At 66.2% G+C, this 115,343-nt stretch carries 88 protein-coding genes and 1 tRNA gene (2 of these 89 cut by a window edge); 43 read left to right on the top strand and 46 right to left on the bottom strand.

Annotated elements, in window-relative coordinates:
• The 6 genes from ACFXNW_RS15005 to ACFXNW_RS14980 form a co-directional block, all read left to right on the top strand.
• A protein-coding gene (locus tag ACFXNW_RS15005) for a DUF2332 family protein (protein ID WP_379418252.1) crosses the window boundary here: on the top strand, positions 1 to 27,687 show its end. 35,418 nt of this gene lie to the left of the window's left edge; 27,687 of the gene's 63,105 nt are visible here — the last part of the coding sequence; its start codon lies off the left edge, out of view; it ends in the stop codon at positions 27,685 to 27,687.
• Positions 27,688 to 27,781: 94 nt separating this feature from the next.
• Positions 27,782 to 29,173, top strand: a complete 1,392-nt coding sequence (locus tag ACFXNW_RS15000; protein ID WP_379418251.1) for a hypothetical protein — start codon at positions 27,782 to 27,784, stop codon at positions 29,171 to 29,173.
• 286 nt (positions 29,174 to 29,459) lie between these two features.
• The gene (locus ACFXNW_RS14995; protein ID WP_379418250.1) at positions 29,460 to 29,600 is read left to right on the top strand and encodes a hypothetical protein; all 141 of its coding nucleotides are present in this window, start codon (positions 29,460 to 29,462) and stop codon (positions 29,598 to 29,600) included.
• Complete coding sequence (locus ACFXNW_RS14990; RefSeq protein ID WP_379418249.1) at positions 29,597 to 30,028, top strand: hypothetical protein; 432 nt, start codon at positions 29,597 to 29,599, stop codon at positions 30,026 to 30,028. Before ACFXNW_RS14995 ends, ACFXNW_RS14990 begins: the two co-directional genes overlap by 4 nt.
• Before the next feature lie 328 nt (positions 30,029 to 30,356).
• On the top strand, positions 30,357 to 31,889 hold the full coding sequence (locus ACFXNW_RS14985; protein WP_379418248.1) for a class I adenylate-forming enzyme family protein: 1,533 nt from the start codon (positions 30,357 to 30,359) through the stop codon (positions 31,887 to 31,889).
• A 22-nt stretch (positions 31,890 to 31,911) separates the two neighbouring features.
• Positions 31,912 to 32,385 carry an SRPBCC family protein gene (locus tag ACFXNW_RS14980; protein ID WP_379418247.1) on the top strand — a complete coding sequence of 158 codons (474 nt, stop codon included), beginning with the start codon at positions 31,912 to 31,914 and terminating at the stop codon, positions 32,383 to 32,385.
• A 74-nt stretch (positions 32,386 to 32,459) separates the two neighbouring features.
• Here the strand turns inward: ACFXNW_RS14980 and ACFXNW_RS14975 are convergent, their stop codons facing one another.
• Together ACFXNW_RS14975 and ACFXNW_RS14970 are read right to left on the bottom strand one after the other, a co-directional pair.
• The gene (locus tag ACFXNW_RS14975) at positions 32,460 to 33,179 is read right to left on the bottom strand and encodes a class I SAM-dependent methyltransferase (protein WP_379418246.1); all 720 of its coding nucleotides are present in this window, start codon (positions 33,177 to 33,179) and stop codon (positions 32,460 to 32,462) included.
• An 87-nt stretch (positions 33,180 to 33,266) separates the two neighbouring features.
• On the bottom strand, positions 33,267 to 33,626 hold the full coding sequence (locus ACFXNW_RS14970; protein ID WP_379418245.1) for a hypothetical protein: 360 nt from the start codon (positions 33,624 to 33,626) through the stop codon (positions 33,267 to 33,269).
• A 241-nt stretch (positions 33,627 to 33,867) separates the two neighbouring features.
• Here ACFXNW_RS14970 and ACFXNW_RS14965 point away from each other — a divergent pair, with 241 nt between their 5' ends.
• Entirely contained in the window at positions 33,868 to 35,355 is a 1,488-nt protein-coding gene (locus tag ACFXNW_RS14965; RefSeq protein WP_379418244.1) for an aminotransferase class V-fold PLP-dependent enzyme, read from the top strand.
• A 415-nt stretch (positions 35,356 to 35,770) separates the two neighbouring features.
• Positions 35,771 to 36,100 (top strand): hypothetical protein, encoded by a 330-nt coding sequence (locus ACFXNW_RS14960; RefSeq protein WP_379418243.1) that lies wholly within the window; start codon positions 35,771 to 35,773, stop codon positions 36,098 to 36,100.
• Positions 36,101 to 36,321: 221 nt separating this feature from the next.
• Here ACFXNW_RS14960 and ACFXNW_RS14955 read toward each other — a convergent pair whose 3' ends face one another.
• Entirely contained in the window at positions 36,322 to 36,999 is a 678-nt protein-coding gene (locus tag ACFXNW_RS14955; protein ID WP_379418242.1) for a winged helix-turn-helix transcriptional regulator, read from the bottom strand.
• A 46-nt stretch (positions 37,000 to 37,045) separates the two neighbouring features.
• On the opposite strand from ACFXNW_RS14955, the gene ACFXNW_RS14950 reads away from it, so the two are divergent.
• Positions 37,046 to 37,465 carry a DUF1761 domain-containing protein gene (locus ACFXNW_RS14950; RefSeq protein WP_379418241.1) on the top strand — a complete coding sequence of 140 codons (420 nt, stop codon included), beginning with the start codon at positions 37,046 to 37,048 and terminating at the stop codon, positions 37,463 to 37,465.
• Positions 37,466 to 37,898: 433 nt separating this feature from the next.
• Positions 37,899 to 42,056, top strand: a complete 4,158-nt coding sequence (mobF, locus tag ACFXNW_RS14945) for a MobF family relaxase (protein ID WP_379418240.1) — start codon at positions 37,899 to 37,901, stop codon at positions 42,054 to 42,056.
• Between the two features lie 70 nt (positions 42,057 to 42,126).
• On the opposite strand, the gene ACFXNW_RS14940 is transcribed toward mobF, so the two are convergent.
• The 4 genes from ACFXNW_RS14940 to ACFXNW_RS14925 all read right to left on the bottom strand — a co-directional run bounded on the left by ACFXNW_RS14940 (position 42,127) and on the right by ACFXNW_RS14925 (position 45,415).
• Positions 42,127 to 42,909 carry an aldo/keto reductase gene (locus ACFXNW_RS14940; RefSeq protein ID WP_379418239.1) on the bottom strand — a complete coding sequence of 261 codons (783 nt, stop codon included), beginning with the start codon at positions 42,907 to 42,909 and terminating at the stop codon, positions 42,127 to 42,129.
• Positions 42,906 to 43,535 (bottom strand): exonuclease domain-containing protein, encoded by a 630-nt coding sequence (locus tag ACFXNW_RS14935; protein ID WP_379418238.1) that lies wholly within the window; start codon positions 43,533 to 43,535, stop codon positions 42,906 to 42,908. The genes ACFXNW_RS14940 and ACFXNW_RS14935 overlap by 4 nt, the downstream gene beginning before the upstream one ends.
• Positions 43,532 to 44,695: a radical SAM protein gene (locus ACFXNW_RS14930; protein ID WP_379418237.1), complete on the bottom strand. Its 1,164-nt coding sequence runs from the start codon at positions 44,693 to 44,695 to the stop codon at positions 43,532 to 43,534. The genes ACFXNW_RS14935 and ACFXNW_RS14930 overlap by 4 nt, the downstream gene beginning before the upstream one ends.
• Before the next feature lie 333 nt (positions 44,696 to 45,028).
• Positions 45,029 to 45,415 (bottom strand): hypothetical protein, encoded by a 387-nt coding sequence (locus tag ACFXNW_RS14925; RefSeq protein WP_379418236.1) that lies wholly within the window; start codon positions 45,413 to 45,415, stop codon positions 45,029 to 45,031.
• 273 nt (positions 45,416 to 45,688) lie between these two features.
• On the opposite strand from ACFXNW_RS14925, the gene ACFXNW_RS14920 reads away from it, so the two are divergent.
• Positions 45,689 to 46,645, top strand: a complete 957-nt coding sequence (locus ACFXNW_RS14920) for a class I SAM-dependent methyltransferase (RefSeq protein WP_379418235.1) — start codon at positions 45,689 to 45,691, stop codon at positions 46,643 to 46,645.
• Here the strand turns inward: ACFXNW_RS14920 and ACFXNW_RS14915 are convergent.
• A complete protein-coding gene (locus ACFXNW_RS14915) occupies positions 46,640 to 47,827 on the bottom strand; it encodes a helix-turn-helix domain-containing protein (protein WP_379418234.1) in 1,188 nt (395 codons plus the stop codon). The genes ACFXNW_RS14920 and ACFXNW_RS14915 overlap by 6 nt on opposite strands.
• A gap of 542 nt (positions 47,828 to 48,369) precedes the next feature.
• On the opposite strand from ACFXNW_RS14915, the gene xerC reads away from it, so the two are divergent.
• Entirely contained in the window at positions 48,370 to 49,659 is a 1,290-nt protein-coding gene (gene xerC / locus ACFXNW_RS14910; protein WP_379418648.1) for a tyrosine recombinase XerC, read from the top strand.
• Between the two features lie 154 nt (positions 49,660 to 49,813).
• On the opposite strand, the gene ACFXNW_RS14905 is transcribed toward xerC, so the two are convergent.
• Positions 49,814 to 51,097 carry an MFS transporter gene (locus tag ACFXNW_RS14905; RefSeq protein WP_379418233.1) on the bottom strand — a complete coding sequence of 428 codons (1,284 nt, stop codon included), beginning with the start codon at positions 51,095 to 51,097 and terminating at the stop codon, positions 49,814 to 49,816.
• Complete coding sequence (locus ACFXNW_RS14900) at positions 51,094 to 52,464, bottom strand: rhodanese-like domain-containing protein (RefSeq protein WP_379418232.1); 1,371 nt, start codon at positions 52,462 to 52,464, stop codon at positions 51,094 to 51,096. The genes ACFXNW_RS14905 and ACFXNW_RS14900 overlap by 4 nt, the downstream gene beginning before the upstream one ends.
• A 160-nt stretch (positions 52,465 to 52,624) precedes the next feature.
• Here ACFXNW_RS14900 and ACFXNW_RS14895 point away from each other — a divergent pair, with 160 nt between their 5' ends.
• Together ACFXNW_RS14895 and ACFXNW_RS14890 are read left to right on the top strand one after the other, a co-directional pair.
• Entirely contained in the window at positions 52,625 to 53,302 is a 678-nt protein-coding gene (locus ACFXNW_RS14895) for an ArsR/SmtB family transcription factor (RefSeq protein ID WP_379418647.1), read from the top strand.
• A 73-nt stretch (positions 53,303 to 53,375) separates the two neighbouring features.
• On the top strand, positions 53,376 to 54,635 hold the full coding sequence (locus tag ACFXNW_RS14890; protein WP_379418231.1) for an MFS transporter: 1,260 nt from the start codon (positions 53,376 to 53,378) through the stop codon (positions 54,633 to 54,635).
• Positions 54,636 to 54,639: 4 nt separating this feature from the next.
• Here the strand turns inward: ACFXNW_RS14890 and ACFXNW_RS14885 are convergent, their stop codons facing one another.
• The gene (locus tag ACFXNW_RS14885; protein WP_379418230.1) at positions 54,640 to 55,068 is read right to left on the bottom strand and encodes a spore germination protein GerW family protein; all 429 of its coding nucleotides are present in this window, start codon (positions 55,066 to 55,068) and stop codon (positions 54,640 to 54,642) included.
• Positions 55,065 to 55,694, bottom strand: a complete 630-nt coding sequence (locus tag ACFXNW_RS14880) for a class I SAM-dependent methyltransferase (RefSeq protein WP_379418229.1) — start codon at positions 55,692 to 55,694, stop codon at positions 55,065 to 55,067. The genes ACFXNW_RS14885 and ACFXNW_RS14880 overlap by 4 nt, the downstream gene beginning before the upstream one ends.
• A gap of 107 nt (positions 55,695 to 55,801) precedes the next feature.
• Here ACFXNW_RS14880 and ACFXNW_RS14875 point away from each other — a divergent pair, with 107 nt between their 5' ends.
• Positions 55,802 to 56,317 carry a MarR family winged helix-turn-helix transcriptional regulator gene (locus ACFXNW_RS14875; protein WP_379418228.1) on the top strand — a complete coding sequence of 172 codons (516 nt, stop codon included), beginning with the start codon at positions 55,802 to 55,804 and terminating at the stop codon, positions 56,315 to 56,317.
• Between the two features lie 78 nt (positions 56,318 to 56,395).
• Here ACFXNW_RS14875 and ACFXNW_RS14870 read toward each other — a convergent pair.
• The 5 genes from ACFXNW_RS14870 to ACFXNW_RS14850 form a co-directional block, all read right to left on the bottom strand.
• Positions 56,396 to 56,468, bottom strand: a tRNA-Ala gene (locus tag ACFXNW_RS14870).
• Positions 56,469 to 56,548: 80 nt separating this feature from the next.
• The gene (glpR, locus tag ACFXNW_RS14865) at positions 56,549 to 57,676 is read right to left on the bottom strand and encodes a gephyrin-like molybdotransferase receptor GlpR (protein ID WP_379418227.1); all 1,128 of its coding nucleotides are present in this window, start codon (positions 57,674 to 57,676) and stop codon (positions 56,549 to 56,551) included.
• 256 nt (positions 57,677 to 57,932) lie between these two features.
• Entirely contained in the window at positions 57,933 to 58,583 is a 651-nt protein-coding gene (locus ACFXNW_RS14860; protein ID WP_379418226.1) for a GNAT family N-acetyltransferase, read from the bottom strand.
• A 12-nt stretch (positions 58,584 to 58,595) separates the two neighbouring features.
• Entirely contained in the window at positions 58,596 to 59,855 is a 1,260-nt protein-coding gene (gene glp / locus ACFXNW_RS14855) for a gephyrin-like molybdotransferase Glp (protein ID WP_379418225.1), read from the bottom strand.
• A gap of 42 nt (positions 59,856 to 59,897) precedes the next feature.
• A complete protein-coding gene (locus ACFXNW_RS14850) occupies positions 59,898 to 60,857 on the bottom strand; it encodes a UTP--glucose-1-phosphate uridylyltransferase (protein ID WP_379418224.1) in 960 nt (319 codons plus the stop codon).
• A gap of 69 nt (positions 60,858 to 60,926) precedes the next feature.
• Between ACFXNW_RS14850 and ACFXNW_RS14845 the strand changes: the two genes are divergently transcribed.
• The 4 genes from ACFXNW_RS14845 (at position 60,927) to mscL (ending at position 63,259) form a co-directional block, all read left to right on the top strand.
• A complete protein-coding gene (locus tag ACFXNW_RS14845; RefSeq protein ID WP_379418223.1) occupies positions 60,927 to 61,523 on the top strand; it encodes a 5-formyltetrahydrofolate cyclo-ligase in 597 nt (198 codons plus the stop codon).
• A gap of 101 nt (positions 61,524 to 61,624) precedes the next feature.
• Entirely contained in the window at positions 61,625 to 61,918 is a 294-nt protein-coding gene (locus ACFXNW_RS14840) for an FmdB family zinc ribbon protein (RefSeq protein WP_379418222.1), read from the top strand.
• A gap of 90 nt (positions 61,919 to 62,008) precedes the next feature.
• Positions 62,009 to 62,722: an SAF domain-containing protein gene (locus ACFXNW_RS14835; RefSeq protein ID WP_379418221.1), complete on the top strand. Its 714-nt coding sequence runs from the start codon at positions 62,009 to 62,011 to the stop codon at positions 62,720 to 62,722.
• Positions 62,723 to 62,848: 126 nt separating this feature from the next.
• Entirely contained in the window at positions 62,849 to 63,259 is a 411-nt protein-coding gene (gene mscL, locus ACFXNW_RS14830; RefSeq protein WP_379418220.1) for a large conductance mechanosensitive channel protein MscL, read from the top strand.
• A gap of 68 nt (positions 63,260 to 63,327) precedes the next feature.
• Here the strand turns inward: mscL and ACFXNW_RS14825 are convergent, their stop codons facing one another.
• From ACFXNW_RS14825 to ACFXNW_RS14785, 9 genes are all read right to left on the bottom strand, one after another.
• Positions 63,328 to 63,996: an MspA family porin gene (locus ACFXNW_RS14825; protein WP_379418219.1), complete on the bottom strand. Its 669-nt coding sequence runs from the start codon at positions 63,994 to 63,996 to the stop codon at positions 63,328 to 63,330.
• A gap of 108 nt (positions 63,997 to 64,104) precedes the next feature.
• Positions 64,105 to 64,767 (bottom strand): MspA family porin, encoded by a 663-nt coding sequence (locus ACFXNW_RS14820; RefSeq protein ID WP_379418218.1) that lies wholly within the window; start codon positions 64,765 to 64,767, stop codon positions 64,105 to 64,107.
• 339 nt (positions 64,768 to 65,106) lie between these two features.
• Positions 65,107 to 65,772: an MspA family porin gene (locus tag ACFXNW_RS14815; RefSeq protein ID WP_379418217.1), complete on the bottom strand. Its 666-nt coding sequence runs from the start codon at positions 65,770 to 65,772 to the stop codon at positions 65,107 to 65,109.
• Between the two features lie 62 nt (positions 65,773 to 65,834).
• Positions 65,835 to 66,509 carry an MspA family porin gene (locus tag ACFXNW_RS14810; protein WP_379418216.1) on the bottom strand — a complete coding sequence of 225 codons (675 nt, stop codon included), beginning with the start codon at positions 66,507 to 66,509 and terminating at the stop codon, positions 65,835 to 65,837.
• A gap of 544 nt (positions 66,510 to 67,053) precedes the next feature.
• Positions 67,054 to 67,242 carry a hypothetical protein gene (locus ACFXNW_RS14805; protein WP_379418215.1) on the bottom strand — a complete coding sequence of 63 codons (189 nt, stop codon included), beginning with the start codon at positions 67,240 to 67,242 and terminating at the stop codon, positions 67,054 to 67,056.
• Positions 67,239 to 67,733, bottom strand: a complete 495-nt coding sequence (locus tag ACFXNW_RS14800) for a molybdenum cofactor biosynthesis protein B (RefSeq protein WP_178125269.1) — start codon at positions 67,731 to 67,733, stop codon at positions 67,239 to 67,241. Before ACFXNW_RS14800 ends, ACFXNW_RS14805 begins: the two co-directional genes overlap by 4 nt.
• 59 nt (positions 67,734 to 67,792) lie before the next feature.
• A complete protein-coding gene (locus ACFXNW_RS14795; protein ID WP_379418214.1) occupies positions 67,793 to 69,058 on the bottom strand; it encodes a trypsin-like peptidase domain-containing protein in 1,266 nt (421 codons plus the stop codon).
• A gap of 97 nt (positions 69,059 to 69,155) precedes the next feature.
• Positions 69,156 to 70,613, bottom strand: a complete 1,458-nt coding sequence (locus tag ACFXNW_RS14790) for an ATP-binding protein (RefSeq protein ID WP_379418646.1) — start codon at positions 70,611 to 70,613, stop codon at positions 69,156 to 69,158.
• A gap of 111 nt (positions 70,614 to 70,724) precedes the next feature.
• Positions 70,725 to 71,411 (bottom strand): response regulator transcription factor, encoded by a 687-nt coding sequence (locus ACFXNW_RS14785; RefSeq protein WP_280233478.1) that lies wholly within the window; start codon positions 71,409 to 71,411, stop codon positions 70,725 to 70,727.
• A gap of 359 nt (positions 71,412 to 71,770) precedes the next feature.
• Here ACFXNW_RS14785 and ACFXNW_RS14780 point away from each other — a divergent pair, with 359 nt between their 5' ends.
• From ACFXNW_RS14780 to ACFXNW_RS14750, 7 genes are all read left to right on the top strand, one after another.
• Entirely contained in the window at positions 71,771 to 74,629 is a 2,859-nt protein-coding gene (locus ACFXNW_RS14780) for an ATP-binding protein (protein ID WP_379418213.1), read from the top strand.
• Positions 74,626 to 75,039 carry a roadblock/LC7 domain-containing protein gene (locus tag ACFXNW_RS14775; RefSeq protein WP_379418212.1) on the top strand — a complete coding sequence of 138 codons (414 nt, stop codon included), beginning with the start codon at positions 74,626 to 74,628 and terminating at the stop codon, positions 75,037 to 75,039. The genes ACFXNW_RS14780 and ACFXNW_RS14775 overlap by 4 nt, the downstream gene beginning before the upstream one ends.
• Positions 75,040 to 75,046: 7 nt before the next feature.
• Positions 75,047 to 75,421, top strand: a complete 375-nt coding sequence (locus ACFXNW_RS14770; protein ID WP_163826365.1) for a DUF742 domain-containing protein — start codon at positions 75,047 to 75,049, stop codon at positions 75,419 to 75,421.
• The gene (locus ACFXNW_RS14765) at positions 75,411 to 76,037 is read left to right on the top strand and encodes an ATP/GTP-binding protein (protein ID WP_163826386.1); all 627 of its coding nucleotides are present in this window, start codon (positions 75,411 to 75,413) and stop codon (positions 76,035 to 76,037) included. Before ACFXNW_RS14770 ends, ACFXNW_RS14765 begins: the two co-directional genes overlap by 11 nt.
• Positions 76,030 to 76,848, top strand: coding sequence for a hypothetical protein (locus ACFXNW_RS14760; protein ID WP_379418211.1), 819 nt, complete (start codon positions 76,030 to 76,032; stop codon positions 76,846 to 76,848). The genes ACFXNW_RS14765 and ACFXNW_RS14760 overlap by 8 nt, the downstream gene beginning before the upstream one ends.
• A gap of 18 nt (positions 76,849 to 76,866) precedes the next feature.
• Positions 76,867 to 77,142, top strand: a complete 276-nt coding sequence (locus ACFXNW_RS14755; RefSeq protein WP_379418210.1) for a hypothetical protein — start codon at positions 76,867 to 76,869, stop codon at positions 77,140 to 77,142.
• Positions 77,143 to 77,575: 433 nt separating this feature from the next.
• Positions 77,576 to 77,800: a hypothetical protein gene (locus tag ACFXNW_RS14750; RefSeq protein WP_379418209.1), complete on the top strand. Its 225-nt coding sequence runs from the start codon at positions 77,576 to 77,578 to the stop codon at positions 77,798 to 77,800.
• A gap of 70 nt (positions 77,801 to 77,870) precedes the next feature.
• Here the strand turns inward: ACFXNW_RS14750 and rpmF are convergent, their stop codons facing one another.
• Genes rpmF through mrf form a run of 3 tightly spaced genes read right to left on the bottom strand, consistent with a single transcriptional unit; the run spans position 77,871 to position 79,642 of the window.
• On the bottom strand, positions 77,871 to 78,047 hold the full coding sequence (gene rpmF, locus ACFXNW_RS14745) for a 50S ribosomal protein L32 (RefSeq protein WP_379418208.1): 177 nt from the start codon (positions 78,045 to 78,047) through the stop codon (positions 77,871 to 77,873).
• 1 nt (position 78,048) lies between these two features.
• Complete coding sequence (locus ACFXNW_RS14740; protein WP_379418207.1) at positions 78,049 to 78,333, bottom strand: type B 50S ribosomal protein L31; 285 nt, start codon at positions 78,331 to 78,333, stop codon at positions 78,049 to 78,051.
• 19 nt (positions 78,334 to 78,352) lie between these two features.
• Positions 78,353 to 79,642, bottom strand: a complete 1,290-nt coding sequence (mrf, locus tag ACFXNW_RS14735) for a ribosome hibernation factor-recruiting GTPase MRF (RefSeq protein WP_379418206.1) — start codon at positions 79,640 to 79,642, stop codon at positions 78,353 to 78,355.
• A gap of 107 nt (positions 79,643 to 79,749) precedes the next feature.
• On the opposite strand from mrf, the gene rpmB reads away from it, so the two are divergent.
• The 4 genes from rpmB to rpsR are packed head-to-tail and all read left to right on the top strand — an operon-like array spanning position 79,750 to position 80,763.
• Positions 79,750 to 79,986 carry a 50S ribosomal protein L28 gene (rpmB, locus tag ACFXNW_RS14730; RefSeq protein ID WP_379418205.1) on the top strand — a complete coding sequence of 79 codons (237 nt, stop codon included), beginning with the start codon at positions 79,750 to 79,752 and terminating at the stop codon, positions 79,984 to 79,986.
• Between the two features lie 13 nt (positions 79,987 to 79,999).
• Positions 80,000 to 80,170 (top strand): 50S ribosomal protein L33, encoded by a 171-nt coding sequence (gene rpmG, locus ACFXNW_RS14725; RefSeq protein ID WP_048833653.1) that lies wholly within the window; start codon positions 80,000 to 80,002, stop codon positions 80,168 to 80,170.
• A complete protein-coding gene (gene rpsN / locus ACFXNW_RS14720) occupies positions 80,170 to 80,475 on the top strand; it encodes a 30S ribosomal protein S14 (protein WP_379418204.1) in 306 nt (101 codons plus the stop codon). The genes rpmG and rpsN overlap by 1 nt, the downstream gene beginning before the upstream one ends.
• A gap of 33 nt (positions 80,476 to 80,508) precedes the next feature.
• Complete coding sequence (gene rpsR, locus ACFXNW_RS14715) at positions 80,509 to 80,763, top strand: 30S ribosomal protein S18 (protein WP_280233490.1); 255 nt, start codon at positions 80,509 to 80,511, stop codon at positions 80,761 to 80,763.
• A gap of 125 nt (positions 80,764 to 80,888) precedes the next feature.
• Here the strand turns inward: rpsR and ACFXNW_RS14710 are convergent, their stop codons facing one another.
• Positions 80,889 to 81,437, bottom strand: coding sequence for a LysM peptidoglycan-binding domain-containing protein (locus ACFXNW_RS14710; protein WP_379418203.1), 549 nt, complete (start codon positions 81,435 to 81,437; stop codon positions 80,889 to 80,891).
• A gap of 422 nt (positions 81,438 to 81,859) precedes the next feature.
• On the opposite strand from ACFXNW_RS14710, the gene ACFXNW_RS14705 reads away from it, so the two are divergent.
• A complete protein-coding gene (locus tag ACFXNW_RS14705) occupies positions 81,860 to 82,315 on the top strand; it encodes a hypothetical protein (RefSeq protein ID WP_379418202.1) in 456 nt (151 codons plus the stop codon).
• Between the two features lie 195 nt (positions 82,316 to 82,510).
• Here ACFXNW_RS14705 and purH read toward each other — a convergent pair whose 3' ends face one another.
• The 7 genes from purH to ACFXNW_RS14670 form a co-directional block, all read right to left on the bottom strand.
• Positions 82,511 to 84,073 (bottom strand): bifunctional phosphoribosylaminoimidazolecarboxamide formyltransferase/IMP cyclohydrolase, encoded by a 1,563-nt coding sequence (purH, locus tag ACFXNW_RS14700; RefSeq protein WP_379418201.1) that lies wholly within the window; start codon positions 84,071 to 84,073, stop codon positions 82,511 to 82,513.
• Entirely contained in the window at positions 84,070 to 84,759 is a 690-nt protein-coding gene (purN, locus tag ACFXNW_RS14695) for a phosphoribosylglycinamide formyltransferase (RefSeq protein WP_379418645.1), read from the bottom strand. The genes purH and purN overlap by 4 nt, the downstream gene beginning before the upstream one ends.
• Positions 84,760 to 84,777: 18 nt before the next feature.
• Positions 84,778 to 86,277: a DUF6350 family protein gene (locus ACFXNW_RS14690; RefSeq protein ID WP_379418200.1), complete on the bottom strand. Its 1,500-nt coding sequence runs from the start codon at positions 86,275 to 86,277 to the stop codon at positions 84,778 to 84,780.
• Between the two features lie 90 nt (positions 86,278 to 86,367).
• The gene (locus ACFXNW_RS14685; protein ID WP_379418199.1) at positions 86,368 to 87,366 is read right to left on the bottom strand and encodes a DUF5336 domain-containing protein; all 999 of its coding nucleotides are present in this window, start codon (positions 87,364 to 87,366) and stop codon (positions 86,368 to 86,370) included.
• A gap of 262 nt (positions 87,367 to 87,628) precedes the next feature.
• Positions 87,629 to 88,543 (bottom strand): succinate--CoA ligase subunit alpha, encoded by a 915-nt coding sequence (gene sucD, locus ACFXNW_RS14680; protein WP_379418198.1) that lies wholly within the window; start codon positions 88,541 to 88,543, stop codon positions 87,629 to 87,631.
• An 11-nt stretch (positions 88,544 to 88,554) separates the two neighbouring features.
• On the bottom strand, positions 88,555 to 89,721 hold the full coding sequence (sucC, locus tag ACFXNW_RS14675) for an ADP-forming succinate--CoA ligase subunit beta (protein ID WP_379418197.1): 1,167 nt from the start codon (positions 89,719 to 89,721) through the stop codon (positions 88,555 to 88,557).
• Between the two features lie 393 nt (positions 89,722 to 90,114).
• Complete coding sequence (locus ACFXNW_RS14670) at positions 90,115 to 90,294, bottom strand: hypothetical protein (RefSeq protein WP_379418196.1); 180 nt, start codon at positions 90,292 to 90,294, stop codon at positions 90,115 to 90,117.
• Here ACFXNW_RS14670 and ACFXNW_RS14665 point away from each other — a divergent pair.
• Together ACFXNW_RS14665 and ACFXNW_RS14660 are read left to right on the top strand one after the other, a co-directional pair.
• Complete coding sequence (locus tag ACFXNW_RS14665) at positions 90,286 to 91,440, top strand: M23 family metallopeptidase (protein ID WP_379418195.1); 1,155 nt, start codon at positions 90,286 to 90,288, stop codon at positions 91,438 to 91,440. The two genes, ACFXNW_RS14670 and ACFXNW_RS14665, sit on opposite strands and share 9 nt — an antisense overlap.
• A gap of 127 nt (positions 91,441 to 91,567) precedes the next feature.
• Positions 91,568 to 92,956 (top strand): DUF1731 domain-containing protein, encoded by a 1,389-nt coding sequence (locus ACFXNW_RS14660; RefSeq protein WP_379418194.1) that lies wholly within the window; start codon positions 91,568 to 91,570, stop codon positions 92,954 to 92,956.
• 163 nt (positions 92,957 to 93,119) lie between these two features.
• Here ACFXNW_RS14660 and ACFXNW_RS14655 read toward each other — a convergent pair whose 3' ends face one another.
• Complete coding sequence (locus tag ACFXNW_RS14655; RefSeq protein ID WP_379418193.1) at positions 93,120 to 95,840, bottom strand: UvrD-helicase domain-containing protein; 2,721 nt, start codon at positions 95,838 to 95,840, stop codon at positions 93,120 to 93,122.
• Between the two features lie 397 nt (positions 95,841 to 96,237).
• On the opposite strand from ACFXNW_RS14655, the gene ACFXNW_RS14650 reads away from it, so the two are divergent.
• The gene (locus ACFXNW_RS14650; RefSeq protein ID WP_163826383.1) at positions 96,238 to 96,531 is read left to right on the top strand and encodes a chorismate mutase; all 294 of its coding nucleotides are present in this window, start codon (positions 96,238 to 96,240) and stop codon (positions 96,529 to 96,531) included.
• 143 nt (positions 96,532 to 96,674) lie between these two features.
• Here ACFXNW_RS14650 and ACFXNW_RS14645 read toward each other — a convergent pair whose 3' ends face one another.
• Positions 96,675 to 98,129 (bottom strand): NAD-dependent succinate-semialdehyde dehydrogenase, encoded by a 1,455-nt coding sequence (locus ACFXNW_RS14645; RefSeq protein ID WP_379418192.1) that lies wholly within the window; start codon positions 98,127 to 98,129, stop codon positions 96,675 to 96,677.
• 111 nt (positions 98,130 to 98,240) lie between these two features.
• On the opposite strand from ACFXNW_RS14645, the gene pgi reads away from it, so the two are divergent.
• On the top strand, positions 98,241 to 99,893 hold the full coding sequence (pgi, locus tag ACFXNW_RS14640) for a glucose-6-phosphate isomerase (protein ID WP_379418191.1): 1,653 nt from the start codon (positions 98,241 to 98,243) through the stop codon (positions 99,891 to 99,893).
• A gap of 183 nt (positions 99,894 to 100,076) precedes the next feature.
• Here the strand turns inward: pgi and ACFXNW_RS14635 are convergent, their stop codons facing one another.
• The 3 genes from ACFXNW_RS14635 to ACFXNW_RS14625 all read right to left on the bottom strand — a co-directional run bounded on the left by ACFXNW_RS14635 (position 100,077) and on the right by ACFXNW_RS14625 (position 103,114).
• Positions 100,077 to 100,934 (bottom strand): Imm49 family immunity protein, encoded by an 858-nt coding sequence (locus ACFXNW_RS14635; RefSeq protein WP_379418190.1) that lies wholly within the window; start codon positions 100,932 to 100,934, stop codon positions 100,077 to 100,079.
• Positions 100,935 to 101,013: 79 nt separating this feature from the next.
• The gene (locus tag ACFXNW_RS14630) at positions 101,014 to 102,348 is read right to left on the bottom strand and encodes a hypothetical protein (protein ID WP_379418189.1); all 1,335 of its coding nucleotides are present in this window, start codon (positions 102,346 to 102,348) and stop codon (positions 101,014 to 101,016) included.
• Positions 102,349 to 102,352: 4 nt separating this feature from the next.
• Positions 102,353 to 103,114 carry a crotonase/enoyl-CoA hydratase family protein gene (locus ACFXNW_RS14625; RefSeq protein WP_379418188.1) on the bottom strand — a complete coding sequence of 254 codons (762 nt, stop codon included), beginning with the start codon at positions 103,112 to 103,114 and terminating at the stop codon, positions 102,353 to 102,355.
• Positions 103,115 to 103,177: 63 nt separating this feature from the next.
• Between ACFXNW_RS14625 and ACFXNW_RS14620 the strand changes: the two genes are divergently transcribed.
• The 3 genes from ACFXNW_RS14620 (at position 103,178) to ACFXNW_RS14610 (ending at position 106,373) form a co-directional block, all read left to right on the top strand.
• Positions 103,178 to 103,960, top strand: coding sequence for a TetR/AcrR family transcriptional regulator (locus ACFXNW_RS14620; protein WP_379418187.1), 783 nt, complete (start codon positions 103,178 to 103,180; stop codon positions 103,958 to 103,960).
• Complete coding sequence (locus tag ACFXNW_RS14615; RefSeq protein WP_379418186.1) at positions 103,947 to 105,566, top strand: acyl-CoA dehydrogenase family protein; 1,620 nt, start codon at positions 103,947 to 103,949, stop codon at positions 105,564 to 105,566. Before ACFXNW_RS14620 ends, ACFXNW_RS14615 begins: the two co-directional genes overlap by 14 nt.
• Before the next feature lie 258 nt (positions 105,567 to 105,824).
• Entirely contained in the window at positions 105,825 to 106,373 is a 549-nt protein-coding gene (locus tag ACFXNW_RS14610) for a potassium channel family protein (protein ID WP_379418185.1), read from the top strand.
• 116 nt (positions 106,374 to 106,489) lie between these two features.
• On the opposite strand, the gene ACFXNW_RS14605 is transcribed toward ACFXNW_RS14610, so the two are convergent.
• Positions 106,490 to 107,176 carry a pyridoxamine 5'-phosphate oxidase family protein gene (locus ACFXNW_RS14605; RefSeq protein WP_379418184.1) on the bottom strand — a complete coding sequence of 229 codons (687 nt, stop codon included), beginning with the start codon at positions 107,174 to 107,176 and terminating at the stop codon, positions 106,490 to 106,492.
• A 72-nt stretch (positions 107,177 to 107,248) separates the two neighbouring features.
• Here ACFXNW_RS14605 and ACFXNW_RS14600 point away from each other — a divergent pair, with 72 nt between their 5' ends.
• Positions 107,249 to 108,628 (top strand): PLP-dependent aminotransferase family protein, encoded by a 1,380-nt coding sequence (locus ACFXNW_RS14600; protein ID WP_379418183.1) that lies wholly within the window; start codon positions 107,249 to 107,251, stop codon positions 108,626 to 108,628.
• Between the two features lie 252 nt (positions 108,629 to 108,880).
• Here the strand turns inward: ACFXNW_RS14600 and ACFXNW_RS14595 are convergent, their stop codons facing one another.
• On the bottom strand, positions 108,881 to 109,900 hold the full coding sequence (locus ACFXNW_RS14595) for an aldo/keto reductase (RefSeq protein ID WP_379418182.1): 1,020 nt from the start codon (positions 109,898 to 109,900) through the stop codon (positions 108,881 to 108,883).
• A gap of 160 nt (positions 109,901 to 110,060) precedes the next feature.
• Here ACFXNW_RS14595 and ACFXNW_RS14590 point away from each other — a divergent pair, with 160 nt between their 5' ends.
• Both ACFXNW_RS14590 and ACFXNW_RS14585 read left to right on the top strand, forming a co-directional pair.
• Entirely contained in the window at positions 110,061 to 110,633 is a 573-nt protein-coding gene (locus ACFXNW_RS14590) for a TetR/AcrR family transcriptional regulator (RefSeq protein WP_379418644.1), read from the top strand.
• 162 nt (positions 110,634 to 110,795) lie between these two features.
• Entirely contained in the window at positions 110,796 to 111,662 is an 867-nt protein-coding gene (locus ACFXNW_RS14585) for an Fpg/Nei family DNA glycosylase (protein ID WP_379418181.1), read from the top strand.
• 8 nt (positions 111,663 to 111,670) lie between these two features.
• On the opposite strand, the gene ACFXNW_RS14580 is transcribed toward ACFXNW_RS14585, so the two are convergent.
• Entirely contained in the window at positions 111,671 to 113,182 is a 1,512-nt protein-coding gene (locus tag ACFXNW_RS14580; RefSeq protein WP_379418180.1) for a carboxylesterase/lipase family protein, read from the bottom strand.
• Positions 113,183 to 113,396: 214 nt separating this feature from the next.
• On the opposite strand from ACFXNW_RS14580, the gene sigK reads away from it, so the two are divergent.
• Both sigK and ACFXNW_RS14570 read left to right on the top strand, forming a co-directional pair.
• Positions 113,397 to 114,056, top strand: a complete 660-nt coding sequence (sigK, locus tag ACFXNW_RS14575) for an ECF RNA polymerase sigma factor SigK (RefSeq protein WP_379418179.1) — start codon at positions 113,397 to 113,399, stop codon at positions 114,054 to 114,056.
• Complete coding sequence (locus ACFXNW_RS14570; RefSeq protein WP_379418178.1) at positions 114,049 to 114,897, top strand: anti-sigma factor domain-containing protein; 849 nt, start codon at positions 114,049 to 114,051, stop codon at positions 114,895 to 114,897. The genes sigK and ACFXNW_RS14570 overlap by 8 nt, the downstream gene beginning before the upstream one ends.
• A 17-nt stretch (positions 114,898 to 114,914) precedes the next feature.
• Here the strand turns inward: ACFXNW_RS14570 and ACFXNW_RS14565 are convergent, their stop codons facing one another.
• On the bottom strand, positions 114,915 to 115,343 hold the end of the coding sequence (locus ACFXNW_RS14565; RefSeq protein ID WP_379418177.1) for a dihydrolipoyl dehydrogenase family protein. 996 nt of this gene lie beyond the right edge of the window; only the last 429 of its 1,425 coding nucleotides appear in the window; its start codon lies off the right edge, out of view — the gene reads right to left on this strand; the stop codon is at positions 114,915 to 114,917.

Raw genomic sequence — 115,343 nt, 5'->3', positions numbered from 1 at the left:
GACGCCGACGTGGAGATATTCCGGGCCGACGATCAGGCACCAACTGCTCGCGCCCTCTTCTTCGACGGCAGTGGCAATCCGGTCCCGCATCCCGAAATGAACTGGATCGGCGATGCTGACGCCGCCGCGAATACGGCGTCGCGATTCGGCGGGTTGGCCCAGAGCCGTCGCATCCGCCCGGGCCATCTCGGCAGACTCGAAGATTTCGGCGATCACGCCGCGGTCCGGGATGCGCTGCGCAACGGAGACCGCTACCTCGTCGGCGCCGACCCCCGGACCAACGCCTACGGTCGGTTGATCAACGACGGTGGCCCCAGTGTCTATGGCCGAGCCACCAACTGCGTCGACACCGCGGCGGCTGGGTTGGCCTCATTCTTCGGCACGCCCGAGGTGGCGCGACCAGTGTGGCTGCCCTTCGTCAACGGGGTGTCCCAACTCAGCAGCGAACTGAACGGTGACCATCGCTTCGCCGACTGGCTGGGGCTGGAGTGGCCAGGGTTCAGCAGAAGAACCCCGGTAGGCAACGATCTCGACCTCATCCATGATGAAGTAGATGCACGGGGGCCGGGCGCCGCAGCGGTGGTGCGCCTGCAGTGGCACGCAACCGACCCGGACACCGGTGAGAAGCTTTACGACTTCATAAACCGGCCCATCGCCGACAGTGGCCATCTCATACTGGTGGTGTATCCGCTGGACGCGATCGCTCCGGTGTGGTGGGACCCGCAGAACGGCAAGACCTGGGACCAGCCTCCCTACAAGCTGCTCGATTACGCCGGGCGACTGCAGCACATCCTCGTCCCCGCCGACCATGAGATCACCCCCGGCCGGGTGAACACGCCAAGAGGCAAGAAGTCCGACGACTCGGGCCGAGGTGATCGCGGACAGTCCAGCACCCCCGCGGCACATATCGACGAGCTCGCCCCACCACGCGAACCTGCCCCGCGAGTCAGCTACCAGCCCGATCCCGACTTCAACCCCTTTGCCCCCGAACGCCACACGCTGATAGGCAAACCTGGCAGGCAACACGGCCCCGACGGCCGAGATCCAGCCGTCTTCAACCGCTTCAACGATTTCGGTGGTTCGGACGGCGCTCGGTCATTCGACGCGATCAGGAAAGCACTGGCTTCGGGGTACGCGGAGGCCAACCGCGTCGGGGAGGCCCATCCGACAGCGCAAGCGTTGGCACAGATGAGTGCGCGCGAGTTCCGAGACGCCTATCAACAGTTGGGCCCGCAGGCGCGCCGGCTGGTTGACGAATCGGCGAATGCGGCGCAGAACGGGCCTGCGCTCTCCACATTGCACGGCTACGCGCTCAGTGAACTCGCTGAGAGGTTGCAGCCGGAGCCACTCGACCCCACCGGCACGCTGAGCGATGTCGAATTCACCGAACTCCGGCTGTCGGCGGCCGACATCCCCACCCGAGAGATTGCAGAAGCGCTCGGGCTGAAGGAAAGAACGGTGCGAGCGCACTTCGCGCGCATTCAGAACACACTCGATGCCGATGACACAGCAGCGGCAGTGGTCGAAGCGGTCCGTCGGGGCATCCTCGCCCTCGACGATCTCGCCCCCTCCGTCCACCTCCGGCCCGGCCCTGCCCTCACTGATCGAGAACACGAAGTACTCGTACAGATCGCACAAGGAAAGACGAGCGAAGAAGCCGCGGCCTCCCTGGTAATGGCCGAGGACACCGTCAATGCGCACATCCAACGCATCGGAGAAAAGCTGGGTTCTGCCACCCGACCGGGATCGGTGGCGATCGCCTTGCGCACCGGTCAGCTTTCTCCCGCGGACCTTGCACTTGCTGACTCTTCCGGCCCGACCGCACCCTTGACCGCACGCGAAGTCGAGGTTCTCATCTGGACCGCGGAGGGCATGACCAGCAAGGAAATCGCGACCGAGGTCGGTCTCACGACTCAGACCGTGGACTCATACGCATCGCGCACGAACCACAAACTGAACGTCGGAACCCGTGCGGGCGCGGTGGCGGTCGGCCTTCTGACAGGCTTGATCCCGGACACGTCGCCCAGCACCGTCCGTGGACCTGTTCACACCGCCGCCCAACCCGAATTGACCCCTCGCGAACGCGAGGTGACCGAGCTGATCGCAGCCGGCCGGACGAACGGCGAAATCGGGACTGCTCTCGGTCTCACCCCGGCGACCGTGAAGACCTACGTCGCCAACATCAATCAGAAGCTCGGCACTCACCACCGACCTGGGCTGGTGGTTGCGGCGATGCGTGCGGGGTACATCCCGGTGGCTCCCGAGCCCAGCGATCCGGACGCCACGAACCCGCTGCTTACCGCGGACGAGAACGTCGACGCCTACGGGATGGTGCGCTGGGATCTGCTCGAGTCCAAACATCTGATCCCGGCGATGGAGGCCGCGATCGAGGAGTTCAGGCGCGACATCGCCGCGATCACCAGCGCACCGGCGAGCATCGCCGAAACCCTCGAACGCTTCGCTGCGTCGGGGAAAGCCATCAGTCGAGTGGATCGAGTGGTTGCGGTTATTGCCGACAACCACAAGGATCCCGAACGGTTCCCCGGTATCGACGAGATCATTACCAAGATCAAGGCGATGAAATCCGATATCGTCCGGGAAGTATTCACGAATAAGGCCTTCTTCGATCGAGTGAAGACACTCCACGAACAGCGTAACGATCTGGCCCTCGACTCGGCCACCGAAGAACATCTGCAACGCCTCTACCAGGAGTTCAGCCGCACCGGCATCAACCTGCCTCGAGGGAAGAGGGAGCTACTCGAAGAAATCGATCGCAAGATCACCGAACTCATCGGCACATACAACGAAAATATGCTGGAGGCATATGAGGACTCGGCCATCCATGTCACCGAGGCCGAACACCTGTCCGGTATGTCTGCGGGGGAGATCAAGTCCGCGAGACGCGCCGCAGAAGCTCGGGGTCTGCCCGGATACGTGATCGAGCTGACTCCCACGTCCTCCGGGAACAATCAGCCCCTGCTCGACGTGCTGAATTACCGCGAACTGCGGGAACGGGTGTACCACGCTTCCACCGAGATAGGCCGCGGCGAAGCTCATAACAACACCAGCATCGGCATCGAGGTGTTGCGGTTGCGTGCAAGCCGAGCCGAGGTACTCGGCTACCGGGACCACGCGGACTTCGTCGCCGAGGAAGAGCCCGTGAGTCCGCAACAATGGCTTGTCCTGTTGGACAAGCTGGTCGAGCCCACGGTTGCGGCGGCTCGAGAAGAACTGGTACAGGGAGCCGAGCTACTCGGCCTGCAGCGGCTGGAAGCCTACGATGTTCCCTACGCCAAGCGCCAGGCCCAGACCACCGCGCCCGACACCACCGGCAACGCGACCGGGCCGGGCGGCAATGACCCCCAGAACTACTTGGAACTCGAGCAGGTACTCGATGCAGGGTTCCGCTTCACTGTGGAGGCGTTATTCGGCCTCACCTATACCGAACGCCGCGATATCCCGGTATTCCATCCGGATGTCCGTACCTTCGAAGTCACCGGCGAGGGTAGTGAGAAGCGCGGTCTCGTCCTGTTCGACCCGTTCGCACGATTGAAGACAAAACGCGGTGGTGCGTGGACGCACGTTCTGGTCGACAAGTTCGACCCGGCCGGGCAACTCCCCGTATGCATCGTCACCTTGAACGTGCCCAAACCACCGCCAGGAGAACCGGTCCTGCTGACGTGGGACTGGGTCGGCACCCTGTTCCACGAGTTCGGGCATTCCATCAACCTGGTTCTCGGATCCGGCGCCCGCGAGCGGCTCGGTACGCGCATGCCACGCAACTGGGCCGAATTCCCGGCCCAGGTGATGGAAATGTTCCGGTCTCATCCCGCTGTGTTCGACAACTACGCGAAACATCATGTCAGTGGCGAACCGATGCCACCGGCCATGGCCGCGGACCTGCTGGCATCCAGGCAATCGCTGATGGGTATCGCCACCGCCCGCAACCTCACCTTCACCATTCACGATTTGATGTGGTATCAGCGCACACCGGACGAGTTGCCCTCAGGTGCGGATCTGCAACGAATCGTTCGTGACCTCGAGGTCGCCGTGCTCGCCGAGCGCGGACTCGATCTGCCATACGTCACCGACAGTCACAGCCTGCAGCATTACGGCCACATCATGGGCTCGAGCTACGGCGGTGTGATGTTCGCCTACCTCGTGGCCGACATCCTCGCCAAGATGGCCATCAACACCACCGAGCAACTCATCGAACAGCATGGGTTGTCTCGTGAGGTGGTCGGTGCTTGGTTGCGCGACAATGTCTTCGGCCACAATGAGACCGGCCTGCGCAAGATTGTCGAAGGCCTCCTCGGCGATGACCCGGATGTCAGCCCCTTCCTCGAAGAACGCGGTATCCCGGCCGACCGAACCCCCGCTCCTGTCGAGCCCGCTGCCTCGTCGGGACTCGGCGTCGATCAACAAGACTCCGGCCCCCGGCGCGTCCTCATGCCGGCAGTCGATGACTCGGCAGCTGAGATCGGCCCAGCCGAACCTCTCGCCGACAGCTCGAACCCGCTGATCGCCGCTGACGAGAACGCCGAGGCCTACGGCATGGTCCGCTGGGACCTGCTCCGCTCCGAACACCTACTCCCGGCTATGCGCACTGCGGTCGCGGAATACCGCTCCGAGATTGACGCGATTTCGAACGACCCAGAACCCGCGAACATCGCCAACACCCTCGACCGATTCGCCGCCGCCGGAAAGCTGCTCGATCGCGTCATCAACGCAGTCTATGTCATCGAAGGTAATCTCGGAGATGCTGAGCGGTTCCCTGGAATCGATGAGATCATCCCGGAAATCTGGGCGATGACATCTGATCTACGCAGTAGGATCTTCACCGATAGAAACTTCTTTCAGCGGGTGAAAACACTCTATGAGCAGCATCACGACCTTGATCTCGACCCTGCCACCGAGGAGCATCTGCATCGCCTCTATCAGGATTTCCGCCGAACCGGCATCGACCTTCCGCCCGAAAAACAGAAGCTACTCAGGGACATTGACAAAAAAATCGCCGCCCTGATTAATGATTACCAAAATAATGTATCGGCGGCGATGAAGGACGCGGCGCTCCACGTCACCGACGTCGGCAGTCTGTCCGGCATGACGCAGACGCAGATCGATGCGGCGAAGTCCGCAGCCGAAGCCCGGGGCCTTGCTGATGGGTACATCATCGAACTCACCCCCGCCGCCTCCGGTAACTATCAGCCACTGCTCACGGTGCTGGACGACCCGACGCTGCGCGAGCGGCTGCATCACGCCGCGACCGAAATCGGCCGGGGCGCAGAGCATGACAACACTCATATTGCTGTCGAGGTGACACGGCTGCGCGCCGAACGCGCACACCTGCTCGGCTATCCTGATCACGCTGCATTCGCCACTGAAGACGAGCCCGTCAGTCCGCAACAATGGTCTGCGCTATTGGACAAGCTCACCCCGCCGACAGTCGCCGCGGCGAAGGAGGAGTTGGCACAAGGCGCCGAGTTGCTGGGCCTGGAGCGGCTGGAATCGTGGGACGCACCCTACGCTCGCCGCCTCGCTCTCGCCGGCTCCGAGGGCAGCACCGATGGCGCGAACACGCGGCTCAGCGAAGAAATACAGGAACACCTGGTGCTCGATCAGGTACTCGAGGACGGGTTCTTCGGGTTCGCGAAGACATTCTTCGGTCTGACTTTCACCGAACGCCAAGATATCCCGAAGTTCCACTCAGATGTCCGCGCGTTCGAGGTAACCGATAAGGGAGGAGAAAAGCTGGGACTGGTTTTGTACGACCCGTTCACCAGACCGGGGAAGCGTGCCGGAGCGTGGACGCAGGGGATCATCAACAAGTTCGCACCGACCGGGCAACTCCCGGTATGCGTCGTCACGACGAATTTCGCCAAACCGCAACCCGGTAAGCCGGCCAAACTGATCCCGGACAATGTCGTCACCGTGTTCCACGAGTTCGGGCACGCCGTGAACATCAATGTCGGCGACGGCGTTCGAGAGCTGCTCGGCAGCCGCAAACCACGCAGTTGGGCCGAGTTCCCGGCTCAGGTGATGGAAATGTTCTGGTCGCGTCCGGAGGTTATCGGCAAGTACGCGAGGCATTTCGAGACAGGCGAGACGATGCCATCGCACCTGATCGATGCGCTGCTGGCATCCAAGCAATCCCGCATGGGCGTTGGTACCGCTCGCAACTTCGGCTACACAGTTCTCGATCTGCTGTGGCATCTGCGCACACCGGACAACATCCCGTCAGGCACCGACCTCCAGACGCTGGTCCGCAATCTCGAGGACGCCGAACTGGCACGGTTCGGGCTCGATCTGCCGTACGTCCTCGATAGCCATCCGTTGCAACATTTCGGCCACATCATCGGAGGGTCCTACGGCGGTGTCATGTATGCCTACCCCGTCGCCGACATCCTTGCCAAGATGGTCGTCAAGGCGACCGAGGCGCGCATCGAGCAGCACGGATTCACCCGCACTGTCGGCGACTGGATGCGCGAAGCCATCTTCCGCCACGAAGAGATCGGCCTGCGTTCGATCATCGAGGGATACCTGGGAGACGATCCGGACGTCGGCCCGTACCTCGAATCGCGCGGAATCGCCGCCGACCGGGCGCCTGCCACCGCCGAGGCCACTGCCCCCTCGACAGTTGGCGCGCAACTTCGTCTGGACCGGTTCCGCGCCGCTCTTCTCGCCACCTTGGCGGCCGGTGCCGAAACCTCCGACCCCGAGCAGACGCTGGCCACAGCTACCCGAGAGCAGATGGTGGATGCCCTCGAGTCCCTCACCGTGCGTGAACGCGGGGCGCTGCGACTTCTGCGCTCGGGCCGGTGGATCCCACCCGAGCGGCGGGCCGCGATCCTCGACGAGGGGATCCGGACTGCCGACCGTTTGACCGCCGTCCTCGCCGACCGGCAGTCGGCATCGGATCCGCGCACGGCCGCGATAGCCGCGGCGAGCGTGCGGCAATTGCAGGACGCCATCGCCCGGCTGGGTACGCAACAGCAGCAGATCGTGGTGGGGCTGCTCGACCGCGGCGTACCGCCCGCCGTGATGGCGCGCCAGTTGGGCCTCGCGGAACCCACCGTCGAGTTCATGGTGCAGGGCGCCGTCCGCCGAATCGCCGGCTACCTCACCGGCACGGTGACGGCGGCCATCCCGCCCATGCCCGCGCCACAGGAGGACCCCGACGAGACAGATTCACCGGGCACATCAGTACCGACTCAGCACCGTGAGACCGCGTTTCAACGAGGGCAGCGCCTCGCAAGCGAAGAGCACCAGACGGTCGTCGACGCCGCTGACGAAGGAAACACCGCTCAACTGGACAACGTCCTGCGCCGACTGAACGAGCTTTTCCCGCCCCGTCGATCGCCAGGCGGCGCCGCCGGACCGACGCCTCGGGGAGACGTGTCGTCATTCGACCGCACCTTCGACCAGCGCGAAGCACTTGGCCTCTCCTCCCGGCAAGGCCGCAGGCCATTCCGCTCCGGTCTCGGCCCGGACGGACTCGACCCGTCCACCTTCTTCTACAACACGCCCGATGCCGAGCCACCAGGTGATTCCCGCCCAGCCGCGAACGGCCCCGATCCGGTACCCGAACCAACTTCGGGTGACCGCACCGATCAGAACGTGCACACCGGGGCTTCGGAGCCGGTACCCGTGCAGGAGCCGAAGGAGGTCGGCGAGGTAGCGGTGCGCGTCCTCGAGATCGGGCAGCACGATGACGCTGAGCGTCTCGCCGGGGAAGTCACCGACCTCGTCAACGACCTTTTCGAAAACGGTTCCGGTTGGGCAGGTTTCCGCAGCGAGACGTTGGAGCTGCTGATCGGTGAGCTGGTGAGCAAAATCGCGCACGACCCGGTGGCCGAGGGCACTGTGGTGGTGACCTGGTTGTGGACGGCAGACGGCGTCGAGGCCGTCGGTGTCGAGGGTCGGGTGCGCGGCGTCGGGGGTCTGGTGCTCGTCGCCGACGGCGCGCAACCGAACCTTGCCCCGGTCTACGCCGACAATCATGGGGTCGAGTACGGACCGCACGGCTACACCAGGTGGTTGGTGCTTGGCGATGGGTCCGAGGCTGCGGCGAACCTCGTGGCCGCACTGTCGGATCGCGGATCCCGCGTGACGGCTCGAAGCGCGGAACTGACAGTCGAGCCGAATCCTGAATGGGTGCACACCGATTACGCGAACGCGGCGCAATTCGGCGTAGATCGGTTGGTGGCCGTGCTCGGCTCGCCCTCCGACGGCTTGGCTGTGACGCTGGTCGATGCCACACCGGTTCAGATCTTGTTCCGGGCCACCGTTCCACACGAAGATTCCGCGCGGCTGGGGCAAGCTTCCGACGAGCCGGTAGTCGCTGAATGGGACGAACTGGACCGAATCCAGCCACGGAGCACGACAGTACGGTTGTCCCCTGACGATCCGCACATGGCCGAGAACGTGCTGGCGTTGATCAACCACGCGGTGCCCGAGTGGCCGGAAGAATCCCGCTCCGCGGTATCGCGCACTGTTCGTGATGCGGTCGCCGCCGCCGCATCGAGCACCATCGTCGAGATACAGACGAAGCCGGACGAACCGCTGGGCCTCGAGGTGACGATTGCGCACGACACCCGTCGCGACATTCCGGCTGAGCTCGTCCGGGTCCTCGAGATCGGAACCACCAGGTGGACAACCGATGTGACACCAGGATCCCGGCGTGTGGTTCTCGACTTCCGTCGAATCGACGACGCGGTGATCATCCCGCCCCGCGACGCGGCGCTGCCCGCAGTCGACGATCCGATCGTCGACTCGCAAGTCATGGACATCGACCCCCGGCGCGGACGACCGCCTGTCCAAGCACGCAATGTAGTGCGCAATCTGCTCCCCGACCGCGCCGTCAGCCGCGATGCCGGGACAGCGATGAACCTCGCCCAGTACATGGTCCAAGACGTGATGAACAACTGGCAAGAAAACACCAGGTTCACAGCGCGAATTACGCAGTCCGGATTGCTGACCATGGAGATCGTCCGGGACCACGCCGGAATCGGGACGATGCGATACCGCCAGGTCGTCTTCCGGCCCTTCGGCGGGGAGGAACCCGACCTCACGATTATCGACCGCGTCGTCAGCGAAACAACGCTCTCCGCCGCTACGCGACAGGCGCGCACCAAGATGGCGCAGCACGGCTGGACAGATCCCGGCCAACTCGCCGCGGCCGAGACAGTGTTGTCACGGCGGATTTCCGAGTTCGCGGCCGTGGCTGCCGATGCCGGACCGTGGCGACTGAACGTGTTCGTCTCGGGCGAGCCGGGCAGCAAGGTTCTCACCCTGACTGTCAAAGGCCCACGAGACGTCGAGGCGACAGTGACACCGCTGGTCGAACTGTTCCAGCGCACGGTGAACTCGGCACCGAATTCGCCTGCGGCGTTGGCGTTCTACCGCAACAGTTGGCTGGTCGATCTACATTGGTCGGCCGGGAGCGATCTGACCGCGAACGCGAGCGATATGTTCGACGGAGTCGACGCGTTCGCGCGAGGCGAGCATCTGTTCCCGGCAGACGATGACCCAGTGCAGGTATTGGCCAAGCCCGCCGAGCTCGTCGATCGCATATTCGGCTCGATACCAGCTGAACTCGTCCGCGCCGACGCCCGGCAGGCGGCGACATCTTTGACGATCGGCCTTGTGGACAGCCTGGTGGCGGGGCCCCGCGGCGAAGCCCTGCTCACCGGCATGGTGACGATGGGCACGGACGGCTTGGAATTCCGTGTTGCCGTGGCCGACCGCGTCCCGAGTGACGGCCGCACCGGGCAGGCACACCACTTGCCTACGGCGCATCTGGCCACGCGATCGGGGACACAACAATGGGGCGGCGGCTCGATCACGTGGGCCGCAGTGGATTTGCGTCCGGGCGCAGAGGAAACCGACACCATTGGTATCGATCCCGCCGTGGGTGAGCACGGCCCGAGCGAGCCTGGTGCGGGACGAGCAGGCCCGGCGAATGTTCTCGACGCGATCGCCGACGCCCTGGGTGAAACTCGACCGGCTCCGGTCGCCGGCGACGACGCAACCGGCGCTCCGGCCCGCCGCACAGACGATGTGCTCGCCGAAATCGACAATGTGGCACCTCCGCTGGCGCAAGGCGCGACGCCCACCGACCCGAATCGACTCGGGTCGGCCGTGTCGCCGACTCCGTGGACCACACAGCTCCCGAACACCGCGCCCGCGACTGCCGAATTCGGCGAAGCGGAACGCGCACGCTCGGAATTCGAACAACTGCTCGGATTGGAACCTGACTGGCTCGACCACCAGGAATTGATTTGGCATGCTATGGAACTAGCGCAATCCGAGTGGCGCGAGATGACTGCGGAAGCGCGAGACCGCGCGATCGAGCATGGCACGCTCGGCCGGATCGGAGACTGGGTCGCCCAACGAATCGGATACGACCGCGATATGTGGGCGGCGATGTCGCGAGGGGTTACGCCCGACGAACGCGAACGGTTCTATATCCGGCTGGGTCACCTGGACGACTGGCTGAAGAACATGCTGCGCTTGGACACTTCGAGCACGCAGTGGCGCGAGCCGTCGAGTGCGGACCCCTTCGCGGAGTTGCGCGACATCGCCGCCCGGATGCGCGCAGCGGGGTCCGCATCGGCCGATGTGACACGGCTCGTCGAGCTCGCCGAGGGTCTCCTCGAGGCGGATGCCGGCCGCCACCTCGGCGCGGACCCGCTGCTCGACGTCATCCGTGCGGTGAACCCCTTGGCGCCGAGGGCGACCGATGACGGCGATGATTCGGCGTATGTCAACTGCGCGGATTGCGCGATTGTCACCGACCGCAATCTCGACGGCAAGAACTACGTCGCGTCACCGCGAAAGACCTGGGCTCGTACCTATTTCGAGGAAGGGCAATTCCGGTCGCCGTTCATCGATGCGCACTACGCGACTACATTCCGGCCCGTGACCAGTCTGGTCGACCTCGAGACGGAGTTGGCGGACGGAGGACATCTCGCCCGGGGCATGCTTGCAGTCCGCAAGGGCGAGGCTGACGGGCACGTACTGAATGTGGTCAACGACCACGGCATCATCCGCTACGTCGATGGACAGATCGGCCGTGACATCACGACCGACATGAGACGGGTCGTAGAGCAGCTGCCGGAAGGCGATCGATCGGTCGCCTCGGACGAGTCCTACGAGTTCTATTTCCTGAGAACCGACGAGCAATTCACCGGCCTAGTGGCAGGCACCAGAGGCATGGCCAACGATCTCGAGGTCAACGCCTACTGGACTGATCTGGGGGCCGTGCCGAACGAGGGCGAAGATCGAACACCCCCGCCCGCAACAGAATCGGGTACAGCACTCACCAACTTGGGCCGATCCTCTTCGGGCTCATCGTCGCCGAATCCGTGGAAACAATCCACGTCCAGGGAGCCCGCATCCAGCGAGTCGAAACCCGCCGCTCCCGCACCGAATCCCGAGGACGGCCTGCCACGGGCACAAAGCACAGCCGGCGCCGAGGACGGCCCCTCTGGCCAACCGAGCCACACCGAGCCGACAACTCCATGGAACGCTGTACCCCACCCAGCGACACAGGTGACCGAAGATCCGAATCCGGCCGACCCGCGGTCGAACCCATGGCAGCAAGGCACCACTGCCCACACGCAGCCTGCCGCACAGGCACCCGGTCCGGAAATCGTCGGCCCGCGCCGTGGGAACGGCGCCATGCCCCAGGGCGTCGAGGAGATCGCCGACGCACTCGAAGCCGCGCGTCAAGCCGTGGCCGCCCGGCTTCACCTCGACCAAGAGCTCGTCGAACCCGCCACACTGTTGCGGGCGATCGCCCCCCTGCAACACGAGTTGCGGGGCATGGACGAGCTGGAGCGCGGCATTGTGGCGGGCCGGGCGAATCTCGACCGCTTGCTGTCGGTGATCGGGCCGATGGTCGAATGGGCGCGGGACCGGGCGGATGCGGAGGCACGGCAGGCAGTCGAACTGGCCGAGCAACTGCGTGACCGGCACAACCAGCTCGGCGAAGAACTCGCCGGCGTGCTCGGGATACCACACCTGAGCACCGACTCGCCGCCGACGGCGTCCGAAGATCTGCTGACCGAACTGCGACAGCTCGTCGAGCAGTCGCAGTCGCCGGCACTCGCGGAGTTCGTCGACGACCTGGATCGCTTCCTGGACCTCGCCTTCGCCGCCATGAGCACACCGCGCCCGGATCAACCGGACACCGTGGCGCTGCCGTCGCAGGCCGAGCAGGAGCTGGCGCGGCAGGCGCTGCGGAAGGCCGGACCGAATGCGACAGCCGCGTGGGTGACCCGGCCCGACAACATCTACAGCTTCCGGACGTCCAGGTGGGAGATCGGCAAATGGTGGCATCGGTTGAGCGCGGACGAACAAGCCGCGATGGTCACGGTGTACCCGCACGAGATGAGCGCTCGGGATGTCTTCACCAGGCAGATCTCCGGCGCCGCGGGCGAACGATCTCTGAAGCTGCTCGTGCAGAGTTTGGCATCGCGCCCCGAGTCGTCCCTCGACGACACCGAGCGCCACCAACTGAAGTATGCGCTGGGTTTGTGGGACGCACTTGTGCAGGCCGAGCGCAGAGCCAAGTCCGGGTTCGAGGTGCTGCTGCTGTCGTTCGACCCCACAACTCTGGTGAGCCGAGTCGGGTTGGGACTGCGAGTATCCGACATCGATGACGACCGGTTCTGGCATCTGCGGATAGGCCCGGACGATACATCGCGGGTGGACCAGCTCTTCCAGCCCGGCCCGGACCACGACGAGATGGCCGTGCACCCGGGCCGTCGGAGCGAACATCCTCTTTTCGAGGTGAACGTCGGCCCACTCGGCGCGGAGGGCCCGCGGCTGACCGATGCCGAAAAGGAACAGGCCGCCGTACACGCGGCCAAGGCCATCTCCGCATGGTTGACCCAGCGTGGCTGGCGCAGCGCCGAGCACCTCCGGACAATCCCCGCAGCCGCCGCACAGCTGGCCCGGCAGTCGATGGAAAACAGCACCGGCCAGGTCACGATCAACGCCCCAACCGTCGGACGGACGGCCCTCGGTCAGCGCACCTTCGTCGTCGAGGTGATCGACAACAATCCCGAAACTCCCGCAGTCGCTGACCTCGCCGCCGCCCACAACGCCGACGATGCGGGGGTCGTCCGCTTGGAGAATCGCAAGGCGACCTGGCTGAGCTTCGACGAGTCGATGATCTACCGGCTGTTGCCCTACGGAGTCGCCGCTGACGAGCTACTCGGCGAGAGGGCCGTGCGGAATCTCGGCCGCACGGACCCAGGATTCATCAGCGCGCGTATGGCGTTAGGCCGTCTGGGATTCTCCGCGGAAGACGCGCCGGCATTCGAGGCCGCGCACCGCCCCGAGTATCCCCAGCCGCTGCCATGGCCACCGGGTGTGGTCGGCGCGATTCCCATTCTGATGCCCGACAACTACGCCGCGGCAGCGGTAGCCCTCACAGAGGATTTCCGTGCGATCGGCATCGGTGTCATCGAGAACAGGCCGCCACGGTCAGACTACGGTGACGAACCCCGGCAGAGCCGGTTCGTCAATGACGAGGAATGGGCGTGGATCCAGAGTGTCGGTGACGAGAACCTCGCGCGTGACGGCGTCCAGTTGGCGCCCCTGTTCCAGTCCGTCAAAGATGCGGTCGGCGCGGCGATGGACACACTGCTCCCCGATCCCCTCGACGAACCGCTGATCCACGTCACGATCGACTGGAGCAACCGCACCTTCACCACCCAGCTGCGACAGACCGACGGCCTGACCTTCTTCGGCCCACCGGTGCACGTGATCGACGGAGGCTGGATCGCGCGCGATGGCATCGTGCTCGCGGTCGCCACCGTGCCGACCAACGGCGAGGATCACACACCGTCGCCCGCAGCAGAATCAGGCAATGCACCCCGCGACCCGGGGAACTCCGTTTCGGACTCGTCTCCCAGTGAGCCGACACCACAATCAACGCCCTGGCCAGGGACGCCCGCGGACCCGAAACCCACAGCTGAGTATCCGAAAGAAGCCCGAGCCGAGATCCAGGAGCGCGAGCGGGAACTCGGCATCACGACCGATGCCCAGCGAGCACTCGCGGCGGCATTGCGCGTGGAGGACGTATACCGGACGACCGCATTCGCCGCGGGTCAGGATCCCCGCGAAATCTTCGGACCAGAGCGGTGGCTAGGCCATCTGGAAGCCGCCAAGATCGCATCGGACCACGGAAACCAGCCTCTGACTGTGCCTTTCCTGTTGGATGTGCATCGAGCGCTCGTGTGGAGAAAGTTCCCTGATGCGGCAGGGACGGTGGAGGCGCGGAAGAATTTCAAGCGCGCCATCTTGACTCATCCCTTGACGGAGTCTCAGATCGCGGCAGTCGCCAAGAACCCCCTGCTGACCTACGTACCGCCGGTGGACCTCCGCCCAGGAATCCGGATCGTTCCGGCAACCGATGGCGTGCCGGGCGCGCGCCAGTTGACAGTGCTCGATTCACCGCTGACCGAACAGCAGATCGCAGATATCACCGCCAGCCGGCTGGAGGGGTACGCGACAGCCGAGACGATCGAGGCGCTCGAGTACGAGAAGATCATGCGGTACGGGACGATTCTGTATCCCGTGTTCGGGAGCGAGGCCGACATTCTCGCCGAGCTCGAACAGTTGTGCCTCTGGTACAACAATGCCAAGGACGATCCGCAGCAAGACAAGGTCGAACTCGCGGCGACCCTCCAGTGGAAGCTCTGTTCCATACACCCGTTCACTGCCGACGGTAACGGGGGAACCACGAGAGAGCTGCTGACATGGTCCTTGTTGAACTCCGGCCTGTCACCGAGTGCGATCGAGGAGTTCGACGACGACTTCTTCACGCCACTGCCGGTGTGGGTGGAGAAAGTGCGAGACGGCATCGCTCGATACGACGAATGGTCAGCAAGGCTTGACGCTTCAGGACCGCACATTACGCCGGTGACATTGATGGATCTCGAAGGCCATCAGTCGCGCTACCGCCAACGCTTTGGTGACCGTGTGCCATTCGTTCCCGGCGAGGAACAAGACAAGGGCCGAGCAAATCGCCTGTTCGAACTGCTGGCTGAGCCACACACCGACACCCCCCGCAAACGGGCCGCGCTAGGCGATTCGCCCACCGAACCGGCAGGGGCGTCCGCGACTCCGACTCCGTGGAACACGGTGCCCGGCAACGCGACACAGGTCCACGGCGCTCTGATCCCCGCCGACCCCGAGAAGGGCGGCGCTCATGCCCGCTCGACCTCGGCCGATTCCGACGGGCGCCCTTCGGAATCAGAGGAGCGGCCATGGGGTCGGCCCCCCGCCCAGAAAGGCGAGCTCGATCAAGCGCGCGCGGAACTGACGGCGTTGCTGGGTATCAACAAGGGACTGCTGCCCGAGGCGCGGCCACTTCTGAAAGCACTGGCGCCGCTACGTAGCCTGTTGCATTCACTGGACGAGGAAACCTGGCAAGCGATTCGTGAGCAACATCGGGCGGACGAGATCCCTGGTTGGATCGGCCTTCAGATCACCGCCAATGCCGTGACATCGAAGCCGGACCTCGATCCAGGCCAGCGCGAGCATTGGATAACCCAGTTGGAATCCCTCGAGCGCAATCTGCCAAGGCTGGTGGGTGTGCCGAATCCAGGTTCACGGTATCGGGCAATCCTGGGTGCGGACCCGCTCACAGGATTGCGTCGCCTGAGTGACCTGACACCTGAATCATCGAGGCTCGCATCGCTTATCGATGCTATCGAGATGTTCTTCGATCTGGATCTGCGAGCCGAACTGCACGGGGAACAATATATCGATGCGCACGACATAGCGGACGCGTTCGTATATCGGCACCCCTACACCATGATGTCTGGACTGGACGTATTCAGGTACGACCAAGCTCATGCATTCGCACAAACCTTCCATCACCTCCTGACCCGTTACCCGATACAACTGCCCACAGTGGATATCAAGCGAGACGAGGAACTGCAGGACGTTTCTGTCCGCGTTACCCCGTCCGTCGATGACGGGAACGTATCCGCCGACGCGATCGAGTTCTCGATCAACCCCGATGCCGCCGATGCCATGTCGATAGATTCGATCCGCCGTAAAGTCGCCTACGCATTCGGCCGGGCGGTGGTCTATTCGGGACGTTGGCGCGCCGAAGCTTATGCCATCCGCAATTTGAGAGCATTAAAGGCATACATCGGAATAAGTGAGGCGGCGCTCGGTTTCGGCGAGTGGCTGCGAACACAATTCGATGACATTCATTTCCGCAACGACGGCTCGCTGGACTTTCGGACTGCACTGCCGGACTCGTTCGAAAAGGTCGAGATGGATGATGCGAATACCACCGCCGGCCATCGAGTACTACATCGGACTCTCGTAGATCAGGCCAAGCTATGGGATGGACGCAACGACGCCGCGCTCGGCCGCCCTTCGACCGCCTTCGAGGAAAGGCTCGATAAAGTCAAAAACGAGCCGATCAGAGAGCTCGAGATCGAATTCGGCCTCGAGCTGGACGGATTCCGAATGAAGGATGTGAAACCACAAACCATTCGAGACTTCGTCGAAGAATACCGCTACTACCACAGCCGGTTCGGCAATCTCGGCTTCGTCAAGATCGAAATCGTCCCCACCGGCGACGACCGCCAGATGGCCGAGGTCTATCCCACTGACGACGGACTTGTGCTGAGCTGGAGCGAAAGATACGCGATCAACAGGGAACTCACCCGTTACGCCAACGAAGACAGCGTCGATAGCGGCTGGTACGCCGGTCCGCGCGATGAACCGTTCAGGCGGACCTTCAGCCACGAGATGGGTCATGGCATGCAGGCGTACCCACACGGTGGAGACAAGAACCTGGAGCTATTCGAGGCCCGCGCGGATCATGACTGGGCAATGATTCTCGTCAACCTTGCCATGGAATACATCGAGAAGCACGCGCCGAATTATCTGGTCGACTTTCAGCGAGTGGCGGATTCCTTCATCACGATCACTTCGACAAGCCCGATCGACGGGCAAATGCGCGCCGAGTTCGTCAAGCAATATTTCCAGCAAACCATTCCGCAACACGAAGCCGGATTTGTTGCACATATCAACTCTTTAGTGGGCGAGTTCAGTGGCTACAGCTACAAGGCGGACGCCACCGACAGAACGATCGATGACCTGAACCTCCCCGAGGCATTCGCCGAAGCTCACACCGCACAAAGGTGGATGGAGGCGAACACGGGCCAGCGATTCTTCGCCACCTACCTGGCGACTGAGGCACAGGCCGAGACCGATCGCAGACGGGCCCGCCTCGACGGCGATCCGGCTTCGAGTGGATTAGCGCCGACACCGACCGCACCTCAGGCTCCCAGGAACGTCCGGCCCAGAGCCGGGGCGAAGGCCACGCACCATTCCACCACCCCCAAAGCCGCTAGGCCCGGAAAGGGCGGCGTCCAACCGAGCCCGACATCGGCCGAGCCCAGCCCTGACGCCGCGGACTCATGGGTGTTCCCGAGCACGCAGGTCGCCGACTCCTTTATCGGGTACTTCACCCATTTTCAACTACTCAACGACTTGAACGTCGTCGAAGCAGCGTTGACACTTGGACTTCCGACAATGGATCTATTCGAGTACGAAGCAGAGCCGCCGGAAGAACTCACTATGCTCAGAATCTACGATGCCGGCCTCCACCGAGCGGGCCCGTGGAACGTCCTTGCTACTGCTTGGGGATACACCTATCGAATGGCCCCCGAGGGCGAGGCGCCACCCGACTCCGCGGACTACGCGACGGTGCACGACTACACCAAGGCAATCCGTCTCTACCACCGGATGAGCCAGCCGGATTTCAGTTCACGACTCGACAGGACATACGAATCGATCAGAAAGATAGAGGCGGGGAAGAATCGACCAGGGATCGCCTTCTTCTTCGATCTCCGGCAGGAGTACCAGATCCCGATCGAAACCCTCGTCGCCGCACTCCGCAAATACTACAGCGACGACTTCGCCGACGAGTTCCGCACTATGGCCGACCCATCTAACAACCCGGCCGAGGCATGGGAATTCAAACATCGGATCGCTCACGACAGTGAAAATAGGCCGGTATCGGCCGACTACGATACTGTGCACGAGTTCATCCGCGCCATCCGTCTCCATCATCGATTGAGCCAGCACGACTTCGGAGATCCGCTCGGGATAACTGAAGGGGAAATCGCCGACGTAGAGAACGGAACCAGCCGTCCAGGCGTCGAGTTCTTCCTGAAACTCAGACAGGAGTACCAGGTCCCGGTAGGCACACTCGTCGCCGCGCACCGCAAGTACTACAACAACGATTTCGCCGACGAGTTCCGTACTCTGGCCAAGGCATCCCCAGTATTCCCTCCATTTGATATCGCCACATCATTCGACCGGTACCTGCCCCACTTCCGTCGACTCAACCGCCTGAGCTTTTCCGAAGCGGCAGCTGCCCTAGGACTATCGCCTGCGACAATGAAGGGACTCGAGCGAACAGGGCAGTTCAGTCCAGAGCTCTTCATGCTGAAGATCTATGATAACGCGCTCCATCGTGCCGGCCCATGGAACAAACTGGCCGAGGCCTGGGGATACAACTACTGGATGGATCCCCACGGTGAAACAGTGCCGGATCCGCACAGATACGAATCAATACAGGACCATTTCAAGGCAATTCGGCTGTATTACAGAATAGACCAGAAGGAACTCAGCAAGCGAGTCGGTAGGCCGACCGCAGGGAGAATCGAGAGAAATCGAAGCAAACCGTTCCTCCGAACCCTTCGAGAGATTCGCGACGCCCTCGATCTCCCGAACGAGACACTGGTTGCGGCGTTGCAGCGCTTCTACTCTGCGTCCCAGACCGAAACAGACGACGGCGCCGAGGCTCGTGCATTCTGGGACTTGATTGCCACGCGAACGGGATCCGACGACGAAAAGGCGGCTCGCAACAGGATCGTCGAAGGATACTATTTCGTCGCGGAGGTGGAGGCGCGCCGCTGGGACATCCCCGGTCAACCCCTTCACGACCTGGTCCAGATCGCACATGAGGCAATAATTCGTGCGACTCGAAACTTCATTCCCTCACGTGATTTCGTGCACACCGCGTGGTCGGCGGCTCGACACGCCATGCTTCGGACTTACTTCGAGGCCCGGTATCCGGATGCGACAACGCGCAGGCTACTTATCAAGGTCGGCAAGTACATTAATCAACGAACGGAAGCGACAGCCACGGTTCCGGATGCGGCCGAAATCAGTCAAGCATTGGATGTCACGCTTGCCGAAGCCACCGAGGCAGTCCGAATATTCGGGCTGGGAGAGGACTCGCTGCACGCGCCGATCGGTGGCGCCGACGACCGTCAGCGCGACATCGTCGCCCCAGTCGTGGAATCACTCGGTATCGAGTTGCCCGAGGCCACCCGAGAGGCTATGCGGGATGCCCTCTCCGATCTGCCCGAGCCGGATCTGGCGGAAGCTGTGGTGCTCCTTCACCTGGTCGGTGACATGGAAACCGACACGGTAAGCCGGCTCCTGCGGATCACACCGGACCTGGTCGACCAACTGAGCGCTGAAGCCGTCAAGAGGTTCCGGCCGGTGTTTCCCCGGCCGGAATCAGATCACACCGATGAACCCGATGTGGTAGAGGCCGGCGCGGAGGACCGCGACGCGAACCCCGGCGGGGCGAAGGGGCTTGGCGCAATGCCCCAGGGCGAGGCTGAGGTCGCCGACGCCTTGGGCGGGATCGACAAGCGGCGCGCCAAGGAGTCCTCGGACCCCGCAGTCCACGGTTTCCGCCCCGGCCCGGACGTACTGAACCGGTTCGGGCCCAGCGATCCCGGCCATTCTGCGTTGCCCGGCACGAACCGGGCCACACGTTCGCCGGCCAACTTCACCGAGGCGAAGAACCGTCGGCCCGGTGCGTCCAACGACCTCGACAACACGGCCTTCGGTCCGCAGCAAGGGCTACACGACCAGGATGGTCGACCCGTCGCGGATCTCGCTGCACCCGAGCAGGCCGAACGTCTGGCGGGGGAAACCCGATGGGCTAGCGGCGTCAGTCAGAAGGGCACGTCCCACGCGCGCAATAAAGACGCGATGGTGGTCGCGGAGTTCGTCCGAGACGGGAAACCGGGTTTGGTCGCCGCGGCGTTCGATGGGGTGGGCGGGGCGCCGGCCGGGCATCGTGCGGCCCAGGTGGCGGCGGTGGAACTCGGCGCGTTCCTCGAGGAGAAGTGGTCGCGGGCACGGTTCGGACGCAAGGTCAACAGGGAGGAGCTGCTGAGCGAGGCACTGCACCATGCCCACCTGAAGGTGCAGGACCTGGGACGACGGCCCGAGTTCGCTGATTACGAAGACAATCCCCAATGCACAGTGGCCGTCACGGTCGCGGAACTGGATCGCTTCACCGTCGGGTGGGTTGGGGACAGTCGAGTCGGGTGGGTGTCCGCCGACGGCAGGCACGCTGTGTGGTGGACCGACGACCACTCCCCTATCCAGATGTTCGCGAAGGCGAATCGGATATCCGAGCACGAGGCAGTGCGGCAAAATCCGTCGCTGGAAAATGTGCGCCACGTCATCGAATACGCGCTCGGGAGGAAGATGCCGTCGGAGGCGGACGAGGCGGACTTTCCGGTTGGATACGTGAAAACCGTTCTGGTGTCAAATGATATCGACGCGCCCGTCATAGCCGTGGACGGGACGATCACCGTGCCGCGCGGTGGCTACGTGGTGGCCGGCACCGACGGTGTGGTGAAGACGATGTCCAGCATCGAGGCGCTCGGCGTGGCTGTCAGCCGTCATCCCGGCGACCCGCGCTCGATCGCGGACGAGTTGGTGAACCAGGCGGCCGGCAGGGGGGAAGTGGATGACATCACCGTCGTCGTCGCGCGCGCACCGCTCCCGCAAGGGCCGCGCAAGCAGCCATTCGGCCGCGGAGGACGGGACTGGCTCGGCCGTTTGATCGGTCGCGGAGCCGAGCCGGACGGAACCGGTTGGCACGGTGCGGACATCGACCCCGCTGGGCCGCCGGGCCAGGCAGCGCCACCTCTCACCGCGTCTGCGAGGACCGCGCCCCCGATGCCCGCGGACCCGGAACCCACAACCGAGCGTTCGAAGAATGCCGGATCATTAATTCGGGAGCGCGAGCAGGAGCGCGGCATCCCCACGGCATACCGCAGCGCCACCGGAAGGTTCTTACGACGCATCGAAGTGACTGTCGAGCAGGGCCACCCGGAACATGTCGGGCACGCTCGTCGCGAGGTGCGTGAAGTTATGCACGGCTGGCGCGATCTCGATCAGATTCGCAACGCGGAACTCCTGGTTTCGGAGCTGGCCACCAACGCCTTGGACGCTGCTCGTGGCAACGGAACAGTGGAAGCAACAGTGACCGGAGTGCCAGGAGCCCGTCGGCTGCGGGTCACTGTCACCAACGGCCGTCCGCAACCGCAGCCCGTCACCCGTGTCGGTGAGCCGGTGAAGGGCGGCTGGGGCATCGGGATACTGAAGTCGCTGGCGCACAGATCCGGGTTCCTGAAGGACGCCGCGGAGGGGTCTACGAAGAATGTGGTCTGGTTCGAACTCGACGAGTCGAAGGTCGGGCCCTGGTATTCGGCGCCGGGGGCCATTGCTCGGAAGCCCGCCGCAATACGACCCGTCACCGACGACCCGAAGCTGAACTCCGTTCTCGACAAGATCTACGAGGCTGTCGGCGACCCGAACCGAACCGGGGACGGCACCCTCATGGATGCGATCCGAAACGAGTCGGCCACGGGCAAGTCCACACGCGGCAGACGGCACAGCATCAAAGCCCGGGAAGCGATCCATGTCCTGCAGAAATGGCTGACCGGCACAACCCTGGCGTCGCAGCGCGATAGAGACCTCGCACATCAGCTGATTCGACAGCTCGAGGACGCGCTACAGCCCTCAGGCGCACCGCGTGCCATCCGGCCGACCCCCTCCGCCGCGAGACGGCGGTACTCCGGGCAAGCACCCGCGGCGATGGCGAATCCGAGGAAGCGAAGCCCGGATCTGACATTCGCGTACGGCGAAGGTGAGCAGGACGGCACACACGCACACGAGCTGCCAGGGAACGGCCGCAAGGTCGGCGCTGAGCCAGCGGTCGAGCCTCGGACCATCGAACCCGGTGCCGCCGCCGACCAATTCCGACGGGCCGACAGCACTATGTCATCGCCCCCGCAGGGCACCGGGCTTTCCACTCGGCCCCCCACCGATCTCGACCTCGCCTATGCGGAGGACGCATTACGCACGCTCGCCCGCGATGCGAGCGCGGCGGATCTGCTTCTCGACGCCGGTTCAGAAGGTGACGTCGTCGCGATGGCACGCGATCGAGCGACGGCCAACGCCACCTGGTGGCATTCGCTCGACCCCCACCGGCAAGTGGCGATGGTGCTGGTACACCCCACCGAAGTCGGCAATGCCTACGGCATCCCGGGCGAGGTGAAGGATGCCGCGAACCGGCTGGCGCTCGATCGCGAACTCGCGGCGTTTCTTGCCCGTCGCCCGGAACGTCTCGGCAGCGGCCAGCTGGTCAACCCTGAATTCGGGCCCAACGAACCACAACAGCTGCGCAATATTCTCGACGCACGCAAGGCCGTGGCGCGAGCGGATCAGCTGGCGGCATCGGTTCCTGAGGATGTCGTCGCGCCGACAGTCCACCTGTTGGCATATGGCGACGGCGAATTCGAGATCGGATTCGGTGATACCGATAGTGCGACGTCGATATCGCGGCATGTATTGGACCGCAACACAGATTTGTCGTCGTTGGTCGAGGATGTGGCCTACGCGCACAACCACCACGAGGCGACCACGCGGCGAGCGCCGGGAGAACCCGTCGCCTCGATCATTTCGCACCGACACGATATTCCGGGCGAAGCGAAGGTCGCGGCAGAAATCCATGCACGGTCGATCACGGCAGGCGTCGCGGGCTTCCACGCGGGACGCGAATACGCGGCACAGCAACCCGACGGTGCTCCGATACCGAAGACGCACCTGTTCGGCTACGGCCCGAGCACGGCCATTGTCAGCGCCGCCGCGCGCGGTCGGCTCAGCGGCGCGATCCACACCCTGACGCTGGCGGATCCGCCCGGAGATCGACAGGTGGGCAGCGCATCGGAATACGGTGTCGCACACGTATCTATCGTTCGCACGGAGTCGCGGCGACCGCGAGCAGTCGGTGGTGGTTTCAAGCAAACGCGCGGCCGCGGCCCGGACACAAGATTCGGCGGGCGGCGGACGAAGCTGGCTCCCACGGCGGGGCGCTCGGTGCTCGAGCGCTATCTGTCTGTTGAACCCGACACCGGAGTTCCGTCGGCATCACTTCGCGTCTTCGCCGGTATACCCGCCGGCAGCAGCACGTCATTCACCTATTTGAGTACGGGAGCGACACCGGCTGTTCGCCCCCGTCTGAACAAGCCGCGATTGCGGGAGCGGTTCGCATTGGGTTCCGCCCATCTGAAACGGGAGCAGGGCACACCGGACAAGACGTCGTACGGGATCGTGCAAGTGGTGTCCGCCCGCGAGGTGGCTGCCAGTTTCTCCATGGTCGACGACGGTTCCGGAGCCCATCACGCGTTCAGTCCCGACGCCGTAGCCGCCAGCAACTTCCGGTCCCTGCATGCTGGGATTCTGCCCAACGCGTCCGCAGCCACAGCCGACGAGACGGCTCTGGCGCAGAGTGCCTTCGATGAATCCGGCGCGGTCCGGACCGCAGCGGACCTGGCACACGGCGACTACGCCCAAGACGAGGTGCGCGAGCGATCCGAACAGCGTGCCGAGGCGAACTTCCGGTGGTGGCACGCACTGACCGACGATCAGCGCAATGCGGTGTTGCGGGTGCATCCGGCCGAGCTTGGCAATGCCGACGGTATCCCCTTCGCCGTACGGGACGGCGCGAACCGGTTGGCCATCGCCCGTGACCTGGCCGCGTACCGGGCTCGCGTCCCCGAGGGCGCTGCGGTCGCGGTATGGCTGCGTAAGCAGCTCAATGGCACGGAACTGCTGCATCTGCGCAATTTGGTCTATACCCACGGTGCACTGGCGAAGGCCGAGCAGAAGGCGCGGTCGATGGAACCGGTTGTGCCGGCGCCACCGGTTCAGGTGATGGCCTACGACGCACTCGAGTTCGGCGGTGCCGGGCGGATTGCCCTCGGGTACGGAAATGCCGATACGGCCGCGGTGGCACTGTGGCAAATCCCTGGAATCACCACGACGCTGCAACGGCTCAACAGCAGATCGACCAATTCGTGGAACCTCTACGAGGTGGCAGCGCGGCTGGATCCAACCCTCGATATCCTGTCGATCGCATGGCTGGGATACGACGCGCCCAGCGGTGGAAAGATGATGACCGAGACGATTTCGCCCCAGTCCGCTATCGACGGCGGACGTTTGCTGGTGCGGGATGTCGCAGGTTTCCATACGACCCGCAGGCTCCAGGCCGACTTGCCCGGCGGCTCCCCGCTGCCGCTGAACCGGCTCTACGCGCACAGCTACGGCTCCACCACCACGGGCTACGCCGAGGCCGACGGCGGACTGGACGGCAACGTCGCCTCGATCACCTACCTCGGATCGCCAGGCGTGCAGCAGAAGCAGGCCGATGGCATCCCCGAGAAGTATGTGGCCGCGAGCAGCCAGGACCCGGTGACCTGGCTCGGGTCGAGCATTCCTGACCGACCCGGGCGATTCGCCGGCCGCGGACAGGGGCGGGATCCATCGACAGTCGCCGGAATCCACCGGATACCGGCAGAATTTCCGAACACGCCCCGGTTCTCCGACGCACTGCGCACCCATCGCCAGTACTGGCAGTTCATCGACCCGATCTTCCGGATTCCGACCGAATCACTCGGCTACTTCGGTCTGATCGCGGTCGGCCGCGGCGCCGAGGTACCGCATGCACCGCATCGGCTGAGCATCGAAGACCCGACTTGGCTGCAACGCCAGATTGCTTCTCCACGTATTGATCCGGAGGCAGAACGAGCCGCAGCCGCCGATGATTGGTTCAGTTATCGCCCCCCGGTGGAACCCGCTTCCACCCCGACCGGGCGCACGGCGCAGCATTCACCCGCCGCACGGCCCCCGGCGCTCATCGGCACCATGGGCGTCCCCGACCCCGACGAGCCATTCGACGGCAGCGGCAATCCGTGGGATCGCGACCGCGGGCCCGCGCGGGGGCGACGCGCCGTCGAACGGCTAGCTGAGCTGAACAGCGATGGGGGTGGAGCCTCCCGCGAAATCTATCGGCGCTCGGATAACGTCGGCGATGCGGCCGAGCTCGAGGCGAAGCTGGTGCGCTATCCCGGCTTCCACTATGTCGACGAACGGCCCAGCAACGAGCCCGGCGAGCCGACGGGCGCGGCGTTCTTCAACACCCCGCACCAATTCGCCTGGGAGCGCGACTGGCTCACCGAACAGAGTCCCCGGCTCAGCGCCCTCGCCGCGCTCACCTTGGCCGCATTGGAGGCGGAACGTCTGGTGGGTCTGCCCAATACGAGCTCGGGCCCGCTGCTATTCATGCAGGAGAGACACCGGCTGCCCGGCGAGATCCTGCCCACGTGGAAGTTCACGACCCTTTCAGGCGACCTGGCCAGCATCATCGGCGAGATCGCGCGGATCCTTTCGCTCGATGAGCTTCCGCAGTTTCCGTATACCTCGATCGTGGCGCCGAGACCACTGGAAGCGCGCGACATCACCCTGACGCTCGAAGCGCTGACCCGCGCCCAGCGGCCACGGTTCCTCGCCGTACCGAGGGACGGGGTGTACACGTACCAGTACCCGGGCTGCCGGTGGCATCAGAATCCGGAGCCGGACTACCTGCGCACCCGGCACCTCGCGGACATCCTTCTTCCCCAGATCATCTCCCGAACCCTTTGCACGTACCTGATGGACGACGTCATCGCGCTTTTCCAACGTCGCGAGGCCCACAAGCTCCTCGACAGCTATGGCGGACGCGTGTTGTCCGCCGAAGAGCGGATCGGACAATGGTTCGCGACAACGGTGACCAGCATGCTGGACGCCCCTCCCGAAGACGCCCCTCAGCTCCTTCGAGAGGCGCTGGCAGATCGCGGCAACGAAGCGATGTCCGTCGAGGATGGAGCAGTTGAGGATTTCGTTTCGGTAGTCGGCAAATTGCTCTCCGGCCACACCGATTTCGGCAGCTACTTGCATCATCGGGGGCTTCCAGAGACATCCGCGTACATCCGGGACGTACGGCAGGCCGTCGATCGCCGTCACCCGAATGGCACCGCCGCACGGGTGCCCCTCATCGCCACCCTGCTCGAACCATCGCACCAACAGCCGGTATCGATTGCTTCCGGCCCTGATGACGGTCGGCAAGTTGCGATGGATGGGCTCGCCGCCGGCCCCCAGGATTCGCTGCCGCCCGGCCCGCGCGAATCCCTTGCCCCGCAACGTCTCGACTTGACCGCTGAGGAGATCGACATACTCGCCGAGCTGGCGAAAGGTCACACCCTGAACCAGATCGGGTCGGACCATTATCTTTCCCGAAGTACTTTGCGCCTCCGCTTGAACGGCATAGCAGCAAAGCTCGGTACTGACAGTCCGACCGAATCAGTGGTGCGTGCGTGGCAACGCGGATTGCTGCACCACGGCAAGTCTCGCACGGCCACCGGCCCGGCAGTGTACCCCCGGTTTCGCCCTCTGGAGGTCGAGGCGCTCACCTTGATGGCCCAGGGGCTGACGAACGCAGACGTCGCAGCGCGGCAGGGGATCTCTCCGAGCACCCTGCAGGATCGTCTGGCTCGCATATTCGACAGGCTCGGCGTACACGGCCGGTTACCAGCGATCCTGGCCGCCTTGGACCGAGGGATCATCCATATCGCATCTGACGGTGCGGTGCCGCCCACCGTGCCTCCCGACGGTCGGGCAGACCAGCGCACACCGAGTATCGAACCCGCCGCCGCCCGATCAGCTCCCGGAACCATTGTCCGGCCGGTACTGATCACCGGCCCGGAGTTACCGGGTGAGGGAGCCGCGCGCATTCCGCGGCAGGTCCCCCACATTCCGATCCTCGGCATCGATTGTTCGACCGGGCGTGAGATCGAGATCGACCCGAGCGACGTCCACACGGTGACATTGCCGAACGCGCGAGGACACGGTGATGTGGTGTTCTTGCCGTCGACCCGCGACACCGACGACACGTTCTCTTTCTGGGCCAGCAGGCCGCGACGAGAGCACGAGCTGTACGTTCTAACGGCCTACCGGCGGCACGGGTCCGAGAGACGGTTCGAGTACGGACCACCAGAACACGCCGCATGGCAGCAGGAGGTGCTCGCGACCGGCAAGGCCCCCTTTATCGTCATCTCGCACGCCAGCCCGGATTTCTACAACATTCAGGTGCGGGCCGGCGACGTGTCGCAGGATGTGTTCGTGGACGGAGAGGCATACGGCAGGCTACTCACCAACAATGCCCAGTTTCTGGAGATGCTCGCGCAGGATGAATACCGAGCATTGATCGTCGGCTCCTGCAACCCCGCCCAATCCGGCAGCGCGACAGCCCAGTTCACAGCCAACTACTTGATCGACAATGCGGAAATGGATCGCAATATCCATTTCTGTGCCAGCTTGCTCCTCTGGCCCGCGGCAGGCGACACATCATGGCTGGCGGCCGAAGCCATCATCACCAAAACCGGCGCTCACCAGCCCTTGTTCGAATCCTATTGGGGTTCACCCTGGGGTGACTTCCGCGCGTGAGCAGAACTCGCCACCCACATCCCTCCCAGATGGCTGATTCGCGCTGTCCGACCGAGCCGGCAGCGCCACCCACCGAACGCAGAAGGACAACGGTATGACCGCTGAACCGAACGGTATGACCGCAGAACATCCACTTGCCCGGGCGCTGACAGCGTTCGGCCCCGCGGGTTGGCATCGCATGGATGCCGCCTTCGCGGTAACGGTGCGGGGCGAGATCGCCCATATCGTCTATTCCATCGGTGAGCAACAGGTGCTGGCCCATCCGCCGGAGCAAGTACTCGCTCTGGTCCGGCAATCACGGGCGGCGGCCACGGAGACCGCGCGAGGGCCGTGGTGGCGGATGCTGGTGACCATTGCCGGGTCCACTGTCACCGTCGACTACGACTACGGTGCGGACCCGTTCCCCCCGGAACAGATGTTCGATCCAGAGGACTACCGCGCCGACCTGGTGACCTACCCGCGCGAGCACGTGCCGGTGTGGCTGGCCGCCTACATCCTGCACGCCGACCGTCAGCAGCGCACGCCGCAGCAGGCGGCCGAACAGGCTCGATCGGATCGGGCGGAGCAAGTGTGGGCGGTGCTCGCGGAGAGCGAGTTTCCGCCGTTCCCGGTGATGTGGGCGCGATGGGCGACCCTGAGTGCGGCATTCGTCGCCGCGAAGTCGCAGTGGGGTCCTCGGTTGCTTCCGTGGACGGGCGTTTTCGAGGGCTCGGCACGCGGTGGATCGACACTGCATGTGTTGCCCGGTGGGCGAGCTGTGCTGTCGGGCGGGGTGTGGAACGCTCCCACGTTGGATTCGGCGTACAACGGTGACGCGGCGCTGCCGAGGCTCTATGCCGGTGCGCCGGACTGGGTGGCGAATCCGGTGCTGAACCCGCGTGCGTCAACGGGGATGCTGTCGTTCTGCTACTGGTGGGAGGGCGGGCGCTGGTATCGCGGAGAATCACCCTCCGCCGAACAGTGCGCCACCGCTGTGCCTGGGGTCTGGACGGCCGAGATCGTCGCGGGAATTGTCGCGGGTCTTGTCGGGGACTCCCCGAACGACGGGCTTTCCGACCGGGCCGCGACCCTGGTTTCCGCCGCGGAAGCAGGAGTGGTGACTCGGGAAACGCTGACCGCGGTATTCGATGACGACCAGTTCGATATCGACGGAGCGCTCTATCAACTCGGCCTTGCCGGGCTGGTGTCGACGCTGCCCGAGGAACTGCCCGAAGAGGTGGCGATCGGTCGCGTCCGCGACTACATCGTCACCCGCGGTCTCGACACGACCGGGTACCCGTTGTCGGAGTTGACCGCGCACCGGATCAACGTCGGCTGGATGGTGTACGTGCCGGTACCCGATGGCGAGATATCCATCGGCCGGGCCCTCTTCTACATCGCCGACGATGGTGTTCTGGAACAGTCGTCGTCGTCGATCGCGCCGGGCGAGTACATCGTGGGCTTCGAGCAGCGGTTCAGTGATCGGCACCGGCCGTTGGTGCGGTAGCGCCTACGACGCGACGCTGCCCGGGCTTGTTTCGGCATCCTCGATGACCTACAACATATTTCGAGATTTCCGTGGCGGCTGGGGCTGGAAAGGTTAACGACAGGCAACCCACACCGGCCGCTCGTTAAATATTCAATTTCATCCAGACCAACCTATGCCCACCAGAGGGAATACGGAACGGGAAGTGGTCAATAGAATTCACCCAGCAAACTATCAGTACCGGTTGAACCGGTCGCCTCGACGATAGTCGGCGCACATTCGCCGCACATCGGATGGAGCCGGAATCATGCACATTCATCTCGAACGACACCACCGATCCACTCTCACCCGCCTACTCGACAGCCTCGGCTTCGCATTGCTGCTGGTCGTGGCCGTCATGGCATTCGTCGTCGTGCTCGGCGTCATCGCCACCGGAGCGATGTCATGAGTATCGATGTGGACACTCAGATCGCGATGCACGCCACTACCACGCTCTGGCAGTGGGCAGTCATTCCGAGCTCCAATCCGCAGATATACATCCCAGCCCCCAGCTTCGAACAGGCGGCGGCCATCGCCCGCGATCTCACCAGCGGATTGCGGCCCGAGTTCTACTGCTATTTCCGCGTTCCGGACGCGCTGCGCCAGAAGGTGGACATTCCCCCGCTCCCGAAACCGCCGGGCAAGCCGCGCGACTTCGGCCCCTGGCAGCCGGTATCAGCCGCCACCGCCGACTGCCTCGCGTCCTCGCCGGCAGTAGTTACCACGGTGCAGCAGGACCACCGAACCATCTACTTCGCGGCCGCCCCACTTGGCATGGAAGTCCGCCGGTTGGCCTGCCGCTGCCATCGCGAGCCCGCCCATCCCCTGGCCGCCTGACCGGCACTTGGAAGCGAGCACTGAATCGCGCCTCCGACACGTTCACGCGGGCATTCCGGCCTCCACCGCAGCCCCTGTCATGGGCCCGTGGGGCGCGAGAGACTCTGGTTGCTGGTGAGGTTTGCGGCTTGCCGGAAGAGCCGAGCTGCGGAGGCGGGGTTACGTCCTTTCGAATCGTACGACACCGCGTTCATGCCCCGGATACGATGTGCTGCAGCATGTTCGGTGTCCGGACTGATTGTGGGACGACGGGAACCTGTACTGCGGTCGCCTTTTCCGGAGCCCGAGTCGGTGACTGCACTCGCGGCCAAGATCTAGGGAGACGCCGATGACCATTCCTCACCCCCCGACACTGGCCGGCATTTTGGTCGGGCATGCTCGGGACCGCACCGGATGCCGAGCGGTCAGCGCGCCTGCGGGGTCGCAGACCTATGCGGAGTTCGCCCGGGACGTGGCGCGAATCGCGGACCGGCTGCACGCTGCCGGCCTACGCCGGGGAGACCGGATAGCGGTGCTCGCACACAACGACTTGGCCTACGTCCAGCTCGTCTACGCCGCCTCCTGGGCCGGCATCGTGCTGGTCGGCCTGAACTGGCGCCTGACGGCGGCCGAGCTGCGGGCCGTTCTGGACGACTGCAGCCCATCTCTGCTCTTCGCCGATCAGGAATTGGCATCGGGGTCGGACCCACGGTGCCCGGTGGTCCGGCTGGACGGGCCCGAAGGCTCTGAATTCGAGTGCTGGTATGCCGCAGGGGATTCCGACTACCCACCGGATGCCGATCAATCCGACGAGTCCCTCGTGCTGCTGGCCTACACGACCGGCACCACGGGCGAGCCCAAGGGCATTCAGCTGGTCGAGCGCAATCTGCGGGAGATGGCCCAGCAGGCCGCGGCAGCCTGGGCACTACACCAGGAGATGAGGTACATGGCCTGCCTGCCGATGTTCCGTATGAGCGGGATGAGCTCGGTGACGTGTTGCGTGCACCTTGGCGGCGAGGTGGTCATCCCGTCGGGGTCCTCGGTCGACGCGATCGCCGGCACCGTCGCGGACCGAGGTGTCACCCACACCAGCCTGGTGCCGACCCTGCTGGCCGGTCTGGTTGCCGAGAACACCGCCGCGACCTTCGACCTGTCCAGTCTCGAGGTGATCATCTACGGCTCCGCGCCCTCGAGCAGCTCGCTGATCGACGAGGCGATGGAGATGCTGCCGCAGACAGGCTTTTCGCAAGGCTACGGCTTGACCGAAACCTGTGCCGGGGTGGCGGTCACACCGGTCCTGCGCCGGGGGGAGGTCGACCGGCATCCGGGTAGCGTGGGCCGCATCCACCCCAGCTGCGAGTGCCGGATCGTCGATGTTTCCACCGGTCGCGACATGGGCACCGGTGCGGACGGCGAGATCTGGCTGCGGACGCCGCAACTGACCACAGGATATTGGAACAAACCCGAGGAGACCGCGGCCGCGATATCCGCCGACGGCTGGTTCCGCACCGGCGATATCGGGATGATCGACAACGACGGATTCCTCTACGTCCACGACCGAGTCAAGAACATGATCATCATTGGCGGCGAGAACGTCTACTCGGTCGAGGTCGAGAACGCGATCGGCGCGCACCCTGCGGTGCTCGAGGCCGCCGTCGTCGGCGTACCCCACCCACACTGGGGTGAGACGGTGAAAGCGGTCGTAGTGTTGCGCCACGGCCAGGAACTCGACGAAACGGAACTGCTCGGCTGGCTCGAGGGTCGGCTTGCCGGTTACAAGCACCCGCGGATCGTCGAGTTCGTCGGCGATCTCCCCAGGGCGGGCAGCGGCGAGATCCTGAAACGTGCACTCCGACAACACTTTCGATCATCTTCCGCGTGACGATTGTGCCAGGATGGATCCTATGACTGAAGAACGGTTCGAGGTTCGACGGGAGATCGCGGCACAGCCGGCCGAGATCTTCGCCCTGCTGTGCTCACCCGAAGGGCATGTGTCGATCGACAGCACGGGCATGCTGCAATCCGCAGAAGGCGAAGCCATCACCGCCGTCGGAGATGAATTCGTCGTGCAGATGGATCGTGAATCGCTCAATGACTTTCCCGAGATGGGAAAGTACGACGTCACGGTGACCATCACCGCATTCGACAAGGACGCCCATATCGCGTGGACGGTCTCCCGAGAGGGGCAGGTTCCGCCGATCGATCACCGCTACGGCTACCGCGTGGAACCCAGCGAGGTCGGCACCTCGGTGACGTCGTACTACGACTGGAGTCAGATCCCAGCGAAGTATCGCGACATGGGAGTCTTCCCAATTCTTCCTGAGTCCGCGCTGCGGGCCTCACTCGGCCTGCTTGCCAGGACCGTGGAGAAAAAGTAGGCGATCAGCCAGGCTGGTGGGCATCGTCAGCAGGTGCCCACCGAACCCATCGGTCGGCGTTCTGAAAATGTCCGCTACTTTGTTGCGACAATAACGGTTCTGCTGTCCAGGTCCACCGGACGGCCATGAAAGTCGCCCGCGAATGCCACGTGGCCGAATCCGGCTTCGTAGATTGCTGTCTCGAGTTGTGGGCGTGAATACATGTGGAGCCGAGCCTGTCGGGACCATCCAGGGCGCTTCCAGTGGAGCTCGAGTTCCTGGGCGGTCCAATCATACCGAGCGTGACCGACGAGACCGGACCGTTGAACCAGCTGCGTACTGACCAATTCGCTGCCGTTGCGTGCACGATGCTCGAAGTATTCGAGTGTATCGATTTCCATGACGAGCTTGCCCCCGGGCACGAGAACGTCGGCCCATGCCGTGAGGGCGGCACGGTCCTCGGCAGGGCTGTCGAAGAAGCCGAAGCTGGTCCACAGGTTCAGAATTGCGTCGTATGGACCTGCGGGTGGCGTTCGCATGTCTGTCAGGACGAAGGTGCAGTCAGGATATCGACGGCGGGCGTCGTCGAGTTGTTTCGGCGAGTTGTCTATACCGACGACGCGATAACCGCGCCGACCGAGCGGTCCGGTGTGACGGCCGAAGCCGCAAGGGACATCAAGGATTCGAGCACCGAGGGGCAATCGGAGCAGCGCGACAATCGCTTCGACCTCGCTCTCGGTGTCATCATATCTGCCTAGGATGGTGAAGGTTTCACGGAAGCCTTCGTCGAAGAATTCATCTGCCCAGTTCATCATCGGACCCACGTACGGTCGGATAGTTGCCGTCGGGAGCGTAGCTCCCCCGTAGGGGAGCTACGCCGAACCGCTACCACGAAGCGGCGATCACTTCTGGTCGAGATCGACCAACTTGCAGACACACAGCGTTACCGTGTGGGCAAGAATTCCGCCGAAATACTTGGTGCAGAACTCCGCGTACCCGACCGGATCGCACTGGTGCGCATGCCACGCCGAGTCCACTTCCAGATTGTCGGGCAGGTAGTTGCCCTGCATGCCGCTGGCCCGGAAGCGCTCGAGCGACCGCTGGTAGCGGGCTACTCGATTGTCGATCTGCTCTTCGGTCAAGGCCGCGGAGCCGGGCCAGAACAAGTGGCCCCAGCGCAGGTTCTCCTTGAGGTGTGTCGTGTCGAAATCCGCAGCAGGTACTTCGGTTTCAGCCGACACGGCCGCGATATTCGTAGTCATACCCGAATCCTCGATTCGTTCAGAACTCACCATGTCGGCCGACAAGCCTCCAGAAGTGCTGGAGTGATTAGATTTTGGTGTGTCACAGATCACCGGTCAAGAGCAGGTTCCTCCCATTCCTGGGAGCAGATAGGTGTGAACTTCGTTGTGGTTCACTCGATTTGACATGTCATTGGAAGCGCGTGCGGTGGTGGGCCAACCGAGCCACCGCTGGACCCACACGACAAGACAAGGACCTACTATGAGCGGAGACGTCGCGCGCACCGTCAGCGCACAGGAATTTCTGGCCGACTATCCGGAGTACGCCACGACAACGGTGCTCGACGACCTCCGGGCCACCGAGTACGCATATCTGGATCGCAATCGGGACATCTATCTCGACTACACCGGCGCCGGACTGGCTGCAACCACCCAACATCGGGCGCACAACGAGTGGGTCTCTGCCGGCTGCCATGGCAATCCGCATTCGGACAACCCGACCTCACGGGCGACGACGGCCGGGGTCGAGACCGCTCGGGCGTCCGTGCTCGCCCATTTCAACGCTCCCGCGCAGGACTACACCGTGATCTTCACGGCGAACGCCACGGCGGCCTGTCGATTGGTCGGCGAGGCCTATCCCTTCGGCCGCGCGACACGTTTCGTCCTGACAGCCGACAACCACAATTCGGTCAATGGCATTCGAGAATTCGCCCGCTCCAGGCGGGCTCGAACGGAGTACATCCCGATCGCGGGTACGGAACTACGAGTGGCCGAGTCTGCCCTCCGCACCGCGCTCGGGCGCCGCACGGTGCAGGAATCACTATCGATGGCTACGGTGAACGGACGAGAAAGCAGCCGTGGGTTGTTCGCCTATCCGGCGCAGAGCAACTTCACCGGCGTTCAGCATCCGCTCGACTGGGTCGATATCGCACATGAGCACGGCTTCGATGTATTGCTGGACGCCGCAGCCTATCTGCCAACGCATGAGCTCGACCTCACCGCCGTCCGAGCAGATTTCGTTCCCGTGAGCTGGTACAAGCTTTTCGGCTACCCGACAGGAGTCGGTTGTCTGATCGCACGCCGCGAGGCATTGTCCAGACTGCGGCGGCCCTGGTTCTCCGGCGGCACCATCCAGGCCGCCAGCGTTCAGGGAGGTTGGCACGCCCCGGCCGCGGGATCTGCCGAATTCGAGGACGGCACCGTGAACTTCCTCGCCATTCCGGATATCGAATATGGCCTCGACTGGCTGCGTGGGGTCGGCATCGATGTGATCAATCGGCGTACCCGCTGCCTGACCGGATGGCTTCTGGATCGGCTCCTGTCGCTCGAGCACGACAACGGGGCTTCCATGGTTCGAATCTATGGACCGCGAAATATGATCAATCGCGGCGCGACGGTCGCGCTGAATATCCTCGACCCCTCCGGGGCCATCGTCGACGAGCGTCTGGTAGCGCGAGAATCCTCGGCGGCGGGGTTTTCGTTGCGCACGGGCTGCTTCTGTAATCCCGGCGCCGGGGAGGCCGCCTTCGAGATCGGTCGACCATCCTCGCTTCGCCTGTTCAGAAAGTCGGCGCTCTCGATCGATGCGTACATCACCGAGCTCGGCCTGCCCACCGGTGGCGCTCTCCGCGTCTCCTTCGGGATCGCCTCCAGCTTTCAGGACGCCCAGCGATTTATCGAATTCGTCGACACCACCTACCGCAACCGTCCGCGTGAGACGCAGGGCCTCCCACCACGCGAGAATTGCTGAGCTGTGCATTTCTCACCGAAACGAGATCCGGCTCATGCTCTCCATGAGCATGAGCCGGATATCGAGTGAAGTGGAGCTAAGGGGAATCGAACCCCTGACCTTCTCGATGCGAGGAGGCATCACTGCCCACCGCGACTCAAGGCAACCGCCGATACGCGAAGAACCACCGTCTTGCTGCGTAAACATCGCCGAACAACAACTCGCGACAACTCGAAGACATGTTCGACAACTATGCGCATCAACTGAATTTATTGTGACATAGCTGGATCATGTGCACTTCGCCGGGCTCACTGCCCGGGAGCCGAGCTCGTCCTCAACACATCAGCACTATTGGGCTGCTCACCATCCGAACGTTGACCGGCACACCGGATCGAATTCCGGGTCGCTGAGGTCGGCGGGGGTGCAGAATGGTCGGATGTTTGGACACGGCAAGGCGTTGCAGGCTGCGAGTGAGAACTTCGCGCGGGCCCTGCCGATCACGCCGGAATTGGCGGCCGCGGCCGAAGCGATGCTCGCTGCAATCCAGGCCGAAATCGAGGAGATGCAGGTTCAGGCAGCTCGTATCGCCGACATGACGCAGGACGAGGGCGCAGCGATGGCAGGTGCTGCACGACATGGTGCCGAACGTGCGTTGAGTGCGGAACGCAGCCGGTGGAAGAAGATCGTTGATGTCCTGCGGGAAGTGCCGCCGCGACCGATCGACCCGACTGGGCACGCCTACTTCGAGGGCCAACAACCTCGCTGATGCGCCTACTGCGAGTGAACCGATCTGTACCTGGCTGTTGCGGGTCAGGACGTTGTTGAGATCGTTTGACTTGCGGGACGCTCGACTTGGCCGGGAGCGTGTGGCTCGGCAGCGGTTGCTGGCTCGTGGTCGCGTGGTCGGCAGCGGAGCGCCGAAGGTGACCACACCAGCCGAGGGCACGCGCGCTTGCACCCACGATAGTCTGCGCTTCTCCGTGGTCCTCATTCGCCGTTGGTCAGCGGAGGCACGTTCGTATGAACAGGGGTGAGCGCGGTTCGGAGGACGTTCGAGTCGCCACGGAACTCGCCGGCGGCGATGGCCTGCTCGATGCTGATTGCTCCAGCGGCTAGAGCGACGACCACATCGGGAGCGGCGGTGAATACTGAAGCCGGATCTCGATCGGGTACGAATGCGGTTGGACCATCTTCGTCGACCCTCAGTGCCATGAGGAAGCCATCCGTCTCGATACCGAGCTCGACGGGAGGAGAGGCGGTTGCGCCTCGGAGGAGGGCGGGCAGCGCGAGGGTCAGCCAGCGCGGCTGGAAGGCGTCGTCGCCCCGGCCGGTCGCCAGCAGCGGAGCGCCCCACCGGCCGAGCGCCTCCATCGGCTCTCGCAACCCCGCTCCCCGCGACGTGAGGGCGTAGACGACGCCCGCGTCCTCGAGACGACGCTCGACGATCCCGTTCGCCTCCATGGTCTTCAGCCGCTCGGACAGGAGGTTCGTCGCGATGCCTTTGAGTGAGGTCTTCAGCTCGGTGTAGCGCATCGGCCCCGGCAGCAGCTCGCGCGCGATGAGCAGCGTCCACCGGTCGCCTATGACGTCCAGAGAGCGCGCGAGGGCGCAGAACTGTCCGTAGGAGCGCGAACCCTTGACCTTCTGGTTGATTTTTTCCACCATGCTTTATGGTATCAACCAAAAGAGAGTGACGAGCAGAGGAGATTCCGTGGAGCTGAGCATCAGCTGGCTGGCGGTCGTATCCGCAATCGCGGTCGGAATGGCGATCGCCTGGATCTGGTACAGCGACTGGGGGCTGGTCGGCGGCGTATGGCGGAAGCTGACCGGGGTGACCAAGGAGGACTCTGAGAGAGGCGGCAAGGGTCCGTTCGTAGTCTTGGTGGCATCAATCGTTGTCACCGCGCTGACCCTCGCAGCCGCCAGCTCCGTCACTTCCGGCTTCTTCGGCATCGACTCCTTCTGGGCCGCTCTGCCAGTTGCCCTCGTGGCGTGGCTCGGCTTCTCACTGTCGACCCTGGCACAGCACAACGGCTTCGAGCAGAAGCCTGGTCAGCTCACTGTGATCAACGGCGCCTACCAGCTCGTGCTGTTCCTGGGCATGGCGGTCCCGATCGGGTTGCTGCAGTAGCAGCGCGCAGTCAGAGCACAAGAATCATGGGACATCGCAAACGCTCCCCTGAGTCCCGAGGGACGACGTCGGCTCATCGAGCGCTGCAAGACCCCGCCCAGTATGCAGGCGTTCTGTCGGCGACGGGCGCCGAACCCCGTCCTCCAAACGCATGACCTCGCCAACTACACCCATCCGGCGTTAATACACCACCGCCTCACCGCAACCGTCACCTAACACCATGCACACCAGCACCACCTGACCAACTCACCTACCTACGTCACTCACGCATGCGCCACCCCTCCAATTCCTCCTCATTCACCAAGCAGACCTCTTGCATTGCAGGAGTTCCCCGCTAACGATCCGATTACGACCAGGGGTTTTGCAGGAACTCACATAATCCTGGTGAGTTTGCGCTCTCGAAATTCCTTGAAAGCGCGCGCTTCCTGGAGATATGACCGCGACGCTCCACAAGGTCGCCGCGGGCAACGGCTACGAGTACTACCTCCGTCAGATCGCTGCCCACGACGAATCCACACGAGGGCGCACCAGCCTGGCCGACTACTACACCACCCGCGGTGAATCCCCCGGATCTTGGTGGGGTACCGGGCTGCCCGCGCTCGGCCTCAGCGTCGGCCAAGTCGTGACCGAGGACCAGATGGAAGGCCTATTCGGCCTCGGCCGACACCCGGACACTATCGAGATCGAGGCCCGCGTCATCCGCAGCGAAATCCGCGCTGGGGCGACCGACAAGCAAGCCATGCGCGCCGCGGACCACGCTTCTAGGCTCGGCGTGCCGTTTCGCCTCCCGCCGGAACGATCCGTGTTCCGGGCACGATGCGCAGATGCCTACACCGAGCACAACATCGCGCGCGGTCTCGATCCTCGCGCAGCCGTTCCCAATGAGGTGCGGGCAGAGATCCGAACCAACGTCGCGACCGCCATGTTCGCCGATGAGCTCGGTCGCCCACCCTTGAATTCTCGTGAGGTGTCCGGCTGGGTGGCACGCGCGTCCCGTCCGAAGTCCAGAGCGGTCGCAGGATTCGATATCACCTTCTCGCCGGTCAAGAGCGTGTCCGCGATGTGGGCGCTGGCACCCCGTCCGGTCGCGGAGTGCATCGAGGCAGCCCACCAGGCCGCGATTGACGATGCGCTCAGCTGGCTCGAACGCAACGCCCTGTTCACTCGGTTGGGCCGTAACGGAGTTCGACAAGTCGAGGTTGAAGGGATCATCGCCGCACGATTCCAGCATCGCGATTCCCGTGCGGGCGACCCAGATCTGCACACTCACGTCCTGATCGCCAATCGGGTTCGCACACTCGACGGACGCTGGCGCACCGTCGATGGCCAACCTCTCCACCGGGCCGTGGTCACGGTATCGGAGATCTACAACACCCGGCTCGAAGACCACCTCCACACCGAACTCGGTCTCGAATTCACCGAACGCACCGACGCCGACCCCGCAAAACGTCCGATACGGGAGATCATCGGTATCCCTGCATGGCTAGTGCACCGGTGGTCGAAACGCGATGCGGGGATTACTCGTCGGTTAGATGAACTGGCCACTGATTTCCAGCAGCACTGGGGTCGTGAGCCCGCCCCTAGCGAAATGCACCGCCTCGCGGACGAAGCCACGCTGCTCACTCGACCGGCCAAGCACCATGCCCGTTCGCTGGCGGACCAACGCCAAGACTGGTTCCGCGAGGCGGCGCAGTGGTGCGAAAGCCCAGCAGCCATCACCGACATCGTCACCACAGCACTGCATCCACCACGCATAAACCGCACCGAACCAACGAGCGAATGGATCGCCGAGACCGTGCAGACCGTGATCGACGTGGTGTCGACGCACCGCTCGACCTGGCAGGCGCACCATGTGCGAGCAGAGATCGAGCGCCAGATCCGCGGACGCATACACCCCCACCAGTGGCGCTACGCCACCGAAGCGATCCTCACTGAAGCACTCTCTCCGGGGCTGGTAGTCGCCCGTGGCGACCCCGACATCGCCGCCCTACCCGACCTCGGACATGTGCCGCCCTTGCTGTCCCGCAGCAATGGCACCAGCGTCTACACCTCAGCCGGTGCGACCGCATACACCAGCTCCCGTGTCCTCTCGATCGAACGTGAACTGATCGATCTCTCCCTCGCGCCGGGGAAGCGCACTCTCACCGATGCCACGGTCAGCGCAGCGGTCTCCGACTACAACAACCGTCACCCCACCCGAAGGCTGAACGACGGGCAGCGGGCCGTGGTCACTGCGTTTGCCACATCTCCACTCCAGATCCTGACCGCCAACGCCCCCGCCGGCACCGGCAAAACCACTGCGATGCAGGTACTCACCGACGCCTGGACCCGTAGCGGCGGAACCGTCCTCGGCCTCGCGCCCACCGCGGCCGCCGCGGCCGTCCTCGGTGAATCCATTGGAGCCCGAGTCGAAACCGTCGACAAGCTTCTCCACACGCTGGCCGAACACGCACCCGAGCGCGCCGTCACCGAGCGGCCGTTGCCGCCGGCGTTGCCGGAGTGGGTACTTCAGATCGATGATCGAACGCTGGTGATCGTCGACGAACACGTCAAGATCGGAAGCGCCAAACGCCTAGGGCTACTCCGATTCCTGACTTCCCGCGGCGCGGCGATCCGGTGCATCGGTGACGACCAGCAGCTGCCTGCGATCGAGGCAGGCGGCGCCGACACCGACATGCGCCGCCACCAGCAGCCGGTCACACTCAGTAATGTCGTTCGGTTCGTCGACCCCGGTGAAGCCCGCGCCAGCCTACAACTACGCGACGGTGACCCCACCGCACTCGGCTGGTATTACGACAACGAGCGAATCCATAACGGCCATCACGGCACTGCCACCGACCAAGCCTTCCGAGCGTGGTCCCATGACGACGGGATCGGACGGCACGCACTGATGCTCGCCGCCACCCACGACCAGGTAGCCGACCTCAACGCCCGCGCCCGCGCACACCGTCTCAACCGGCAACCGTCTGTTCCCAACGAACTCGCCGTCATCCTCGCCGATGGCCTGCACGCATCTGCCGCTGACACAATTCGCACCTGCCGCAACCACCCGAAACTCCGTCTCGACCACGATGATTGGGTACGCAACGGCGACACCTGGAACATCGATGTGGTCCATCCCGAGGGCGCACTGACCGTCACCCGCCTCCGCGACGGCCAACGCACCAGCGCACAGATCGTCCTACCCGCGGACTACGTTGCCGAATACGTGCGACTCGGCTACGCAACCACTATCGATTCCGCCCAAGGCCTCACCGCCGACTCCTGCCATGTGACCCTCACTGGCAGCGAGACACGCCAGCAGCTCTACGTCGCACTCACACGCGGAGTGATCGCTAACCACGCCTACCTGTCCACAGCACTCGACGGTGACCCAACCTCATTCCTCACCGACCGGGCCACTGCCCCACCGGCCGCCACCGACATCCTCATACGGATACTCAACAACGACGGTCGTCGACCATCCGCGCACACCTACCTCCGCGACAGCCTCGACCCGTTTCAACGAATCGGTCGCGCCGTCGATATCTACCTCGACACAATCGGCCTCGCCGCCGAGCACGCGCTCGGCGCCGACGGCCTGGCCCGTCTCGACATCGCAGCCAAAGCAATACATCCCGGGCTTTGCGACGCTCCCGCGTATCCCGTACTGCGACAGCACCTCGCCGTTCTGGCTCTCACCGGCGCTGACCCTACGACCGCACTTCGAACAACGGCCGCCGAGCGAGAACTCGACACAGCGGACGACGCCGCCGCCGTCCTCGACTGGCGTCTCGACACCACAGGTCGCCACAACCGCGCCCCCGGACCGCTGCCGTGGGTCCTCGGCCCACCCATTGAACTCACCAACGAAACCGACACAACCCAGGTCCGAGCCCGCGAAACCATCGTGACCAGCCTCGCCGACCAAATCCGCAGCGACGCCCACCTATGGACCGACCACACCGCACCCACATGGGCTCAACCACTGCTCCACGACCGGCAGCTTGTCGCCGATCTGGCAATCTGGCGCGCCGTCCACCACATCGCCGATAACGACCCGAACACCACCGGACCACCCCGCTACCCCATCATCGAACGCGAGCACCAGGCAGCACTCGACCAGCGAATCCAGACAGCACTCGACCGCGCCGAACACCCCGCTCGAACCTGGGCGCCGCTGGCCGAACATATTCCCCGCTTGACCAGCGATCCCACCTGGCCCGCCATCGCTACCTGCATCGACAGAACGCACCGTGCGGGCATCGATATCGCTGGCATCCTCACCACAGCCGCCCGGCAACGTCCGCTCCCCGACGACTACCCCGCCGCCGCACTCTGGTCGCGCCTACCGGCAGACGTAACCGACGCCCGCTCGGCGGCTGATCCGTTTGAATCCCCAGGTCAGCCCACCAGCCAGCATCGGGACACCAACACCGCGCCCTCGGACGGCGCGCCTCCGGAACGAATGGAAGCCGAACAAGCCGGAATACAACAGGCACTCAGCGCTTTACTGGATATCGATCCCACAGCAGAGCTCGACAGCATCGATGAGTTCAGCGACTACCCGCCCGACGACGTCCAGCTTCCCGACATCGGCCTCGACATGTAGTCAGCCACGCCGCGACGCAGCGATCCCCGTTGCGCGAGGAACCGTAGGTGTGTTGTCAGTGGCTCCCGTGTCACCGACATGCAGCAAGGTTCGATTCCAGATGCTCGATTGAGCCCGTGCCTGGAATGGGAAGGACGGCCGGCGACTGATCGAGCAGCCATCGAATCGCCGCCGCCGGCGTGCCGTCTTCTAGGACATCACCGCACGCCAGCGGCGCGAAGGGCACGAATCCGATGCCGTGTGCAGTGCAGAAGTCCAGCACCGCACGTTGGCTCTGGTCGTGCAGGTTGAATCGGTTCTGCACGGCCGCCACCTGCACGATGCGCTCGGCTTCGAGGATCTGGTCGATGGTCACTTTCGACAATCCGATGTGGCGGATCTTGCCCTCGTCGCGCAGGGCGGCGAGTTCGCCGACCTGATCTGCCAGCGGCACACTGGGGTCGACGCGGTGCAGGTAGTACAGGTCGATCCGGTCGAGCGCGAGTCGGCGGAGGCTCATCTCTACGCATTGGCGCAGATACTCCGGTCGGCCCACCGGCGCCCACTTGTTTGGCCCTTGCCGGGTCAGGCCGCCTTTGGTTGCAATGACCAAGCCGTCCGGATACGGGTGGAGGGCTTTGCGTATGAGGTGTTCGACCGTGTCAGGGCCGTAGGCGTCTGCGGTGTCGATGTGGTCGACGCCGAGTTCGACGGCCCGGCGCAGGATGCGTTTGGCGTGGTCGGTGTCGGCAGGGTGGTACCAGTGGCCGGGGCCGGTGAGTTGCATACTGCCGTAGCCGATTCGGTGTACGGGCATATCGCCGCCGATTCGGAATACCCCGCCGAGCACGCCAGCGACCTCGGTGCTGGTCATCCGAGTTCTCCGATGCCGTCGAAGAGCTTCAGTTCGGGCTCTGGTTCCTCGCCCGCGAGAGTGATACCACCGGCCTCGAACAGAGCGGCAGCAGTCCGGGATTCAGGGCCGTTGGTCGCCAGGTCAACGAACAGTCGAGCAGTCACGAGCGCGTCGTACTCTGCACGGTGCGGTGTCAGTCCGTCAGGCAGCCCGTCGGCCAAGCCACGGTGGGCGACCAGTGCGGCGAGTTTGTGGGACGGCAGGGGCCACGCCTTGCGGGCAAGCCGCAATGTGTCGATGGCTCGAGCCGGTGTCCAGCCCGGCAAACTACGGGTGAGCACGTCGAGGTCGATGCGAACGTTGTGCCCAACCGGCACGGCGTCTCCGAGGACCTCGCAGATTTCTTCGGCGACATCGTCGACCGGTGGGCACTCGGCGACGTCATCGTTGCGGATGCCGTGGATCTTTCTGGCCTGCCAGCTAATTGGTGTGGGTGGACGCATCAGCCATGTGCGGGGCGGACCGATCCGCCCTCCTTCGACCAAGACGGCAGCAAGCTCAACCAATTCGGGCGGCCGAGCACCGTTACCCTCTACATCGACAACGACGTAGTCGACCTCCGACCAGTGTCCGATCGTGCTCATGCAGTCTCCCCTTTCCAGCCGATATCAGCGCGACCGTGCCTGCGATCGCGATGCGGGTGACGCTCATCGTGGACCTGAAAGCCCAGCCCATGCTGCAGGAAGTACCGGGGTTGCTCGTCCAAGCCCGTCACGACTGCAGAGCGATCAGTGATCGCCACAATCTCGAACTCGTCCGAAGTCGTCAGGCCTGCGGCGAGCTGCCTCACCTGCGTCTCGGTCGGTGGCCTATGCGCACTCGCACACAGCTCGAGCTGTTTGATCGGACAGATATCGCACAACTCACGAATCCCATAGTGTCCGTTGTAATCCGGCACGCCGTGCGCGAAGGACACCGCGCAGCTGGTCTTTCGGAACAACGGTCCGCCACCGTTGAAGGCGGCGAGGACCCTCTGTTCCAGCGTTTCCGGCACGATCTTGCGGCGCGCGGTTTCATCGTAGGGCTCTGGCAGCCCGTTGGCACGGTAATAGTCGGCGATCTCGTCGCGGTAGAACAAGCCCGTGAACACGGTTGCGTGGGCATGCCGACTCAACTCCACCGCGCGAGCCAAATGCGCGGCGGTGTCGTTGAGGCCCGGCACCAGTGGCCGCCAGTACAGCACCACTCGGTATCGGTCTGCATTCGCAAACGACGTGTGCAGCGAGCGCGCGGCAATATCGCTGTCGACCGGTTCTATCCGTCGATCGTCTATTCCGGAGTAGGTGACCAGCACAGTAACCTTCAGGTTGCGCAACCGGTTCAGCCGCTGACAGTCCTCTGGGTCGATCCGATAGCGCGTGATCACCAGTACGTGGTTGGTCAGGCCCCGAGCGTCGAGATCGTCTAGCACGGCGAACGTATGCGTTTTGACGCGTGGAAGCATCGGGTCAGTCGCGCGGTTGAACACCTGGATCGGGGTGATATGAGGCTGGAAGTACGGATGATCGACCAGCGATTGAACAGCGTCGGCGTCGGTCATCAGCGCCCGCGGTTGCCGCATATCCCACACTCCATAGGTGTGCCGTATGCAGTACGCGCAATCCAACGGGCAACCCTGGATGTGATTGAGCGACAGACCGGACTTCCTGTACTCGACCACCTCACGTGCTCGCACCGGCAAAGCATCGACCTGAGCGGGTGTCAACAGCGGCACGGTCGGCAGATTGCGATCGGCGCTGGTCATGCTGCACGCCCCTCGTTTTCGGTGCCGATAGAACGTTGCGATTCCTGTGCCCATGACCGGAGCGCCGCGGCTACTCGGGCGAGCTCTGCGATCGGCGGCAGCACCACTGGCGTCGAGGCGAACCGCGATACACGAGGGGTTCTGAGCGGCAGTTGGAGGTGCATGAATACTCCTAGTCGATTACGAAGAGTTGGCGGCGCAGGCATCGCCGCGTCGAATCAGCGGCGGCCCGACATGCCGCCGGAGGCTGGATCAAGCCGGGTGGTGATCGAATCTCATTCGGGGCGTTCGATTTTGGCTGATAGCAGATCGTCGAATGGTGCGGCCGGCAAGCTACCGGCGCGGTTTCGGGTTCGCGGTGTCCGAATCGGGCAGATGGTCACGGTCGGGCGGTGCGAGCAGTGCGGCCAGTGGCCATCGGGCGATCGACTGGTGCGGGTTGTCGACCGGGATCACCTCTGTTACCTCCCGAAGCAATCGCTGCGGGACCTCACCGCCGACGTGTTCAAGGGTGGGCACGATAACCGCCTCGGCGCCGGACCGGCGCACAGTGTCGATCAGTTGGGAAATCGGGTCGTCAGCGGTGCAGGTCAAAGCAACCGTCTTGCACAGCGTGTAGCCGGCCCGGCTCGCGACCGATCGAATCCCGGTCTCATGCCATGGCTGGTGTTCGCCGGAGATGTCGCGCCGCAGATATCCGACAGCTCGCGGAGTGCTCATGACGCGGCGGCGCCGATCGGCATGTCGAGCGCAGCTGGTCGACGCTGGATAGCGGCGTAGCGGTGACCGTTAGCGGTGAGAACCCACCCGCGCGGTGTCTGCCACACCAAGCCACGGCGGCTCAGTGTCAGCAGGGCGACACGGGAACGGACTGTGGAGAATCCGACGGAACGGGCGATGGTGGTGACAGTGAGTACCCCGCCCGGTTGTAAGGCGGCGAGTATTCGAGCCTCGGTACAAGTCATTGTTACCTCGATGGGGTGATGGGGTGCGATGTTGGATCGCGCCCCAGCCGAGGAGGAAGGCACCCGGCTGGGGCACTCACCTGATCGTCGGCGCGCCGGAGAGGGACAACTGGCAACGGTGTTGTCAGTTCACGACCCTGCGGGTGGGCGAGGCGCGGGTATCCTGCCGGACATGACCTCGACTTCATCGGCCATCGGCGCGAACCGTGCTCTGTGGGACGAGTGGGCAGCTATTCACGCGGAGGGCAGCTGGTACGACGTCGATGCGGTCCGCCGGGGAGTCGATAAGCTCCGGGACTACGAGGTCGACGAGATAGGCGACGTCAACGGCATGTCGATGCTGCACTTGCAATGCCAGATCGGCACCGACTCCATCGCGTGGGCCCGTCGCGGAGCGACTGTTACCGGCGTGGATTTCTCGGCCGTCGCGGTGGAAAAGGCCACGTCGCTGGCTTTGGATATCGGCGTGGCGGCGAGCTTCGTCTGCTCCGACGTCATGGAGCTCGATAAAACCCTCGAAGGCGAGTACGACATCGTCTACGCCTCACGTGGAATTCTCGGGTGGATCCCGGATTTCGCGGAATGGTCGCGGATCGTTGCGCACTTCCTGAAACCCGGCGGATTCCTTTACCTCACCGATATTCACCCCGTCGCCAAGGTCCTGGATGATGCGAGTAGTGAGGTACGAATCGCGCGCCCCTATTGGCCACGCCCGGAGCCGATCCGTTACGACGTGCGCGGCACGTACGCCGACCCGTCGGCACAGGTCGAATCCTCTAGCAAGTACCTCTGGACGCATAGCACCGGCGAAGTGATCACCTCGGTAGCACGAGCCGGAATGTGTGTGGAGTTCTTCCACGAGTTCCCGTGGCTCGACCGGCCCTGGCCATGCCTCAGCCAGGAGTCCGACCGCACCTTCAGTCTTCCGGACGGGGTCGAACTGCCGATGTTCTTCTCACTGAAAGCTCGCAAACTCTCTTCATAGCAGCCCCATACCGCGGGCGATCTGGCGAAGATCACCAGTGAAGGTCCGCTTGCGGTCGAGCAGATCGGCAACCTGCTGACGTCCGAGCTGGTCGGACATGACAATGTGCGGCGTCGTGCGCCATGCAACGGTCAGCGCGGTGAGTGCGTCGTCGAGGTCGCCCGCCATTGTGTGCGCGCGGGCGCGGTGCAGGTGGAAGTAGCAGGCCCGGTTGACACTGCCCAGTTCTTTCCCGTTCAACCTGGAGCAGGCACCGAGCGCCTGGTTCGGCTTGCTCAGATCCACGAATATGCCCGCGCTCTGTACGGCTATGTTGGCCGGCCCGAAGATCAGGAAGTGCCGGTCGGCATCGGTGGACGCGAGCTGGTTGGCTGCATCGAGCAAAGCCATCGCCTCGGACTCGGACCCAGCGCGTGCCGCCGCCTGAGCTCCATACAACCGCAGCACCCCGAGAACATGCTGAGCATCTACGGTCGGTGACTGCTGCGCGAGGATCTCGGCGCTGTCGACAGCGAGTGACGCCGCATCGTCCGGTCGCCCGCCGATCATCAGTTCGTTGCAGAGCGTCGCCGTGACGGCAGCGACCAGCACCTTGTCATCTGCGTTCTGGGCCGCCGCTGCCGCGCGGTCCAGCGCCAATCTGGCGTGCACGTGATCGCCTCGGTGCCGCAATTCGAGCGAACCGAGGCGATACAGGTTGGCCAGCACCGTGTAGGCAGTTGCCCGCAACCTCGCGGTGGTGCTCGTTTCTGCGAGTTCGACGGCTTGGCTGATCAGCTGTGGCAGCCTTTCCGCCGCTGACAGATACCGCGTACTGGACCGGTTGTACGTGCGCCGCAGGGCGGTAGCCGCGTGCACCAAATCGGCGTGCGAGCTGTTGATCTCGGATGTAGCACCGGTCAACATGGACGCTGGGCGGTCCAGCATCCGGGCGAGTTCACTCACCGGGCGCTGCCTCGCAACAGAACGGTTTTCACTCTCGTCGGTCAGCTGCGATGCCGAAACACCGAACACCGCGGCGAGCTCCCGAATGGTGGCCACCGAATCGATTGTGATGACCCCCCGCTCGACCTTCGTCACCCAAGACGATGAACGGTGCAATCGCAGCGCGAGCCCTTCCTGGGTCCACCCGCGGGCCCGGCGAAGTACCTTGACTCGCCGACCCAACCCCGAATCTGCCACCGCGCCACCCTGATTAGACGATGCTCGACCAGCTCGATCCTCTCACAGCAGCTCCCCGCACTCACCCGAACGACGCGTTACGAATACGGGCCCGCATCATTCCACCTGGCGCCGCCGGAGAAAGTCGGGTTACATGGTGGTAGGGAGAACCAGCGGCCAGGTAAAGGATTGCCGTGTTCACATCACCCTTCTCCCGACAAGCTCGTAGTTTCGAACAGCTCAGTAACCATGAGATCCAGCCAGCCGACGGGCGTTAGTTATGTCCGTTGAACCGAACTCGTCACAGTTCCCCCGATGGGCGTCAACCAAAGAGGCCGCCGCACACATCCGCGTCCATCCGGAAGTGCTTCGCCGTTGGAATCGGCAACGCGACAAACATTCCTGGCTACCACGACCCATACGGATCGGAAAGGACCTTCGTTGGGATCTGAACGCACTCGACACCGCGATGGCGGCACAGCAGGACCGGTGACACCGATCGTGGAGTACCGCCGGTGAAGCGCGGCAGACCGCCACGACCGATCGGCGTTCCGGGCAAACTCATGCTCGTCGAGCTTGCTCCCGGACACTGGAGCGCTCGGCTTCTCATTCGCGACGCGTCCGGGAGACGCCGGGATATCAAACGGGTCTCCCCGACGAAACTGGATGGGCTCGGGCGCAGGATTCCGGACCGCACCGGCCAGCGAGCCACTGATGCGGTCCTCGCAGCCGCGATGTCCATTAGCGTGGACCTCGGCGGGGAACTGTCGAGTTCGGCGACCGTCGCCCAACTGTGGAAGCACTACCGGGCACACCTGGTCGAGCAGGACCGTGCCGCCAGCACTCTGGACCGCTACGACGCCGCGGCGACCGAGTTCAACACTGCCTTTGGAGAACGGCGTCTCCTCGAGGTGACCACATCCTCGATCGAGGCTTACCTGACGTTGGTCGGTCGGGCCAAAGGCCCATCGACCATGCGCACCGCTCGCACTGTGCTCTCCGGCATGTTCCGCTACGCCGTCCGCCAAGCTGCCCTCACGGTCAACCCGGTGCGCGAATCGAAGATGGCCCAGAACGTTGAAGCCAAGGGCCGTACCGGAGGAGCGCGAGAGATCACGGTTGACGAGCTTCGGTTCATCCTCACCGCCGTGCGCACCTCACAGCAGCCGTGCCCGCGGCTGTTGTCACGTGCCGAGAGGTCCCGCACGACACCGGTGAAGTCGTACACCCCGCCCACCGTCGCCGACTACTGCGACTCCGCCGACCTGGCCGACCTGATCACCCTGTTCGCAGGCACAGGTCTGCGACGGAGCCAGATCCTGGGCCTGCTGTGGTCCGACATCGACCTCACCGCTCGCACCCTGCGTTGCACCGGCAAGGTTGTACGCGTCAAAAGCAAAGGCCTCGTTCGCGACACCAGGGACGAGGATCCGAAGAACCGCGCCGGTGTGATCGCATTACCCGACTTCGCTGTGGAGATGCTGACCCGGCGCAGGAAGACCCTCGCGGCCCGGAAGCTCGCGTCAACACCCGACCCGGGTATCCCGATCCTCGATCTGGTGTTCCCTTCGGCGGTGTGGACGCTGCGCGACCCGCAGAACGTCGGCCACGAATGGCAGCGGGTGCGAACTGCTTTGGGCTTGGCCGAGGACATCACCGCCCACAGCTTCCGGCACGCAGTCGCCACGATCCTCGACGACGCCGGACTGTCGGCTCGCATCACCGCCGATGTCCTCGGTCATGCTGATCCGGCCATGACCCAACGCCACTACATGGCCCGCGGCCGGACCCACCACGCGGCCGCAGCAGCCCTCGATCAGGCTGTGGCCAGCGCGCCACGTGCGGCGAATTAGTTCGAGAACAGGAGGGGTATTGCGGTTGAACGCAGGTGGGAACCGCAGCCCGCCTGCCTCGAAATTGCGACGTAGCAACGCGACACGCTCGATTCCCACAACCGGATCCACACGCGTCAGACTCGCGACAGCGTTATCGCCAGCCGTTCTGTTGTCAGGGCGCGCATGTGGCTGATCGTGGATGGGTTTCATACATACGGATCCCGACTGCGACGGCTGCGGCGGCGCTGATGGCGGCGGCGACCCAGACGGCGGCGTGGAGTCCCATGAGGTCTGCGGCGATTCCGCCGAGGATGGCGCCGACGGCGTAGCCGAGGTCGCGCCACACCCGGTAGATGCCGACGGCTCTGCCCCGCCAAACAGGGTGGGCGACATCGCCGATGACGGCGAGCAAGGTCGGGTAGACCATGGCGGTGCCGAGCCCGAGCAGCACGGTTCCGGTGGCCCAGCCGGTGAACTCGTTGGAGTAGGCGATGACTGCGAGCGCAGCTGCTTGTAGTGCCATGCCGCCGGTAATGAGGCGTTTTCGGCCGATCCGGTCAGAGAGTGCGCCGGTGACCAGTTGGCCGGCGCCCCAAACCCCTGGGTACAGGGCGAACAGGAGTCCGATTCGAGCGACGGTGAGGTCGGCGGTGGCGAACAGTAATGGGAACAAACCCCAGGACAGGCCGAAGTTGAGGTTGTTGACCAGTCCGGCGTGGCTGGCCGAGGACAGAGCGGGTTCTTTCAGGCTGGTCTGTACGGCGATCTCGCGGTTGGTGAGTTCGGCGTGTAGGTGGTCGTGGAGGCCATCGGCTCGTGGTGTGTGGCCGATGGCTTCGAGGCGAGCGTGGTCGCGGGTTTCGTGGACGAAAAGCCCGGAGAGCAGCAGGGCCAGCGCGACATAGGCGAGGCCGAGCAGGAACGGAGCGGGGCGTAGTCCGTAGTGTTCGGCGAGATATCCGGCGAGCAAGGAGCTGACGGCAACGGCGCCGTACCCAGCCGCCTCGTTTAGGCCCATGGCCAGGCCACGGCGGCCCGGGCCCACGAGATCGATTTTCATGACCACGGTGGTCGACCAGGTCAGGCCCTGGTTGATGCCGAGCAGGATGTTGGCGGCAATGACCCAGCCCCAGTTGGGCGCCGCGATCAACATCAGCGGCACCGGTACGGCGAATAGCCAGCCGATGAGGAGGACGGGTTTGCGACCGTACCGGTCGGAGAAGGTGCCGGCGAAGTAGTTCGCGATCGCCTTGGTGATTCCGAACGCGGCGACGTAGGTGAAGATGTAGGTGTAGCCGGTGAGCCCGAAGTCGGATTCGGCAAGCAGCGGCAGCACGGTTTGCTGTTGACCGACCATCCCCCCGACCAGCGCATTGACTGCGACGAGAAGGGTGAACTGGGCGGCGTTCTCCCGCAATCCCAGCACCGGAACCCGGGAAGCGGTGCCAACTCTCATGATTCGGTGACCAGGTCGGCTCCGGTGGCGCGCACGTATTCGACGGGCCCGCCGTCCAACACTTGAATATCGGTGCGGCCGGCCGCGGCGAGGATGGCGGCCGCGGTCATGGCGCGTTCGCCGTGCCCGCACATCACCAGCACCCGCCCGGTCGGCAGCTGTGTTAGCGCGCCGGAGAGTGCGGCGAGCTCGATATTGCTGGCGGCAGGAACATGCCCTATGGCGAATTCGTTGCCCTGACGGACGTCGAGGACGATCGCAGGTGGATCGGCGGCAATCCGGTTGGCGTCGGTCAGGCGCACCTCGCGAGACTCCGTGGCGCCGGTCCAGGCATTCATTCCACCGGCGAGTTCTCCGGCCAGTGAGTCGAACCCGACTTTCGCCGCGTCCCAGGCGATATCGTCGGCGCTCTGGCCTGGGGCCCGGATGATGACAACCGGCCTGTTCGGGTCGGCAAGCCAGCCGAGCCAGGTGGCGAACACGGGTCGTAGCGTGATCGACAGCGCCCCGGGGACGTGACCGGCGGCAAAGTCAGCGGCTGCGCGCACATCGACGAGCTGCGCTCCATCGGCCATCAACTCCTGGACCTGGGTGCTGGTGAGCTTTGGGATGTCGAGGGTTTCGCCGAGAACGGCGGGGCCTTTGTGGTTGATTTCGCCCAGTCGGAGGAAGTAGTCGGGGAAGGTGCCCAGGGAGGCGAGCAGGGCGTTGACGAACGTGTCTTCCCCGTCGACCTGGAGCAACGGGTTGGTGGCGCGTTCACGGCCGATCGTGCTGACCCGCTCGGCGTTCAGCGAGGACGAGCAGAACGATCCAGCACCATGAGTGGGCCAGACCGGGGTGTCGTCGGGCAGGGTCATCAACCGTTGCAGCGAGTGGTACTGGGCGCGGGCCAGCGGCACGGTCTGCTCCGGCGAAACCAGGTCGGTGCGCCCGGCAGTTCCCACCATCAGAGAGCCACCGGTGAAGACTCCCAGCAGCCGATCGCCTTCGTACAGCAGATACGACAGGTGCTCGGGTGAATGTCCAGGCGTGAACAGCGCTTCCAAGGTAAAGGGCCCCAGCTCGACCCGGTCTGCGCCGCCGAGCGCGATCACGTCGAAGCCCCGGGGGCCGACCTCGGGCGCCAGCACGGTCGCGTCCTCGGTTTCAGCGAGTTCTCGTGCGCCGGAAATGAAGTCGGCATGCAGGTGGGTCTCCACCGCGTAGGCGATCCGCACGCCGAGGCGGGCTGCTTCGGCGCGGACTTGCCGCAAGTCGCGTTCCGGGTCGAGCACCATCGCCCGCCCGTCCCCCAGGTCCAGCAGGTACGTCGAGTTGCCCAGTCCTTCGTCGATCACCGGAACGAGGGTGAGTTCGGTCGGCATGCGAGGCGCTCCTTCATCCAGTCGACGGCGAGTATTCCAATAATCCGTGGAATAATGTCTAATAGTATTCCATGGAATCATGGACTAGCAACCGGACGGAGCGATAGCCCGCTGAACGAGTCGCTGGAACGCGATTCCACAGACGATTGGAGGACTCATGGTGGAGGGGAAACGGGCCACGAAGACGGCGCTCTACGATGCATTCGCCGCCAGCGGCAAGGCGCTGGCCAGCGGAAAACGGCTGGAGCTGCTAGATCTGCTAGGCCAGGGCGAGCGGACCGTTGAAGCCCTGGCGAAGGCCGCGGGGCTCAACCTCACCACTGCGTCGGCGCATTTACAGACCCTCAAACAGGCCGGATTCGTCGCCACCCGTCGCGACGGGGTCCGGATCCATTACCGGCTCGCCGGCGCCGACGTCGCCCAGTTACTGGTATTGCTGCGCAAGGTCGCCGAAACCCATCAGGCCGCGGTGGCCCCCGCCCGCGACGCTTACCTCGGGCCAGCGGCCGATAGCGAGCTGTCCAGGGAGGAATTGATCGCGCGCAGCGACGCCGGTGCGGTGTTGGTCCTCGATGTACGCCCGGCCGAGGAATACGCGGCTGGTCACATTCCCGGCGCGGTGAGTATCCCCGTCGCGGAATTACCCCAGCGGGTCGCTGAGCTGCCGGTAGACACCGACATCGTGGTCTACTGCCGTGGGGCGTACTGCGCGCTGGCCTACGACGCGGTGCGACTGCTGAACGACTACGGCCGCCGCGGCATTCGCCTGCACGACGGCATGCTCGAATGGCGCCTGGCCGACCTGCCCGTCGACACCGCGGACCTTGGTCTCGTGTAAAACGCCCGTCTGAGCCCGATCCGGGCCCTCGAGTGATTGCGAAGGGCCCCGCGCCCGCGAGGAATCGAGCAGCATGACCACCACTACCATCTCCGGACGGCTACCGGATCCCGTTCGCGCGCAACGCCGCATCCTCGCGGTACTTGTGGCCGCGCAAATCCTGTCCGGAGCCGGGCTTGCCGCCGGAATCACCGTCGGAGCTCTGCTTGCCCAGGACATGCTCGGTTCCACCGGCCTGGCCGGGCTGCCCAGCGCACTGTTCACCATCGGCTCGGCCGCTGCCGCTGCCGCCGTTGGCCGAATCTCCGACCGAGCCGGCCGCCGCACCGGACTGGCCCTCGGCTATGCCACCGGCGCCGTCGGAAGCCTTGGCGTCGTCGCCGCTGCGGTGGCCGACAACGTGACACTGCTGTTCGCATCGTTCCTGGTCTACGGCGCTGGCACCGCCACAAGCCTGCAAGCCCGCTACGCAGGCGCCGACTGCGCCCAGCCCGCCCACCGGGGCCGCGCGATCAGCACCGTGCTGGTCGCCACCACCGTCGGAGCCGTGGCCGGACCAAACCTTGTGACACTGATGTCGAATCTGGCCGATGCCTGGGGAATCCCGCCGCTGTCGGGTCCGTTCGTTCTCTCCGGCGTGGCATACGCCCTGGCCGGGCTCGTGCTGTGGATCCTGCTGCGGCCAGACCCGCTACATCTGGCCCGCGCCCACCTCGAAACCAACGCAGACGAATCAACCGGCGCAGACGCGGCAACGGTTGCCCGGACGTGGACGCCGCCCGTGGTGCTCGGCGCCACCGTGATGGTGCTGACTCAGCTGGTGATGGTCGCGATCATGACCATGACGCCGATCCACATGCAGCACCACGGCCACGGCGTCGGCGCCGCCGGCTTCGTCATCGCCGTCCACGTCGCGGGCATGTACCTGCCGTCACTGCTGTCCGGCGCACTCGTGGACCGGTTCGGCGCTGGAGTCGTCGGCGTCGCCGCGGCTGTCACCCTTGTCGCCGCCGGCGTCGCCGCCGCGCTGGCTCCACCGTCGTCGATCGTGGCGCTGGCCCTCGCTCTGGGTCTGCTCGGGCTGGGCTGGAACCTGGGTCTGATCTCCGGTACCTCAATGCTCACCGACGCCGTACCGCTGGCCACCCGGGCCCGCACCCAAGGCACGGTCGACCTGTGCATCGCCATCGCCGGTGCGGGCGGTGGACTCGGCTCCGGAATGATCGTCGCCGCGACCGACTATCCAGGACTGGCTCTCCTCGGCGCAGCACTCTCACTGGCCATCGTCCCCGCGCTGGCCATCACCGCACGCCGCCACACTCCGGCTCGATAACCGCTCAGCGGAAACGCTTGCGGTGCAGCCGAACCCAGGCGCGCACCATCCGCGGGGCGGCCGCTCCGATCAGCAGCGCAGCGACCGGGAGCGCGACATCCACCCACGGGTCACGAATCGGTCGATACACCGCCGCCCCGTCGCGCAACTCGATGTAGCCCAGCGGTCGCACCTCGGCGCCGCCGCCACCTCCCCCGCCGGCACCGACCTTCTCCGCGCTCGACTCACCGCCGCTGCCCCCACCGAACCCGAACCCGGTCCGCGCCACCGGCACAATCGTGACGCCCTCGGCGGATATCGGGTCCCCGAAAGCCCGCCGCACCGACGCCTTCCCGCCCAACTTCTCGGCCAACCGCTCCAGCAGCCGCGCCGCCGAATCCGCCTGCCCGCCGATCCCGCTGACAGCGTCCAGGCTTTGCGATTCTTCGGTCATCTTTCGTCTCCCTTCGGGACCGCGACCCCCAATATGTGTTCCCCCGCCGGGAACGGAACCCGCATTGGGGGGAACACGAATCGCTCGATCTCTATGACCTCGAACCCTGCCGCCGCCAGTGCGCCCAGGTGATCGCGACCCGTATGACAGCCGCCGTTGAACACCGGCCACACCGTGCCATCCAGCACTCGCTGAACTCGCCGCATCCCCGCCGACTCCGACCGGCCATGTTCGAAGAACCGCACCACGCCGCCCGGGGCAAGCACGCGCCGGGTCTCGGCCAGCGCCGCGGCAGGATCGGCCACCGAACACAACGTCAGACACCACACGACGGAGTCGACACTGCCGTTGGAGACCGGAAGAGCTTCCGCGGCACCGTCTATCACCTCGACCGGCGCGCCCCGTCCGACCGCCGCTTCCCGCGCCTGCTCACGCAATCGCGGTTCGGGCTCGACGGCTATCACTCGTTCGACTCCCGGCGGGATGAACGCGAAGTTCGCGCCGTAACCCGCACCGATCTCGAGCACTCGACCGGACAACCCCGCCCACAGCTGTCGCCGATACCGATCCGCTCCAACCCTTTCCAACGCGGGGCCCGCCAGCCCGGCATACGCCCGCGCGAACACCGGGCGCCCCCTCGTTCTCCGCGGCATTGCCATCACCCGCTTCACCTGGTCCTCCAAACTCTCCTGCCTCGCACGCGGTAACCTGACAGAAAGGAGGTAACTACATAGTGAGGTCACTACACGATATCGCGGACAGCGGCGATACCGCCAGAACTGCCACCGACCGAGTGTTCGAACTCGCCGAAGTCCTCGGCGCGAGGATGCAGCGCGGCATGGCCGAACGCGGACTCACACCCGCCCGCGCCCGCCTGCTCTGGACCTTGCATCACAGCGGGCCCGTCACCCAGCGCACACTCGCCGACCTACTCCAGGTCACTCCCCGCACAATCACCGGCCTGCTCGACGGACTCGGCGCCGACGGTTACGTCCAGCGAAAACCCCACCCCGAAGACCGCCGCGCGCAATTGGTTACCCTCACCGACCGCGGCCGCGATTTCACTGCGACCTTGCAGGAAGGACGCGACACCATGGCGCGGACACTCTTCGCCGAAACCCCTGCCGACGAGCTCCACAGCTTCCTCACCACCCTGGAGGCAGTCGTCGCAACCCTCCGCCGAGACAATCTTCAACCACTGCCTGACGCCCTCGATCACGTGGCCAACGCGCCACGTGCGGCGAATTAGTTGGGACTTAGTGGGAAGAAACGGCAGAAGGGGTGCCGCGGATCTATCCGCGGCACCCCTTCTGACCTTGTATAACTGTGGAGCTAAGGGGAATCGAACCCCTGACCTTCTCGATGCGAACGAGACGCGCTACCAACTGCGCTATAGCCCCGTGCGGTTCTGGCGGGAACCGCGCTGTGACACTGTAGCAGGAGGCGGGCGCCGATTCCGAATCGGGCCCGCCACCTGGGGTTATTGGCCGGCGGCGCGGCGCATGTCGCCGCCGGCGGCGCGGTTGCGAACGGCGCGGGCCGCGGTGGCGTCGAAGGCTTCGAGGTGTTCGAAGGACGGGTCTTCGTCGTCGGTCTCGAGCAGGTCGGAGCGGCGGCGCAGGGCTCGGGCGGTGTCGCGGTCCATGCCGCGACGGGGGGCGGGGGCCGCCTGCTCCGCATGATCGTGCTCGGGACGTTCGGTGCGCGCGAGCCGGGCGCTGCGGCGGCGGCGGATGTCCTCTTCCATCCGGACCTGCTTGCGCAGGTAGGCCAGGTAGGTGACGAGAACGACGCCGGCCAGAGCGCAACCCCACCAGAAGACGGGCGCGATCGCCACGGCCAGCGCACCGCACAGGATGGCGCCGAGCAGCAGACCGAGGACGGCACGCTGGCGGAAGGTGTAGCGGGCAGCCCGGGCGATGGCGTCGGCTTCCGGGTCGAAGCCGCCGCGTCCGCGCCGGGTGGGGATGAAGTCGGTGTCCTCGGTGTCGGTATCGGTGTCGTGGTCTGGTTCGGCCACGGCGGGCAGCGCCGCGCGCGCAGGCGGTATCCGGGCGGCCACGGGGTCGCGCTCGGAGTCACGGTCGTCGTGGTCGTCACGGTCATCGTGGTAGGCCTGATCGTCACGGTCATCGAGGTCGGAGGCGTCGTCGGCCTCGGCATCGCCGGGCACGTCGGTGTCCGCGTCGTCGTCGATGTCGTCGGCCTCGGCCTCATCCACCTCGTCGAGGTCCGTCTCAGCCACGGCACGGCGGGTCGCCGTGGCGGTTGTTGCACGCGCGCCGGTCTCTGTGACGTCTCCCGGCGTGTTCTGTTCCTCGTCAGCCTCGGTGACGGGCTCGTCGGCCGAAGTCGTCATCCGATCCTCCGCATCATCGCTGTGGGGACGCTTTCTCTGCACTCGTCTCGGCCGCCAATCGGGGTCGCTCTCGTGCCCGGCGGCGGGCCCGGACTTGGTGCGCCGCTTGGAACCTCCGCGATGGAGCACCCGGGTAGCGAGTGCCGTATCGGTGGTCTGCCGGATCCGGGGATGCCGGTCGGCGAGTATCGGGAACAAGACGAAGACCCAGAGTACGACCAGGCCGATCCACAAGATCGAATTCGGCATCGCCGTCAGCACCTCCGTCCCCGCCTGATCCAGTTCCGACCCACGCCCCGCGCCCCGTCGCGGTGACAATCCGGCTGCCGCACAGGCGCTGCGGCATGGTCGCCGGGCGGGTCGCAGGCTCCCTGCCGATGGCGCAGGGCGCACCACCGACGTCCGTAGGTTAATTCCGGGTACGAGCATGATCCGGCAGGCGCGCCGTGCACATCCGCCACACCCGTCACATTTCCACCGTCGCGGCCCGTCGTCGGGCCCGCTCTCACAGCAGAGTCAACCGGCCTTCCCGTGCCAGCCGGTCCACTACTGTCCCGGCCACCTCTTCCACGGTCAGGCCGACCAATAGATGATCGCGCCAAGCCCCGTCGACGTCCAGATATCGGCGTAAGAGGCCTTCCTCCCGGAAACCGACATTGCGCAGCACCGCCTGGCTGGCCAGATTCTCCGGCCGCACCGTCGCCTCGACACGATGTAGGCCGACCGGTCCGAAACAATGATCGAGGCCGAGCGCCAAGGCCGCGGTCGCCACGCCTTGACCGCCGAGATCCTTGGCCACCCAGTAGCCGATCCACGCCGATCGCAACGCTCCGCGCACGATATTGCCGACGGTCAGCTGCCCGCTGAACGCCCCGTCCACCTCGATGACCAGCGGGATCATCGCGCCGCGCCGGGCTTCGGCCTTCAGGCTCGACCACAGCGAGGGCCAGTTGGAGGCGTGATTGCGCGCTTCCCAGGCGCCACGACCTGTCGGCTCCCACGGCTCGAGATGGTCCTGGTCCCGCAGCCGGATCCGGCTCCACGCGGCAGCGTCTCGCAACCGGACCGGCCGCAACGCCACCTGCCCGGCCGCGACTCGCACCGGGCCGAGATGTGCGGGCCACCCGGGATGCTGGGTCGCCCGGAAGACGTTCATGGTCTCCACTTTTCAGCCGCGCTGTGCGAGGAAGGCGACCTGGACCTCGTCGCCGGTCCGGATCTCGGTGTCGTCGGGATCGACGATGATGAGGCTGTTCGCCTCGGCCAGTGTCGCCAGTAGATGTGCGGACGCGCCCGCACCGGAGCCGAGCGGCTGCACCAGATAGTCGCCGGTGGCTTCATCACGCATCAGCTGCGCGCGCAGATAACCCTTGCGACCTGCCATGGATTGGATCGGAGTAATCGTGCGGGCGTGCACGATTCGCCGCATCGGCTGACGCCGACCGAGGGCGATCCGGATCAGCGGCCGCACCATCACCTCGAACACCACCAGTGCTCCGACCGGATTGGACGGCAGCAGGAACGTCGGCACCTCGTCGCGTCCGAGCCGCCCGAAACCCTGCACCGACCCTGGATGCATCGCGACCCTGGCGATCTCCAGTTCACCGAGCCCCTCCAGCGCCTCACGGACCTGTTCGGAGGCCCAGCCGCCGACAGCGCCCGCGATCACCACGACTTCCGAACGCACCAGCTGACCTTCGACCACATCACGCAGGCGGCGCGGGTCGGCGTCGACGATGCCGACCCGGTTGACGTCGGCGCCGGCATCGCGCGCGGCGGCAGCCAGCGCATAGGAATTGACGTCGTAGACCTGGCCGGGGCCGGGAGTGCGGTCGATATCGATCAGTTCCGCCCCCACCGAGATGACCGACAGCCGCGGCCGTGGATGGACAAGCACCTTGTCCTGGCCGACCGCGGCGAGCAAGCCCACCTGTGCCGCGCCGATGATCGTGCCCGCCCGTACCGCGACATCACCGGGCTGCACATCGTCACCGATGCGGCGCACGTAATCGCCGGAGCGCACCGGCTCATAGACCTTGATCCGTGCGCGGCCGCCGTCGGTGAAATCGATCGGCAACACCGCATCGGCCAGGGTAGGCAGCGGGGCGCCGGTATCGACGCGCACCGTCTGACGCGGCTGCAACCGGATCGGCTGACGCGATCCGGCGACGACCTCACCGACCACCGGTAGCGTCAGATCGACCAGTTCGCCTTCTTCGTCACGGATTTCGGCGCCGGCCGAGGCGACGTCGACGCTGCGCACCGCATAACCATCGATGGCGGCCTGGTCGAAGCCGGGCAGCGGCCGTTCGGTGACCACATCCTCGGCACACAGCAGGCCCTGCGCCTCGGAAATCGCGACCCGGACCGGCCGGGGCGCGACCGCCGCCGCGGTCACCTTGATCTGCTGATCCTCAACCGAGCGCATCCAGCCCTTCCCGATCTCCCTCGCCCATCGGGCGATCTCTTTCTACGAACTCACCTGCGGATCCCAGTCGGGGCCCAGCCGATGCTGCAGCCATTCGCGCAGGGCCGGGCCGTATTCCTCCCGCTCCAGCGCGAAATCCACTGCAGCACGAAGATAGCCGCCCGGGTTGCCCAGATCGTGGCGCGACCCACGGTGAACCACCACATGGACCGGATGGCCCTCGGCGATCAGCAGCGCGATCGCGTCGGTCACCTGCAGTTCGCCGCCCGCGCCCGGCTCGATGCGGCGCAGCGCGTCGAAGATCGCCCGGTCGAGCAGATAGCGACCGGCAGCCGCGTAGGTCGACGGCGCGTCGGCAAGGTCGGGCTTCTCCACCATCCCGTTGACGCGCAACACATCCGGGTCGGCGACGCCGGGAACCGGTTCCACGTCGAATACGCCGTAGGCGCTCACCTGGTCTTTGGGGACATCGATGGCGCACAGCACCGAACCGCCGCGTTCGCGCCGCACCCGGCTCATCGCGTCGAGCACGCCGCTGGGCAGCACCAGATCATCGGGCAGCAGCACCGCGATGGCGTCCTCGTCCGCGTCCAGGGCACTTTCGGCCTGCGCGATCGCGTGACCGAGCCCGAGCGGCTCCTCCTGCACGACCGAAGTGACATCCAGCAGACCGGGGGCCTTGCGCACCTTCTCCAGCAGATGGAACTTGCCGCGTTCGGCGAGGGTGCTCTCCAGCACCAGATCCTCGACGAAATGCGCGACGACGCCGTCTTTACCCGGCGAGGTCACGATGACCAGCCGGTCCGCACCGGATTCGGCCGCTTCGGCGGCGACCAGCTCGATACCGGGGGTGTCGACCACCGGCAGCAACTCCTTGGGCACCGTCTTGGTCGCGGGCAGGAACCGGGTCCCGAGCCCTGCCGCGGGCACGACCGCCGTACGGAAGCACGACTCCATCGCCGCGCCCGTCGTTGTGCCGGGCTCGCCTGCCTTCGCTGTCATATGCACACCTTATCTATCTATTACGTCGTCCAAGCCTGCTTCGCGGCGGCATCGCACCCGCATGAGCCTATGGTGATCACCGTGAACATGCCCGGTGAGCGCGACAAACATGCCTGGCGGTCGGAGATTCTCGCGCAGCGGGCCGCGTTGCCCGACATCGACCGGGCCGAGGAGGCATCTGCACTGGCAGCGACGGTCGGGCAAATCGATACTTCCGAATGGGTGTGCGCATACGTTCCGGTGCGTGGCGAGCCGGGCTCACCGGCGATGCTGGAGGCGCTGCGAGCAGCGGGTGCGCGGGTATTGCTGCCGGTAACGGGGCCGCCAGGGCCGCTGGATTGGGCCGAGTACACCGGGGCCGGGAGTCTGCGTCCGGCCCGCTATGGCTTGCTCGAGCCGAGCGGGCCCGCATTGGGCGTCACCGCGGTCGGCCGTGCGGGTGTGATTCTCGTCCCGGCGCTGGCGGTCGATCTGCGTGGCGTGCGGCTGGGTCGCGGTGCGGGCTACTACGACCGGACATTGGCCGCCGCCGACCCTGCGGCGCGACTGGTGGCGGTCGTCCGCGACGATGAGCTGGTGAAACGGCTGCCGGAGGAGCCGCACGATCTGCGCATGGGCTGGGCATTGACGCCGCGCGGTGGGCTGCGGCGGCTGTCGGGCCAGTGATCGCACGCGGGTAGCCGGTGACGTGGGAATGAATTCCCGATTGGCGACGTTGGCACTGTCGGCTGTAGAGTGCTAGACCGACGAACCCTGCGGAGGATCCTGTGCCAACTTATTCATATGCGTGCACCCAGTGTGATAACCGCTTCGATATCGTTCAGTCCTTCACCGATGAGGCGCTGAGCGTCTGCTCGGAGTGCTCGGGCAAGCTGCGCAAGCTGTTCAACTCCGTTGGCATCGTGTTCAAGGGCAGCGGGTTCTACCGCACCGACAGCCGTGGCGGCGCCTCCACCGCCAGCGAGCCCGCCAAGTCCGACAGCGGCTCCTCCTCGACCAGCTCCGACTCGACCTCCTCGGCCACCCCCGCGGCCTCGGCGAGCACCGCAGCAGCCAGCTGATCCGACCGCGGGTTATCCACAGCCCGCGAGTTGTCCACAACCTGTCGTTCACCCGGCCCGGGCCGGTGAGATGCGCCATACCCTCGGCACATGATCCGATCGCCGGCCCTGCGCCACCGGCTCCGACCACCCCGCGTCCACGACGCTCCGCTGGGCCGTGGTGAGACCCTGCGGGAAGCACTCTGGAATCGTCCGCCATGGGCCGACGGTCTTCTCGCCAGGCGGCTACTGGCCGGTGCACTCACCGCGGCGGCAATCATCTTGTTCCTCCGCGGAGACCCGGACGCCGACCGCATGAGCGTCGTCGTCGCAGCCCGCGATCTTGCACCCGGCCATCTCCTCGAATCGAGCGACCTGCGCGTTGTCGACCGCGAAGCCGGCGCCCTGCCCGGCGGCGCGGTCCGCGATCCCGCCCCGCTGATCGGCGCGACGCTGACCGGGGCCATGCGCAGCGGTGAAATCCTCACCGATCTACGCGTGATCGGCCCGCGACTGGCCACGGTGGCCGGTGGCGCACCGGATGCCAGGATCGTCCCCATCCGGCTGGCCGACACCGCTGTCGCCGACATCCTGCGCGCAGGTGATCGCGTGGACGTCATCGCCGCCGGCGAATCGGATCGTACGGCCGCACAGCAGGCACGCACGTTGGCCACCGACGCCGCCGTGGTGCTGATATCCGGCTCGCCGGGGGCCTCGCCCACCCGATCCGCGGAACGGGTGGTGCTGGTCGCCATGGGCGCCGAGAATGCCGCCGCCGTCGCCGCTGCGTCATTGAGTACCGCACTCACCGTCGTATTTCATTGATATCGATCACGTATGGCCGCCGCAACCCTTGTTCGCCACGCATTTGCCATACCGGTCTACTAGCATCCGTGAAGACCGGCAGGAAGCTGCGGAAAGTCGGTTCCGCACGTCGAAGGAGATACGGCAATGCTCAAGGGGTTCAAGGATTTCCTGCTTCGCGGAAACGTCGTCGACCTGGCAGTAGCGGTGGTCATGGGCACGGCGTTCGTCGCGATCGTCACCTCGTTCACCAACGGGATCATCAACCCGCTGCTCGCGGTTTTCGGCAGCCCCAACGAACTTGGGCTCGGTTTCCGGTTGGTAGCCGACACCCCCTCGACGTTCGTCGAAGTGGGGCCGATCGTCACCGCGTGCGTCAACTTCCTGATGATCGCCGCGGTCCTCTACTTCGTGCTGGTCATGCCCGCCCAGCAGATGAAGAAGCGCTACGCCAAGGAAGAGGAGGAAGAGGTGCTCAGCGACAACGACCTGCTCATCCAAATCCGCGATCTGCTGGCCGACAGCCAGAAAACCGGCGGCGGCCGCCACGAATACTGATCCTCTCCGAAACGACGAATGGGCCTGTCGCCAAGAGCGACAGGCCCATTCGTTTCGATACTGCGATATCAGCCGATGCTGAACGGCTGACCCCACAGGGTCACCACGGAGTTCACGTTCTCGGTCTCGACCTTGACCTTGACGAACGCGCGCGCCTGCGCGTAGCCGGCGCAGCCGCTCAGGCCGATGGTCTGGTCGGCCCAGGTCACGCTGCCGCTCTTGCCCTTGAACTTGTTGCGCTTCTGGTGATCCTCGTTGCCGAAGTCGTCGGCCTCTTCGATGTCGAGCACGTAGAACGACTTCGCCTGGCCGGGACCCAGCGACAGCTCGCCGCCGCTCTCGGCGCCGACACCGAAGGACTCGCCGTCCCAGGTGCCCTCACCGGAGACGCCACCCTCGACGCCGCCGCCACCGATGTTGACCTGGCAGCCCACGACGTAACCGGGGTAGATCTTGCCGCCCTTGGCGTTCGAGCCGGACAGCTCGACCTGCGCGCTGGCCGAAACCCACGCGTTGCGGTGCACCGGAGTGGAGCCCATGGACGGGTTGATGTTGGCCGACTCGCCCGCGAGGCGGACGGTCACCACGGTGCCGTCGGACAGGGTGCGGACGATTTCGCCGCCGGGCAGCGGTACGAAGGTGTCGGCATTGGCCGCACCAGTGGAGAACAGGCCCATCGCGACGGCCGCGGCGGCACCCGCACCGGCCGCACGCACGATGCTCTTACGGTTGATCATTGTGTAATGCCCCTCTGGGGTTGATTCGCTTCAGCGAGAGATTGATTGGCGGATTCGACGCACATCGGCTCGTTCCGGCCGAGGCGACCCGGCCGGGGAGACCCGGAATCAGCCGATGCTGAACGGCTGCCCGTAGAGGGTGGTCTTCGAGTAGTGGTCGCCGATGATCTCGACCACGGTGTAGGCGCGGGCCTGTGCGTAACCGGCGCAGCCCTGGATCTCCATCTCGACGTCCTGGTACTCGACGGAGTAGACACCCGGCTTGGTGATGTCCTTGTACTCGATCTGGACGAACTTGACTTCGCCCGGGCCGAGTTCGAGGCCGACCGAGCCACCGACGGAGGCACCGTCGAGGTCGACGCTGCCCGAGACACCGGCGGAGATGGCCTCGTCGCCGATGCTGACCTGGCAGCCGACGATGTAGCCGGTGTTCAGCTGCGACGTGCCGTGGGTGGAGGAGTTGTTGGTGCCCGGAGCACCGGTCGGGCCGTTGTTCGGACCCACCTCGCCCTCGGGAGTGACGGTGACGTCCGCGCTCGCGACACCCGAAACCCACACGGTGCGACCGGCACCGTTGGCCGCCATCGACGGCGAGACCAGCGCGCTCTCATGGGTGCGCTTGATGGTGACGCCAGGACCGATCTTCTCACCGTCCGGCAGTGGCACGAAGGCGTCGGCGTTGGCGGCGCCGGCCGAGAACAGTCCCATGGCCACGGCGGCGACGGCGCCGACGCCCATCGCGCGCGTGACGTTGGTGCGGTTCTTGCTCATACTTCCCCTCATCAGGATTCAGCGACAACCCCGTTCGCACGAGGATGGCCTACAACAGGCTCAGAAGAGCCTCTAAGAGGGCCCTGACCGCGAGATGAACCCGAATCGGCACAGGGAGTGAACAATCGGGGACGGCATACCGTCGGCTACATGGCAGCAAGATGAGGCGAAGGTAGCCGAGAGGTTACGCAGATCGGCCGAATCCGCCGCGACAAGGGCGATTCCGCCGGTCGCGGGCCGAAAACAGCAGAACGCGGGCCTGTCACGATTGTGACAGGCCCGCGTTCGAACTGCCGGCTACGTTTGCTCAGTCCTGGGAATACCCCGAGCAGGCCCCGATCAGCCCAGGCTGAACGGCTGACCCCACAGGGTCACGACCGACATAACGTTGTCGGTCTCGACCTTGACCTTCACGAACGCGCGCGCCTGCGCATAGCCGGCGCAGCCGCTCAGGCCGATGGTCTCATCGGCCCAGGTGACGCTGCCGCTGTTGCCCTTGAACCTGTTGCGGGTCTGGTGCGACTCGCTACCGAAGTCGTCGGCCTCTTCGAGGTCGAGGACGTAGAAGGACTTCGCCTGGCCGGGACCGAGCGACAGCTCGCCGCCGCTCTCGACACCGCCGGTCGGGTCACCTTCCCAGGTTCCGCCGGCCGAGGCGCCACCTTCGACGCCACCGCCGCCGATATTGACCTGGCAGCCGACGACGTAACCCGGATAGATCTTGCCGCCGACGGCACCCGAGCCGGACAGCTCGACCTGCGCGCTGGCCGAAACCCACGCGTTGCGGTGCACCGGAGTGGAGCCGAGGGAGGGGTTGATGTTGGCCGATTCGCCGACCAGCCGGACCGTCACCACGGTGCCGTCGGACAGCGTCTTGACGATTTCGCCGCCGGGCAGCGGCACGAAGGTGTCGGCGTTGGCCGCACCGGTGGAGAGCAGGCCCATGGCCACGGTCGCGGCGGCACCGATACCGGCCGCGCGCGCCACGATCTTACGGTTGATCATGTTTGTACCCTTCGAGGGTCGAGTTCGCTCGAGGCGAGAGGTTTGTACGGTCGAATTCGACGTCAGCCGATGCTGAACGGCTGCCCGTAAAGGGTTGTCTTCGAGTAGTGGTCACCGATGATCTCGACGACCGTGTACGCCCGCGCCTGCGCGTAACCCGCGCAGCCCTGGATCTCCATCTCGACGTCCTGGTACTCCACCGAGTAGTTGCCCGGCTTCAGAATGTCCTTGTACTCGATCTGGACGAACTTCACCTCGCCCGGACCCAGCTCCAGACCCACCGCGCCACCGACCGAGGCACCCTCGAGGTCGACGCTGCCCGACACACCGGCCGAGATGGCCTCGTCGCCGATGCTGACCTGGCAGCCGACGAGGTAGCCCGTGCTCAGCTGCGAGGCTCCGTGGGTGGAGGAGTTGTTGGTACCCGGAGCGCCGGTCGGGCCGTTGTTCGGACCCACCTCGCCCTCGGGAGTGACGGTGACGTCCGCGCTCGCGTTGCCCGAAAGCCAGACAACACGACCTGCGCCATTGGCCGCCATGGACGGCGAAATCAACGCATGCTCATGGGTGCGCTTGATGGTCACACCCGGACCAACCTTCTCGCCGTCCGGCAACGGCACGAAGGTATCCGCGTTCGCGGCCCCGGTCGAAAGCAGACCCAGGGCCACGGCGGCTGCGGCGCTGACGCCCGCAGCACGGGCTCCGCGGCGCAAACCGTTGGTGCGGTTCTCGCTCATACTTCCCCTCATCAATTTTTCTCGAACAGACCGGCCTCGACGGTCGAGGCTGGACATGGACCTCACAGGCCCAGCTCAGTGTGTCGCCTATTTGTTGCCGTTGTGTAACTCACCGTTATCTCAACGCAAAGCTCAACTACTGCCGAACCACGCCCCCATTGCGCGAGGTCTGCCCATTCGTGCAGGCCACTGGACTACGCAACAGGATGTGATGGTCCGAGGCGAGATTAACCGTCGGTAACGGAACGGACAACGAAAGCATTCGTCAAGGCCCTAGTGATCTGCATCACATACGCAAAAGGCTTATATCGCTTGACGTGCATAAATGCAGGTTGCGGGTTCCGGCAAAGTAGCCGAAAAAGACCGGAAGGCGCGTCGGCGCCGGTGTCGAATACGGGACAGGAACGTATTCCATATGGAGCTCCGGCACTTAAATGCTTGAAGCTCGAACGCCCCAGAAAGCTACGCGTCAGTAATTACGTAGCTGGGCAGTAGATAGGTCGCGCCGGTATGCACCAGCGGGGTAGCTGGGAGCGCGAAGAAGTCAACCGTGATGCGGCGGGACCTGGGACCGTAGCCAGTCGTCGGCACTCGACGGCGTGTCGCGGTCATCGCCACGCTCATCACCTGTCGTCTCGGGAAGTACGTCACCGAAGATGCGCGCCAAACGCGCCGCGTCCCCCGGCCGGCGGACCGGACGAGGGACATCGGATCGATCGTCGGTGGAACTCATTCATCCAATCCGGACAGTTCGCCGATCGCCCGGCTGGCGAGCGGACCGAGCGTCGCCATGCCGTCGCGGATGGCCGCACGGGTACCGGGCAGGTTCACCACGAGGGTACTGCCGGAGATGCCTGCCAGACCGCGCGAGAGACCCGCGTCCAGCGAACCGGCCACGCGACCGGAGGAACGCAGCGCCTCGCTGATACCGGGCAGCTCGCGGTCGAGCACCTGTGAGGTGGCCTCCGGGGTGACATCGCGCGGTGACATCCCGGTGCCGCCGACCGAGATGACCAGATCGACGCCACCGATCACCGCGGTGTTGAGCGCATTGCGGATCTCCACCTCATCGGCCTGCACCGTCACCGACGCGTCGACCAGAAAGCCCGCTTCGGTGAGCAATTCGGTGACCAGCGGGCCCAGCGAATCCACACCCCCGTGAGCCGTGCGGTCGTCGACGACTACGACCAGTGCGCGTCCTGCCACGGAACCATCGATGTCCATGGTGCTCACCGTAGCGCCATCGCCGAGCATCGGTTCCCATCCCCCGTGCAGCACCTGCATCACCGGCCGCCCTCGGTGGACACCGCGTCGAGGGTCACCTCGACGGTCTTGGCGTTTCCGCCCTGTTCATCGGTATATGTCACGCTCACCTTGTCTCCTGGTCGGCTGGAACGGACGGCGGCGACCAGTGCGTCGCCGGAGTCGATGGTGCGATCGCCCATCCGGGTGATGACGACACCCGCGGGAATCCCGGCCTTGGCGGCAGGACCGTCGGGGGTCGCCTCCAGCACCCGCGCACCGCGCACCGTGTCGTTGCGCGGGACCTTGATGCCGATCTGGGCATACGTGGCGTGGCCGGTCTTGATCAGTTCTTCGGCCACCCGGCGCGCCTGATCGACCGGGACGGCGAACCCGAGCCCGATCGAGCCGGTCTGCTGGCCACCCATTTCGGAGCCGCCGAGCGTGGCGATGGCCGTGTTGATGCCGATCAGCTTGCCGTTGGTGTCGACGAGCGCGCCGCCGGAGTTGCCGGGGTTGATCGCGGCGTCGGTCTGGACAGCGTCGATGACCGGGTTGGGGGTCGACGGGTCCGCGCCCGCGTCGCCGGAGGTGGAGACCGGACGGTTCAGCGCCGAGACGATGCCGGTGGTGACGGTGCCCGCCAGCCCGAGCGGCGAGCCGATCGCGATGACCGGCTGGCCGACCCGCAGGCCGGCCGAGCTGCCCAGTTCGATCGGGGTCAGGCCGGTTCTGCCTTCGACCTTGACGACGGCGAGATCGGAGACCGGATCGGCGCCGACCATGGTGGCGGGCGCGGTGCTGCCGTCGGCGAAGGTGACCTCCATCTTGGCGCCGGGGCCGCCGCCCGCGGCGACGTGGTTGTTGGTCAGGATCAATCCGTCCGAGGACAGGACGACTCCCGAGCCTTCGCCCTGGGCGCGATTGCTGGCGACCTTGATCATCACCACGCTCGGCAGCACTTGCTGGGCCACAGCCTGGGTGGAGCCCGCGGGCGCGTTGGAGGCGTTGTCGATATTCGGTTTCGGTGCGTCGAGCGCATTGGTGACGGCACTACCGCCGTTGTCGTTGCCCGCGACCAATGCCCCGACCGCACCGCCGACGCCGCCGCTGACCAGTGTCAACGCGACCGCACCCGCGACGAGCCCGGCGCGGATCGGGCGCTTGGGGGGCTGCGGTGGCACGAGTGCCTGAGGTGGCTGGGCGGCGTATGGATGGCCCTGCGGGCCGGGTGCCGAGTGGTAACCCGGCGGCGGCACGGACCCGGGCTCAGGCCCATACGGTCGATCGGTGAAATCCTCGGTCATGGTTACTCGTTTCTTTCTCACGTCGTGCCATCCAGAGTGGCGCCGACTGCTGAGAGCGGACTGAGACCGTGCTTTCAGTTTTCTGCGGATCGCAGATCTAGAGATCCGTTTCGCCCTCGGCGTTCGCACCGGGCGCACCTGCCTCACCGGGCAGCACGATGCGGATCAGCGCGCCACCACGCTCGGACGTATCGATCGTGATGGTGCCGCCGTGTTTTGTCACGACCTGTTTCACAATCGCGAGCCCGAGTCCGGATCCCGGCATGGAACGCGACGCGGTGGTCCGGTAGAACCGCTCGAACACCAGCTCACGTTCGGCGGGCGGGATGCCGGGGCCCGCGTCGTCGACCGACAGCTCCAGCAGTCCACGGCCCACCTCGGCCATGCTGACCCGCACCTGCGCGCCTGCGGGGCTCCACTTCGCGGCATTGTCGAGGACGTTGAGAATCGCCCGCTCCAACCCGGCCTCGTGCCCGTAGACGAACCACGGCCGCAGCGCAGCGACGAACTCGATCGAGCCGCGACGCCGGCGTGCGCGTTCGAGTGCCCGCTCGGCGACCTCACCGAGATCGACCCGCTCGTAGACGGTTTCCGGTGCGTCCTCCCTCGCCAGGTCGACCAGGTCGCCGACAAGGGTGGACAACTCCTCGATCTGGGCGACTACATCCATGCGCAGCTCGGCCATGTCTTCGTCCGGGATCCGTGGTGCGCCCGGCCTGCCCGCGGCGATCAGCAGCTCCATATTGGTCCGCAGCGAGGTCAGCGGCGTGCGCAGCTCATGGCCGGCATCGGCGACCAGCCGCCGCTGCCGATCACGCGATTCGGCCAGCGCGCGCAGCATGGTGTTGAAACTCTCGGTGAGCCGGGCCAGCTCATCGTCACCGGTGACCGGAATCGGGGTCAGGTCGTCGGTGCGGGCCACTCGCTCGGTGGCCGCGGTGAGCCGGGCGATCGGCCGCAATCCGGTGCGGCCGACCGCGGTGCCCGCCGCCGCGGCCAGCAGCACGCCACACCCGCCGACCACGAACAGCAGCCAGGCCAGCCGGTCGAGTACCTCACGGGTCGGTTCCAGCCGCTGGGAGATCACCAGCGTCACACCCGAATCCATGCGCCGCGCCAGCACGCGCTGGTTGTTGAAGGTGCGCAGCGATGAGGTGTGCTCGCCCTTGGCGACCGCGATCTCCTCGGTGCCGATGGGCGGTTTGGTCGGCTGCGGCGGTATGTAGACCGGGAGGCTGTCGAGGGTGCGCTCACCTTCGGGGGTGGCAGGCGGCGAGGACACCGAGAACGGGTAGATCAGCCCGACGCCGATGTTGTTGGAGAACAGCGTGGCCACACCGAGCGACTGGAACGCCATGCTGTCGATATCGCCGTTGATCATGGTCGCGGCCCTGGCGCGCAGCTGGGCGTCGACGTCACCGTAGAGGGCGCGCGCCACCATCGCGTAGGCCGCGATCGAGGTGACCGCGACCGCGATGGCCACCACCGAGGCCGCCAGCAGCGTCACCCGCCAGCGCAGCGATACCGTCCTGGTCAGCGGTGTGGGCGGACGCATCGGTGCGGGCTCGTCCGTGCCGCGTCGCGGCTGACCGAGCGGGGCGACGGTCTCGCTCACGGCGGCTTTCGCCTGCCGTTTGGAAGTTGTGCGTGCCATGTCCTCGCCCGCCTACGGCGGTGTCTCCCGCAGTACGTAGCCGACACCGCGCACGGTGTGGATCAGGCGCGGTTCGCCGTCGGCCTCGGTCTTGCGCCGCAGGTAGCCGATGTAGACCTCGAGTGCGTTGCCGGAGGTGGGGAAGTCGTAGCCCCATACCTCCTCCAGAATCCGGCCGCGCGTCAGCACGCGGCGCGGATTGGCCATCAGCATTTCCAACAGCGAGAACTCGGTGCGGGTGAGGCTGATCGATCGAGATCCGCGCAACACCTCGCGAGTGACGGGATCGAGCGACAGATCGGCGAACCGCATCGTTTCCGAGGCCTCACCCGGATCGCTGGTCCGGCGGCGCAACAGTGCGCGCAGCCGGGCGAGCAATTCTTCGAGCGCGAATGGTTTCGGCAAATAGTCGTCGGCGCCGGCATCCAGGCCCGCTACCCGTTCGGAAACCGAATCCCGCGCGGTCAAAACCAGAATCGGCAGATCGTCACCGGTGCTGCGCAACCGGCGGCACACTTCCAGCCCGTCCAGGCGCGGCATCATCACATCGAGCACGAGCGCGTCCGGTCGCTGCGCGGTCACTTTGTCCAGTGCGTCGACACCATCGACCGCGAGGTCGACGGTGTAGCCGTTGAAGGTCAGCGACCGTCGCAGCGATTCCCGGACGGCGCGATCGTCGTCGACTACCAGAATGCGCATGTGACCAGTTTGACCGCATCGACTGAGAGCCGACTGAGAGGGCTCCCGTGACACGCCGCCAGGGGCCGGATCCATGGAAAATATGTTTGCCCGAGGTCGGTTAAATGATCTTGACCTGCAGGTTTACCGGATTGCCGGGTAAACAGACCGGTGCGTAATGATTCATACGCGAAACTTGTTCTCCTCGGCCATATTCGAGGTTTAACGCAGGGAACGTCCAGATTGCCGATGCTCCCGCTGCGGGGTATGTTCCGTGCGGTAAAAAGAAGACCTCAGGTTGGTTCTGGCGCGGGTCGAATCGAATCCAGAACAGCCACGCGCGGCCGGGGTCACTCGTGATGCGGAGGCGACACAAGCGGATGGAAGCTGCACCGCGACCCTGGCAATTCAGCCTGCCCAACTGGTCGGTTACCCGCAAGGTCGGCATCGTGCTCGTGCTGCCGGTGGTACTTGCCACCGTGTTCGCGGTGCTGCGGATCAACAACGAACTGCAGACCATGGACCAGTTGGATGCGGCCACCGAACAGGCCATCATCATCCGGCCCATCGTCAAGTTCGGTACCGCCACCGAACATCTGGCCGTGACCGCGACCTCGAGCTGGGGCAACCCCGCCGATCCGCGCACCGACGCCGCGCTGACGCGATTCGATCAGGCGCTGGCGGATATGGAAACCGCGCTGCAGGACACCGGGGTCAGCAGCAAGGTGACCGCCGAGCTGTCCTCGGCCGTGGCCATCGGCACCACCATGCGCAACAGTCTGCGCAGTGGATCGCCTGCCATGGTCGGTGATCAGGCCGACGAGATCGGCATGCGCATCAGTAACGCGCTTGCGCTGTCGCCCTCGGTGGAAGACCTCGTCATCCAGCGATACTTTCTCCAGCTGACCACGATTCAGACCGCGCGCCGCGTGCTCACCGAACAGCGCATGCTGATCAGCTCGCCGGATGCCGCGCGCAACCCGAGCATGCGGGCGAGGGTGCTGACCTCCGCGGGCGCGGAGCTGACCATGATCTACCAGTACGGCCAGATTCTGCCGGAGCTCGCGGGCAATATGCGTCCGCTGCTGGACGCGGTGCAGACCAGGCTGGCGACCTTCAGCCAGAACACCGCCGACCCGGCGAGCAACCCGGCGGTGCTGGACTCGCTGCAGATCAGCGCCGACACCTACGACGCGACCACCGCGCAGCTGACCGGCGTCATCGACGCCGCGCTGCTCGACCGCACCACCGAAGCGCAGAACAGTGCGCTGCGGGAGACCACCATCGTGATCGCGGTGCTGCTGGCCGGCCTGGCGCTGGCGCTCGCGGTCGCGCGCACCCTGGTCGTTCCGGTGCGCAGGCTGCGCCGCGACGCGCTCGAGGTCGCACACGTCAAACTGCCCGAAGAGCTGTCGGTGGTGCGTGCCGGTGGCGTCACCCCCGCCATCACCCCGGTCGCTGTGCACACCACCGACGAGATCGGCCAGCTGGCCCGAGCCGTCGACGAAATGCATGAACAAGCGCTGAATCTCGCCGCCGAACAGGCCCGTCTACGAGTGCAGATCGGCAACATGTTCGAGACGCTGTCGCGGCGCAGCCAGTCGCTGGTGGAGCAGCAGCTGGCGCTGATCGAAAGCCTCGAACACGACGAGGAGAACAGCGAACGCCTGCAGAGCCTGTTCCGCCTCGACCACCTCGCGACGCGCATGCGCCGTAACGGCGACAACCTGCTGGTGCTCGCCGGTACGGCGCTGCGCCGCGGCCAACTGCAGCCGGTGGGGCTGTCGGACATGCTGTGGAGCGCGGTCTCCCAGGTGGAGGACTATCAGCGGGTCGAGATCGGCACGGTGCCCGACGGCGTCGTCGCCGGAGAGCCCGCGGTCGATATCGAGCACCTGCTCGCCGAGCTCATCGACAACGCGCTGCGCTACTCCCCGCCGACCACGCCGGTCGCGGTCACCGTCTCGCGTGCGGTCGACGGCGGGTACCTGATCGAGATCACCGACCGCGGCCTCGGCATTTCGGCCGAGGACCTGCAGACCACCAACGAACGCCTCGCCTCCGGTGGTGAGGTCACCATCGAAACCGCGCGCCGGATGGGTCTGTTCGTGGTCGGCAGGCTGGCCAAACGCCACACCATCACCGTCAGCCTGCGCCGCACCTCCACGATGGCGCAGCAGCCGGGCATCACCGCGAGCGTGCACCTGCCCGGCGCACTCGTCGCGCCGGCGATGGACGACGACGGAATGCCCGGCGGCAAGCCCGCGACCGACCCGTTCGCCGCCCTGCCGCCCGGTGCGCCGCCACAGCGCGCCCTGGTGTCGGTGCCGAATCTGCCGGAAGCGCCGCCGCAGGCGCCTGCCGAATCCGAACCCGCGCCGCCGATGTCGACCTGGGGCATGACCAGTTCCGGGCTGCCACAGCGTCGCCCGTCCATGCGGGTCGCCGAGCCGCCGGAGCAGCCGTCGATCTCGGTGCCTGCGAGCGCCCGCCCCGATTCCGGTCCGGAGTCGACCAACGGCCACCTCGGCGCCGAGGAGCGTTCCGGCGCCACGCCGTTCGGACCGCCGACCCCCGAACCCCACCCGGGCGACGCCGACACCGGACCGAACCGGATCGTCACCGCCGATTCCGAAGAGGAACCGACCGGGTTGTGGGCCGAAACCGCCGAGCACCCGATCGTGGCACCACCGCAGGCCGAACCCGAACCCCGGGCCACTACCGCCGGTTCCGGTCTGCCGATCCGGCGCCCGGCCACCGTCCGGGACGAACCGCAGGCTCCCCCGGCGCCCCAACCCGCCCCTGCACCGCAGCCTGCCCCCGCGCCGCAGGCACCCGAGACCGTCACCGTCACCGCCGAATCCGCGGCGGCGACCTCGACATCGACCCGGCTGCAACCGGTCGGCGGTGATTCGCCGACCCCGATCTATCAGCGCATGGTCTCGGAATGGCTGGTCGAGCCCGCGACCACACAGCCGTCGAACAGCACCTGGTCCTCCCCCGCGGATGCGGGCTGGATGGCGGCCGAGGACGCCAGCAAGCCGACCACCAGCGCCAGGACGGTCGGGGGGCTGCCGATCCGCAGGCCGGGCGCGCAATTGGTGCCGGGTGGCCTGGCCCCGGCCGAAGAAGCGGGCCCCCGTGACCCGGAGGAGATCCGGAACAACCTGACCAGGCATCTCAGTGGAGTCCGCAGCGGGCGGGCCGACGCGCAGCACAACGACGGAGGGCTTGCATGACCAACCCGAACCCGAACAGCACCACAGACGAGAACCTGAACTGGCTGGTAGCCCGGTTCACCCGGGACGTCCCCGGAGTCTCGCACGCGGTCCTGGTGTCGGCGGACGGCCTCTTGCAGGCCACCAGCCCGGCCCTGCCCGCGGACCGCGCCGAACAGCTGGCAGCGGTGACCGCGGGCCTGGCGAGTCTGTCCGCAGGCGCCGCACAGCTTTTCGACGGCGGCAAGGTGATGCAGTCGATCGTGGAGATGCAGCGTGGCTACCTACTGGTGATGAGCGTCGGCAACGGCTCGCACCTAGCGGTGCTTGCGAACAAGTCGCACGATATCGGCCGCATCGGCTACGAGATGGCATTGCTGGTCGATCGAGTGGGCTCGGTGGTTTCAGCCACCGCCCGAAGTGCCGTCTGAGTGTTCGATGTCCACATTCGGCTCCGGGCCGTACAACCGGCCAACCACTCGCGTCAGACCGTATGCCCTGACGTCGGGGCGTACCGAGCCCGCGGTCGACCTGCCGCTGGAAGCGGTCATCGAGACCATCTCCTATACCCCGCGCGGTGATTGGCCGTCCGGTGATATTCGCATCGAGATCCTGCGACTCGGTGCGCACCTGCTCTCAGTTGCCGAAATCGCTGCACACCTGGATCGTCCGCTCGGTATGGTCCGGGTCGTTATCGGCGATCTCGTCGTGGACGGGAACCTGCGAGTGCATTCGACTCTGACCGAACAGGCTAGTTATGACGAACGCCGTTCCCTGATGGAGAGGACATTGCGTGGACTCCGTGCCCTATAGGAGACCGGACCGGGGCTCCGCGCCCGAGGATACCGACAATCGCACGGCATCGACCAAGATCGTCGTCGCTGGTGGTTTCGGTGCGGGCAAGACCACTTTCGTCGGCGCGGTGTCGGAAATCGTTCCGCTGCGCACCGAAGCCATGGTCACCCGGTTCTCCGACGGTATCGACGATCTCGCCGATACCCCGGAGAAGGAGACGACCACGGTCGCCATGGATTTCGGCAGGATCATTCTGCCCGGCAACCTGGTGCTTTACCTGTTCGGCACACCTGGCCAGCGACGTTTCTGGTTCATGTGGGACGACCTGATCCGCGGCGCCATCGGCGCGGTGGTGCTGATCGATACCCGCAGGCTGGAGGACAGTTTCGCGGCGGTCGACTTCTTCGAGGCACGTAATCTGCCGTTCCTCATCGCGGTGAACCGATTCCCCGACGCGCCGCGTTTCCCGATCGCGGAGCTGCGTGAGGCGCTGTCGGTGCGGCCTGGTGTCCCGATCGTGGATATCGACGCGCGCAATGCCGTCGAGGTGCGGCAGGCCCTTGCGGCGGTGACCGAGTACGCGATCTCCGAGCTGCAGGCCATGGAATTGGAAGGGGCCGCCCGGCATGGCTGACACGCTGGCTTCGGCGACAGGGCTGCTCGCGGCCGACGCGACCGCCGAGATGGATTGGTTCGCGATGGGCTATTGGCTCATCGGGCTCTCGCTCGGGGTGTCGGCGCTCGGTGCGCTGGTCGGCCTGGCGTGTGTGGTGCACGGCAGGCGTTCGGCTCGGTTCCGTCCGGTGTGGCTGGCCGCGGCCGCGGTGTCGATCGGCGGCGTCGGGATCTGGCTGGCAGCGGCGGTGCTGCTGCTCGGGGTGGCGGTACCGGGGACGGTGTTGCGCTACGACGCGGCCACGCTGGGTGTTTCGCTCGCCGTGGTCGTCATCGCGGTGTTCGCCGGGCTGGTGATCGCGGGTCGCGAGCTGCGGCTGACGCGTCTTCTCACCGGCGGTGTCGTGATGGGTCTGGGCGCAGGGTTGATGCTCTACCTGCAGCTGGCCTCGGCGGATGTGCAGGGCTCGGTCGATCTGTCGGTGTGGCTGCTGGTGGTGGCCGCGGTGATCGCGGTGCTCATCGCGGCCGCGTGCCTGTGGTTGTTCCAGTCGATGCAGCTGCTCGCCGCGCGGGTGGGCACGATCGTGCTGTTCGCGCTCGGTGTGGCCGGTGTGTACTACACCGGCGTCGCCGCGCTCGGCTTCAGAGTCGACGATGCCGCCGAATCTCCCGCCGGGATGCAGTTGTTCGACTTCGTGTTCCCGATGTTCGTGCTTGGTTCGCTGGCATTGGCACTGCCGATCACCGCCGTGCTGGTTGCGCCGGATCGGCGCGAGCTGGCGGCGGTCGATCCGTCTCCGCGTCCGGTGCTCGAGCCGGCGCGCTGACCGGGACGGGGGGATCAGATGACTGCCGAGCAAGAAGCGTTGCTGCGTGAGTTGCGGGCGCAGATCGGGGAATTGCGCACGGAGGTCAGCGATTTGGAGGCCACCGTCGCCGATCTGGTGGTGCGGGTGGAGCAGCTGGCCGGTCCGTCGCTGTCGTGGCTGTTGACGCTGCCCGCGGCGTTGATCGGTGAGGTGCTGAGCCGGGTGGTGGCGGCGCTCTCGGCGTTGCCGGGTGTGCCGAGTTGTGGCGGGGCGGCCGAGGGTGCGGGCGGCGCAGGCCGTCCATCCCCCTGATCGCATGCGGTACCAGACGCGAGAAGCGTGGCGAATGAGGTGGTTTCGGCGAACGCCGGAATACTTGGCGATGAGCGGGTTCTCCCTGAATCGGGAGAACCCGCCCTCCTGATCGAGGGTACCGACGGGCTATCGCGAAATCATCAGTGCGGCTGGACTTTTAATCAGGCCAAAAACCAACTCTCAGTACGAATTTCGAGAGTTGGCAATCTGCTCGCAATCGGCCCTTCGAGGGTATCGCCAAGTCGACCCTGCGGCAAGGATAACCACTCGATTGCCACCACGCCGTTGCTGCCGCGAGTGCACACCGGGTGAATCTGGAGGCAACGGCAGCGCCCCGACAGCTTATTTCCTCCGAAGTTCAGCCCCCGTGACGGTACCTTGCGCGATATCGTCGGCATCGCACATGCAGGTTCGTCCGAAGGAGATTCGTATGGCCGTCAACGTTGTGCTCGACAAAGTGCTCGACAAGGAGTACGAAAGCAAGTCCCTCGAGGAGATTCTCGCCGCTCCCCCGTCGGCGCTCGCGGGCCTCACCGATGCCCACGACAAGCAACTGCTGGACGCCTTGAAGATCAAGTCCATCGCCGATCTGGGCACCAACAAGTACTTCCAGCTCGCCGCCACCCTCGTCCGACTGTCCGAGAAAGCGGGCTGACTCCGGCGATGACATGAGCCGGGCGGCACCGCGTGATGCGGCGCCGCCCGGCTCATCGCGGGCGAACGGATCAGCGGATCCGTTCCGGGTCGATCAGCCCCCGCCGCACCGCCTGGACGAGACGGCGCGGAACCCGATGCACGACACCACCGACGCTGACCGGCACGAGGTCCGGTGGTGTCGCTTTCCAGTTCGAGCGACGGCTGCGGGTGTTGGACCGTGACATCTTGCGCTTGGGCACCGCCATGTCAGCCCTCCCCTCGTCCGGGCTGGGACTGCGCACCGCGCGCCCGCCTGCCGTACTTACGCTCGAACTTTTCCACCCGGCCCTGGGTATCGAGCACCCGATGGGCGCCGGTCCAGAACGGATGTGAATCCGCGGTGACGTCGACCACCAGCAACGGGTAGGTCTGACCGTCGGTCCAGGTCACGGTCCGCACGCTGGTCGCGGTGGACCTGGTCAGGAACTGCTTGCCGGTGCTCGAATCCTCGACTACCACCGGGTGGTAGTCCGGATGAATCCCTGCTTTCATCGGTTCTCCTTGTCTCGGTTCATTCGCCTGTGCGCTGCTCGCCCGCGATCGGCAGTCCGCTCTGCTCGGTGGATTCGCACGGATCGGCATGCCATTCGCCGAACGGGTCGTCCCACTGCGCGACCCGCTCCGGCGCGCGCTCGACCACACGCAGCTCGTCGTCTTCGACCAGCGCCCAGTGCAGCGCGTGGCGGATATCGGCGGGATCGGCGTCGTGCACCAGGATCACCAGCGAAACGTCGCGGTCGCCGAAGCGGTCGTCCCAGCGCATCGCGGCCATCGCCCGGCGAACCGGGTCGGCCTCGTCGAGTTCCTCCGGTGTCATCGCGGCCAGCCAGCGACCGGCGCCGCCGACCCGCAACCCACCGCCGGCGGACTCCAGCCACACCACTTCGTCGGGCTGGGTGGCCAGCCACAGCCGTCCGCGCGCGGTGACCACGCCGTCGAACAGCACGTCCAGCGCCTCGTGCAGGCGGCCCGGATGGAAGGGCCTGCCTGCCGCGAACTCCACCAGGCTCACACCGTGCTCGGCACCCAGCGGCGGCTGTCCGCGCAGCAGCGGCGCATGCGCGTCGAAGACCCGCCCCCGGCGCGAGCGCGCCGGGATCCGGTCGAGCAATGCGTGCATCTCGGCCCGGTCGATCGGCGCCGCGCCGCACCACTGCACCGGGGCCTGCGGCACCAACCGGCCGAGGACGGCAGCGAGGCGCTCGCGGTCGAGCGGATCGACCGCATCGACCTCGGTCACGATCAGTGCGTCCGCGAAATCCACCTGCCCGACGGCCACCTGCGCGACCGTGCGGTCGTCGTCGGCGGTAGCGATCCCGCATTCGGCCAGCGTCTCGTCGCCGGTGGCCTCCGACAACCAGACCCGGGCGTCCACGCAGGTCAGCACGGCCTCGATCCGCACATCGCGACTCGCGGGACCGTCCACACGGCCGACCACACCCGCGACGACCAGACCGTCGATGGCCTGGCATACCGCTTCGGCTTCGAAGGCCGGATCGAGAGCGAGCACGATGCGGGTCACCGAATCACGGGCGGCCAGCGTGCACAGCAGCGGGAGCAGGTCCGCACGCAGCGTGCAGGACACACAGCCGTGCGCGAGCTCCAGCACTTCGCCGGTTTCCCGCGTGCCCTCGCGGACCGTCCGGCGGACGATGCCCTCCCGCAGTTCGGCCAGGTCATGCCGGACGACGACGGTGCCGGTGGCGGCACCGAGTGCGCGCGCCACCTGGTCGACCCCCGAGGTGGCGCGTCCCGAGGACCCGGCCACCACCACGACCGGTGTTCTGCGATCGGCAGCCACAGCAACCCCTTTCGGTAACGGTTTTCATTAACAGCTCGCCACACGGTACAGTGCCGAACAGCCGTTGTCGAAAATGATTGTCATCACCCATTGGAAGGGAGCCCGCCATGTCGGCCCATTGCCAGGTCACCGGACGCAGGCCCGGTTTCGGCAAGTCCGTCTCACATTCACACAAGCGGACCAGCCGGCGCTGGAACCCCAACATCCAGCGCAAGACCTACTACCTGCCCAGCGAAGACCGCCGCATCACACTCACCGTCTCGGCCAAGGGCATCAAGACCATCGACCGCGACGGGATCGAGGCTGTGGTGGCTCGGATCCGGCAGCGCGGCGACAAGATCTGAGCGGAGTACCACGATGGCATCGAAATCGACCGACATCCGTCCGGTGATCAAGCTGAAGTCCACCGCGGGCACCGGCTACACCTACGTCACCCGCAAGAACCGGCGCAACGACCCCGACCGCATGGTGCTGCGCAAATACGACCCGGTCGTACGCAGGCACGTGGACTTCCGAGAGGAACGCTGATGGCCAAGAAGTCCAAGATCGCGCGCAACGAACAGCGCAAGGTGATCGTCACCCGCTATGCCGCGCGCCGCGCCGAGCTGAAGGAACTGATCCGCAACCCGGCCACCGCCGACGCCGACCGGGCCGCTGCCCAGTCCGCGCTACAGCGCCTGCCACGCGATGCAAGTCCGGTACGATTGCGCAATCGGGACGCCGCAGACGGACGACCGCGCGGCCATCTCCGGAAGTTCGGGCTCTCTCGGGTACGCGTACGCGAGCTGGCCCATCGGGGAGAGTTGCCCGGTGTGCACAAATCGAGCTGGTAGAACCACTGGATCGGTGAGTAAGGAGCCCGACATATGGCAGTCAAGCGAGCACCGTCGAAGAAGGCCCGCGCCGAGCAGGCCCGCAAACCCAAGAAGAATCCGCTGATCGCCGCCGGTATCGAAACCGTCGACTACAAGGACGTCAATCTGCTGCGGACGTTCATCTCCGATCGCGGCAAGATCCGCAGCCGCCGCGTCACCGGCCTCACCCCGCAGCAGCAGCGCCAGGTGGCGGTGGCGGTCAAGAACGCCAGGGAGATGGCACTGCTCCCGTTCACCAGCCGCTGACCCGCGCCGCCGCGTCCACCAGCTCGCGGCACCGCGCTACGCACGGCACCGACGCTCCGCAACGACCAAGGCCCCCGATGTGCATCGGGGGCCTTGTCATATCTGCGGCGAACGCCGTGCTCTATCTACGGGATGGTGAGCACCTGGCCGACGTTGACGGCATCCGGGTTGTCGAGGCCGCTGGCTGCGGCGATCTCGTGGAAACGGTTGCCGTCGCCGTAGAAGCGCTCGGCCACGGCCCACAGGGTGTCACCGGGCTCGACGGTGTGGGTGCGCGGTGCGGGCGGCGGGGGCGGCACCTCTTCGGCGGGCGCGGCAGGCGCCTCCTCGACGACGATCGGGGTCTCGGTGTGGGTGCGGGTCGACCACAGGCCGACGCCGTCGGTGCCGTAGACCACGAAGTTGCGGTCGGCCTGCAGCGTCACCCGATCGACCGACTGACCGTGGGTCTTGGTCGACCAGACACCCGTCTCGCCCTTGTACAGCACGAAGTTGCCATCGTCCTGCAGGATGGCACGATCGACGCCCTGACCGTGAGTACCACTGGCCCACACCTCATTTCCCGGCTCCCTCAGGACGAGGTTGCCGTCCTCCTGGAGGGTGAGGGTGTACGCACCGTTCTCCAGCGCCTGGCCGAGTCCGAGTTGTTCGCCAACGCGCAACGTGTCGCCCACGATGTTCCTTTCGAGATCAACTGTGCAGAGCATCCGACAAACGCCTGAGCCTGTCGACGCCGAAAGCGACAGCGCAGCGTCACCACATCGGCGCCGGCTCAGGCAGATCCAACACCGCCTGAGCCGGTCAGCGCCGGAGGCGGCAGCGCAGTGTCACCACGCAGGCGCCCGGCTCAGGCAGATCCAACACCGATGCGGCCGAAAGCCCGTGGCGCGCATCGCAGCAGAATCTACAGCCGACCGGCCGATCCCGTAGGCGTTTACGCGCGGGGTTCGCGGAAAGTTCACTGTGGGCTTTCCCTCGGCACCGAATCGGTCGCTGACCGGCGCGTCGCCTTGGCGTGTCATGGTTGCGGCGACTATCGCGCATGCGCACGCGTGGACCGTTCCGGCGTCGCGGCAACCTGAGTTAAGGTGTGCCCATGTCCCTGCGCCGCGGCTGTGCCGCCCTGCTCGCCCTGGTCGTCACCGGACTCTCGATCGTGGCCTGCGGCGACTCCGATGATGGTGCCGCGCAGGATGTTACGAGCACGGTGAGCACATCCGCGCAGAGCACGCCGACCGAGAACCCGACGGCGGCCACCGGCGAGCCCTTCACCGCCGACCCCACCATCGTCGGCGCCCACCCCATACCGTTCAGCTCCTGGACCGCTCTGCCGGGCAACCGGATCGCGATCAGCTTCGAAACCGGTTCGCCGGAGTGTTACGGCGTGGATGCCACGGTCACCGAAACGGATTCGGCCGTCACCATCGAATTGCGTTCGGGCACAAGGGCGGATTCGGTCGGCAAGATGTGCATCATGATCGCGGTCTTCGGGACGCTGGAGTTGCCGCTGAAGGCACCGGTCGGCGATCGGGAAGTGCGCAGCGCGGCATAGGGATCGGCCGCTGCCGGGTGGTGTCCACGGTGTCCCGCGCACGACACCGTCGGACCACGCGATGCGACACACCCATACGGTCGCATTTTTGTGACCGCGCGCGGCTACCCGATCTCATCCTCCCGCCGACTCCCCGAACGACCGACGCCGCGCCGGGCAGAAGCCCGACGCGGCGTCGTGAAGTATCGCTGACGCTCAGTGCGCGAAGTGCCGCGAACCCGTCAGGTAGACGGTGACACCCGCTGCACGCGCGACGTCGATGGTCTCCTGATCGCGCACCGAACCGCCCGGATGCACGATCGCCCGGATACCGGCCTGGATGAGCGTCTCCGGCCCATCCGGGAACGGAAAAAAGGCATCCGAGGCAGCGACCGAGCCCTTGGCCCGATCCCCCGCCCGCTGTACCGCGAGCGCGACCGCATCGACTCGGTTGACCTGGCCCATGCCGACACCGACCGACGCACCGTCATGCGCGAGCAGGATGGCGTTCGACTTCACCGCGCGGCAGGCGCGCCAGGCGAAGGCAAGATCGGCGAGGGTCTGCGCGTCGGCCGGATCACCGGCCGCCAGCGTCCAGTTCGCCGGATCGTCACCGGCGGCGTCGAGGATGTCGCGCTGCTGCAGCAGCGCACCACCGCTGATCGGTCGCAGCTCGACACCGGCGCGACGCGGCGGCTCGGCGACAAGGATGCGCACATTCTTCTTGCGCTGCAACACCTCTACCGCGCCGTCGGCATACGACGGCGCGACGATCACCTCGGTGAAGATCTCCGCGACCTGCTGGGCCATCTCCACGGTGACCTCACGGTTGGCCGCGATCACGCCGCCGTAGGCGCTGACCGGATCGCAGGCATGCGCCTTACGGTGCGCCTCGGCGATATCGGCGCCCAATGCGATGCCGCAGGGGTTGGCGTGCTTGATGATCGCCACCGCGGGTTCGGTGTGGTCGTGGGCCGCCCGCCACGCGGCATCGGCGTCGACGTAGTTGTTGTACGACATCTCCTTGCCGTGCAGCTGCCGCGCCTGCGCCAGGCCGGGGGCGCCGTCGTTGGCGGTGTAGAGCGCGGCCTCCTGATGCGGGTTCTCGCCGTAGCGCAGTACCGCCGCGCGCTCCCAGCTGCCGCCGACCCAGGACGGGAAACGGTCGGCGCCAGGAGCGAGCACGCTGGTCATCCAGCTGGCCACCGCGACGTCATAGTTCGCCGTGTGCTGGAAAGCCTTCGCCGCCAGCGCAGTCCGCTCGGCAAGGGTGAAACCTCCGGCGCGCACCGCGGTCAGGACCTGCTCGTAGTCGCCGCTGTCGACGACCACACCGACCGACGGATGGTTCTTGGCCGCGGCCCGCACCATGGACGGTCCGCCGATATCGATCTGCTCGACACATTCGTCGGGGGCCGCACCACTGGCCACGGTCTCGGTGAACGGGTAGAGGTTCACCACCACCAGCTGGAAGGCCTCGACGCCGAGTTCGACCAGCTGATCGACATGCTCGCTCTTGCGGGTGTCGGCGAGGATGCCGGCGTGCACCCGCGGATGCAGGGTCTTGACCCGGCCGTCCAGCGTCTCCGGGAACCCGGTGAGATCTTCCACCTTGGTGACCGGAATGCCTGCGTCGGCGATGCGTGCCGCGGTCGACCCGGTCGAGACCAGCTCGACTCCGGCCTCGTGCAGGCCGGTCGCGAGCTCGATGAGCCCGGTCTTGTCGTAGACGCTCACCAGCGCCCGGCTGATCGGCTTGCGGTCGCTGGATTCACTCACCGGGAAACTCGCTCATCTGGAATTACTGCCTTTCGTCCGTCGGAGACAATGCCTCGGGTGGCGACGGCGGCGACAACCTCCGCCAGCAACCGTCGCTCGACAACCTTGATGCGCTCGTGCAGGGTGGCCTCGTCGTCATCGGGCAGCACCGTGACCGCTTCCTGCGCGAGGATCGGGCCCGTATCGATGCCCTCGTCCACCAGGTGCACCGTCGATCCGGTGACCCGCACGCCATACGCGAGCGCGTCGCGGACCCCGTGCGCGCCGGGGAAGGCGGGCAGCAGCGCGGGGTGGGTGTTGATGATGCGGCCACCGAACCGGTTCAGGAACCGCGGGCCGAGCAGCTTCATGAAACCGGCGGAGACCACCAGATCGGGTTCGTAGGCCGCGACCGCGTCGGTGAGGGCGGTGTCCCAGGCGGCGCGATCGGGGAAGTCGTTGACCGCGATCCGGAAGTGTGGAATACCCGCGGCATCGGCATGGTCGGTGGCCGCGCAGGTCCGGTCCACGCCGACGGCGAGGATTCGCGCCGGATAGCCGGCGGGCTCGGTGGCCTCGATGAGTGCGCGCAACAGCGATCCGGTGCCCGAGGCGAGCACGACGACGGTGGCCGGGGCCGTTTCGGATGGGGCCGGGGAGGTCAGCGCTCTACTCCTGGAAGTCGGGTCGGACGGTGGCCGGATCATTGCCACCCGTCGTAGAGCCTAACGATCGTCGGTTCGGCTACTTTCCGGCAGGTCCGCCTCGACCACCTCGGCGTCGACGATCTCCTCGGGCGGATCGGCAGGCCGCGCGCCGCGGCGATCGAGGGCGGGCTGTTCGTCGAGGACCTCGGCGTCGAGTTCCACCGTCAGTTCCGGGCCGTCGTCGTAGTCGCCGAATTCGTCATCGTCGTAGTCGTAGTAGTCGTCGTCTTCGCTGTATTCGTCGTCGGGATAGTCGTCGTAGTCGTGGTGGTCGTCGTAGCCGGGGTGGTCGTCGTAGCCGAATCCTGGGATCGGGCTTCCGACCGGCGTGATGAACAGACGCGCGAACACCAGGCCGACGTATCCCGCGATCGCGAGCCAAGCGAAACTCACCGCGGCGAAAATAGGCAGGTCCGGGCCGATTCGCCCGAAGGTGCCGAGGACGCCGCCACTGACAGCACCGAGCAGCACCAGCACCACCGTCGCCAGCACAGCACCAGCGAGCGTGGACCACGGAGTGACGATGCGGTCGTAGGAAACGCGCGCGGTATCGAGACCACCGATCACGCCGACGACCGCGGGAATCAGCAGCAGCACCGGCCACCAGGCCGCGGCGGGGCCGGTCGGCAGTGCGGCCAGCACTGGCACCGCGGGCACCGGGCCGCCCACCACGGAGAACACGCCGACCGAGGCGTCACCGAATTCGACGCCCGCGCCGACCAGCACGGCGACCGCGCCGATCACCACGTTCGGCAGGTACAGCAGCGACAACACCGTCAGGCCGATGACTCCACCGGCATTGCCCGCACCGGAGTACGTCTCACCGATCCGGGACCAGTGTGCGAGGAAGGAAATAATCGTGACCACGGCCGCGCAGCCGAGGATCCGCAGCACGGTGTGCGCGGCGACGTAGCCCGCGGCGATCACCCAGTACGGCAGCCGGTCGGCCGAGGCGGGCCAGAGCCCGGCGGCGATTCCGCAGCCTGCCGCCACGAGATGGAGTCCGCCCACCCAGGCGAAGGCCGCCAGCGGATTCGGTGGCTGGAGGGCCAGCACACCGGAGGCGTCTTCGGCGACGGCCAAGCACACAGCGGTGACCAGCAATGGTCCACCTGCCGCTGCGGCAACGATCCAGGCCAGATCGGCCCGGGAGGGATCGGGTTCGACCGCGCGGGCGCATTCACGCCCGGAAGCCCACATCATCAACAGGCTCGGCAGCAGGGGCAGCACACCGATTGTGGTGGTGCCGATGACGAGCGGGATCTGGTGGACGGCGAGCCAGCTGCCCGCGATGGCGCCGGAGATACCGGACAGGCCACTGCCGGAGGCCAGCAGCGTGGCGAGCATGGCGATGACGATGGCCGCGAGGCCGAAGGCGGCGGGACGGGCGGCGACGAGCAGCAGCACCCGGGCGCGTTCAGGGGTGAGCGACAGAAACCCGGGCTCGTCGGCCGGCGGTTCCGGCTCGGAACGGACCGGCGCGGTCCGTCGGACAAGCGAATTCCGCGGGGAGCTCATGAAGATTCAGGTTGGCAGCTCTCCCGGCGCGAGCGGGTCAGGCGCGCCGGGCGCCGGGAGAGCACCGATGACAACCGTGTGGTCGCCGGATTACTTGTTGTCGTCCGAGGGACGGAACGCCCTGGTGGGGTCGGCGGCCGGATCGGCGTTCTGCTCACTACCGAACGGCTGGTTCTGCTGACCCGGCTGGGCCTGCTGGCCCTGACCGTAGGGCTGCTGGCCGTACTGCTGCTGGCCGCCGCCGAACTGCTGGGTGGCACCCTCGGCAGGCGACTGCTGCTGGCCACCGGCATACGGCGACTGCTGCTGGCCCGCACCGTAACCCGGCTGCTGGCCGTAGGACGGCTGCTGCTGGCCGTACTGCTGCTGCCCCGCCTGGCCCTGGCCGTAGGACGGCTGCTGGCCCGGCTGGCTGTAGGACGGCTGCGACGGGTACTGACCGCCGCCGAAACCACCCTGGCCCTGCTGGGCCTGGCCGAACTGCTGTTGGCCGTAGCCGCCCTGCTGCTGACCGAAACCGGCCTGCTGCTGGCCGTAGCCCGCCTGCTGGCCGTAGGCGGCCTGCTGGGCTGCCGGACGCGGCTCGGGAAGCTTGATGATGCCCGCTTCGAACAGCAGAACCGCGACCGCGATGGCCGCCTGGACGAACACGAAGAACAGCAGGACCCAGACACCGAATTCGGCCTTGGCCATCTCGGGGAAGCTGAACGACTGGAACAGCACGCCGATGAACGCGGTGACCGACGCCGCGGCGGCCGCTCCGGTCCAGTTCTGCTTCGGCAGCAGCGACAGGCCGGCGAACACGCCACCGAGCAGCGCCAGCGCGAGCAGACCGGTCACACCGGAGACGAAGGCGTTCTGCGAATCGGCATCACTGCCGAGACCCTCGATGTCCGGGCCCATGAAAGGCAGGAAGCCGAGCAGGAAGCTGATCACACCCAGCGCAGCCACGCCGATCGTCAGAAAGAACGGCAGCCCCTTGGCGTCGGCACCGGATTCGGTACCTGCGCCTGCCGGCGCGGGGTTGGCGGATGCGGAGGGCGTCGGCGCGGGTGCGTTGTACCCGGAGCCCCCGGTCGGGTATGACATGTCGTCGTCTCCTAGGTCGAGTCATACATGTGTGTTCACGACTGATTCCCTCCTGACGCTACTGCACTCGGGCGCGCTGGTCATCACCGAGCGATTCACCTGTGGAGAGAAGCGGTGCCTGTGGATAAACGACGAAGGCCGCTCCCGGTGGAATTCACCGGGAGCGGCCTTCAACGTTTGCCCGAATCAGGCGGTATCAATTCGCCTGATTCGGCTGCCCTGCGCGGTGACGCTTCGCTACCGCTTCCGGGCCCTGATCGAATCAAGCGGTGACGCTTGCCTTCTCCAGGATCTCGCGCGCGAGCGCGGCGGTCTCGGACGGCGTCTTGCCGACCTTCACACCTGCGGCTTCGAGCGCGTCCTTCTTCGCCTGGGCGGTGCCCGCCGAACCGGAGACGATCGCGCCGGCGTGGCCCATGGTCTTGCCCTCGGGGGCGGTGAAGCCCGCGACGTAGCCGACCACCGGCTTGGTGACGTTGGCCTTGATGTAGGCCGCGGCCCGCTCCTCGGCGTCGCCGCCGATCTCGCCGATCATGACGATGAGCTTGGTCTCCGGGTCCTTCTCGAACGCTTCGATGGCGTCGATGTGGGTGGTGCCGATGACCGGGTCGCCGCCGATGCCGATGGCGGTGGAGAAGCCGAAATCGCGCAGCTCGTACATCATCTGGTAGGTCAGCGTGCCGGACTTGGAGACCAGGCCGACCGGGCCCTTGCCGGTGATGTTGGCCGGGGTGATGCCGACCAGCGACTCACCGGGGGTGATGATGCCGGGGCAGTTCGGGCCGATGATCCGGGTCTTGTTGCCCTTGTCCACGTTGTAGGCCCACGCGTAAGCGGTGTCCTGCACCGGGATGCCCTCGGTGATGACCACGAGCAGCGGGATCTCCGCGTCGATGGCCTCGATGATGGCGTCCTTGGAGAACTTCGGCGGCACGAACGCGATGGACACGTCGGCCCCGGTCGCCTTCATGGCCTCTTCGACGGTGCCGAAGACCGGCAGCTCGATCGCGTTGCCGTCCTTGTCGGTATGCGCGACGGTGGTGCCGGCCTTGCGCGCGTTCACGCCGCCGACGACCTGGGTGCCCGCCTTGAGCATCAGCGCGGTGTGCTTGGTGCCCTCGCCGCCGGTGATGCCCTGGACGATGACCTTCGAGTCCTTGTTCAGGAAGATAGACATTTCCGGTTTCCTTACTTGGCCGCTGCCAGTTCGGCGGCCTTGTCGGCGCCTTCGTCCATTGTCTGCGCAAGCGTGATCAGCGGGTGCGCGGCGTCGACCAGGATCTGGCGACCCTCGTCGACCTTGTTGCCGTCCAGACGAACGACCAGCGGCTTGTTCGCCTCGGCACCGAGGATCTCCAGCGCCTTCACGATGCCGTTGGCGACCGCGTCACAGGCGGTGATGCCGCCGAAGACGTTCACGAACACGCTCTTGACCTGCGCGTCGCCCAGGATGACGTCGAGCCCGGCCGCCATCACCTCGGCCGAGGCGCCGCCACCGATGTCGAGGAAGTTGGCGGGCTTGACGCCGCTGTGGTTCTCACCGGCGTAGGCGACGACGTCGAGGGTCGACATGACCAGACCGGCGCCGTTGCCGATGATGCCGACCTCACCGTCGAGCTTGACGTAGTTGAGGTCGTTCTCCTTGGCCTTGAGCTCGAGCGGGTCGGTCGCGTCCTTGTCCGCGAACGCCTCGTGGCCCGGCTGGCGGAACTCGGCGTTCTCGTCCAGGGTGACCTTGCCGTCCAGGGCGAGGATCTCGTCCTGCGGGGTGCGCACCAGCGGGTTGACCTCGACCAGGGTGGCGTCCTCGTTGACGAACACCTCCCACAGCTTCTGGATGGTCACCGCCGCGGCGTCGAGCACGTCGGCGGGCAGGTGGCCCTGCTCGGCGATCGAACGCGCGAACGCGAGATCGACACCCTTCACGGCGTCGACGGGGACCTTGGCGAGGCGCTCGGGCTTGGTCGCGGCGACCTCTTCGATCTCCATACCGCCCTCGACCGAGCACATGGCCAGGTAGGTCCGGTTGGAGCGATCGAGCAGGAAGGAGATGTAGTACTCCTCCGCGATGTCCTTGGCCTCGGCGACCAGGACCTTCTTGGTGATGTGGCCCTTGATGTCCAGGCCGATGATGTTCTGCGCGTGCGTGAGCGCGTCCTCCGGAGTCGCGGCGTACTTGACGCCACCCGCTTTACCGCGGCCACCGGCCTTGACCTGGGCCTTGATCATCACCGGCTTGCCGATTTCCTCCGCGATGGCGCGGGCGTCCTCGGCCGTGTCCGTGACGCGGCCCTCGGACGAAGGCACTCCGTGCTTAACGAAGAGCTCCTTCGCCTGATATTCGAAGAGATCCATGTATTCACCGTCTCGTCTGCGTTGCGATGACAACGTCTTTAGTTGGCGGCCCGACGTCGGAAGCGGGTCTGGTCGGACTCTAATCAGTCACATGGAGGGCCAATCGGCCACGTACATCCTAAGTGGCGCAGGTCACGGCTACGCGCCCGGGACAGGCAAAACCGCTGGCCAACGCTACTGGCGAGTAGCTTGTTGACGAGTCACCGGCCAGGGCATCCAGCCGCTCACGGCGCCCGATCACAGAACCGTCACGACCAGGCAACCTCACTCCGGTGCCCAGAAACGCGTGAGTTGAATCGAGCTGTTATCGTGATCCACCTCACATGTCCCACCGGAAGCTGCACATCGCTTGCGAACCCTGCAATCGTTTCGTTACCGTCGATGCGGTCGATGTCACAACCCGGTCACGACTCCGTTGTTCCAGGTGATGAGGAGGACGGCAAGCTTGACGCACCACAGCACGCCGCAGGTGGAGAGCCGTTCCATGATCGACCCGTCGATGCCACCCGGGCTCGAGCAGGGCACGAGCGCGAGATCGTTCGGCAGCGCGATGCGGGCCGGCCGATGAACCACCGCACCACCCTCGATCCCAGTCGCGGCCGGTCGGGTCACCGATACCGCCACGACGACGAAGCCGCAGGTGCGGTCGCGAACGGCGGACACCGCGGGTACGGCTTCCACACCCCCGCCGGGACGCACGCAGCCGAACACAGCGGCGACGCCCAGAACTCCTGGTCCGCCGACAACGCGTGGAACGACAACGCCTCCTGGCCGGAGGGCGAATCCTGGTCCGACGGTGACAACAGCTGGTCACCGGACTGGTCCGAGCAGAGCTGGACCGAAGGCGAATCCTGGTCCGACGGCGGCGCATGGGGCGGCGGCGGCGAGACCTGGCGTGAGGCCGATGAGCCCGCCGACGAATCCGACGATCCGGCCGCGCCGAAGGTCATCCCCGCGCGCGGAGCACGCACCCGCAGCGGCGGCGCCCATCGACTACCGGCACCGCCGTCGGCCCTCAAAGGCCGTGCCGCGGTCGCCGCAGTGGCCGCAGGCGCCTTCGTCGCCGCAGGCCAGTGCGCTTTCGCGGCTCCCGAAGAACAGACGATGGCCGCCGATTACGAGGCCGACCAGATCTACGAGATCGCCTCGCATTCGCCGATGAACTCGGCAGACCCGAATGCCATGGCCGCCTCGCCCGATTCACCGCAGGTACTCACCGTCGGTGCACCGGTGGATCTCAGCCAGTTCACCGATATCCTCGAAAAGGGCCAGAAGTTCGCCGAAGATCTGGCCGCGGAAGAAGCCGCCAAACTGCGGCCGCTGTTCGCCCGGTTCGCCGCAGGTAACTTCACCTCCGGATTCGGCGCCCGCTGGGGCGTACAGCATCTCGGCATCGACGTGGCGGGCCCGATCGGCACGCCCATCTATTCCGTCGCCGACGGCACCGTCATCGAGGCGGGTCCCGCCGCAGGTTTCGGCATGTGGGTCCGTGTGCTGCACGACGACGGCACCGTCACCATCTACGGCCATATCGACACGGCCACCGTGTCGCAGGGCGAGCGGGTGATGGCAGGCGATCAGATCGCCACTATGGGCAACCGCGGCTTCTCCACCGGTCCGCACGTCCATTTCGAGGTCTGGCTCAACGGCAGCGACAAGGTCGATCCGCTCCCCTGGCTCGCCACCCGTGGCATCAGCCTCGGCCAAATGCGCGACTGACCCGCAGCATCGAACGAATACGCGAATCGCCATCGCCACTGGTGCACAGGCCGATTCGCGGGCGACACACGTCCCGGTGACGAAGCGCACGCTTCCCCAGTACGCCCGCGCCACATAGCGTCAGGCCATGGCTCGTACAACGACGTACACCCAAGTTCTCGCATTGCCCGCCGCCGATATCTGGCGCGTGCTCGGCGACCCGCAGCGGTTGCCCGAATGGAACCCCGCGGTCGCCTCCGTCGTCATGCACGGCCCGGCCACCGCAGGAACCACCGGTGACATCGTCCCGCGCGGACGCTTGCTCGGCCCCGTACATCAGCGCAGCGCCGACCCCTTCGTCCTCACCACGGTCACGCCCGAACGCGAACTGACCCTCGAGCAGGACACCCCCATGGGGCGGATGCAGCTCACCTGGACCCTCACCTCGACCGGCGCAGGTACCGAACTCACCCAACGGCTCACCTTCACCGGGCTCTCCGCGTCCGCGGTCCGCGCCGTCATCGGGACGCTGATCGAAACCGATGCCAGGGTGTGCTTCGCGCGGCTGGCGACACTGGCCGGAATCACCCCGGCCGAGAATGCCCTGACCGCCGTCATCGCCGGCGGCTCCGGTGCGCTCGGCCGTCATATCGCGGCCGACCTGGTGTGCCGTGGGCAACGCGTCGTCATCCTCACTCGCCGCCACGACCCGGAACTGCCATTCCCTCAACGGGAATGGGACGGGCGCACGGTGGGCGACTGGGCCGATGCCTTGCGTAACCCTGGGCCGACGGCGGTGGTCAACCTGGCGGGCAAGCTCGTCGATGTCAGGCCCACCGCCGAGAACGTCGACGAACTGCGCCGCAGCCGGGTCGAACCGACCCGTGCGCTGGTTGCCGCCGCCTCCGCACTCGATGCGCCGGTCGACTATTGGATCCAGGCGAGCACCACCGCCATCTGGTCGGACGCGGGCGAAACCCGGTGCACCGAAACGACTCCGCTGCCGGTCGGCGCCGCCGCCCTCCCACAGATGACCGGCGTCGCGGCCGCCTGGGAGGCGGCCTTCGACGGTGCCAAAGCACACCAGCAGACCGTCCTGCGCACCTCCATCGTGCTGGATCCACAGGCGCCCGCGCTGAAACGACTGTGCCAGCTGACCCGTGCCGGGCTCGGCGGCCGGATCGGCGATGGAAAACAGTGGTTCAGCTGGATCCACATCGAAGACTGGCTCGCCATCGTCCGCGCCGCACTCGGTCTCGACGACGAGGTTCAGCTGCCGGATGGAATCCTGGTGGCCGCCACGGATTTCCCGGTCCGCAACCGTGACCTGATGACCACGCTGCGCAGGCATCTGCATCGGCCGCCCGCGCCGCCGACGCCGAAACCGCTGCTGGCGGTGGGCGCTGTACTGCTGCGCACCGACGCGGCTCTAGGACTCACCGGCCGTCACGCCACATCCGCGGTGTTGCACGATGCGGGCTTCCGGTTCCGCTATCCCACCCTCGACGACGCCCTGAGCGACCTGCTGCCGAACTGACGCCGGCGCCGAACCACATGCCTGGACGGGAACGACCCACGCACCCGAGGTACAGGCTCGGCTCGTCGACGTGCCGGTCGCCGAGGCCGTCACCGCATACAACCAGCCTTCGCGCGGGCCGACATCAGCCGCCGATCATGCCCTCCGGCCGGCGGGCCATCTGTCAGAGCTTCACCAAGGTCCGGCTGAACTGCGGAATAAGCCGGATCTTGCCCGCGGTGCCGAAATCGATGGTGACGGTCGCCAGCGGACCGACACCGTCTGCGGCGACGACACGGCCGAGGCCGTATTTGTCGTCGCTGACCCGGTCGCCCACCGCGAGCACGAGATCGACATTGTTGCGTTTGACGCCGCCACTGCGGGGCGACGGGCGGCGTTCGCGCACACCGGGGCGGGGCTCCGACCACCCTTCGGTCCAATCGCGCTCGAAGTCCTCGTCACCGCGGCGACGACCACCGCGTGATCCACCCGAACTCTTGGGCTCCAGCCGTTTCCAGTCGATCAGGTGGCCGGGGATCTCCTGCAGGAACCGTGATTCCGGGTTGGACACCGGCTGCCCCCAGCCCGAACGCACCACCGCACGGCTCAGATACAGCCTGCGCCTTGCCCTGGTGATGCCGACGTAGGCGAGGCGGCGTTCCTCGGCCAACTCGGCCGGATCGCCGAGCGCGCGCATATGCGGGAACTGGCCGTCTTCCCAGCCGGTGACGAACACGACCGGGAATTCGAGACCCTTCGCGGTGTGCAGCGTCATCATGGTGACAACGCCCGCGCCCTCGTCCGGGATCTGATCGGTGTCGGCAACCAGCGACACCCGCTCCAGGAACGCGGCCAGCGAACCGGGTTCGGGTTCGCCGTCGGCGGCTTCGGGCAGCATGCCCTCCTCGCGCGCGGCCTCGGCGTTGTTGTGCGCCTCGGAGCTGAATTCCCGCGCGACGCTGACCAGCTCGTTCAGGTTGTCCAGCCGTGCGCCGTCCTGCGGATCGTCGGAGGCTTCCAGTTCGGCGCGATAGCCGGTGCGGTCGAGCACCGCCTCGACCACATTGCCGACATCGGGGAAATCGGCGTCCGGCCGCACACCGGCGGCCCTGATCTCCTCCAGCAGCTCCACGAAGCCCGCGATCGCGCGCTGGGCACGGGTGTTCAGCAGTGCGACCTTGCCGTCGGCGGCGTCGCGCAATGCGGCGGCGAAACCGATATCGCGTTGCTCGGCATGCACGGCGACGCAGGCTTCGGCGCGGTCGCCGATGCCGCGGCGGGGGGTGTTGAGGATGCGGCGCAGGCTCACCGCGTCGTCGGGGTTCTCCAGCACGCGCAGGTAGGCGACGATATCGCGGACTTCCTTGCGCTCGTAGAAGCGCACACCGCCGACGACCTTGTAGGGCAGGCCCATCCGGATGAAGATCTCTTCCAGCGCCCTGGAGTTGTTGTTGGTTCGGTAGAAGACCGCCACATCGCCGTAGGTGGTCTCGCCCGCATCGACCAGGCGGTCGATCTCGCGCGCCACGAACGAAGCCTCGTCGTGTTCGTTGTCGGCGACGTAGCCGGTGATCAGATCACCCTCACCGGAATCGGTCCACAGCCGCTTGTCGCGCCTGCCCTCGTTGCGGGCGATCACCGCGTTCGCTGCGGACAGAATGTGCTGGGTGGAGCGGTAGTTCTGTTCCAGCAGGATGGTCTCGGCATCGGGGAAGTCGCGTTCGAACTCCTCGATATTGCGGATGGTGGCGCCACGGAAGGCGTAGATGGACTGGTCGGCGTCACCGACTACGCACAGTTCGCCCGGCGGGACCCGGTGCTCGTCCTGCTCGGTCCAGTCCTCGTCGGACCCTGCCGCCGCAGCGGCGCCCGCGGCGGCATCGTCGGCGCCCGACGCATCGGCGGACGGACGGCTCGCGTGATGCCCGACCAGCTCACGAACCAGGATGTACTGGGCGTGGTTGGTGTCCTGGTACTCGTCGACGAGGACGTGCCGGAACCGCCTGCGGTAGTACTCGGCGACCTGCGGGTGGTTCTGCAACAGCGCGACCGTCTCGCCGATCAGGTCGTCGAAATCCATCGCGTTCGCCGTGCGCAGCCTGCGCTGGTATTCGGTGTAGACCCGCGCGACCAGGCCGGGCAGTTCGGCGTCGTCGGATTCGGCGTCGACGGTGGCCCGCTCCGGGCTGATGAGCTCGTTCTTCAGGTTCGAGATGGCTGTCGCCAGCAGGCGCGCGGAGTACTTCTTGGTGTCGATGTCCAGATCGCGGCTGATCATCGTGAGCAGCCTGCGCGAATCGTCGGCGTCGTAGATCGAGAAGTTCGAGTTCAGCCCCGGCAGTAACGCCGACTGCATACGCAGGATCCGCACACAGCTGGAGTGGAACGTCGACACCCACATGTTGTTCGCCCGCGGACCGACCAGGCCGATGACCCGCTCACGCATTTCCGCGGCGGCCTTGTTGGTGAAGGTGATGGCGAGGATCTGGCCCGGTGTGGCGCCGCGCGCCGCGAGCAGAAAGGCGATTCGCCTGGTCAGCACGGCTGTTTTGCCGGATCCGGCGCCCGCGACGATCAACAGCGGCGCACCGGTGTGCACCACGGCCGCTCGCTGCTGCGGGTTGAGCCCGTCGAGCAGCCGCTCGGTCTCCTCGCTCTGCTGTTGCTCGGCCTCGGCACGGCGCAGGCCCGCCTCGCTACGGCGCTGCTGCTGCTCGGCGGTGAGCCGCTGCTGCTGGGCCCGTAGGCCACCCTGCGCCGCCGCGCGACCGGCGGCCGCGATATCGGGCGCCTGCGGCGATTGCTGATCCTGCGGCACGTGCTGGGCCTGCGGCGAGTTGCCGGAGCGCGGTTCGGGTTCGGGTCGGTGACCGCCATGCGTCTCGGGAGCCAAGGTGCTGTCCATCGTCTGTCCACGCTACCGGCGCGCACCGACAGAGTTGAACTCCTGGGCAGACCGGTTGACGTCTCGGTGCTCACTGTGGCAACGACAGGTGAACAGCCGCAGGTCGGCGCGGGCACGACGCTGTGAACGCGTTCTCAGCAGATTCACAAACGTAACCGTTTTGCATACCTATAGACCCGTGGCAGACTGGCCACATGGTCAGGGCTCCTGCGAGACGTCTCTATTGGATGTCCCCCGAATATCGGGATCGCGGACTTTGCACCTGAGCGCCCCCACTGGGGAGACAATGCTGGGGGGACAATGCAATGCCCACCAGGTCTGTTTCACGGTGAAAGAACCGATCGGTAACGAGCCGCCCGCAACGACCGATCCACGTTCTGACACGAGGAGATGAATGATGAGCACCCCTGCCACGACGACCGGGTCCGATTCGGCTCTGCCTCATACCGAGGCGGAGATCGAGAAACTCCGCAAGGAGATCGACCGGCTCGATGCCGAGATCCTCGCTGCGATCAAGCGCAGGACCGAGATCTCGCGGATCATCGGCCGAACCCGCATGGCGTCCGGCGGGCCGCGCCTTGTGCACAGTCGTGAGATGAAGGTGCTGGAGCGATTCAGCGAACTCGGCCAGGAAGGCCACACCCTCGCGATGCTGTTGCTGCGGCTCGGTCGCGGCCGCCTCGGCCACTAGTCTTTTTCGCCCCGTCCGGCGCCACCGCGCTCGGGCCTGCGGGCGTCCCGAACTACGCGGCGATCGCGAGATCGTCGCCTCCCCCATGACCGCCCCGGTGTTCACTACCCCGGGGCGGTCGTCTCGTTGTACGAGGTTCGAGTTCAGGTCAGCGCGATGTACTTGGTGGACAGATACTCCTCGATCCCCTCGGTACCGCCCTCCCGGCCGAAACCGGACGCCTTGACCCCACCGAACGGCGCCGCGGGATCGGAGATCACGCCGCGGTTGATGCCGACCATGCCGCTCTCGAGACCCTCGGCCACCCGCAACGCGCGGTCCAGGTCGCGCGTGTACACGTAGCTGACCAGGCCGAACTCGGTGTCGTTCGCCGCGGCCAGACCCTCGTCCTCGGTGTCGAAGGTGACGATCGGGGCGACCGGGCCGAACACCTCCTCGCGCAGGATCTTCGCCCCCGGCGGGATGTCGGTCAGGATGGTGGCCGGATAGAACCAGCCTGGTCCCTCCGGCGCCTTACCGCCGAGCCGGACGGTGGCGCCGGCACCGACGGCGTCGTCGACGAGATCGCGAACGGTGTTCAGCTGGTTCTCGTTCACCAGCGGGCCGAGGGTGGTGTCCGGATCGGTACCGGGACCGAGGGTCACCGAGGCGGTCATGGCCTCGATCAGCTTGGTGGTGAATTCCGCCGCAACACCGCTCTGGACGTGGAAACGGTTGGCCGCGGTGCACGCCTCGCCACCGTTGCGCAGCTTCGCCAGCATGGCGCCCTGGACGGCCGCATCGACGTCGGCGTCATCGAACACCACGAACGGCGCGTTGCCGCCCAGCTCCATCGACGTGCGCAGCAGGCCGTGCGCCGACTGTTCGACAAGGGTGCGCCCGACCTCGGTGGAACCGGTGAAGGTCAGCTTGCGTAGCCGAGGGTCCTGCAGCAGTGGCCCGGTGACGGCGCCGGAATGCTTGGTGGTGATCACCGAGAGCACACCGTCGGGCAGTCCGGCCTCGCTGCACAGTTTGGCCAGCAGCAGCATCGTCAGCGGCGTCTCGGAGGCGGGCTTGACGATCATGGTGCAGCCGGCGGCCAGCGCGGGCCCGATCTTGCGGGTACCCATGGCCAGCGGAAAATTCCACGGCGTTATCGCAAGGCACGGCCCGACGGGCTGTTTGTGCACCATGATCCGCCCGGTGCCCGACGGTGCGTGCAGGTAGCGGCCGTGCACGCGCACCGCTTCCTCGCTGAACCAGCGGAAGAATTCGGCGCCGTAGCGCACTTCGTTGCGGCTTTCGGGCAGCGCTTTGCCCATCTCCAGCGTCATCAGCAGCGCGAATTCCTCGGCGCGCGCGGTGAGCTGTTCGAAGACCGCCCGCAGGATTTCACCGCGTTCGCGTGCGGGCGTGGCGGCCCAGTCGGCCTGCACCGCGGCGGCGGCGTCCAGCGCGCGCATCGCGTCCTCGGGGGTGGCGTCGGCGACGTGGGTGAGGATCTGGCCGTCGGCCGGGTTGTACACCGGGAACTCAGCACCGCCGGTGGCATCGACTCCTGCGCCGATCCACAGCTGGGTGGGTACGGATTCGAGTACTTCGCGTTCGGAGACCATGAACCAAGGCTAAGCCCGTAGGCACGCCACGCGCCTGATCCGAATGACGGCGCACCGTGTTCGGTGCCGTTCGCGTGCATGCGCGCGAGGGGCCTACTACGCTCGGCGGACGTGAGCAGCGACATCACCGCATCGGCGGCCTGGCGGAAACTGCACGACCACCACAGCGCTGTTTCCGGCCGTACCCTACGGGAATTCTTCGCCGAGGACCCCGCTCGCGGTCGTGAGCTGACGGTGACGGCGGGCGATCTGCACATCGACTACAGCAAGCACCGGGCCAACCGGGAAACTCTGCAACTGCTGGTCGAATTGGCGCGCGAAGCGGGCGTGGAGCAGCGTCGCGACCGAATGTATCGCGGCGAGCACATCAATACCTCCGAGGACCGGGCCGTCGGCCATATCGCGCTGCGCCTGCCCGCAGGCCAATCGCTGATCCTCGACGACGCCGACGCGGGCACCGAGGTGCATCGGGTACTGGCGCGGATGGGTGCCTTCGCCGATGAGGTGCGGTCCGGGCGGTGGCGCGGCGCTACCGGTGCGCGCATCGCGACCGTCGTGAACATCGGCATCGGCGGCTCCGACCTCGGCCCGGTGATGGTGCATCAGGCGCTGCGCCACTACGCGATCGGCGAGACCGCCGACACCACGATCGGTGCGCGTTTCGTCTCGAATGTGGACCCGGCCGATCTGGTCTCGAAGCTGGCCGGGCTCGATCCGGCGACCACCCTGTTCGTCGTGGCTTCCAAGACGTTCTCGACCCTGGAGACGCTCACCAACGCGACCGCTGCCCGGCGCTGGCTGGTGGCGGCGCTCGGCGAGGACGCGGTGGCCAAGCATTTCGTCGCGGTGTCCACCAATGCCGAGCGGGTCGCCGAATTCGGTATCGACACCGCCAACATGTTCGGGTTCTGGGACTGGGTGGGCGGACGCTATTCGGTCGACTCGGCAATCGGCCTGTCGGTGATGATCACCATCGGGAAGCTGTGCTTCGCGGAGTTCCTGGACGGCATGCACCGCATCGACCGGCACTTCGCTACCACGCCGCTGGAACACAACGCACCGGTGCTGCTCGGCCTGCTCGGTGTTTGGTACTCGAACTTCTTCGGCGCGGAATCGCGCGCGGTGCTGCCGTATTCGAACGATCTGGCCCGCTTCCCCGCGTATCTGCAGCAGTTGACCATGGAATCCAACGGCAAATCGGTCCGCGCCGACGGCACCCCGGTCACCACCTCGACCGGCGAGATCTTCTGGGGTGAACCGGGCACCAACGGCCAGCACGCCTTCTACCAGCTGCTGCACCAGGGCACCCGACTCATCCCGGCCGATTTCATCGGTTTCGCCCGCCCCACCGATGATCTGCCGACTCGTGAGGGCACCGGCAGTATGCACGACATCTTGATGAGCAACCTGTTCGCGCAGACCAAGGTGCTTGCCTTCGGCAAGACCGCCGAGGAGGTCGCCGCGGACGGCACGGACCCGAAACTCGTGCCGCACAAGGTGATGCCCGGTAACCGGCCCAGCACCACCATTCTCGCGCCGCAGCTGACCCCTTCGGTGCTCGGTCAGCTGATCGCGCTGTACGAACATCAGGTCTTCGTCGAGGGCACCATCTGGGGCATCGACAGCTTCGACCAGTGGGGTGTGGAACTCGGCAAGCAACAGGCGCTGGCCCTCGCTCCGCTACTGACCTCGGCGGATGCCCCTGCATCGCAGGGCGATTCGTCCACTGATTCGCTGATCCGCTGGTACCGCGATCACCGTTGAGACCTCAGGTGGCGGAGGTGAATTCAGTGGGCGATGGTTTCCAGCCCTCCAGCCGCCCGCGCCGGACCCGCTGCGGCACCGGAATCGAACGCCGTCACGGTGGATGCCCACTCGGACCTCGCGTGCGGCGTCAATGCGGTCATCGCCTGGACCACAGAGTATTGCGGGCTCGCGGCGGGGCTGTCATCCGGTGATCAGCGTGCGCGGCAGATAGTCGGTGTCGACGGGCGGTTGCCAACCCTCGCGGCGATAGGCAAGAGCGGTCAGGGCGAGCGGCACGAGGGGAAGCAGAACGCGAGGCTCACCGAAGAGGTCGGGCATGGAATGGTATTGGAGCAGTGACTCGGTCAACTCGGTGCCGAATGCGTCCTGGTCACCGACGGCCAAGGCGCGCAGGGCGCGCAATGCGGTGCGGTGCGGCAGGTCGAGAAAACTCTCTCCCACTCGGACTCGGGAAAGCGCGGCGTCGATGGTGGCGAGCACCAGTTCCCCGGACGGCGGGTAGTCGTCGTCGTCTTCGGTGTACCCGAGGGTGTATGCCACCAGGCCGTTGACCAGCTCGACGTTGGGCTGGCCGGCCATGCCGCCATCGAGCGCCCTCCTGGTGAAGTGGAACGCCTCGCCATGCCATTCCGCTTTCTCGGAGAGGATTGCCAGGCAGAAGGCGTCCAGCCACTGGTTGGCGCCGACAGGATCCGGGTCGCGCGGGTCTTCCACCGGGTAGCCGATCCAGAAGTCCGCGTAGTCGAGAGAGACGTTGAAGGAGGTGTTGCCGAAGTAAGCGGCGCACTGCACGCCACCGGCGGCGGCCTCGGCCGCGTTGTCGATGACCGCCTTGACCTCCGGAGCGTCGAGATCGGGGACCACGACGGAAAGAGCCCCCAGATAGTCGAGGAATATCCCCGAGATCCTCCACCACTCGCCGGATCCCATCGGAGTGCTCTTCGTCATCGAGTGGCATTCGCCCTGAATTCGCTCGGTGAATCCATCACGGGCCGCCGCCAGCACAGCGTCATCTATCCGGCGTCGCTCTATCCGCATTTCTGCCTTCTGGTATCGGGGAGGTGTCGATCAGTGTGAGAGAACCGTAGGACACGATTTCCGCCGATGCTACGTCCGGCTACCAGCCACTGATGGGGACTTCCACTGCCCGGGCGGTGCTTTCAGCGAGCCGGCGCAGAGTCGTGGAATTCGGTATCAGGACCGGATCGAGACCCACCAATGCCAGCGAGTAGGTGTCCTCGGTGCGCGCCAGGTAGCCGGATAACCGTGTGCGCGGGCGCCGCCCGGACGTCAGCCCGGGATGAATGGCGCGTGCGGCGATACCCGTGCACTCATGGGTTCCGAAGCGGTGCAGGCTGCTGGGGAGCATGCCGATGTTCGAGCAGAGGATGTCGCGTTCACCCGCTCCACGAGACACCATGTAGGCCAGGCGGTCCGGTACGAGCTGCAATGTTTCTTCGGGCAATCCGGCCGGGCTGGTCATTCGGCGCTCGTATGCCGCACGGGATTTCGCGCGGATATCGGCGGGTGAATCTGCCGGCGCAGCGATGATCGCGGTCATCGCCAGGTCGTTGTCGACGCGCGGCTCATCCCTGGTGTCGACCGGCAGCGCGGCCTCGATCACCGAACCAGGGAATCCGCTCGCCCACAGCACGTTCGCGACGAACCACACGAACAGGCTGTTGGGCGTGCCGCCGGATCTCGTGGCCAGGCGATCCCAGTCCTCGGCCGGGATGCGCAGGACCACACCAACGGTCGGCAGCACTGCGTCCGGCACGCCGTGCTCGGCGGCAGGCCGCAGTCGTACTCGACGGTCGGCGTCGTCCGGCCCGCGCGACACCGCCGTGGCGGTCCGGGAAAGCACTCGGGCCAACCCGGTTCCGATGGCCGAAACGGTCCCACCGAGCACGGTCGCGAGTTGCTGTCCCGCATCGGTCCACTCGGAGCCAGGCCCAGCTGCCGGCCCGGAATCAGCCGCTTGCCCGCGCAGGGCGGCATCCACGGCGATGAGCAGTCCTTTTGCGTCGGCGAGGACGTGTGAGCAGGTCAGCGCGATAACGGTGCCGCCGTCGTCGACCGAGGCGGCCGACAGCCGCCAGCCGGGGCCGAACTCGGGATCGAGATCGGCGCCGAGGTTGTCGGCCCAGTCGAGGAGTTCGGTCGATGCGATCACGCCGCCGAGGTCGAGCGGATATGCCCGGGCTGTCGGCTGCCAGTACCGGCGCGCGCCCGGTACCCGTGCCCTGACCACGCGACGCCCGAGCGGGCTGCGACGCAGCCGCGCGTGCAAATCCTCGAGCAAGGCCGCCTCGACCCGGTCGGCGGTACGCCACAGGCCTTGCAGGGCGATGGGCGTACCGAGCCCACGGTGGGTGCGCAGGAAGATCTCGTCGACGACGGTGAGCCGTGCCGGGGCGGTCCCTCCCGAGCTCGTCGCGTCACGCGAATTCATCGCGTCATCGGAACTCTCCGTGGCGTCCGGCGCCCGCGGCGAAGCGGGCCGCACCGTCGAGCGCGCCGTCCATGAGAGCGCCCATACCGTGCCGGAATTCGTTGCGCAGCGCCGCCTCTTCGTCCAGGCCGTCCTGCTCCAGCAGCGACAATCGGTCCGACCGCAGGCAGGTCTGCGGTAGTGCGGCCAGCTGACCCGCGACCTCCTCCGCGACCCGGCGGACATCGCCGTTGGGCACCACACGGCTGATCAGACCCATCTGCAACGCCTCCGGAGCGCTGACGGGGCGGCCGGTGAGCACCATGTCCATGGCGCGGCCTGCACCGATGATCCTCGGCAGACGCACAGTGCCACCATCGATCAGCGGGACGCCCCAGCGACGACAGAACACCCCGAAGGTGCTGTCCTGCTCGGCGATCCGCAGATCACACCACAGCGCCAGCTCCAGCCCACCCGCCACGGCATAGCCGGAGACCGCGGCGATCACCGGTTTGGACAATCGCATCCTGGTCGGCCCCATGGGGCCGTCGCCGTCCTCGGTGACCTGGTTGGAGTGCTCCCCGCCCATCGATTTGAGATCCGCGCCCGCACAGAACGTGCCACCCTCACCCCACAGCACGGCGACCGAAGCGTTGGGGTCGGCGTCGAAGGCACGGAACGCCTCGGCCAGTGCCCGCGCGGTCGGCCCGTCGACGGCATTGCGTGCCTGTGGCCGGTGCAGGATCACCGTGGTGACCGGGCCGGCATGTTCGACTCTGACACTCATCTCACCGACCATACGGCCTGGCACCCCTTGTGTGAAGAAGTGAATTCGTGCTTCACTTCTTGCGTGGTGTATCGCAGAACCCCGGCCGTACAGGCCCGGCTCGACGCGCAGGCCGCACTGATCGTGCAGGCCGCGACCAGAGTGCTGTCCAGGGACGGATTCGCCGGTCTCTCCATGGCGGCGGTGGCCGCCGAGGCCGGTGTAGCCACCGGAACGGTGTACAAGCACTTCGAGGGCAAGGCCGATCTGGTGACCGGCGTCTTCCGCAAGGTGGTCACCCGTGAGGTCGAGGCCGTCGCGGCGGCGGGCTCCGGCGGCGACGCCGCGCACCGGGTCAGCGCGGCCGTCGAGACCTTCGCCGTGCGCGCGCTGAAGAACCCGAAACTCGCCTACGTCCTGCTCGCCGAGCCCGTCGACGCGTCAATCGACGCCGAACGCCTGCGGTTCCGGCGCGCCTTCGCCGAGACCTTCGAGGCCGCGGTGGCCGACGGTGTCGCCCGCGGCGAACTGCCCGCCCAGGACGCGAGGATCAGCTCCGCAGCCATGGTCGGCGCAATCGGTGAGGTGCTGGTCGGGCCGCTCGCCCATGCGCCGCACACCGAATCCGTCGTCCCGGAACTGGTGTCGTTCGCGCTGCGCGCCCTCGGCGTGCGCCGAGGGCCGCGCCCGGACACCAGCTGGCCGTCGACGCCCATCGCGACCACTACGCCCCTGCTCGAGCCGTCCCCGGCCGGTCCGGCACCCGGCACCCACCCACTCACCCCCGATCCGGTTATCGCCGACGGCATGGCGACCATGCCGTTCCCCGCGGTCACGCACCCAGGAGCGCACGATGCAGACGCATGAAGTCTTCAACCAGGTTCCGCCGATCGTCCCGTTCGACGTCTCCCGCAACCCGGCCCTGCTCGAGGGGCTGCATCGGGAAGGAGCGGGCTGGGCCGAGCCAGAGGTGCGCGAACTCGGCGCGCTGGCGGGCAGTGCACGTGCCCAGGAGTGGGGCAGGCTGGCCAACGAATACCCGCCGGTGCTGCACACCCACGACCGCTACGGTCACCGCATCGATGAGGTCGAGTTCCATCCGCACTGGCATGACCTGATGGACGTCGCGGTATCGCACGGCCTGCACGGTGCGCCCTGGCTCGATGATCGCCCGGGCGCGCATACCGCGCGCGCGGCGAAGTTCTACACCTGGGGCGCCGCCGAGGCCGGGCATATGTGCCCGATCTCGATGACCTACGCCGTGGTCCCCGCGCTGCGCAACAACCCGGAGCTCTCCGCGAAATTCGAGCCGCTGCTCGGTTCGCGCACCTACGATTTCGGGCTGCGGGAACCGTCGACGAAGGCGGGCCTCATCGCAGGCATGTCGATGACGGAGAAGCAGGGCGGCTCCGACGTGCGCGCGAACACCACCACCGCCACGGCGCAGCCGGACGGTACCTACCGGATCGTCGGGCACAAGTGGTTCACCTCGGCGCCCATGTCGGATATGTTCCTCACTCTCGCCCAGGCGCCCGGCGGGCTGTCGTGTTTCCTGCTGCCGCGGGTGCTGCCCGACGGCACCCGCAATCCGATTCGCATCCAGCGGCTCAAGGACAAGCTTGGCAACAAGTCCAACGCCTCGTCGGAGATCGAGTACGAGAACGCCACCGGCTGGCTGGTCGGTGCCGAGGGCGCGGGCGTCAAGACCATCATCGAGATGGTGAACATGACGAGGCTGGACTGCGTGATCGGTTCGGCCACCGGAATGCGGGTCGGCGCCGTCTTCGCGGTGCATCACGCCCGTCATCGGGAAGTGTTCGGCGCCAAGCTGATCGACCAGCCCGCGATGGCGAACGTACTGGCCGACCTCGTCATCGAATCCGAGGCGGCGACCACGGTCATGATGCGCCTGGCCGGCGCCACCGACCGCGCGAGCAGCGATCCCGCCGAGGCGGCGCTGCGCCGCATCGCCCTGGCCGTCACCAAATACTGGGTGTGCAAGCGCGCGCCTTCGCATGCCGCGGAGGCACTGGAATGCTTCGGCGGCAATGGTTACGCCGAGGAGTCCGGGATGCCGCGGCTGTACCGGGAGGCGCCGCTGATGTCGATCTGGGAGGGCTCGGGCAATGTCGCGGCGCTCGATGCATTGCGCGCCATGGGCCGTCAGCCGGAGACGGTGGAGGCCTACTTCAACGAGGTGAATCTGGCTCGCGGAGAGAATCCGCGGCTCGACGACGCTATCGACCGGGTCGGCAAGGAGCTGTCCGACCTCAGCGATATCGAGTACCGCGCCCGCCGGGTGATCGAACTGATGGCGCTGGTCCTGCAAGGCGCACAGCTGGTGCGGCACGGCCATTCCGCCGTCGCGGACGCCTTCTGCTCGACCAGGCTCGGTGACGATTGGGGCATCGCCTTCGGCACCCTGCCCACCGGTGTGGACACCGCCTCCATCATCGAGCGGGCCTTCGTCTGACACCGCGGGTACCGTCACGCCGGTGACCGCGGATCTGGAGACGACGGTGGCCGCGCTCGCCGAGCGCGTACGGATCCGCGACGATCAAGGTGCACGACAGCGATATGGCCAACGCCGAGCTCGTCGCCGCCACCGCGCACCGTGCCGATCTCGTAGTACACGGCCGAGGGACCCGGCTCTACCTGGGCTGACCAGCCAGACTCCATCGTTCCGGCGCGTATCACCGCGGGCCGCGCCGCACCGGTCGATCATGGATTGATGACGGCGATCCCACAAACCTCCCGGCGCGCACACGCCCTGCGCAATATCGGCACGGTGGTGTGCGCGCTGCTGCTCTACTACTGCGTTCCTATCGGCTCGGATTTCGCCACCACCTGGCCCGCCCGGATCCTCACCCTGATCGCATTCGTCGCGGGAGTCATCGGGCTCGCCTGGCTCGGATACCGGCGGATCACGCAATACATCGCCGCCATGGAGGACACCACCCGCCGCATCGACGGACTGCTGCTGGTGGTGTCGGTCGTCGTGGTCTTCTTCGCGCTGTTCTACTACATCCTCGACGACCGCGGGACGAATCAGTTCGACGGCATCGACACCCGCACCGACGCCCTGTACTACACGGTGTCGACCTTGGCCACGGTCGGCTACGGTGACGTCCACGCGGTCGGCCAGGCCGCCCGCATCGCCAGCATGGTGCAGATCGTCTTCGATCTGGTTGTGCTCGGCACGCTGATCACCGTGCTGACGACCAGCGTCACCCGACGGCTGGAACTGGTACGGCAGCAGAAGCCGGGCGCATCGAATTAATCTGGGGCCATGCCGGATTCCGCCGAATACGAACAGATCGCGGCGGTGAGCGCGCACGGTGTCGCGCCCGCCGCCCCCGAGGACGTCACCGCCGCGTTGTCCGGAATCGCCTTCGGTCAGCCGGACTGGCGGGCCACGCAGCTCTGGGACACCGAGGACGGCACCGCGACGCCGGAGTCCAGGTCCGGCGCCGACACCGGCGGATCCCACACCTGACGCGTCGGCACCACGCCGGCCCACACGCCGCCCGCCGTAATGTCCTCGGCGTCGTCGTTCGGTCCGCCGTCGCGCATCTTCACTGATGCCTCGGTGAGTTCGAGGGCGAGCACGATCGTCGCGGCGAGCTCCTTCTTGCTGGGCGGCCGGACCCGATCCCAGGAACCGGGCGCCGCGTGCTCGACGATCACTCGGAGACCGTGCAGCCGCTGCTGCGGATCGGTCACCTCGACGGCGCGCCCGAGCACCACCGCCGACCGGTAGTTCATCGAGAAATGCATGGCCGACCGGGCGTAGACCACACCGTCGACCAGGGTGACCGCCACCGACACATCCTGCGCCAGCGCCGCCCGCATATTGCCCGCTCCGGTGGATCCATGCAGGTAGAGCAGGTTTCCGTCGCGGCCGTACGCGGTAGGCAGCACTACGGGAGTGCCACCTAGCAGGACGCCGAGGTGGCAGATCAGTCCCGCGTCGAGCACCGCGTCCAGGTCGGCACGATCGGTCCTGGCGCGATCCTTCAGCCGCGTGGGAGTGCTGCGCGGGGTCGGTGAGAGCGGTGGCCGGAGCAGTGCTTGTTCGGTCATATGCTCAACCATGCCGCGACCAGTGGCATCCTGGAATAGCCAATTCTGATCAAGAGTGAAAGGCCACTTTCCGTGTCCGAGGTCATCGCCGAACTGCTCGAGCTCGACCGGTCGGGCTCCACGCCGCTGTCGGTGCAGCTGGCCGACGGGCTGCGCCGCGCGGCGACGTCCGGTGCGCTGCACGGTGGTGACAGATTGCCGTCCTCACGGTCGCTGGCCGCACAGCTGGCCGTCAGCCGCACGGTGGTCGCCGCCGCCTACGACCAATTGCATGCCGAGGGCTGGCTCAGCGGCCGACGCGGTTCGGGCACCTACCTGACCGCAGCGCCCGCGGCCGCACACCATGGCCTCGCCATGAGCGCGGCATCCACGGCGACCACCGCACTGCTCGATCTCTGCCCGGGCGCACCGTGTGTGCCCGCCATTGATCGGCCCGCGTGGCGGCGCGCCTGGCGAACCGCCGCGGACCGGGAGCCCGTGGTGCGCAAGCAGCGCGCCGGTGAACCGCGGTACTTGGCGGCGGTCACCGAGCACCTGTTGCGTCATCGCGGACTGAGCGCCACCGGCGGAACCGCCATCCTGGCAACCTCGGGAACGAGCGCGGCGGTGAATGAAATCGCCTGCGCCGTACTGCGCCCCGGCGACAGGGTCGCCATGGAAGATCCGGGCTATCAGCGCGCGGTCGGAGCATTTCGCGCGGCAGGCGTGCGGGTGGTGCCGGCGCCCGTGGACGACGAGGGCCTGCGGGTCGACGCGCTGCCCAGCGACATCAAGGCCGTGTATTGCACTCCGGCCCACCAGTTCCCGCTGGGCGAACGGATGACGGCGACTCGTCGAGTGCAGCTTGTCGACTACGCGCGCGCCAACGATGTGTTGCTGATCGAGGACGATTACGACGGCGAATTGCGTTACGACACCGCCCCCTTGCCCTTACTGGCCGCCATGGCGCCCGACGCCGTCGTCCATCTCGGCACCACGAGCAAGATCCTGTCCCCTACCCTCGGTGCGGGCTGGTTGGTCGCCGAGCCCGAGATCGCCGATGCCGTCCTGGAGTATCGGGAACAGATCGGCAGCACACCGAGCCACGCAGGACAGCTGGTGCTCGCCGAACTGGCTGCACACGGCGACCTCGCGCGCCACCTGCGCAGACTCCGCCGGATCATGCCCCCGCGACGCGCGTTCGTCGTAGACGAGCTGAGCCGCCGGGGACTGACCATCCGTGGCGACGACGCCGGATCACATATCGTGGTCCCGCTAGCGACCGCTGAGGCCGAGCACCACGCCATCGCCGAGGCGCGCCACCGCGGCGTCGCCCTGGACGGCCTTGCCCGCCACCACGTCGGCCCGCAAGCCATCTTCGGAGTGGCACTCGGCTATTCGGCACTGCCGGACAACGAGTTCACCACCGCGGTCCCGATAGCCGCCGAATGCCTCGCGCGCGCGTTCGGGTAGTCGAGAGATCACCCGGACGCGCCACCGACACGATCGGAGCCCGCGCGGCCTCGGGTAGTTGAGACGGTCACCCGGCACCGCCAACACGACCGGAGCCCGTTCGGCCTCAGGTGGTCGGGACAGTCACCCGGCGCCGCCAACGCGACCGAGTCCCCGCGGCCTCAGGTAGTCGAAACAGTCACCCGGCACCGCCAATGCGAACGAAGTTCCCACTGCGGCAATGGAATCGACCACACTCGACACCAAGTCCGATCAGCGACGCCGAAGCCGCGCGTCGAGCAGGGCCGGCGGAGCGTCGTGCTTCTCGTGGGCGGCGAGGTCGACACCGGGTGCCACGATCGCATCAATGGCGTCGAGCACGTCGGCGGGGAGCACGGTGTCCGCCGCCGCGAGCTGCGAGCGCAGGTGATCCATCGTGCGCGGGCCGATCAGCGCGCTGGTCACGGCCGGGTGCCCGGTGACGAAACCGAGCGCGAGCTGGATCATGGTCAAGCCTGCCTCGTCGGCGACCGCGGCCAACTGCTCGACTGCGTCCATCTTTGCCCGGTTGGCCGGCACGGTGAGGTCGAAGCGTTCCGGCATGAATGACGAACGGCTGGTGGTGATCTCTCGGCCCGCCCGGATCGCACCCGAGAGCCAACCCGAGGCCAACGGGCTCCACACCAGAACACCGAGTCCGTACTGCTCGGTTACCGGCAGGACGTGAGCTTCGATGCCGCGCTGCAGGATCGAGTAGCCCGGCTGCTCGGTGACGTAGCGGCTCAGATGGTTCTCGCGGGCAGCCCACTGCGCTTGCACGATGCGGTAGGCGGGGAACGTCGAGGAACCGAAGTAGCGAATCTTCCCCGCGCGCTGCAGATCGGTCAACGCCGACAGCGTCTCCTCGTCGCTGGTGTCCGGATCCCACCGGTGGATCTGGAAGAGGTCGACATGGTCGACGCCGAGGCGGCGCAGACTGTTGTCCAGCTCGGTGACCAACCACCGGCGCGAGCTGCCGCGATGATTGCGCTCGTCGCCCATCGGCATATTCGCCTTCGTAGCCAGCACGATGTCGTCACGGCGGCCCGCGATGGCCGTGCCGACCATCTCCTCCGACTCGCCGCGGCTGTACCAGTCCGCGGTGTCGATGAGGTTGATGCCCGCGTCCAGGGCGGCGTCGACCATCGCGGTGGCCTCGTGCTGACCGGTGCGGCCTGCGGTGCCGAAGTTCATCGCGCCTAGCGCGAGGACGCTGACCTGTACGCCGGTCCGGCCCAGAGTGCGGTACTGCATATGTGTTCCTCCTCGAAGGGTGCACCGGATCTCGGTGCGCGCAGTGGTTTCGCGCCGCCCGTTCTGGCATCCTGAACAAGCGGAACGATGTTCCGATAATCAACATACGGAACATTGTTCCGTTTGCCAATGCGATGGAGGGAGCGGTGCGGTGACCGGCATCGGCAGCGAATCAGGGACCCCGCGCAGACGGGCCGACGCCCGGCGAAACGAGCAAACTCTGCTGGACGCCGCCGCAGCAGCCTTCGTCGCAGCCGGCGTCGATGTGCCGGTGCGCGATATCGCCACCAGGGCCGGGGTCGGCGTCGGCACGATCTACCGGCACTTCCCTACGCGCGCCGATCTGATCGTCGCGGTCTACCGCCATCAGGTCGAGGCATGCGCCGAGGCAGGCCCGGCGCTGCTGGCGAGCCTCGAGTCACCGCACGCCGCACTGGGACGCTGGATCAACCTGTTCGTCGACTTCCTGGTCACCAAACACGGCCTCGCCGAGGCATTGCAGTCCGGCGATGCCGCCTTCGATACGCTGCACGCCTATTTCCTCGACCGCCTGGTCCCGGCCTGTGCCCAGCTGCTCGACGCCGCCGTCGAGGCAGGCGAGATAGTCAGCGACATCGACGCCTACGAACTGATGCGGGGGGTCGGCAATCTGTGCATCGGCGCTGGCAGCAACCCACGCTACGACGCACGGCGGATGGTCGGACTCGTCATAGCGGGATTGCGGCTGCGCTAGAGGCGTGAAGTCCGCGCCGATCGCACCCGAGCTCAATCCAGAGGGAACAAACGGAACCTTGTTCACCTGATAGCCGCGCGAGCCGAGCCCACATTCGGCCACCCCGGGCGATCCGGCCGTGACAGCCCGATTCTGTCGGTGGTCGCAGGTAGCCTTGGACGCGTGCCCGAACTACCGGAAGTGGAGGCGTTGGCGCAGTTCCTCCGGGAACACGCGGTCGGCGCGGTGGTCGGGCGTGTGGATGTGGCGGCGTTGAGCGCGGTCAAGACCTTCGATCCGCCGGTCACCGCCCTGTCCGGGCGCGATGTGACCGGCGCGGGCCGGTGGGGCAAGTTCCTCGGCATGGACTGCGGCGGACTGTGGCTGATCACGCATCTGTCCCGCGGCGGCTGGCTGCGCTGGACCGACAATCCCAGCGCGACGCCGCCGAAACCGGGCAAGGGGCCATTGGCGCTGCGGGTGCATTTCTTCACCCCGGAGGGCGCCACCCCCGCCTTCGACCTCACCGAGGCGGGCACCAAGAAACGGCTCGCGGTCTACATCGTCGACGATCCCAAGCATGTCCCCGGTATCGCCCGGCTCGGCCCGGACGCACTCGACGTCACCGAGACGCAGTTCGCCGAGATACTCGCCGGCACCACCCAGCGCATCAAGACCGCCCTGGTCGAACAGTCGCTGCTGGCGGGCATCGGCAACGCTTACTCCGACGAAATCCTGCACACCGCCCGTATCTCACCGTTCGCCACCGCGAAATCGCTGCCCGAGGACAAGGTGTCGCAGCTGTACGAGGCCATGCGGACGGTGCTGCTCGATGCCGTGCAACGCTCCGTCGGGCAGGACGCGGCCCGGCTCAAGGGTGAGAAACGTTCCGGGATGCGGGTGCACGCGCGCACCGGACTGCCCTGCCCGGTATGCGGCGATACCGTGCGCGAGGTCTCCTTCGCCGAACGTTCCTTCCAGTACTGCCCGACGTGCCAGACCGGCGGCAAGATTCTTGCCGACAGACGCATGTCCCGGCTGCTCAAATAGGGCTACCCCTAATGCACCAGCTTCGGTATCCGAATGCCTTCCCACGCGAGCCGCTTCGCGCGTTGAGGATCGTGCTCGACCCGGCTGGGCGCGTCGATGATCAACGTGCTCCGACGATCCTCGGTATACGCGGGCCATGACGGTAGCGGTGCGCCGGTATGCGCGAACCGCAGCCAGTTGTCCTGGAACTGCCTGGTCACCGACACCAGGCCGCGACGGCCACCCGCCGCGGTGAGCGCCCGGCCGAACGGGCTGTCGGCAATGCCGAAGACCGGCATGAGGTCGGTGGCGTGCGTGGCGCCGATCCCGGCCAGCCGCAGGGCGCGGGGCGCGAAATCGTAGCGGTAGGCATAGGTGGGCGCGTACTTGCTGTGCCCGGCCATCACCGCGACCGACGGGCGCCAGAACACGAAATCGCCACCGGCGCGGATGGCCGCCATCGAGTCCGGGTAGCCGGGGTAGGCCGCCCGCACGCGCGCTTCGGCAGCCGATTCACCGACGGCGGCGCGCAGCCTGTCCGAGGTGGTCGGCAACGAGTAGTCGGCGAACTTCGCGAACAACGTGCCCTCGTTGTTGCAGGTGCCGATGATGAGCGGCACCCGATGGGCGTTGCCATCGGCGATCGCATCGATCGGCGCTTGCGGCAGCAACGTCCCGTCGACGACGGGGGCAGCGGCAAAGAAACCTGGCCGTTCCCGCAGCGAATTGCGCATCGCCCGACCGAACACCCGGTGGATATCGATGGCCTCCGCCTCCGACAGCATCTGACTGGCGTTATCCGGCGTCGCGCCGAGCGCATTCACACAGCGGCGGGCGATCAGCCGCGCATCCTCGGCGGACAATGCCCAGTCGGCGGGCGCACTCTGGGCGATGGCCTGATGGAACAGCCCGGCCGCGGAGGGCGTGGCGAGCAGACTGAGCACCGCGTGCGCACCGGCCGATTCACCGAAGACGGTCACGTTGCCGGGATCGCCGCCGAACGCCGCGATATTGGTGCGGACCCACTCGAGGGCCGCGATCTGGTCACGCAGGCCGAGATTCGAGTCGAACGGCCGATCCTCGGTGCCGAACTCACCGAAATCGGCGTACCCGAAGGCACCGAGTCGGTAGTTCATCGAGACCACGATGACGTCCCCACCGACGGCCAGCTGCGCACCGGAGTACAGGCTCAGAGCCGAGGTGCCGAACAGATATCCGCCACCGTGAATGAAGACCATGACCGGCAACGGGCTACTACCTGCCGAGACCGGTGCGGTCACGTTCAGCGTGAGCGCGTCCTCGCTGGTCGGCTGATAACGCCGTGCCCCGATCTGGGCGCCGGTCCGATGCTGCATCGCGGCGTAGGCGAACTCGGTGGCCGGACGGACTCCGGTCCAGGGTTCGACCGGTTGCGGCGCACGCAAGCGCAGCGCGCCCACCGGCGCAGCCGCATAGGGAATGGACCGCCAGCGGATCACCCGGCGGCCACGGTGACCACGGACAACGCCGTCCGCGGTCGAGACATCTGTCGACGCGACCATTTACCGATGGTAACGACAACTGGCAAGCCGCCAACAGAAGTAAACCGAAATTCACACCGCGGTGTCTCGAATCGGCCACCGCAATCGCGCCATTGCGCAACACTGAACCCGTGCTCCGACGAGGCCATGATCGTGGCTCAGGCCACACACCGGACTTGCGGCCCATCCGGCCAGGCAGCTGCGGCGAACTTGCCGAGCAGCCGAGGAGGCCGTCATGACGAGCGAGCAGGGTCCCATGCCGTTTACCGGCCGCGTCTCTGCTGACGCGACAGCCGAGCAGGCAGGTGCGTGCCCGGTCCGCAACGGCAACGGTGACGCCCGGCGCCAGCTCGACGGCCTGCTGAAATCGACCGCGGCCGGTGACCGCGAGGCCTTCACCCGGTTCTATCGCGAGACCAGCCCGCGAGTGTTCGGCCTCGCGTTGCGGGTGTTGCGCAGCCCGGCGGCGGCGGAGGAGACCACCCAGGAGGTCTACCTACAGGTGTGGTCGACGGCCGAGCGCTACGATCCAGCGCTGTCGAGCCCCATCGGCTGGTTGATGATGATCACCCATCGCCGCGCCGTGGACCGGGTGCGCAGCGAGAGTTCCGCCGCCGGACGCGACGCCGTCTACGGCCACACTCACCTCGGACGCGATCACGACATCGTCGCCGAAACCGTCGGCCAGCGACTGGAGGAACAGGACGTTCGTGATTGCCTCGACACGCTGACCGCCATGCAGCGCCAAGCGGTCGCCCTCGCCTACTACAGTGGCCGGACCTACCGGGAGGTCGCCGACCACCTCGACTCTCCGTTGCCCACCGTGAAAAGCCGCATCCGGGACGGGTTGAAGCGCCTCCAGGACTGCCTGACCGGAGTTGCTCGCGATGACTGACGCGCCCCCACCCGACCATCCCGACGATCACGACCTACTCGACCTGGCCCACGCGTACGCGCTCGACGCCGTCACCGACGCCGAACGCGACAGCATCGAACAACGCCTCGACACCTGCGACCCGGAAATCCGGCGCAGCTTCGACCAGATCGTGCGAGACGCGCGGGAAGCGATGGGGGCGCTGTCGGCTCTGGATGCGCAGGCACCACCAGCCGGGCTGGAGGAACGGATTCTCGACGCGATCGAAGCTCCAGGCGATCGCGAGGACCGGGACGATCCCGCCGCCGGTCAGCCGTCCGACGCCGCCGATACCCCCGGCCCTGACCACGTCGATCAGGCAGGTAAGACCGCCACAGCCGTCGGTGACGAATTCGCCGCAGCCCGCGCCCGCCGGCGGAAGCGCCTGCGCTGGGCCACCGCAGCCGCCGCGGTGGCCATCGTCGTCGCCATCGGCGCAGCGGTATTCGGCCAACGCACCGAGGAGCCGCCCGCACGGATGGTGACCGCCGACGAGGTGCTGCAACAGCCCGATGCCCGCACCGAGACGAGCCCGGTAAGCACCGGTGGGAACCTGATCGCGCATATTTCGGATGAACTCGGCGCGGTCGCGGTCACATTCGACGCGGTGCCCGAGCCGCCGGCGGGATATGCGCACCAACTCTGGCTGATCGGGCTCGATGGGGCGCCCCGGTCCGCGGGGGTCCTGACCGGCCTGCCCACCTCCGGTGCGCCTTATGTCACCGAGTTCGTCGCGTCCGACCAGCTCGCACTCACCATCGAACCCGACGGCGGTTCACCAGGCCCGACCACCGAACCGATCGCCGCACTCCCCCTGGCCTGACGGCCGAACAGATCAGATCAAGCCCGCCACGCCTCCAGCAGCCGCAACCAGAACTCGCTGACCGCAGGAAACGCAGGCACCGCATGCCACAGCGTGTCCAGCGGGACCTGCCCGACCACCGCGATCGTCGCGGCGTGCAACTGCTCACCGACCTCGGGGCCGACGAAGGTGGCGCCGAGCAGCGTGCCTGCGGAGGTGTCGATCACCAGTTTGGCCCGGCCGGCGTAATCGTCACGGGCCAGCGCGGATCCGGCGACGGCGATATCGAGTTCGACGGTGTCGACCTGGTGGCCGGCCTTGCGGGCGGACTCTTCGGTGAGGCCGACCGCGGCCAGCTCCGGATCGGTGTAGACCACCTGCGGGACCTGTGCGTGGTCGGCGGACGCGGCGTAGCGCGGGCCCGTCAGCGGCCTGCCCTCGGCGCGGGCGGCGATCACGTCACCGCA

Origin of the sequence: Nocardia sp. NPDC059180 (genome assembly GCF_042754945.1) — a bacterium.
Lineage (GTDB): Bacteria > Actinomycetota > Actinomycetes > Mycobacteriales > Mycobacteriaceae > Nocardia.
The sequence above is the reverse complement of the archived record's forward strand: the minus strand, read 5'-3'. Positions and strand labels throughout refer to the sequence as shown.

Coding starts and splice junctions, on each gene's coding strand:
- ACFXNW_RS15000 (WP_379418251.1), top strand. CDS start 27,782: ATGACCGCTGAACCGAACGGTATGACCGCAGAACATCCACTTGCCCGG.
- ACFXNW_RS14995 (WP_379418250.1), top strand. CDS start 29,460: ATGCACATTCATCTCGAACGACACCACCGATCCACTCTCACCCGCCTA.
- ACFXNW_RS14990 (WP_379418249.1), top strand. CDS start 29,597: ATGAGTATCGATGTGGACACTCAGATCGCGATGCACGCCACTACCACG.
- ACFXNW_RS14985 (WP_379418248.1), top strand. CDS start 30,357: ATGACCATTCCTCACCCCCCGACACTGGCCGGCATTTTGGTCGGGCAT.
- ACFXNW_RS14980 (WP_379418247.1), top strand. CDS start 31,912: ATGACTGAAGAACGGTTCGAGGTTCGACGGGAGATCGCGGCACAGCCG.
- ACFXNW_RS14975 (WP_379418246.1), bottom strand. CDS start 33,179: ATGATGAACTGGGCAGATGAATTCTTCGACGAAGGCTTCCGTGAAACC.
- ACFXNW_RS14970 (WP_379418245.1), bottom strand. CDS start 33,626: ATGACTACGAATATCGCGGCCGTGTCGGCTGAAACCGAAGTACCTGCT.
- ACFXNW_RS14965 (WP_379418244.1), top strand. CDS start 33,868: ATGAGCGGAGACGTCGCGCGCACCGTCAGCGCACAGGAATTTCTGGCC.
- ACFXNW_RS14960 (WP_379418243.1), top strand. CDS start 35,771: ATGTTTGGACACGGCAAGGCGTTGCAGGCTGCGAGTGAGAACTTCGCG.
- ACFXNW_RS14955 (WP_379418242.1), bottom strand. CDS start 36,999: ATGGTGGAAAAAATCAACCAGAAGGTCAAGGGTTCGCGCTCCTACGGA.
- mobF (WP_379418240.1), top strand. CDS start 37,899: ATGACCGCGACGCTCCACAAGGTCGCCGCGGGCAACGGCTACGAGTAC.
- ACFXNW_RS14940 (WP_379418239.1), bottom strand. CDS start 42,909: ATGACCAGCACCGAGGTCGCTGGCGTGCTCGGCGGGGTATTCCGAATC.
- ACFXNW_RS14935 (WP_379418238.1), bottom strand. CDS start 43,535: ATGAGCACGATCGGACACTGGTCGGAGGTCGACTACGTCGTTGTCGAT.
- ACFXNW_RS14930 (WP_379418237.1), bottom strand. CDS start 44,695: ATGACCAGCGCCGATCGCAATCTGCCGACCGTGCCGCTGTTGACACCC.
- ACFXNW_RS14925 (WP_379418236.1), bottom strand. CDS start 45,415: ATGAGCACTCCGCGAGCTGTCGGATATCTGCGGCGCGACATCTCCGGC.
- ACFXNW_RS14920 (WP_379418235.1), top strand. CDS start 45,689: ATGTTGGATCGCGCCCCAGCCGAGGAGGAAGGCACCCGGCTGGGGCAC.
- xerC (WP_379418648.1), top strand. CDS start 48,370: ATGCTCGTCGAGCTTGCTCCCGGACACTGGAGCGCTCGGCTTCTCATT.
- ACFXNW_RS14905 (WP_379418233.1), bottom strand. CDS start 51,097: ATGAGAGTTGGCACCGCTTCCCGGGTTCCGGTGCTGGGATTGCGGGAG.
- ACFXNW_RS14900 (WP_379418232.1), bottom strand. CDS start 52,464: ATGCCGACCGAACTCACCCTCGTTCCGGTGATCGACGAAGGACTGGGC.
- ACFXNW_RS14890 (WP_379418231.1), top strand. CDS start 53,376: ATGACCACCACTACCATCTCCGGACGGCTACCGGATCCCGTTCGCGCG.
- ACFXNW_RS14885 (WP_379418230.1), bottom strand. CDS start 55,068: ATGACCGAAGAATCGCAAAGCCTGGACGCTGTCAGCGGGATCGGCGGG.
- glpR (WP_379418227.1), bottom strand. CDS start 57,676: ATGCCGAATTCGATCTTGTGGATCGGCCTGGTCGTACTCTGGGTCTTC.
- ACFXNW_RS14860 (WP_379418226.1), bottom strand. CDS start 58,583: ATGAACGTCTTCCGGGCGACCCAGCATCCCGGGTGGCCCGCACATCTC.
- glp (WP_379418225.1), bottom strand. CDS start 59,855: ATGCGCTCGGTTGAGGATCAGCAGATCAAGGTGACCGCGGCGGCGGTC.
- ACFXNW_RS14850 (WP_379418224.1), bottom strand. CDS start 60,857: ATGACAGCGAAGGCAGGCGAGCCCGGCACAACGACGGGCGCGGCGATG.
- ACFXNW_RS14845 (WP_379418223.1), top strand. CDS start 60,927: ATGGTGATCACCGTGAACATGCCCGGTGAGCGCGACAAACATGCCTGG.
- ACFXNW_RS14835 (WP_379418221.1), top strand. CDS start 62,009: ATGATCCGATCGCCGGCCCTGCGCCACCGGCTCCGACCACCCCGCGTC.
- mscL (WP_379418220.1), top strand. CDS start 62,849: ATGCTCAAGGGGTTCAAGGATTTCCTGCTTCGCGGAAACGTCGTCGAC.
- ACFXNW_RS14825 (WP_379418219.1), bottom strand. CDS start 63,996: ATGATCAACCGTAAGAGCATCGTGCGTGCGGCCGGTGCGGGTGCCGCC.
- ACFXNW_RS14820 (WP_379418218.1), bottom strand. CDS start 64,767: ATGAGCAAGAACCGCACCAACGTCACGCGCGCGATGGGCGTCGGCGCC.
- ACFXNW_RS14815 (WP_379418217.1), bottom strand. CDS start 65,772: ATGATCAACCGTAAGATCGTGGCGCGCGCGGCCGGTATCGGTGCCGCC.
- ACFXNW_RS14810 (WP_379418216.1), bottom strand. CDS start 66,509: ATGAGCGAGAACCGCACCAACGGTTTGCGCCGCGGAGCCCGTGCTGCG.
- ACFXNW_RS14805 (WP_379418215.1), bottom strand. CDS start 67,242: ATGAGTTCCACCGACGATCGATCCGATGTCCCTCGTCCGGTCCGCCGG.
- ACFXNW_RS14800 (WP_178125269.1), bottom strand. CDS start 67,733: ATGGACATCGATGGTTCCGTGGCAGGACGCGCACTGGTCGTAGTCGTC.
- ACFXNW_RS14795 (WP_379418214.1), bottom strand. CDS start 69,058: ATGACCGAGGATTTCACCGATCGACCGTATGGGCCTGAGCCCGGGTCC.
- ACFXNW_RS14790 (WP_379418646.1), bottom strand. CDS start 70,613: ATGCGTCCGCCCACACCGCTGACCAGGACGGTATCGCTGCGCTGGCGG.
- ACFXNW_RS14785 (WP_280233478.1), bottom strand. CDS start 71,411: ATGCGCATTCTGGTAGTCGACGACGATCGCGCCGTCCGGGAATCGCTG.
- ACFXNW_RS14780 (WP_379418213.1), top strand. CDS start 71,771: ATGGAAGCTGCACCGCGACCCTGGCAATTCAGCCTGCCCAACTGGTCG.
- ACFXNW_RS14775 (WP_379418212.1), top strand. CDS start 74,626: ATGACCAACCCGAACCCGAACAGCACCACAGACGAGAACCTGAACTGG.
- ACFXNW_RS14770 (WP_163826365.1), top strand. CDS start 75,047: ATGTCCACATTCGGCTCCGGGCCGTACAACCGGCCAACCACTCGCGTC.
- ACFXNW_RS14760 (WP_379418211.1), top strand. CDS start 76,030: ATGGCTGACACGCTGGCTTCGGCGACAGGGCTGCTCGCGGCCGACGCG.
- ACFXNW_RS14755 (WP_379418210.1), top strand. CDS start 76,867: ATGACTGCCGAGCAAGAAGCGTTGCTGCGTGAGTTGCGGGCGCAGATC.
- ACFXNW_RS14750 (WP_379418209.1), top strand. CDS start 77,576: ATGGCCGTCAACGTTGTGCTCGACAAAGTGCTCGACAAGGAGTACGAA.
- rpmF (WP_379418208.1), bottom strand. CDS start 78,047: ATGGCGGTGCCCAAGCGCAAGATGTCACGGTCCAACACCCGCAGCCGT.
- ACFXNW_RS14740 (WP_379418207.1), bottom strand. CDS start 78,333: ATGAAAGCAGGGATTCATCCGGACTACCACCCGGTGGTAGTCGAGGAT.
- rpmB (WP_379418205.1), top strand. CDS start 79,750: ATGTCGGCCCATTGCCAGGTCACCGGACGCAGGCCCGGTTTCGGCAAG.
- rpmG (WP_048833653.1), top strand. CDS start 80,000: ATGGCATCGAAATCGACCGACATCCGTCCGGTGATCAAGCTGAAGTCC.
- rpsN (WP_379418204.1), top strand. CDS start 80,170: ATGGCCAAGAAGTCCAAGATCGCGCGCAACGAACAGCGCAAGGTGATC.
- rpsR (WP_280233490.1), top strand. CDS start 80,509: ATGGCAGTCAAGCGAGCACCGTCGAAGAAGGCCCGCGCCGAGCAGGCC.
- ACFXNW_RS14705 (WP_379418202.1), top strand. CDS start 81,860: ATGTCCCTGCGCCGCGGCTGTGCCGCCCTGCTCGCCCTGGTCGTCACC.
- purN (WP_379418645.1), bottom strand. CDS start 84,759: ATGATCCGGCCACCGTCCGACCCGACTTCCAGGAGTAGAGCGCTGACC.
- ACFXNW_RS14690 (WP_379418200.1), bottom strand. CDS start 86,277: ATGAGCTCCCCGCGGAATTCGCTTGTCCGACGGACCGCGCCGGTCCGT.
- ACFXNW_RS14685 (WP_379418199.1), bottom strand. CDS start 87,366: ATGTCATACCCGACCGGGGGCTCCGGGTACAACGCACCCGCGCCGACG.
- sucD (WP_379418198.1), bottom strand. CDS start 88,543: ATGTCTATCTTCCTGAACAAGGACTCGAAGGTCATCGTCCAGGGCATC.
- sucC (WP_379418197.1), bottom strand. CDS start 89,721: ATGGATCTCTTCGAATATCAGGCGAAGGAGCTCTTCGTTAAGCACGGA.
- ACFXNW_RS14665 (WP_379418195.1), top strand. CDS start 90,286: ATGAACCACCGCACCACCCTCGATCCCAGTCGCGGCCGGTCGGGTCAC.
- ACFXNW_RS14660 (WP_379418194.1), top strand. CDS start 91,568: ATGGCTCGTACAACGACGTACACCCAAGTTCTCGCATTGCCCGCCGCC.
- ACFXNW_RS14655 (WP_379418193.1), bottom strand. CDS start 95,840: ATGGACAGCACCTTGGCTCCCGAGACGCATGGCGGTCACCGACCCGAA.
- ACFXNW_RS14650 (WP_163826383.1), top strand. CDS start 96,238: ATGAGCACCCCTGCCACGACGACCGGGTCCGATTCGGCTCTGCCTCAT.
- ACFXNW_RS14645 (WP_379418192.1), bottom strand. CDS start 98,129: ATGGTCTCCGAACGCGAAGTACTCGAATCCGTACCCACCCAGCTGTGG.
- ACFXNW_RS14635 (WP_379418190.1), bottom strand. CDS start 100,934: ATGCGGATAGAGCGACGCCGGATAGATGACGCTGTGCTGGCGGCGGCC.
- ACFXNW_RS14630 (WP_379418189.1), bottom strand. CDS start 102,348: ATGAATTCGCGTGACGCGACGAGCTCGGGAGGGACCGCCCCGGCACGG.
- ACFXNW_RS14625 (WP_379418188.1), bottom strand. CDS start 103,114: ATGAGTGTCAGAGTCGAACATGCCGGCCCGGTCACCACGGTGATCCTG.
- ACFXNW_RS14615 (WP_379418186.1), top strand. CDS start 103,947: ATGCAGACGCATGAAGTCTTCAACCAGGTTCCGCCGATCGTCCCGTTC.
- ACFXNW_RS14610 (WP_379418185.1), top strand. CDS start 105,825: ATGACGGCGATCCCACAAACCTCCCGGCGCGCACACGCCCTGCGCAAT.
- ACFXNW_RS14605 (WP_379418184.1), bottom strand. CDS start 107,176: ATGACCGAACAAGCACTGCTCCGGCCACCGCTCTCACCGACCCCGCGC.
- ACFXNW_RS14595 (WP_379418182.1), bottom strand. CDS start 109,900: ATGCAGTACCGCACTCTGGGCCGGACCGGCGTACAGGTCAGCGTCCTC.
- ACFXNW_RS14580 (WP_379418180.1), bottom strand. CDS start 113,182: ATGGTCGCGTCGACAGATGTCTCGACCGCGGACGGCGTTGTCCGTGGT.
- sigK (WP_379418179.1), top strand. CDS start 113,397: ATGACGAGCGAGCAGGGTCCCATGCCGTTTACCGGCCGCGTCTCTGCT.
- ACFXNW_RS14570 (WP_379418178.1), top strand. CDS start 114,049: ATGACTGACGCGCCCCCACCCGACCATCCCGACGATCACGACCTACTC.